Origin of the sequence: Colwellia ponticola (genome assembly GCF_005885605.1) — a bacterium.
In the GTDB taxonomy this organism is placed as follows: domain Bacteria; phylum Pseudomonadota; class Gammaproteobacteria; order Enterobacterales; family Alteromonadaceae; genus Colwellia; species Colwellia ponticola.
Genome location: NZ_SZVP01000007.1, coordinates 57672 through 153388 on the forward strand (window position 1 = coordinate 57672; position 95717 = coordinate 153388).

Consider the following 95717-nt stretch of genomic DNA (forward strand, 5'->3'; position numbering starts at 1 on the left):
ATCCGGTGTTAACTTTGTCGTTACAAGCTGTACAGCAACAATTTTTTCATCGGCGATATTTGCTAATAAGTTGCGAGCAATAGTCGTTTTACCGGTCCCGATAGGCCCTGTAATAACAATAAAACCTTCGCCTTGGTCTAAACCGTATTGTAAGTAAGATAATGCTCGTTGATGATGACTAGTAGCAAAGAAAAAACGTTGGTCTGGGCTTAACTGAAAAGGTCTCTCGCTAAAACCATAGTAACTTTCGTACATGTTAAAAATCTTTTGTTAAATTAATGGAAGCACGAGCTTCGTTATAGGTATAACGCTCAACATTCGATTCTCTATCAAGGTATTGTAGCGTTAAAAACGTATTGAGTGATGATGCTAGGCTTTTATTATAAGTCGCTGATAGTGTTTTATAGGTATCTTCTTGTCTTGGGCTACCCGGTCTATCTTTATCAAAAACGTTCTTTCGGTAACTAACATAAACAGTGGTATTACTTTTAGCACTCATGCGGCGGTTAATACTAAAGCGCGCATCAAGGTAGTCGTCAATAACTCCCGTGTTTAAACTTTCTCGTTCACGGTTAGATAAATCCAGGGTAAAAGTAGTGCGTGCTAACGCTAATTCAGATTTCCATGCTAAACGTTTATTTAATGAAAACTCATTATTTTCAACCAGTTCAAGTGATGTTACTGAAGTATTAGTAAAGTTTGAGGTGTCATCAGGCCTCCAGATAACGCCACTGACTTCTTCAAAATTGTTACGATCAAATGCTTCAATCGTTTCATGGTAAGAAAGCGTATTAGTTAGGCGTCGAGTACGGTGAGAAAAATCAAATTCGTAAGAGTCACCAAAAAAGCGTTTAGAATAGGCCGCTTTTAATGAGGTACGTGCAGAGGGTTGCCAGTCTATACTGGCTGCCACATAGTCATCACTGATTTGAGTATTATCGTCGACATAGTTATACGATACATCAATAATAAAGTGCTTTGCTGCTTGGTAACGTAAGCCAGGTCCCCAAGAAGGAATACTGTCAGGGTTACTTCCCGCCAGGTTACCAGTCACTTTTTCATTATAAAATCGAATAAAAGGATTTACTTTATAAGGCGTTATAGCACCAACTTTAGTTTCCAGTCGATAATTTTCGCTGGTAAAACCGTTATTTTCTTGATTAGTAAAAGAGCCATCCACTTGCCAAAAAACAAACCGTGCGGCATTACCATTCACGCTATTAAGCAATAACGTATAGCCATCGCTTTCACCTATAGAATCCTCAGTATCAGTTATATTGTATATAAATGAAGAAGATAAGGCATAATCGCTATTAGCACTATTATATTGCAGGCCGGCAGAATGATTAATCTGTTGAACGGTATCGCCACTGACTAAATCGGCTAAGCTATTACCTGAATCGTTTTGACTCACATTTGATATTGACGAACTGCCAATAAGTTGCAGTTTATTTTGCCACAGATCAAATGAACCATTAGCTTGTAGTGTTTGATAGTCATCATTAAGTTCACTGTTATGGCTATAGCCAACCAGTGTTTCTGTGCCAGCAAAAGAAAACTGTAGCTTTCTGGAAACAAAGTTAGCATTAGCTCCGATAATGAACTGACTTACCAGACTAGACTCGGTATCTACTTGAGTAAGGTTGATATTATCAGTATAGGTTTCGGTCAATCCTAAGTTAGGATTAAATTGCCACTCTCCCGCGAATGAAGCCGTAGAAAAAAGCAAGTAAGTTGTCGTTAAGGCACGTAACGTTCGTTTGGCTTTACTGGTTTTTTCTGCCATAGCCATATCCATAATAGCCATAAACACCCTTATTAGATCTAATGGTTTTATTCATTACTAAGCCTAAGGCAATATCACTATTTAATTGACTTACCGCTGTTTTAACATCATCTGTTCTAGTTTTTGACTCTTCAACAACCACTAAGGCCTGACCAACAAGATCAGAAAGTACCGGCGTTTCTGTAACGCCAAGTATTGGTGGGCAATCAAAAATAACGATCCTATCCGGATAACGCTCTGCGAGTTCTTTGGCTAAACTTTCCATGCGTTCACTGGCCAACAATTCATTGGTCAAATGATGTGGTTTACCGGCAGGAATAAGCTTTAAGTTATCAATATTAGTACTGTAAATAATATCAGATAACGAAGACACTTCATCAAGCAAGTACTCAAGTAGCCCTTGCTTACTCTCAAATTCTAATTCTCGGTGTAAACTAGGTCTTAATACATCGGCATCGATTAATAGCACGGTTTTATTCTGTTCAAGGGCAATACTCAAGGCTAAATTAATAGCAACGTAGGTTTTGCCTTCATTAGGATGAGAGCTAGTGACCATAATTAAATTACTGTTATGTAATGTTTGTGACGCTAAGCCAAAAGCATTATTGAGTAACTTTCGTTTAATATGACGAAACTCTTCTTGAATATGGTGCGTACTATCAGGGCTATAAATAAAGCCTCGTTCGTGTAATCGCTCACCATTGAGTATTATTTTATCTTTATTATTACTTGCCAGCTCTGTTGTTATCGGTGCAGTTGCCTTACTTATTTCAGCTGCGCTGCTTTGTACAACATCATCATTATCATGAGTGTTAATATCATCACTAGCACTGGTGGTATTAGCTTCGGTGGCGTCTTTGGGTTTAGCTAGCTTTTGTTTAGCCAACGCTTTTTCAATAGTACTCATGGCTAAAAAATCCTTTTTAATGGTGCTTGAATGGCGTCAGGAAATAAAAAGTAACTGATAAATAATAGTAATAAGCAAAATAATAACACGTTAGAGCCTATAAAAATTAAGGTTTTCTTTTGATGCCATTTATGAAGACCTAGGTTCTCATTCGCTGAGACGACACCAAAAACAGGTACCCCGGTTATTTTAGATAATTGCGTTGTAGAGGTTGCTACAGGAGTCAACAGACTCATTAATAACGAGATACCAATACCTACACCAAAGCCTAACACGGTAACGACACCAAATAAAATAAAGCGCTTAGGGCCTGATGGTTTTGTTGCTTTACGAGGCGGATCTATCACACGAAATTGAATTTTATCGGTTGTTTCATCTGCTTGTTGAGCAAGTTGAGCCGTTTCTCTGCGGGATAATAACGCCTCATAGTTTGATTTGGTTATATCATAACCGCGATTTAAGGCAATTAATTCAGCTTCAATCTCCGGTAAGGTATGCACTCTATTTTCTAGGTCAACAATACGTTGACGATAATCATCAGCTCTGACGTTAAGTGAAGCAATTAAGTTTTCTAACTGGTTAACTTGAATTTGTACTTCTTGAATAACAGGATTAGCACTTAAGCGTTTTAAACTACCAGTATTCTCACTCTTTTGTGCTAAGTATTTTTCTATTTCATCGCTACGCAATTTATTCAAGTGGGTTAAATTTCTGGTTACTTCAATAACATCTGGGTGTTTGTCAGTATAACGCAATGTTAAACTGTCTAGTTGAGCTTCTAATTCAGTAATACGGTCATCATAAGTCGTCTGTATGCTGCTTTCATTTTTGATTTTATTTTCAGGATCAGCATCAGTTACTACGGACTGCGCCAATTGTTTTTTCGCTGATGCTAATCGCGTTTCATTTTCTAAAATTTCTAACTCAATCGCCTTTAACTGCTCTTTATTACTATTAAGTTTTGCATAATAGCCACCAGATTGTGAGGGTAAAATCCCACTATATTTTTGCTTAAAGCTTGTTAATCTGGCTTCTGCATTAGTCAGGCGAGTTTCATAATCTTTAATCTGAGTCGTTAAAAACTTTTGCGCACTATCTGAGTTATTACGTGTTTCACCTAGGGTATTTTCAATAAAAACAGTCAGCGCTGAACGGACAATATTACGCGCCATTTCAGGATCTTTATCTTCAATACTTAAGGTGTAAATATTTTCGCGACCAACCCCTGATATTTTAATATTATCTTTAAGGTTTTTAATGATGGCTTCATACTGGCTACTATCAGTTGCTTGTACATCCAAATCTGTCATGCGTGATATACGCTCTAAATTAGGACGACTTAATAGTGTTTTTACCATCAGACGAATTTGCGTATTTGGATTGGTTTCAACCGTTAACCCTTTTAATAAAGGACGTAATAAAGATTGCGTATCGACATATACTCTCGCCTCTGATTTATAGATATTAGGCATAGCGGCAACAAAATACCAGCCAATAGGGCAAATGAGCCAAGTTGCTATGATGATATAACGACGTTTTAACCAAATTCCCTTTAGATAATCAATTATCTCTTCAAATATATCTTGCATTACTACCTTATTACCTTTCAAATATCGCTGAATTTATATACGTGTAATAACTATGTTTGTCTTTAAAACCAAGCTTCAGGAATTATGATGATATCGCCAGGTAACATATCAACATTAGCGCGTATCTCGCCATCTTTAATTAGTTGATCTATCATTATTTTATATTGTTTTTGTTGACCATCTTTTATACGTATTAACACAGCATCATTACCATCTGCAAACTCTGTTAAACCGCCAACTTGAATCATTACATCGAGTAAAGTCATGTGCTGGGTGTAATTAATTGCGCGCGGTTGTGCAGCCTCACCAATCACTCGTATTTGTTCACTAAATGGACCAACAAAGTTTTCTACCGTCACCGTTACTATGGGATCTCGTAAGTAAGTTGCTAATATTTCTTCAATTGAACGAGCTAATTCGGTTGGGGTTTTACCAGACACTTTAATATCTTCTACTAAAGAGGTGGTAATCATACCGTCTGGGCGCACTACAAATGAACCGGACACTTCAGGGTTACGCCAAACAAAAATATTAAGCACATCACCAGAGCCGATTAAATATTTATAAGCATTTATGTTAGCGGTATCGGAAGGATGTAAAGTGGCACTAGGCAACATACTGTGTGAGCTACAGCCAGAGAGAAAAGCTGCTAGTAATAACAGTCCAACTTTTAAGTGGTTGGTAAAGCGATTATCCATAATTTACACCTTTATAAAATAATATTTAATTCAAAAAAAGACAATTGATTGTATGATATTTTATCTTCTTTTAGCAATGTAAATTAACAGGTGTAAATTAAACGTTAACTTTAGTATGTTTTTTGTTAGAATCAAGCCTGTTTTTTGTCTTGTCGGTGGATATGTATTATATGTGGCAAATATTAATTAAAGGGAACTTAGTCAATTATGTCTAGTTCTAAATTTAGCGATCTATCAACAGGCACTAAGTCCTTAATCATCATAGAACAAGTTTTATTTGTCGGCTCTTTACTGTTAACTGTGTATATAAATACACTTTATAACATTGTCGACTTTGAGATGACCTCAGAGGGGTATTTATTATTCTACGGTGTTGTCTTTGCATTACTCAATCAATTAAGTGCTTTAGCACTTGGGTTATATAACTCCAAGCTAAGAGAGAGCTTTCGGGGAATATTCCGTCGTATGTTAATGTGCGTTGCCGTGGCATTTTTTGCTGCAACCATTATCAATCCTTTATACGGAGCTTATGCGTTACCTGTAGAGTTATTAGCAATCGCTTCATCCTTGAGCGTGTTTTTTGTTAGTGCTTTTCGTTATTTTACCTTCAAAATAGATTTTTTTGGCTTCGGTAAACGTAATGTTCTAGTTTTAGGTACAGGGCAACGCGCCTCTATTATAGAAAAACGTATGCGACGTGATGTCGACAGACAAGACTTTACTGTTCATGGTTTTGTTATTATGAAAGGTGATTCTCCCGATGGTATTCAACGGGAAACACGTATTAACTTAGAGCAGTCTTTAGTTGAGTACACTTTAACTCATGGTATTGATGAAATAGTTGTCGCTAATGATGAGCGTCGCAGTAACTTACCGGTAGATGATTTGTTTGCTTGTAAAATACGCGGCATTGAAATTATCGACATACTTGACTTTATTGAGCGTGAAACCGGGCAAATAGCGGTTAATCTTATTTATCCAAGCTGGGTTATTTACTCTAATGGCTTTGCTTCTAATAATTACTTACGCAATACCCTTGATTGGTTTTTTAATGCGGTAATGGCGTTGTTTTTATTTTCAATTACCTGGCCAATTATGCTTATTACTATGTTATTTATGAAAATTACTGAAGGTCTGCATGCTCCTATTTTTTATAAGCAAGAACGTGTTGGCTTAGATGGCAAACCTTTTAATATTATTAAATTTCGTAGTATGCGTTTAGATGCAGAAAAAGATGGCGCGCAAATGGCCAGTGAAAACGATAACCGCATTACTAAAATCGGTCACTATTTACGTAAATATCGTATTGATGAATTACCACAAATTTGGAATGTATTGCATGGCGATATGGGCTTCGTGGGCCCAAGACCTGAACGTCCTCAATTTGTACAAAGCCTTATTAAAAACCTTCCTTATTATAACGAGCGTCATAATGTTAAACCGGGTTTAACAGGTTGGGCACAATTAAAATATCCTTACGGCGCCACAGAAGCTGACTCGTTAGAAAAACTAAAATATGATTTGTATTATATAAAGCACCGTAGCTTTCTTTTGGATTTATTAATATTAATTCGCACGGTTGAAATTGTATTATTTGGTAAGGGGCGTTGATGGCATGCAAAGGATAAAAACAATAAATCAGTTGCCTAAAGTACAAGCGCTAACAGTGGATGTTGAAGATTATTTCCACGTTTCAGCTTTTGAAGAAGCCATTGATAAAGCAGATTGGAAAAACCTAGAGCTGAGAGTTGAAAAGAATACCTATCGACTCTTAGAGTTATTTGAAAGTAAGCAGGCTAAATGTACTTTTTTTACTTTAGGTTGGGTAGCGCAGCGTTGCCCAAACTTAATTAAAACCATTGTTGATCAAGGGCATGAATTAGCGAGTCACGGCTTTGCTCACCAAAGAGCGACAGAAATGACACCAGCGCAATTTATTGCTGATGTCAGTCAAAGTAAACAAATACTTGAAGATGCTTCCGGTCAGGCTATTATTGGTTATCGAGCACCAAGCTTCTCTTTTAATGATAGTAATACTTGGGTATATCAAACCTTAACAGAGTTAGGTTTTGAGTATAGCTCTAGTACTTACCCTATTGAGCATGACTTATATGGTGTGCCTAATTGGCCTCGTTTTAAATATCAAAGGGATGAGGGAATTATAGAAATTCCCGTACCGACGGTACGAAAAAATGATCGTAATACGGGTATTGGTGGTGGTGGCTACTTTCGTCTATACCCTTATTGGCTGTCAAAAAGACGCATTGATAATTACTTAAATACTGAAAAACAGCCTTATAGCTTTTACTTCCATCCATGGGAAATTGATCCTGATCAACCACGTATTGCCGGTGCTTCGGTAAAATCTAGACTGCGTCATTATCTAAACTTATCTCGTATGGAAGGCAAAATTGTCCGCTTGTTAGAAGATTATCAATGGGACACAATGAAAAGCGTTTATTTGAATAAATAAAAAATGATTATCGCGTTGTTTACCCATTAAAGCTAAATATAAAGAGAACGGATACTTGAATACTATTGACTTAAATACCGCTGCAAACATAAGCGCTAAAACAACAGCTAATACTGATACTGTTATTAAACAATTAACGCCATCGACATTTGCTCAGTGGGACAGTTATGTTAAACAACATCAGCAAGGTAGTTTTTTCCATTTAAGTGGCTGGCAGCAGGTTATATCAAAAAGCTTTCATCATGATTGCTATTTTTTGTATGCCGAGCTTGATGGTCATATTGTCGGTGTTTTACCGTTAGTTGAAGTTAAAAGTAAACTTTTTGGTCACGCGCTTATCTCTACGCCTTTTTGTGTTTATGGTGGTGCCATTGCAGATACACCGGCATTAACCCGTCAATTAGAACAAGAAGCTTGCTTACTAGCAGAAAAACTTTCTGTTGATTATTTAGAGTTACGTTATCAAGAAAAACAAGACTCTACTTTATTACTAAAGCAAGCACATAGCACTTTCGGTTGTGAATTACCTGAAGACAAGGACCAAATTCTCCCCGCCATTAAAAAGAAACAACGTGCTGTAATAAGGCACGCCTTAAAGAACGACCTCAGCTTTTCGCTTGAATCAGGTAAACAGAACTTAGCTGACTTTTATCAATTATTGTCGACAAGTTATCGTAACCTAGGTACTCCTATTTTCAGTAAACACTATTTTGAGAATTTAGTGACTGTATTTGGCAATGATGTTGATATTGCCGTTATTAAGAGTAAAAGCGAGAATAAAGATGAGCAGCTATCCAGTGCTGTGATGAATTTTTATTTTAACGAGCAAGTTTTGCCTTACTATGGTGGTGGTAACGACAATGCCCGTGGTCTTAAAAGTGCTGACTATATGTATTACCAAGTGATGTGTAGTGCTAGTGAAAAAGGTTGTCGTTGGTATGATTTTGGTCGTAGTAAAAATGATAGTGGACCATATAAATATAAGAAAAACTGGGGCATGGAGCCTAAACCACTTTACTATTATTATCATTTAGTTAACGCCACTGAACTACCTAATCTCAGTCCAAACAACCCTAAATACAAACTATTTATTGGCTTATGGCAAAAGTTACCACTAAAAGTTAGCCAAATAGTTGGGCCATTTTTATCTAAATTTTTAGGGTGATCACTAATGACTACTGCTTTATCTAAAGAGCCACTGTTATTCTTGTGTCATCGCATTCCTTTTCCGCCTAATAAAGGCGATAAAATACGCTCTTTTAATATATTAAAAAAGTTAAGTGAACAATATGACGTGCACTTAGGTTGCTTTATTGATGACCGGTTTGATAAAAAATATGCTTCAGCGTTAACTAAGTACTGTGCTTCAGTCTTTCATTTAGATCAACATAAAACCTTTGCCAAGCTCAAAGGCTTAAGTGGTTTTTTAACGAATAAACCTATTACACTACCTTATTATTTTGACAAACGTATGCAGCAGTGGACAAATCGTACTATTGCTCAACAAAAGATAAAAAAAGTATTTATCTATTCTTCTTCTATGGCGCAGTATGTTCAAGGGAACAGTGAGCAATACCAAAAATTAGAGCGTGTGATTGATTTTGTCGATATTGACTCTGATAAATGGCGTCAATACGCCAATAAAAAAACAGGTATCGCAAAATGGTTTTTTAATCGTGAATATAAACTATTAGCACAAGAAGAACAGACTATTTGTGCACAATTTACCCATAGCTTGTTTGTTTCACCTGATGAAGCTCAGCTATTTCGTCATCAACAACCACAGTCACAACAAGGTAAAGTGCACGGTTTACTTAATGGCGTAGATGTGAATTTTTTTAATCCTGAAGTTTCTTTTTCAAAAGAGCAGCTGGTACCTAAACAGCCCTTTATTAGTTTTACTGGCGCCATGGATTATTGGGCTAATGTTGATGCGGTTTTATGGTTTGTCGAGCAGGTATGGCCGTTAATAATAGCGGAACAACCTAATGCTATTCTTTGCATTGTCGGTGGTAACCCCAGTAACGACGTTAAAGCGTTAGCTAAAAACCATCAAGGCATTGTTGTTACCGGCAGAGTGCATGATGTTAGGCCTTTTATAGAGCAAGCTCAATGTGTGATAGCACCACTGCAAATAGCACGAGGTATTCAAAATAAGGTACTCGAAGCCATGGCATTGAATAAAGCTATTGTGGTTACTACCATGGCGATGGAAGGCATTAATGCCCAGCCATCTGATGGCGTAGTGATTACAGATGATAAACAAACCTATGCACAAGCCTGCTTAGCATTGCTTAACGCACAGCCTAAAACCTTAGCTAACAGACAATGGATTTTAGAGCACTTTACTTGGCAGCAAACCCTACAGCCACTAATGAACTATTTTTCTGTGAAGGAGAGTCACTGATGCCAGTAACGGATAAGCGCTTTTTAGCGACACTTTCCTTATTGCTTTTTGCTTGGGCGTTGGTTTATCAAGATGCTTTAGCGGGTATGGAAGCTATTTGGGCGCGCTCTGATACTTTTGCCCATGGCTATTTTATTTTACCGATTTGTTTATGGCTTTTATGGCGAGATAAAAAACATTTATTATCTTGTAACATAAAGCCTACCTGGCTAGCTTTACCGCCGTTAGTTGTCTCATTATTTGTTGGCTTATTTGCTTACGCGGCAGACATTAATGTTTTAGGGCAACTATCAGCTGTTACTTCGCTTATCTGTTTACTGTGGTTATTAATTGGCAATAAACAAGCGTGGTATTATCGATTTCCTTTAGCTTATTTATTATTTGCCGTCCCCATGGGCGAAAACCTTATTCCTTGGCTGCAAGATGTAACCGCATGGTTTACGGTGTTCTTTTTAAAGCTCAATGGTATACCTGTTTATGTTGATGGTTTATATATTCAAATACCCACCGGTATGTTTGAAGTGGCGGTTGCCTGTTCAGGTATTCGTTATTTAATTGCTTCTGCGGCGGTAGGCGCTTTATACGGGCACTTAACCTATAACAAAACTCATAAACAAATTACCTTTTTTATTTTTGCTATCACCTTACCTATTTTAGCAAATGGTATGCGTGCTTATGGCATAGTGGCCATTGCCTATTATTCTGATATGGAATACGCCACCGGCGCAGATCACCTTATTTATGGCTGGCTGTTCTTTGGCCTAATAATCATGCTGATGTTTTGGATAGGTGGTTTTTTTGCCGATAAAGAAACCGCTAGTACTGATGTAGCGAACGTCATAGCGACTGAAAAAAATAATATAAAAAGTAGTGCAGCATACACTTACTTAACCGCTATAACCTTATCTTTTTTAGTGATAATATTTTATTTATTACAGTCAATTCCTGTTATTAATACCGCCAATAAGCTAACGGTGAGTAGTGAGGTAGCTAACTTAGCTATGCAAGATAAAGCGGTAGTAAACTCCTCATGGGGGATTAACTTTTCTGATGCTTTACAAAAAACTCATCAAGAAAATAACTCAGGACTTGAAGTGTTTAGAGCGGTTTATGGCAATAAACAAACTCAGGGGGAAATGATTTCATCTAACAATGTTATGCATGCACCAGAACGATGGACAGTGATCGCCACTGAAGCATTGTTATCTAATGATAGACCGGTGATGTTAGTTCATTTACGTAACCTAAATGGTTTACCGAGAAGTTACTTGTATCAATTTAAAGTAGGTGACTATTACACGGTAAATAAAAATAAAGCGAAATTAATGCAAGCGTGGCATAGCTTGTCTCGCCAGTCTGATATTAGTGAAGTACGAGCAATATCTATCGTCGGAAATTCAGATCTAGTAGTAGTGAGAGATGCTTTAGAAAAAACATTTATAAAATCGACTATTAAGGATTTTTCGTTTGAATAAAAAATCGAAATTTAAGCATATTGCCCATGTTGTGCATTCTTTTGCAACAGGTGGACTAGAAAATGGCTTGGTTAACCTTATTAATAGTCTACCTGAGGACAAATATAGACATACCATCATTTGTGTTACTAGTCATGATCCAAAATTTTATGCCAGAATAAATACCAATAATATTCAAATAATAAACCTCAATAAACCACAAGGTAAGAATATTATGTGGCTATATAAGTGTTGGAGGCTACTTCGTACGTTAAAGCCAGATATCTGCCATACAAGAAACCTAAGCGCCATAGAGGCTCAGTTTCCAGCTTTTTTAGCTAGAGTACCTTATCGAATTCATGGTGAGCACGGCTGGGATATTTTTGATATTGGCGGTACAAACATTAAATATCAGAAAGTCAGAAAATTATTCAGGCCTTTAATACATAAGTATGTTTGTTTGTCATTTGAATCTATTGATTATTTAATAAATAAAATTAATGTAAAGCCTTCAAGTATTGTTCATATATGTAATGGTGTTGATGTTAATAAATTTACACCTAAAAAACCAGAAGTAGAATTACCAGAACACTTTGGGGATACAGATAAATTGGTTTTTGGTACTGTTGGTCGATTAGCAGAAGTTAAAAATCAAACTTTTCTCGTCAAAGCTTTTGTTAAACTTTGGCTTGAGAACCCACACTTACAAAATAAACTAAGATTAATTATAGTTGGTGATGGTGTTTTATTATCTAAAATGAAAGATATTGTAGAAGATGCGGGTGCAAATACAGCAGTATGGTTTGCTGGTCAGCGTAATGATATTTGTGAATTAATGAATACTATGGATGTATTCGTATTACCCTCACTTGCTGAAGGGGTACCGAATACTCTATTAGAAGCAATGTCATGTGGTTTACCTTACATTGCAACAAGTGTTGGTGGAAATCCTGATTTGATAGTCTCATCACATAAAGATAGTCACATTGTTGAAGTGGATAATATCGATGAACTTACTGCTGCCATGTCATTATATTTAGATGACCCTGAACGTTTAATCAATGATAGTAAACTTGTTTTAGAGCACTGTAATAAAAAATTTAGTATAGGTATTATGGTTGAAAAATACCATCGTCTATATCAAAACTCAATTAACTAAGGGAATCTAACAATGTGCGGTATTGCGGGTCTATTTCATCTAACGTCTAATCACTCTATTGATCCTAAAGTGATTGAAAATATGAATAATAAACAAGAGCATCGAGGCCCTGATGCTGGCGATTATTTTTTCGATCCAGGTGTTGCATTAGCGCACAGACGTCTTTCTATTATCGATATAGAAGGAAGCCCTCAACCTATGATGAGCCATTGTGAACGAGCGATAATTATTTTTAATGGAGAGATATATAACTTTAAAGAGTTACATACTGAACTGTCTAATAAAGGCTATCAATTTAATACTCATGGTGATACTGAGACTATTCTCAATGCTTATCTAGAGTGGGGTGAAGATTGTGTACATCATTTAAGAGGAATGTTTGCGTTTGCTATTTGGGATAGGCAACAACAAACACTTTTTATTGCCAGAGATCGATTAGGTATTAAACCTTTATTTTTTAGTTTATTAGGAGATGGGCATTTTGCTTTCGGCTCTGAACTTAAGGTGTTAACTGCCCACCCTTTATTTGATAAAGCCTTACGCAGTACAACTATTGAAGACTATTTTACTTTTGGTTATATCCCTGAGCCTAATACCATTTATCAAAATGCCTTTAAACTTCCACCAGGACATCGTTTATTATTGAAAAAAGGTGATAAAAAAATACATTTAAGTCAAGAGTATTGGGATATTCCGACTAATAATGTCGAGGAGTTAACTGAATCAGAAGTTAAAGAACAACTTGCGGATAGGTTAAAAGAAGCTGTTGAAATACGTATGGTTGCAGATGTTGATTTAGGTGCTTTCTTATCTGGAGGTGTTGACTCTAGTGCTATCGTCGCCTTGATGTCGAAGCTACAATCAGAACCAGTAAATACTTGCTCTGTAGGTTTTGATGTCAAAGAGTTTAACGAAACAGAATATGCGCAAACAGTAGCTAATCGTTATAAAACTAACCACAGAGAAGAATTTGTCGATCAAAATGATTTCGACTTAGTCGATAAACTAGCATCACTTTATGACGAGCCTTATGCTGATAGCTCTGCAATGCCAACCTATCGGGTATGTGAGCTTGCTCGAAAGCATGTCACAGTCGCTTTATCTGGCGATGGTGCAGATGAAGTTTTTGCAGGTTATGGTCGATATAAACGCCACCTACAAGCAGAAAAAAAACGAAACTTGTTACCTTTAGGCTTACGTCGATCAATATTTACTCCACTGGGTAACCTTTATCCGAAATTAGATCGTGCCCCCCGTTTTTTAAGAGCAAAGACAACATTTCAAGAAATGGCTATGGACTCAGTCGAGGGGTATCACAACTCAATTTCGATTCTACGAATAGATGAAAGAAGACAACTATTTTCTGATGGCTTTAATGAGTCATTAGGAGAATACACATCATTAGAGGTTTTTAAGCAATACGAGGATAAATACCGCAACTTAGATGTCATGAAAAAAGTGCAGTACCTCGATATGAAAACGTATTTAGTAGGTGATATTCTAACAAAGGTTGACCGTGCGAGTATGGCTCACTCACTAGAGGTGAGGGTTCCTTTCTTAGATCATAAATTTGTTGAGTGGGGTTTTAAAGTACCTACCTCAATGAATATTAAAAATGGGATAGGAAAGTATTCTTTAAAGTCTGCGATGGAGCCATATTTACCAAATGATGTTTTATATCGAAAAAAAATGGGCTTTGCAGTGCCATTAGCTGAATGGTTTAAAGGACCTTTAAAAGATAGGCTTTATGACGGGTTATTATCAAGAAAAATGATTGAGTCAGGATACTTTAATCAACAACAAATACAACACCTTATTGATAGCCATGTTAAGGGGGTAAGGGATAATAGCTCTGCTCTTTGGACGTTATTAATGTTTGAATCTTTTTTACGTCAAAACTTGGAATCATAACTATGAAAGTATTACATGTCTTTGACCACTCTATCCCATTACATAGTGGTTATACTTTCCGTAGTCGCTCAATACTGAAGCAACAACATTCACTTGGTATTGAAACGTGTCATGTAACGAGCCCAAAGCATGGTAACGAGCAGGTAGGAATTGAAATTGTTGATGGATTAACCTTTTACCGTAGTGAGGCTACTTCAGGTCTAATGTCAAAACTTCCAGTACTCAATCAAATGGCAAATATTGCTCCAATGGTTAAACGTATATTAGAAGTAATCGAAATAGAAAAACCAGATATTATTCATGCGCACTCACCAGCACTTAATGGATTAGCAGCGTTAAAAGCCGGGCGAAAGTCAGGATTACCAGTTGTTTATGAGATCCGTGCCTTTTGGGAAGATGCAGCAGTAGATCACGGTACTTGTAAAGAAGATGACTTACGTTATCGCCTCACTCGAAAAATGGAAACTCATGTTGTGAAACATGCAGATGCGGTAACAACCATTTGCGAAGGCTTAAGAAATGATCTTGTTAGTAGGGGGTTTGATAATACTAAGTTTACGGTTATTCCTAATGCTGTGAATATTGAGCAATTTGATATTATTCACGGAAGAAATCGGTTGATTGAAGATTCTCTAAAGCTTGAAGGTTGCCAAGTCATTGGTTTTATAGGCTCCTTTTATGCGTATGAAGGATTAGATTTAGCTATTGCGGCGATGCCTGCTGTACTGGAGGATAATCCAAATGCGAGGTTGTTATTAGTAGGCGGTGGCCCACAAGAGCAAAACTTAAAACATCAAGCTACTTTATTAGGCTTAGAAGATAAAATCATCTTTACAGGTCGGGTATCTCATAGTGATGTGGGGAGCTATTATAGTTTGGTCGATTTGTTAGTTTATCCACGTAAAAAAATGCGTTTGACTGATTTAGTTACACCTTTGAAGCCTTTAGAGGCTATGGCTCAAGGTAAAGTAGTTCTAGCATCAGATGTTGGCGGCCATCATGAATTAATTAATGACAATTATAATGGCTTTTTATTTAAAGCGGGTAATATAGGGAATTTAAGTAGCCGTATTATAGAATTGCTATTTAATCGTGAATTAAGAGAAAGTGTAATTCGAAATGGTCGAAATTACGTAGAAAATGTTCGAAATTGGGATTGCAGTGTAAGAAACTATTTACCTGTTTATAATAAGTTAGTTAAAAAGTAAGACTCTTATGTATTCGATAAATAAAATCGCTATTGTTGGACCACTATCTCCCCCTGCAGGCGGGATGGCAAACTTAACTTTTAAATTAAGTGAAGCTATATCACAACAGGATATCGAAGTTGATATTATTCAAACAAACTCCCCTTACAAATTTAAAATAATTGAAAAACTAAAAGGTATTCGAGCAGTTTTTAGGTTGTTCCCGTATATATTTTCATTATACCGAAAAACTAAGCATGCAGACGTTGTTCATATTATGGCTAACTCTGGATGGTCTTGGTATTTATTTTCAGTACCAGCAATTTTTATTAGTAAGCTAAATGGAAAGCCGATCGTCGTGAATTATCATGGAGGTAATGCGGAAAATTTTTTTGCTAATTCCTGGAAATGGGTAGATAAAAGCTTACAACAAGTTCACTGTTTAATTGTGCCATCTAAATTTCTTAATGCTGTTTTTGGTCGCTATGGCCGTGATTCAATTATTATTCCAAATGTTCTTGATACAACTATATTTACCAAAAATAATAGGGAATTTGATCAAAATAATTTACATTTAATTGTGACTCGAAACTTAGAACAAATTTATGGCATTCATATTATTATTAAATCCTTTAAAATCATTGTTGATAAATACCCTAATACTCAATTATCTATTGCAGGATCTGGCCCAGATTTAGAAGCATTAAAAGAACAAGTGGAAGAGTATAAATTAAGTAATAATATTACGTTTACAGGTCGTTTAGAAGCCAATGAAATAGCTCTTTTATACCAAAGCGCAGATATTATGTTGAATGCAAGTACGATAGATAATGCACCTAGTTCTTTGTTAGAAGCGCTTGCATGTGGCATACCTGTAGTAACTAGCGATGTAGGAGGGATCCCTGATATGTTAAGTCATGAATATGATGCATTATTAGTTAAAAAAGATGATGTGCTAGATATTAGTAAACAAGTATTTCGTTTGATTGATGATCAAGGACTTAGAGAATCCTTAGTGGATAATGGTTTAGATACAGTTCAAAAATATGAATGGCTAATAGTATGGCAACAACTACTATCCTGTTACCAATTAGCACAAAAAGTGTGGGAAACTGAAAATGTTTAATCGTTTTTATACAAAGTTTGTGACTACCGTGCTTTTTCCACTTCATGAAAAACTTAAAAAGCATGACACTGTTACTATCCATAAAAAGTTAGAACAAACACAATGGCTTTCATCAAGTGAAATCATTGAGCAGCAAGAAGCACGCTTGCATCAATTCGTCAGCCAAGTTTGTATAAAAGTGCCTTATTATAAAAAGATACTTTCCGATTTAAGCCTCACAAGTAGTGATATTCGAAGCATAAGTGATTTACATAAGCTTCCATTTTTATCAAAAGAAATTATTAGGGATAACTTTGATAGTCTAAGAGCAACTAACTCAGGGATTGTAAAGCGATTTACAACGGGTGGGTCTAGCGGTAAACCATTATCTTTTTTGTTAGGTAACGAAAGGATAAGTCATGATGTTGCTGAAAAGTGGCGTGCAACTCGTTGGTGGGGTGTTGATATAGGAGATAAGGAGATTGTTGCTTGGGGGTCACCTATAGAACTCGGCTCTCAAGATAGAGTTAGACTATTTCGAGATCAGCTATTTCGTTCAAAGTTGATTCCAGCGTTTGATTTAACAGAGGAAAAAATATTAGGCTTCATAGCAGAAATTCAGTTAATGAAACCCAAAATGCTTTTTGGCTATCCTTCTGTTTTTTCGTTAATTGCAAAAGTTGCAATTCAACATGATATTGATATGTCGACATTAGGTATAAAAGTTATATTTGTTACTTCTGAACGGTTGTATCCTTATCAGCGTGAAACTATTGAATCAGTCTTTCAAGCCCCTGTTGCAAATGGTTACGGAGGGCGGGATGCTGGCTTTATAGCACATCAATGTCCTGCTGGAGGTATGCATATATCAGCGGAAGATATTATTATTGAAATTGTCAGTAAAGATGGAACTGTTGTACCTGATGGTGAAAAAGGCGAAGTTGTAGTTACTCATTTAGCAACATCTGATTTCCCCTTTATTCGTTATCGAACGGGTGACATAGCAATCAAATCTAAAGATTTATGCTCATGCGGTAGAGGTTTACCTTTATTGAAGGATATTGAAGGAAGAACGACAGATTTTGTTGTGGCAGAAAATGGCACTATGATGCATGGGCTAGCACTAATATATATATTACGCGATTTAGATGGAATTGAAGAATTCAAAATAATTCAAGAAACAAAGCTCTTAACTCGTATTGAAATTGTTCCCAAAGGAACGTTATCTTGTCGTAAAAAGGAAGAAATTATTAGTGGTTTTAAAGCTCGTCTTGGGGATAATGTTATTATTCAAATAGATGTAGTTGATAAAATATTGGCAGAGAAGTCCGGAAAGTTTAGGTTTGTTATATCTAAGGTCGAGGCTTAATGTAAATGATTGACTCTCTTTATTATTTTGTAGACATAGGGTGCCTTATTTTTTTATATTTATGGTCAGTGAAAGAAGATGAAAAATAAGTGCTTGGATGTCGAGATACCATATGCGTGATATAGCAGTAGTATTCCTTTTTGTATTTCTTATCTTTATTACATTACGAAAGCCCTATATAGGTGTGAGCGCCTGGATATGGATTGCATTGGCATATCCCGCGGGTTGGGCTTGGGGTTTTTCTTCATCGTTAAGAATAAATTTTACAATCGCAGCTTTAACAATTTTTGCTTACCTTATCTATAAGAGAAAGCCTGAAATAAAATTTGATGGAAGTACCGTTTTAATTATTATATTTTGGATACTTGCACTGGTGAGCTCGTTTCTTTCTGAATCTTTATTAAATGATTTGGCATGGGCTAAATTTTCTGAATTATCAAAAATTATAGTGCTGTATTTTTCAGCAATTTTAATTTTAGAAAAAAAAATTCATATAGACACTGTAATTTGGTCTATCGTTTTGTCTGTTTGTTCCTTTGCCGCAATGGAAGCAGTAAAATATCTTCTTTCTGGAGGAGGACACGATATTGCAGGGTTTAATGGACATGTATTAGGTGATAGAAATGATTTGGCTGTAGCCATAAATATGTGTATCCCGCTAATTATATATTTGATTAGTGAAACTAAACATAAGCAATTGAAGCTGGGTTTAATAGCTCTCTTAATTCTTAATATTATTTCTGTTGTTGGAACATCATCACGAGGTGGCTTTGTTGGGTTAATGGTGATTGCTCTATATTTCTTTATTAAATCCAAAAGAAAGCTGTTACTTTCGACTCTTATCGTAATGTCTTTACCTGTATTTATTGCATCAGTCCCTTCCGAGTGGTCTGAACGAATGGAAACTGTATCAGAGGCACAATCTGATAACTCCTTTATAGGTCGCCTATGGGCTTGGAAGGTATCAGTGAGAATTGCTAATGATAATGTGTTCGGAAACGGTTTTTATGGTACACAAGACCCTTTAGCTTGGAGCTTATATATTGATACAATCGATAACTTTGGCTTTGTCGACACGCCTGCTGCTCCAAAAGGACAGCTTCCAAAAGCCGCTCATAGTATCTATTTTCAAGTGCTTGCAGATATAGGCTACATAGGCTTATCAATCTATGTTTTATTGCTTGTATCATTATACTTACGACTGCAGAGGTTACGTAAATTAGCAAAAGAACAATCTTTAGATTGGTGCTATAGCTTATCTTCAATGTTATCTGTTTCTGTTATTGGTTACATGATTACCGGGGCTAATGTAAGCTTGGCCTATTTTGATTTATTTTTTGTTTTAATCGCTTTGTCTTTAGTTATCGAAAAAAGAATTCTTTCAACGACTGTGCCTGTAACGATAAAAGAGAGAAAAAATGCGTATCTAACAGGTTAACTAGGTTTAGTGGGGGAGAGTTACCTAGACAGGTGTTATTAAATTATCATAATAAAGCGATTGTTATAAATGCCTGATTTTGAATCACTGACAGTCTGTGGTATTTCATAAATACCCATCTTAAATAGCAGAAGGATCTTTTAAATAATGCTGGGCAAAACTATCGATTATTGGTTATTTAGGTGCTATAGAACTGTATTATCAAATTTTTTATCTAACCAAGCAACCATTTTAATGTTCCATAGAGTTCAGTTAGGCAGAGAAACTGACTTTGATGAATATACAAGTGCAGATGAGTTTAGGCAGAAAATGATATTGTTAAAGAGACACTTTAATGTGATCTCTTTACCTTCTCTTATTTCATTAATGAAAATTAATAAAATACCTCCTTTTTCTGTTGTAGTCACTATTGATGATGGATACGAAGATGGTTACTCAATTATTACCCCTATATTAGATGAGCTTGACATAAAGGGGGCTTTTTTTATAGCAACCGAAGGGATTGAAAAGGGTGGTCTTTGGAATGATCGCATTATTGATTCTATTATGAATACAAATACAGCAGAAGTTAGACTCTTTAATCAAGCGACAAAAATTAATTTATCTACAGTAGATGCAAAATTAAGGTCATGGAAAATTATTCATGACAGATGTAAGTTCTTAACGCTAAATGAAAGAGATAACGCCTTAGATGAGCTAGAGTCTAAGCTAAATACTAGGGGTAGGAGAAATAGCTTTTTGTCAAAAAGTCAGCTTTGTGAAATGCATAATGCCGGTATGACCATTGGAGCACATACTCATAGGCACCCTATCTTATCAATTGAGACGAATGAAAGTGCTTATATGGAAATACGAAAATCAAAAAATACTTTAGAAAAAATTATTAACTCAGAGGTTAAATACTTTGCTTATCCCAATGGAAAATTTGGTAGAGATTTTAATAATACACATAAAACCATGGTAAAAGAGCTCGGCTTTGAAGCAGCTCTGGCTACAGATATAGGCCTTGTAAATAGTAGCACTGACTTAATGTGCCTCCCTCGATTTACCCCGTGGGATAAAGAACCAGCATCTTTTGCTCTTAGACTTTGTCATCATCTTTATAAATTAAAATGAAACTATTAAAAATATATATATTTTGTGTTGGAATAATTGCTCATATTGCATTACTTGTGGGTGGCTATGTACTTATGAACAAGTATAATTTATCACTACAATATATATTCAATAGAGGGCTTGTCTCAATCAAAGATAAAAGCCCATACGTTAAAGAACTTCTTGCTCCAACCACAATCTATCCTGATTACCAACCCGTTGCAAAATTCAACAGTAATACTCCTAGAATCCTCTCACAAGTTGAAAAGCTCCTTAATGGACATTTGCATAATTCAGACTTTGGAAAAAATAAGCTGAAAAGGTACTTTCCTTGTTATAATCAAGGGTTACCAGGTAAGTTATCATGTTGGATATATAAAAGAGATAGCGACTCTAAGAGAGCGCTTAAAAAAGAAATATTAGGTCTTAAGCTAGATTTATCCAATAAAAATAGCTTTTACGGTAATGGATGGGAGTTGGCCTTTGCCTATGACGCAGTTAAAAATACTGACATTCTTACTGTAGCTGAACGAACGCTAATAGAAAAAAAATTATTAAAAGCAATTGGATATTATTTATCGGTATTAAATGACAACTCTGTTTCTCTGTGGCATGGCCGGGCTGAGATCACAGCACAGCTTTGGCTTTCCTATATAGCAATACTAGATCCGCCTAAAGCCATACAGGCAGATGTTGAATCGCACTTTTCTGAACTTATTAAAGCACTGGAACTCGCACCAGCTTGGCCCGAAGGGTTTAACTATTGGATAAACTCACGAGCGCTATCAATAACACTAGCGTTAAGCTCATTTGTTAATGGTACTGGAGACTCTGTACTTAAAAATAGAGTCTTAAAAACCCTCAATGATATAGGCTATTGGCATATTTATGCAACTAGACCTGATATAAGCATTGAGCCTATTGGAGACGAAGGTGCGCGTATAGATTTGAAGGATGAGACTCGTCGGGTTATAGATATTATTGCGCAGACAACAAAAAACAAAGACTTTAGTCAGTTTTCTCAATTATTAGAAAAAAAGCATGGGCTTGAAAGTTATTATAGAAGCTATCGTTGGGGCTATTACCTATTCCATAACCCAAAGTTAGATACTAATTTAGTAACTTCTGACACTCTGAGCATGTTCCAGTATCTGCTTCCTGAAGCGAGAACTTTTGGAGAAAAATACTATGGTTTAAGCTTTATTCGTGAAAATTGGCTACCCGACGGTACTTTTATGAATTTTAAGGCCGGTGACGTATTTACGCATCATGCTCACTACGACGCGGGTCACTTTACCTTATTCAAAGGTAAGCCCTTAATTGTTAATAGTTCTGTTTATGGTAGTTTTTTTGGTGAGAATCGCCTGAATTACTCTATTAGAACTATTTCAAAAAACAGTATCATTATTCAAAAGAATAATGAGTCAGTTAAAGTAAATCGGTTCTTTAAGAAAAACGTAGCAGATGGCGGACAAAGAATTGTTTTGCCAACAGGTAGTGCTATTCAAAGTGTAAGTCAGTGGTATGAAAAACGAGTAAGTACCCCAATGCTAATAGGTGGAAGTATCCTCTCTTCATCATTTACAGAGTCATATGCTTTTATTAAAGCTGATTTAACCAAGGCATATAACTCCACTTGGTACGATGAAAATGATGAGGAAGGAAAAGTATCAACAACAGAGAGGACTTTTTTTTATTTAAGGGAAGAAGACATACTTTTTATTAGTGACTCTGTCGATACCATCAACCCTAAATACACAGTGAAAAGTATCTTGCATATGGTTAATAAACCACTAGTTGATAATTTGAATGTTTTGGTTGGTACTGAAAATAACGGTATATTAAGTTCGGAATCAACCTCGTTTAAAGTCGAAAACTCAGAAGCTAAACTGGTAGGTACAATATTTAATGCGAGTAAAATGCGTATTATTGGCGGCAGTGATTATAAGTTTTATGTTGAGGCCGATGGTGATGACACAACTTTTAATGGAGAAAATTACACCGAAGGTGTTACGGATAGACTAGACCAAAAATCGGCTAGTTGGCGGTTAGAAGCCATTTCAGATGAGGTAAAGAGTAAACACGAAATGATTACTGTTTTACAACCTTCAATAGGTAGTTTTAGAGAAGATACTGTTGTTAAAAAACAAGCTGAAGGCGCATATCTGATTGAAACGGAAAAAAGTATTATTTTAATATCAAATGCACAAAGCAATATCGTAGTGAAAAATATTACCCCGCAAAAGAAAATATATATCATGGGCTTGGATGTGAAAGCCGAATACACTTTCCATGTAGATGAAATGCCTGTTATGAATATACAAGGAGGTATTATTGAAATACCACATCAAGATAAAAGGGTAAATATATCAATAACAAAGCATTAATTTGCCACTTAATAGCCAAACGTAACACAATTAATAGCTTATCAACGCCAATAATTAGACAAAATAAAGATAAATCATAATACATGAAAAAGAGCATCCTTCTTATCGCCTTTGATTTTCCTCCATGTAATAGTCCTGGTGTTGAGCGAACGTTAAGGTTTGCTGAGCATTTGCAATCACTAGGCTGGGAGCCCGTCGTATTGACCGTTAATCAGAGTACTTTCAATACGACTATTGATAATACTTTTGATGATCAGTTTTCTTTTCCTGTTTATAGAACTTTTTGTTTAGATGTCAGTAAACACTTTTCTTATAGAGGAAAGTATTTTGGTTGGATGAAGCAACCAGATCGATATTGGGGTTGGTTATTTACAGCAATCAAGGAAGGACTGAGATTACGAAAAAAACACTCTATAAACATAATTTGGTCAACATATCCGCTATTAACTAGTCATTTAATTGCACTAGTTTTATCTCGGCTGACAAAGCTACCTTGGTTAGCCGATTATAGAGACCCGTTGCAATGTTATTATGACCCTTCAGTATATCCATCGTTTAAGTTTCATCGCTGGATAGACAAGCAAACAATTAAGTTATGCAGAAAAGCAATTTTTACTTCTGCTGGAGCTTCAAAACTATACAAAACCCTTTACCCTGAAATATGCAGCAGTAAGTTTACTGTTATTGAGAATGGCTTCGAAACTTCACTTTACAATGAACTGAATCAAGTAAGCAATATCGTTATATCAAAGAAAAAACATACGATGGCACATTTAGGTTCTTTATACGAAAATGGTCGAGATCCTCAAACCTTCTTCGAATCTTTAGCTTTACTTAAAAAACGGAACGTTTTAGATTCAACTAATTTCGAATTGATATTAGTTGGCGCTAATAATCAGCATATTTATAGTCAATATACCGAATCTCTTGGGATTGATGACATCGTTAGCTTTTATTCGCAAATTAGCCATCAAGAATCGCTCAAGCTATCATTATCAGTAGACTCTTTATTAATCATTCAGGGGGCGATTTTTTCAGCACAGATCCCCAGTAAAGTTTATGAGTATTTGTCTTCTAATAAAGCCATATTAGCGATTACAAATAAACTAAGTGATACAAGTACATTATTAACGGAATACGAAGGGTGCTATGTAGCAGAAAGCAAGGGTGAAATTTATAATGCATGCCTTGATGTCACTTCTACAAAAAGTAGCTTTATTCGAGACCATGATAGGTTTTCGAGGTGGAGTAGAGCTAAAGAGTTAGCTCATTTACTTGCTGAAACGTTAAAAGACTAGGCGTAAAAGCCAATACTTGAGTAGTAATTTATATTTCAATGAGACAGGAATTTCAGCTTTTATACTTTTATAAAACTCATGAAATTTTTGAGGTTGACGCATGAATAATAAATATTTTAACTTGTCGATTTGACAATCTTGTATGTGCTTATTGATGGTCGATGAATAAGGCTCATATTTAACCTTTTTATTTAACGAATGATATAATTCGATTTCATTGTCATAAGTATCATGCTGACTAGTTAGGCTTGTCAGGGACATCAAGCAATTCGTTAGCTCACTGTTCACTTTAATAACATCGCCAACTATTACTAATTTTAGGTATAAGTCTAAATCCTCTGCAGTGTGAAGCATTTCGTTATAACCCCCAACAATATTAAATAGATGTTTACTTATGATGACCGTGGGTGTTGCTAAATAAGGGCGATTTAGTAATTTCTCAATATTGACCTTCTCATATGAGAAATCTATAGATTGTTTATTTAATGCTAATTGGTCAACGGCATTAACGAACCGATATTCACTACAAATAATCGATATATTAGTGGACTCAAAACTTTCTATTACGTGAGCTTGGACTTTTAATTTATCTTCATGCCAAATATCGTCAGCATCCAAAAAAGCAACCCAAGAGCTGTTTGAATGATATACACCAAGGTTTCGGGCTGATGAAGCCCCACCATTATTTTTTTTAATATATTTTATATGCTTTTTATAAGGTATTAGTGCTTTTTCAAGGTTATCACTTGACCCATCATCAACAATTATTATCTCACTTGCTTTAAAGGTTTGCGCCAAAACGCTTTGAAGCGCTTTATGGATTTTATCTTGGCAATTATATGCAGGAATAATAACTGAAATAGCTAGATCGGTCATCATTCTTTCTCTTTCAAACGAGATTTTATCTGCGTAAGTACAAATTCTTTTTCATCTCTATTGATAGCACCAGAAAAATAAATAAATATGAGATATGAGAAAAATACGATTAAGGGGGTAAGTATGTTTAAAGATACTTCTACATTTATAACGTTCGACATTAACAGAAACACAATAATTGGTGGTATATACTGTATCGCCTTCGTTTTTATGACTACAAATTTATTTGACCAATGTAAAAAAATTAAGATAAGAACACAGCTTTGTGTTAATTGACCGAGCGCTGCTCCCATAGCACCAAAACGATAGGTCAAATAGGCAAAAATAGGTAAAGAAATTACTATGGTAAGTAGTGTCGCGTAAGGGATTTTTTTTACATCATCACTGAGCATTATCCCTATACGAGCTGTCCCTCTTAGCATATAAATACAATTCGCTAACAATAATATTGGTAAAACAGTTATCGCTTCTTTAAATTGTTCATCTACCAGAAAATAAAAAATAACTCCGCTAAATGAAGTTACTCCAAAAGCTGCTAGTAATAATGCTAAAGTCATCAGCCGCATGCCTTTAGCATATTTTACACCTTTGTCTGGATCATTTTTAATTGAAAAAACATAGGGTACCCATAAGCTTTGGATAGGTTCAGACACTAAAAATAAAATACTTGCTAATTTAAGAGCTATTGCGAAAACACCAAGTGACTCTGGAGGGTGAAATAGCTGCAGAAGAATAATACTAATACTTGTGAACAGGGCCTCTAAAAGACCATTTGGTATAAAAGGTAGAGAATACGACATCAGCTTTTTTAAAAAAGCTAATGAAGGTAAACTAAATTGCTTAATAAAATATGGAATACAAGAGAAGAATAATACGAAAGAAGATGAGAGTAAATTAGCATAAATAAAGCCAATGACACCCATCTCTTTGTAAGCAATAAAGTAAATATTTAAAGGCACTGCAATAGCTAATTTCATCATTAACACGACAAAGTAAGTTTTATCACTCTTGTTAATGTTTAGCTGTCGAATATATAAGCTATTTACAGTATCAAGACCAAAATAGGTCATAGATAACAATATAATATTGGAAGATATTAAATTAAAATCATAAAAGGCAGTTATTAAAGCGACAATGGCTAATAGAAATAAAAATAATAAACTAACAATTGAAACAACACCTGTGAATACGTTTTTGTTATTTTGGCTATCATCTACATCGTAAAAGCGAACCAAGGCAGTACCAAGCCCCCCTGCTACAAATATGCCAAAGTAGAGTCCTAATGTATCAATAATGGCTAATACACCATACTCAGCAGTTGATAAGTGCTCAGTGTAAAGAGGGAGTAAGATAAATCCTACACCTCTTGAAATAATTGTGGCTAAAAAGTAAAGAGAAAATCTTTTAGATATGTTCATCGAATCGGCTTAAACTTTAAAAAGTAGTCATTGATATTGATGGGATATTTTGATCTCATTTTAGGATGTACTTGGAGTTGAATTTTTCAAATACTTCTTTATATTGGTTTATTTTATCATGATGCGTATTGTCTGCACTTAAATAATAAGTATTATCATTCTCAATAATCGATCTTATTTGTAGTGTTGTTAAATCAACTTCTTGTTGAGTACTCTTGATTTCAGGTAATTCAGAAAAAGCCTTTGACCATATACCTATGCTCTTTAGCGTTTTTTTGAATTGATAAGTTAGATGTTGTTTAGTGTTGTAATGACGTTGAACATGCCAAATTGGAGAAACAGATGTAGGCTTATACTCCATATTTAAACTATTGGTCCAATCGTGCCATTTGAAGTCAAAGATAAAAGGATAAATTGCTATAGGTTTCCACGGTATTCTTAGAGCGTCAGCTGCAATAGCCCCATGCATCGCTTCACAAATAACCGATTCGCATTTACTTAGCTTGGCAAGAAACTCTTCAACGGATAAGCAAGGGTCTATCAATTCAATTCCTAGTGAATTACAAACCTCTTTCCAATCTCCGTAATAACAACTCAAGCTGTGGGGGATAAATCCTATTTTTGTAGTTTTTTTATTTTTATTTTCATAAAAGTCACCCAATAAAATCGCAGGATCAGTAATTGAAAACTTTTTATCAATTTTTAGTATTTCTGCTGTTTTAGGGCCTCTAACAGCAAAGAATTCCCACGCCTTATCTACTATTGGCACTTGCCCATACCCATATCCGGATCCAAAGATAATTTTATTTCCTTTGGGCAGTTTATGGTTTAGCAGTGTACCTATACCAACAAAGTTCTTTGTTGAGTCTATTTTTTCTAAATTAGGAATGTAGTGTTGCCATAATGATTCATTTAGATCATCACCAAAATTACCTCTTTCATCTTTATGAAAAAACAGTTTCAATATCCATCTCCAAATCGTTTCAGTCTAATTTTTTAGCTTCAGTATTTGAATTATCTATTATTTTACCTAGTGAGCCAATTTATTTATCAACAAATTATTTATACTTATACTTATTCGGTTCGAATAAAAATAACTTTGAATTAACCCTCATTTATTTATGTTTTAGTGTGATTTTATCAAAAAAACATGTGGTTTAGAATAATAAGTAGTCTTTAAATACCTATGATTTGATGAGAGCTGTAGCGATTAAAAGGGAACAATGTTATTATTTTTTGCTTATTATCGCTCTTATGTTTTTAGATAACAGTCCGTCATATTTTATAGTAAAAGTAGTATTTAAGGTAATAGGAATTAGAACCCGTATTGTGACTTTAAAGGAAAGAATATGTCGTGGGAAATGATACCGCTTAATTCACTTGATAATGTTAAGCATGTACAAAGTTGTATAAGTAATATTGTAGATGGGAATAGGGATATAGAACCTTTACATGATCTTAATTGGTTATTAGCTGAGGACTCCTTAAATGAGAATATTTTTGTTTGTTTTTATAGAAATCAAGATGATTTAATAGCTTACTGCGTACTCAGAAAACAATTTCGACCAGTTAAACTTTTTTTGGGGGAGTATTCTATATTTTCTTACCCATTAACTCGTTATGAAATGTGGTCTAACGTAATTTTTAAGTCAGGAATTTTAGATGTTGAACCAATTACAAAATTGTTTTTAATTTATGTTTCTGAAATCATTGGACCTAACGAAGGTCTTTCTATTGAAGGCCTACCTGTTAAATCCTTTTTGTATAAACAATTATTACACTATAACTCTTTGCATCTTGGTAAGCCTTATTTACATCAATCAATAGCAATGCCTGCTACTTACTATGATTATCTTGAACAGTTAAGTAATCGCTCCAGAAAAAGTATTTTGTATAGTCAAAGAAAAGCAAAAAAAGACTTTAATGTCACGTTATTAAAATGTGATGCAACTGATAAAATTGATAACTTCTTAGATAGTGCTATCGCAATTTCTAAAACAACGTATCAATGGAATTTATTAGGCTTAGGGTTGAGAGATAGAGAAGTATTAAAATTGACCTTGTTAAAGTGGCAAAAACAACAAGCTTTATGCTGCTATATTTTACTGTTTGATGACGTTCCTGTTTCGTTTATGCTTGGCTATATCTATAAATCTACATACTATTATATAGATGTTGGCTTTAATCCTGATTGGTCAAAGTATTCGGTTGGTTCAGTATTGCAATTGGAAGTGCTTGAAGATCTTTATAGCTTAGCTTTACCTCCAATATCTTTTGATTTTTCAACTGGCTACGGGGAACATAAAGCTAGGTTTGGTAATGTAGAGCAGAATGAAATAAATATGATTTTGTTATCGAAAACGCTTAAAAATAGATTACGAGTATTTACTTATAATATGACTTCTAAAGTGTCAGATAATCTTGTTAAGTTAGTTGATAAACTTGGAATTAAAAAACGTCTTAAAAAAATACTCAGACGAATAGCATAGTTAAATAGTATGAAAATGAAGCATTATCTTAATCGTTGTTACCAAGTTTTCGCAAATAGAGGCGTTAAAGGATTTTTCGTTTTTTTACGGGAAAGAATTATTCGTTGTGACCGCGACTTAGTATTTGAATATAAAAAACATATTGACACCGAAGGTGAGGTTAACGTCAAAGATGATATTAATTATACCGTTAATATCATCGATCGAGATACTATTGAAAACATAAAGCACCATGAGGCGTTAGAGGCTGCTCTTTCAAATGAAAGTCAGGACTATAAGGCTGGTTTATATGAGCAAGACGTATTATTTGTTGTGTTAAAAAAATCGGAATTGGTACACACCACATTTATTCAATTTGAAAGTAAATATAAACGTATTTTAGGTGAGGGTGCAGAAGTACCATTAATCGGTAACTGTTGGACATCGGTAAAATGTCGTGGCCAAGGTGTTTATCCTTATATTTTAAAATTAGCCTGTAAGCGAATGATTAACAGCGGCTTTTCAAGGGTAGTCATTACGTGTGATCCAAGCAACCTTGCTTCTATTGCAGGGATAAAAAAAGCAGGTTTTTATTTAAATAAAGAGATAACTTCTTATATATTAATGAATAACCTTGCGATACAAGTAGTTGTTCAAAACAATATAAAGACATATCGGTTTAAATATTTGTAATTATTATGTTATATAAATTAGGATATAGAGGCGAATTCTCAATGACACTACTAATGGATAAATGGAAATGAAAGTCATACTAAGCTTTGACACTGAATTTAGTATTGGAGGCGCATTTAATAATAGTTTAAGTAAACCTAAAAGTCATGAAATATTTGAGCCTCAAGGTGAGCCTAGTCATGTTGGATTTAGAGATGTATTAAATGTTTTGAAGCAAAATTCTGTTAGGTCGACATTTTTTATTGAAGCTTTACAGACTCATTACTTTTCAAAAAATGAAATGGGCAAATATATTGATATGTTAGTCAAACAACAACATGATATTCAGCTTCATTGCCACCCATGTTGGGAGCATTTTTCGAAACCTAATTGGAAAGAAGACCTAGCGACCCCTCCAAAAGATTATTATGAAGGCAGAAGCCTAGCTGAAATTGTGAATAGTCTCCAGTTTGCTTTAAAAGCCTTTGAACAATGGGGAATCCCAAAGCCTACAGCTTTTAGGGCTGGAAATCTTATGGTATCAACGACCTTATATAAGGCACTTAAGCAATGTGATATAGGTTTAGCTTCAAATATTGGACTCCCATATTTTCTACCTAAAGAGAAAGAGCTACAAATAGAGAATTGTGTCAAAAATATTGACGGCATTATAGAATTGCCTATCACTAGCTTTACTAGTTTTGCTGGCAGGAAGAAAGTATTAACTATTACAGGTTGCTCTACTCAAGAAACATGTTCGGTGCTGAAAGACTGTTATGCTCAAGGTGTGGAATATGTTGTGATTTTAACGCATGTGCATGAATTTACTAAAGGAAAGAAAAGGAATAGGGTTAATTTAACTCGTCTTAATGATCTTTGCGAATTAGTGAATGAAAATAAGGAATATTGTTTTACCAGTTTTGGTGATTTATCAGTGAATGATTTAACCGAAACAGCCAATCTAGATTCAATTAAATCAAATTGGCTAGCTGGAGCAATTACTATTATTGAAAATCAACTGAACGATAGGTTAAGTTTTTATTAATACTATTAATGGTTAAAGTTCTATTTGGAAAATTTTTCATTTTCTACTATTCTTAAATTTAAATTTTTTACTTCCAATCTTTCCTTGCCATCCTTCTTGTATTGCTCCTAGCCTTCTGTTCATTGCAATAGACGCAAGATGATTATGCCATACACGACTATAAACGTTTTTAAAGCCTGCTTCGGATAGCTCTTTAAGGGCAAATGATTTTAATACTGTAGATAGTCCTCTATTTTGATAGCAAGTATCTACTTGTATATGCATCGACATAATGGAGTCATCAGGCATAGACCACCAATCTAATTCTTTACTGCGCTGCCCGAACCAATACCACTGTATGGCAACTAATTTTTCATCTTTAAGTAAACCAAAGCCATAACTTTCAGTGTTCTTATATCCAGCTGTATTCTTATACAAAGCATGATTAGAATAATCTGTTAACGCAAGATTGACAAAGATTAAATTAGTTTTAATATCAATAATTTGATAATTCAAAGGAATATTATACACCCTATATAATTCATATTTAGGTAGTAGTTTTTTTATTCTATTTTTTATTTTAAACATGTGGTGGAACTTGTTTTTTTAGTTGTTGATAAATATTCTCCTGATCGTAGCCTTCAATTGAACTAGCGGGATCAAAAAAGCAGTTTCCTTCTATTATTATTGGCCCTTTATTTGTTATTGCTACATCCCACCCAACAGTTCTAAGTGGCAGAAACTTTTTAGAAGCGTTTCTGACAAGCTCGAGAGTTTCTGACCAAAAGGGCAAACAAATATTTTTTTTAAAATTTAATGCCTCCTTGTGGCCATAACCATTTTCATTTATTTGATAGCCTTGAACTAGCTGCCCTGTTTTCAAGTCGACAACCCATAGGGTTGATTTATTTTGACCCATGTTGAAATTATCAACTAATTGACCGTAACCAGCTTGTTTAAAAAGACAAAAAATAATAGAGCACTCTTCATCAATAATGAGAGAGTTCACTCTTAAAGTCTGTAATGCATCTGACGGAGCAAAAGAAAGAATGTCTGTATGATTGGTTATTCTTTCTTGAATTATATAGTCGTGAAGATAGCATAAAGCACCCAAGTGGTAAGTGAAGCTATCTAAGGTAAATGTCTTCGCGCCTATAATTTGAAATTCGTCAGCTTTCTTGGAAAAGAAAAAGATACCTTTTCCATGAGTCCCTGAAGATGGTTTAACAATGAAGTTGCCATCAGGTAAGGCGTTGAGTTGATATTTCACGTGATTGACTATCTGTTTTCTCGTATTAGAGGAGCTTTCTTTGTTTATATAAAAAAGTACTTTTGGCGTTGGAATGCCTTTTTGTTCACAGAGTTTATAGAAGTATGTCTTAGATTCGGTCATTTGAACAAACGATGCAGGGTTTAGCTTTTTTTGCAAAGATAGATACTCCTCATTACTATAAATATTTTTTTTATACCTACAAGTATTGTGTTTGGATAGCATGTTATATAGCAATATTTCCTCAGGCGAAAACCTTCTTTTATTATAGTAAATGAAAAATTCAGAGAAGCTATTATATAGTTTCAAAGGATTAAGCCCTGAGATGAAGTAGATATATTTAACTATCTCAGTCAATTGAGTGATTTTTCGCATTTGCCTGTCCCTGTAGTATATAAAGTGAATATATAGAGTAAGTAACATCAAAATAGGACTGTTGGATTACTTAATAAAATCAGCATATTACGTTTAATTGTAACGGGTCAATTATTTCGTATTATTTTTTTTACTCTTTGTTTTATTTTTAAAGTGTGTAAAAGTACCCCTAAAAAATTAGATAAGCTATCCACCATTATTTGTGTCCTTACCCATAATTGATTTGTCAGAGAATTTTCAACAACTAAACAGTTAACCTTTAGATGTGAATCTGTAGCAAAAAGTTTCTTGTGTGCACCTTCTCCTTCAGTAAAGTCGAATAGCTTAGCGGTTAGTGGGATAGAATAAATGTATTGAAGTAGTCTGATTTGTAATACTGTTCCTGGGGAATATTTTGAATAATTTTGAAGGTAACCAAGATATGTATAACGATAACTTTCGTCAATGATTGGGCAGTATAAATAAGCACAGGGTTTGTTATTAAAGAAGAGAATCAAGCCTAAAAATGAATTTTCCTTAGCTTGTTCTATGAGACTATTACGAAAAGTATTTGTATTGGGGATTGCTGCATTAAAACATTTTTTTTGATATGTATTATTCCCGACCAAACAAGAGTAATTATGAAATTCATCGATATCTTTGATTGAGGTATATACCTTATGGGTAAAGCCTTTTTGTATAGATTTTTTTATTTTTCGTTTAAGGGTTCCACGAGTTTTAGCTGAAAACTTACTAAGATAATCATCAAAAGAAGTAAAGCTTTGTAAATCAATATAGTAGTTTTTATATTGAGATCTAATGTAATATAGCTTATCAAAGATGATGTTTATTTTTTTTATTTTTGCACTTTTATCTATAGTTACCCCTCTGATTAATTGTGGTAATGGGGGATTTGCAGAAAGTAAATCTTGGAGAGTATTTAAGCTAATTTTACTCATAGATGCATAATAAATACTTTTTGTTAAAATGAACTCTTTTTGAAAAAAAATAAAGTCACCTAATTGGAGCTTTAGCTTATAACTTGTCATGGGCAACACCTGAATAAAGCGAAAATTATTGAGTAACACTCATCAATTTAATATTGAGAGAGATACATATATTTTAATAGTTCGATGAGCAATACTCTAATTATTGGTTAAATTCCTTAAAAAGCAAAACTAGGTGAAAGAAAATAAGTTTTACTCATAGTGAAGATCGCTTATCATCTATTTTAATTTTGTAAATAAACTTACTCATCAGTGGAAGATATATGAGATCAGCAACAATTTACCCTGCAATTATGTGTGGCGGCAATGGCACACGCCTTTGGCCACTTTCTCGGGCACTTTTTCCTAAACAGTTCTTACCCTTAGTTAATGATACTAGTATGTTACAAGATACGCTGCTGCGCTTGCCAAAAGGTAGTAATGAGCCAGTATTTATTTGTAATGAAGAACATCGTTTTTTAGTAGCTGAACAAGTAAGACAATTATCTCAAGAGCAAAGTACTATATTACTTGAGCCAGAAGGTCGTAACACCGCACCTGCAGTAGCGCTAGCAGCAATTCACGCCTTAGCAAAAGATGAAAATGCTATGTTGTTGGTTCTAGCCGCAGATCATGTCATTAAAGATACAGACGCTTTTCATCAAGCTGTTGAGCAAGCAAGTGTCGCTGCACAGCAAGGTAAGTTAGTTACCTTTGGTATTGTGCCTACCCATGCTGAAACAGGCTACGGTTATATTAAAAAGGGCAGTGAGCAAACCTCGGGTACGTTTGACGTGGCAAAGTTTGTAGAAAAGCCTAATGCACAAGTTGCCAGCGATTATTTAGCGTCAGGCGATTACCTGTGGAATAGCGGTATGTTCTTGTTTAAAGCGTCGCGTTATTTAGAAGAGCTAGCTAAACATCGCGGTGATATTCTAGAAAACTGTCAGCAAGCGATGAAAGGTGTAGAGCAAGATTTTGACTTCTTACGCCCTAACAAAACTGACTTTCTAGCCTGTGCCAGTGAATCTATTGATTATGCGGTGATGGAAAAAACTGATTCAGCCGTGGTTATTCCACTTGATGCTGGTTGGAGTGATGTAGGCTCTTATTCTGCTTTATGGGAAGTATGCCAACAGGATGAAAATAAAAATGTACTCAAAGGTGATGTAATCGCGCAAAACACAACTAACAGTTACATTCACAGTCAAAACAAGCTGATAGCAACCGTGGGTGTTGATAATTTAGTTATTATTGATACACCTGATGCTGTATTAGTGGCTAATAAAGATCAAGTGCAAGAAGTTAAACAAATAGTTGAGCGGTTAAAAGCTGATAAACGTAGTGAAGCGGTATTACATCGTGAAGCTTACCGCCCTTGGGGCAAGTATGACTGCATTGATACCGGCGAGCGCTTCCAAGTGAAACGTATTACGGTAAAGCCAGGTGCTAAATTATCAGTGCAAATGCATCATCATAGAGCAGAGCATTGGATTATTGTTTCAGGTACTGCCAAAGTCACCATCGATGAAAAAACGGTGTTGTTGACTGAAAATCAGTCGGCTTATATTCCCGTTGGCGCGGTGCATGCGTTAGAAAATCCTGGGAAGTTACCACTAGAGATGATTGAAGTGCAATCAGGTAGTTATTTAGGTGAAGATGATATTGTTCGTTTTGAAGATAAATATGGTCGAGCATAATTTCAATGTAACATTAATTTCCTGCAAGGATGCATTGTGTTTTTAGGTTATATTCACTCATTTAGGGCGTTAGCAATATTATTTATTGTTGCTGGCCACTCAATTGATTTTTTTATTTGGTCAGAGCAATACGAGGCATTAGAGCGTCTATTACGTATTCTGATAAGTCACGGTGCCTCTGGTCTATTTGTCTTTATTGCAGGTTATTTATTTCAACATTTAGCCGCTAAATATCAAACCAAAAAATACTTTGCGTCTAAACTAAAAAATGTACTTCTCCCTTATTTTTTGGTTTCAATTCCAGCGATTATTATTTTTATTTTCTTCATCCATAGAGAGACCGTCTGGCAGGGGTTTTATGATAACCCACAATGGTTACAAGTCGTTTACTTCTACCTTACAGGTTTGCATTTAGCACCTTTCTGGTTTATTCCAATGATGACGCTCTTTTATCTTATGGGGCCTATCCTTATACGAGCTGATAAAAATAAATTTTTTTATTGGATTCTCCCTGTAGCAATCTTAATCTCCTGCTACTTTGGTCGCGGCTTACCCTATCAAAGTTTTGTTCATTTCTTTTCTGTATATTTATTAGGTATGTTTTGTAGTCATTATAAAGTGACTGTTAACAGAATTTTGGTTATACCATCAGTATTAACTTTACTTACAGGCGTGTTCTTATTTCTGACTGTTTTAGAATTTTACTATGTGAAGGGTACGATGATCTTTGTTAATTATTTACATAAAATTACTCTGTGCTTATTTTTTCTTGGTTTACTGATTAAGCTTGGTAAAAAACTGGATTACAAATTAATTCGTGTCATTGCAGATACTAGTTTCGGGGTGTTTTTTATCCATTCTTATGTATTAACGGGTAGTAAAATGTTGATAACTAAATTATCTGGAGAAAAAACCGTAGGTAATTTGTTACTTTACCCCCTTGTCGTTATTGCAGTATTAATGTCATGCGTAGGTATCATTGTAATAATACAAAAAATGCTTGGAAGTAAAAGTAGATACCTTGTAGGTAGTTAGCATTTACAGCTCTTTTTGTAACCTCTGCCATAGTGCAAAGTGACTCTGTAAGCTTGCTTGATCTTTTTCAAGCGTATCTGCGATGTTCTCTGTCGTTAACCTCACACCAAAGCCAAAATACTCTTCATCCTGCTCTGTAAATAAACGCTCTAAAAGAAGATCACCCAATTCTTTCTTATAATGTGCGGGCTCCCAAAACCACTGCATTTGTTGTTTAGGGTTTGCTAATGGTACTACCTCATTAACAAAGTCACTTTCGCCGCTAAAATCCCATAAAATGAATTCCTCTCCTTGCATTATACTAAGGTAATTAACTAGCGTTTTTTTCCATACTTGAAAGTTAGACCACTGATTATTGTCATATAAAGTATGCAGGTAGCTGAAATGATAAGGATTGATGAAAAAAGTAATGTTGACCTGCTTTTCTTTGGCCACTTTAATTAATCTACCTAAATGAGCAAATGTTGGTGAGTAGGGGGTGGTCTCTTGTGCCTTAATTACCCAAGGTTTACTTGTTAAACGGGTTGAAATTTCATGCAGCTTTTGTTTGAATAACGGCTTTATTCCTTCGCTATTCATAATAGAAACATAAGAAAGAGCATTATTGAAACCAAGAGGATTAAGACTACTCGTCATGCTTTTTTGTTGAAAAACAGTATTGATACTGGCGCTAAAGGTATCAAGAGAAAATATCATTGTTAATTTTTCTTTCAAACGAGCCATGCTCGCAAGGTTGCTTTCATCCTGTGAAATTAGCCTGAAGTCATACTTAGTTTGTCTATGATTATTATTTTTAGTTTTGAAATTGAGTACTTGTTTTTCACTTAATAAAAAGTCGAGAAAGTCTACGCCAACGAACAATTGCTCTATCGTGTCGTTATTAGCCATAGCATCAAGAGCATAATCGACTTGCATGGCTACACTAGCACCCGGCATACCTTGGTTGTAAACAATTTTACCGTTAAAGTTATTATTATTTGGGTTCAGTCCCATTTCAACGCGTGAGTTACCCACAATTAATATATCAGGCTTAATTTCATTTACTTGATAGGCTTTAGTAATACGTGAGCGTTTACCTGCTTCAGGTTTTACTAGGTTAACACTTTCTACTTGCGGTGACCAAAACATGCCAAAAGGGTCAATAAACCAGTTAACCATAGCGATAGAGAGAATGACGATCGCGAAGCTAGTGAAGTATGTGCTGATATATTTCATTGTTATAGCAAGACCTAAAATTGGAAGTATAAAAATTCACTAACTTGAGAAAGAGTTAACATACCTAGCGCTAAACAGGCACCCGAAAACAGTGCCCAGCGGCGAGTATCTGACCAAGTAAAACCTAAAATAAACTGTCTAGTCGGCCAAAAGGTACTTTTATACTCATAGTTAAATTGACTGAGCGTACCTTGTTTTTTGAAAAATAAATCTTGAATATTAGGCAAGGTGAGCACGAAGGTTAATAAAATGATGTTCCATAACCAAGTCATCACAAATGTTTTACCACCATTTGATGGCGTTACTCCCCATGCCTGTAATGTACTGCCAATTGAGCCAGAACGAGCTAAAATAGCGTTAGGTATTTCAATGCCGTTAAGACCAACCATACCTTTAATCATAATAAGTGCGCCATCTAAGGTTACTGCTCTGAAAAACACCCAGCCGATAACAACGGCAATGAAAGTAATAAACCATGCGCTAAAAATGTAGATCTTAGTTTCTGTAATGAATAATGAATATTTTACTTTCAGAGCTTGCCAACCAAGATGTATCATCAAATAAGCGCCTTGCAGTGCGCCCCAAATAATAAAATTCCAGCCAGCGCCGTGCCATAAGCCACCAAGCAACATGGTGATAAACAAATTGCTATAACGTTTAATTTTACCGTTGCGATTACCGCCAAGAGCGATATAAACGTAGTCACGTAAAAAATGAGAGAGTGTTATGTGCCAACGACGCCAAAACTCAGAAATATTAGCGGCTTTATAGGGCGAGTAAAAATTAAGCGGTAAGATAATACCGAATAATCTCGCTAAACCGATAGCCATATCAGAATAACCAGAAAAATCAAAATATAACTGGAAGGTATAAGCAAGAGAACCACCCCAAGCCATAAAAAAATCAACATTCTCGCCAGCATCGGCCAAGCTGAAAACAGGATTGGCGTACACAGCAATACCGTCAGCTAAGACTGTTTTTTTGAATAATCCAATAGCAAAAATGGTTAAGCCTATTTTAAAGTTAGTACTATTTACTTGATAGCGTTTGTTGCTAGAAAATTGCGGCAGCATGTCTTTGTGGTGAACAATCGGTCCAGCAATTAACTGCGGAAAGAACGACACAAATAAAGCGTAATGCAGAAAGCTATATTCTTTAGTGATACCTTTATATGAATCTACTAAGTAAGCAACCTGTTGAAAAGTAAAAAATGAAATCGCTAAAGGTAGGATTATATTGCCGAGACTCCAATTTTCCCCAGTTAGTGTATTTAAGTTAAAAACAATAAAACCGGCATATTTAAAATAGGCTATGGCAGCTAGGTTGAGGGAAATACCGGCAGTGAGCAGGGTTTTATTATTGTTTTTACCAAGCCGTTTACCTAGCTGGTAATTAAGTACCATGGAGATGATCAATAACACTAAATAGCTAGGATTCCACCAGCCATAAAAAAATAACGAGGATAATACCAATCCGGCTATTGCTACTTCATTTCCCCAGCGATTAGCGAGATAGAAAAAGAGCAATAAACTAAGCGGTAAGAATAGAAAAATAAATTCAGCAGAGTTAAATAGCACAACTATTTTCCATAAGTTTATTTACATATGGGTTACATATTAATATTTTCTCTTGGAATTGTCTTTAAGCTTTATGACTTAATTTTCAATCTGCACATAATTATCACCACTAGCAAAGGCCATTAAACGACTTAATTGCGTTAAGCTATAACCACTTTCTTGTTGTAGCTTGTTAAAATGTGCCTGAATGGCGGTTAAGCTTTTTTTACTTTGTAAGCCACCATCAATAATCTTTTGTGCGCGTAAATAGGCTTCTACATCGCTACTTAAAATAAAAGTATCCTTACCGAGTAAGCGCAATGCATAAGGGCCAGTATTACCGCCTAAACGTGCGCCATGCTTTTTCAAAAAAGTCCATAAGCCGATAATATCTTCACTTGGCCAATCCTCAATAAAATGAGCGAAGCTGATGTTTTTTTCAATAGTTACATCAAGCATCATTTGGGCGTTGGCTTGAATGGTTTTGACTTTATTGTAGTTACGAATGATTTTAGGATCAGCGGCTTTTCGTTCGAGCATTTCTTCTGGCATCATCAGTACTTTTTCTACATTAAAATTGAAAAAGTGTTCTTCAAAGTCGGGCCACTTGTTTTCTACTACGCGCCAGACAAAGCCTGATTTAAATATTTGCTTGGTAAAAGCAGCTAACACCCGGTCATCACCTAATTTGGCTATGCTTTGCTGTGCTGCGTTATCATCGAGTAACTTTTTACCCAGTATGCGTTTACCGAGCAATAACTCAAGCCTTTGTGTGCCGCCTTTACGTTCAGCAGCACGTTGAAATAATGATTTAAATGATTCGTGGGTCATATTTTTTGATTGATTGGTTGATTGGTTGATTGAGTAATTAAGTCGAGTGGTTATTTACTAGCAAAACTAATAGGTAAGTTAATACGAACATTGATACAGGCAAGATCACAAGCAAGGCACGCTAAAGAAAGTGCCTTGCTAAGTGAAGTTATTACTATTTTTTATCGTTTTTTCTATTGTTATGCTTCAATACCGCAGTGGCGGAGTAAGGCGTCTATTTCAGGCGCTCGACCGCGGAAGTTTTTAAATAACTCGCTTGGCTCTTCACTGCCACCCTTTTCTAGAATATTAGTTAAGAATGATTGCCCAGTCGCTTCATTAAAAATACCTTGCTCTTCAAATAATGAAAAAGCATCAGCCGATAGTACTTCTGCCCACTTGTAGCTGTAATAACCTGCTGAGTAGCCGCCACCAAAAATATGGCTAAAACCATGTTGAAAACGATTAAAGCTTGGCGCTGTTACTACCGAGTATTTATTACGCACGTTATCAAGCACTTGTTGAATGTGCTTGTCGTTGTCTGCGGCTTTCGGATCAAAGCTCTCATGCATAGTAAAGTCGAAAATACTAAACTCGAGCTGACGTAACATTTGCATTGCTGACTGGAAGTTTTTCGCGGCTAACATTTTGTCTAACATGGCTTGCGGTAATGGCTCGCCGGTTTCAAAGTGTCCGGAAATAAATGCCAGCGCTTCAGGTTGCCAGCACCAGTTTTCTAAAAATTGACTTGGCAGTTCAACGGCATCCCAAGGTACACCATTAATACCAGCAACGCTGCTAGCATTAATTTGCGTTAGCATGTGATGAATACCATGACCAAACTCGTGGAATAAGGTAACGACTTCATCATGGGTAAATAATGCCGGATTACTGCCAACAGGGCCGTTAAAATTACAGGTTAAATAAGCGACCGGATATTGAATAGAGCCATCAGCAAGTTCGGCTCTGCCTGCGCAGTCATCCATCCAAGCGCCACCGCGTTTTTTCTCACGCGCGTACAAGTCTAAATAAAAGCTACCGCGTTTTTCACCGGCTTTATCAAAAACGTCATAAAAATTAACATCGTCATGCCACACATCAACGCCTGCTCGTTGCTGAATAGATAAGCCAAATAGCTTATGAACCACAGCAAACAAACCTGAAACTACTTTGTCTTTAGGGAAGTACGGACGTAATTGTTCATCGGAAATTGCGTAACGACTTTGCTTTAGTTTTTCACTGTAATAAGCGAGATCCCAAGCTTGTAAGTTATGTTGGTTAAACTCGCTAGCAGCAAAGTCACTGAGTTCTTTAAAGTCTTGTTTTCCTTGATGTTGTGATTTTATGGCTAAGTTTTCTAAAAACGCCATCACTTCACCGGTAGTGTTGGCCATTTTTGTCGCTAAAGAGTGCTGAGCGTAGTTATCAAAATCAAGTAAGTTGGCTAACTCATGACGCAAGCTTAATAGCTCATTCATAATAGCGCTGTTGTCAAACTCGTTAGCATTAGGCCCTTGATCAGAAGCGCGGGTAACAAAGGCGTGATACATTTGCTCACGTAAGTTAGCGTTATCGCAATACATCATTACCGGCAAGTAACTTGGCATATCTAGGGTGAAGGTATAACCTTGTTTGTCTTTTGCTTGCGCTAATTCTTTAGCTGCTGCTACTGCGCTGTCAGGTAAACCGGTTAAATCAGCTTTATCGGCAATGGTTACGCTAAAAGCATGAGTAGCATCAAGTACGTTATTACTAAAGCTTGAGCTAAGCTCTGATAAGCGCGTTACTATTTCACCGTAACGTTTTTTGTCGTCGTTGCTTAAGGCAATGCCCGATAAAGTAAAGTCGCGCAGGGCATTGGTAATGACTTTTTGTTGGGCAGTATTTAAGGTGATAAATTCGCTACTGTCTTTTAAACTTTGATAGGCTTTATATAGGCCTTCATGTTGACCAACAAAAGTGCCGTATTCAGACAATAATGGTAAGCAAGACTCATAAGCATCGCGTAATTCGTCACTACTCATTACAGAGTTTAAATGAGAAACAGGTGACCAAAGCTTAGATAACACATCATCTACTTCATCAACGGGAACCACTAAGTTGTCCCAAGTAAAGACATTATTATCAGCGAGTACTTGTTCAATAACTTTTTTACAGTCACTAATGGCTTGCTCAACAGCAGGCTTTACGTGCTCAGGTTTAATTTTTGAAAAGGCGGGTAATTCGCTAGGTACTAATAATGGATTGGTCATAGGTTACTTATTTCGACGATTAAATGTGTTATAGATATTGTTAGATGTAATGGTTAATTAACAGTATTTCAAGGTGCTATGCTAATAATTACTGACTTGTTGTTAACGCTTTACAAAATGTCACTTGAAATAGGGCGTTGTCGCGCATATATATTGGCTATCTTTTATAAAAATTTGAGACCAACATGACACAACATTTTGATTATCTTGCCATCGGCGGTGGTAGTGGCGGTATTGCTTCAGCTAACCGTGCAGCAAAACTAGGCAAAAAAGCAGCAGTTATTGAAGCAAAATATATTGGCGGCACCTGTGTCAATGTTGGTTGTGTCCCTAAAAAAGCCATGTGGTACGCCGGACAAATATCTGATGCGCTTAAATACGCTAATGATTACGGCTTCGGCGATTATTTAGCGCAAGACAAACCGACATTTGACTGGGCTAAATTAGTGGCTAACCGTGAAGCGTATATTGAACGAATTCATGCGGCTTATCAGCGTGGCTTTGATGCTAATGATGTTACTGTCATTAATGGTTTTGCTAAGTTTGTTGATAAAAATACCGTTGAAGTTAATGGCGAATTAATTACTGCGGATCATATTACTATTGCTACCGGTGGTCGTCCTGCTGCCCCTGCTATTGAAGGTGCGGAATATGGTATCGACTCAGACGGTTTCTTTGCCTTAACAGAGCAGCCTAAAAGTGTTGCGGTTGTTGGTGCAGGCTATATTGCGGTTGAACTTGCTGGCGTATTTTATGCGCTAGGCAGTGAAACGCATTTATTAGTGCGTAAAGAAAAACCATTACGTGGTTTTGATAACATGTTAAGCGACACCTTAGTCGAGCAAATGGCAAAACATGGCCCAACGCTACATAACCACAGTACGCCAGAGCGTGTTGAAAAGTTAGCGGATGGTCGTTTAGTGGTGCACTTAACCAATGGTAAAACGATTGGTCCTGTTGATACCTTAGTGTGGGCAATAGGTCGTGAACCAGCAACTGATAATATTAATATTGAGTCAACAGGCATTGAACTTGATGAACGTGGCTTTATTCCTACTGATAAATTCCAAAACACTAATGTTGAAGGTATCTATGCTGTTGGTGATAATACCGGTCGAGCGCAATTAACGCCAGTAGCCGTTGCGGCGGGTCGTCGTTTATGTGAGCGTTTATTTAACAATAAACCGAATGAGCATTTAGATTATAGTGGTATTGCTACCGTGGTATTTAGCCACCCTGTTATTGGTACGGTTGGCTTAACTGAAGAAGAAGCTATTGCTGAGTATGGTGAAGACAATCTTACCGTGTATAACTCACAATTTACTGCGCTTTATCAGGCAATTACTGAAGACTATCGTGATCCTACGCGTATGAAGTTAATTTGTGCCGGTAAAGAAGAAAAAGTCGTCGGCTTACACAGTATTGGTTTTGGTAGTGATGAGTTATTACAAGGTTTTGCTGTTGCCATGAAAATGGGCGCAACTAAAGCTGATTTTGATAACACCATTGCTATTCACCCAACCTCAGCTGAAGAGTTTGTTACCCTGTAACTTAGTATAAACTGCCACGAAAGCATGGGAGCTAGTGCTCGTTGCACTCGCTCTATACTCTTGTTTCCATGCTCTGCGTGGGAACAAGTTCCTGCTGTTTTACTCAACTGTAATGGTGATTTTCTTGCACTCGTTCCCACGCTCTGCGTGGTAATGCATATGCTAACGCACAGCATGGGAGCTAGTGCGCGTTGCACTCGCTCTATACTCTTGTTCCCATGCTCTGCGTGGGAACAAGTTCCTGCTGTTTTATTCAACCGTAATGGTGATTTTCTTGCACTCGTTCCCACGCTCTGCGTGGTAATGCATATGCTAACGCACAGCATGGGAGCTAGTGCGAATTGCACTCGCTCTATACTCTTGTTTCCATGCTCTGCGTGGGAACAAGTTCCTGCTGCTTTACTCAACTGTAATGGTGATTTTATTGAACTCGTTCCCACGCTCTGCGTGGTAATGCATATGCTCACGCACAGTATGGTAACTAGGTGTATACTTAAGCTAAACAGCTAGCTCAAGGATGACCAATGGGCAGAAGTCGATACAAAATAGTTCAACCAGGTGCTCCACACTTTGTTACCTTAACCGTGTTGCATTGGATCCCTATCTTTACCCGTCCACAAACAGTGGCGATTATCTTTGATTCGCTATCATTTTTAATGCAAGAAGGTTTAAAAATACACGCTTATGTGGTTTTGGAAAACCATCTGCATTTAGTTGTGCAAAGTCATGACTTGAGTAAAGATTTGGCGCGTATGAAGTCGTATACCGCGAAGGCATTAATTGCTTATTTAGCTGAGCATAATGTAAAAACCATTCTAGAGCAGTTGGCTTTTTATAAAAAAGCGCATAAAGGTGAGCGTGCCTATCAATTTTGGCAAGAAGGTTGTCATCCAGAGTTAATACAAAGCGATGATATGATGCGACAAAAAATAGAGTATATTCACCAAAACCCCGTTAAGCGAGGCTATGTCGATCAAGCTAAACATTGGCGATATTCTAGTGCGCGTGATTATGAAGGAGAAAACGGTTTACTTGCAGTTTGTAAAGTTTGGTAGTTGCTATTCTGAAGCTGTATGCATTACCACGCAGAGCGTGGGAACGAGATTATATTCTAGTGCGCGTGATTATGAAGGAGAAAACGGTTTACTTGCAGTTTGTAAAGTTTGGTAGTTGCTATTCTGAAGCTGTATGCATTACCACGCAGAGCGTGGGAACGAGATTTATTCTAGTGCGCGTGATTATGGGGGAGCTAGTGCGCGTTGCACTCGCTCTATACTCTTGTTCCCATGCTCTGCGTGGGAACAAGTTTCTGCTGTTTTACTCAACCGTAATGGTGATTTTCTTAGATACTACCGCAGGTTTGTGTGGCACATGATGATGATCACCTAAAATAAGCTGTAAGGTGTGCTCGCCTTTAGGTAAGGTTAATGTTGTTTGTGTTTGCCCACCACCAAAGTGTTGTACGTCGCTACCCATCGGCATATCAAAAGCAGGTAATGAATCTTTATCGATAAGTAAGTGATGATGGCCGGTATTTTTCTTTTCTATACCTGCGGGTGAAACACCCATATCTTTTAAACCAAAAGTTACCGTAAAGGTTTCTTTTACGGTAGCGCCATCTGCGGGTGAAATAATGTAAACATTAGCACTTGCAGGAGCAACTGATTGCACCATGCTATTGGCGTTGGCTAGATCAGATAAAAGCAATACTGGGCTTAATACTGCGGTTAATAGTGATAATTTAAGTAATTTTTTCATAATATAACTCGTTAATTTTAAGTGGGATTTTTATGAAAATAACGCTGCTGACTGTCACAGTCAATACCTTATTGAGTCGTTATTTTGTGCGGTAATACATTGTAGGACAAATACCTTACTAATTGTTAGACTACTTTGTTAGAATGGTTTTTTTCGAACATAGCTTCTATTGCTGAGAGTGTTGATTAGTGCGTATTTTTTGCTTTTATATTGTTATTATCTTGATTGCCTTGCAATTGGTTAATACGATCTCAGCAAAGCGTGATAACCATGATTACGCTCATCAAAATGACGTTCAAACCTCACACAATGGTCATGCCAGCTCTCATCATAGTAACACCCTATTAGTCGTTTTACCGGGAAAGATTTTTACCGGTGAAGTGGATCATGGTGATACTGAGCATCCTGATTGTCACGCCAATCATTGCCACCATAGCCATCAAAGTAACCTAGTTTATGTAGACTTATCAGCACAAGTACACTTAGCTAAAATGACCGATAAACAAGTGAATAATAAGAATGCGTTATTTAATTCTTTGTTGATTAGCCCCGCTTCACGCCCTCCCATCGTTTAACGCTTTTTAATATAAACGCGATTAACTTCGCTATTTTTTAATAAGTTAAGTAAATGACGAACTAAGTCATTTACTAATAAAACGAGACATTTATGAATTTTTTTAAATCATTCAGCTTGCTGGCGGCTCTGTTATTGTCAGTAATTTTTACCTCTATTAGTTTTGCCAAAAGCGAGAGTAACCTAGCGCAAGTGAATACCAGTAATAATCATGAAAGTGAAGTGCAGTTACTAAGCTTTACCGACCAGCAAATGCAGATGGCAGACATTAAGCTTGCTAAATTAATACCACAATATATGGACAAACGCCTTTACGCACCGGGCGAAGTACAAGCCAATGGCTATACCAGTTATGTGGTTTCTCCTCGTGTGGACTCAGTTATTATGCGTCGTCACGCTATTTTGGGGGAGCATGTGGAACAAGGGCGGGCATTGGTGACTTTGTTTAGTGAAGATGTTGCACAAGCGCAAGCCTTATATCGACTCGCCTACGCAGATTGGCGACGTGCTAAAAAAGTCGGTAATTCAGTGATCAGTGAAAGCCAGTTACTGTCAGCAGAAACTGATTATATTGCCGCATATAGTCGATTAAAAGCTTACGGTTTATCAGAAAAATCGATTGCTGTAGTGGCTGAAAATAATAGTTCAGCTTTAGGTGAATATACCTTAAAAGCCGAACGTTCAGGTTTGGTACTTTCAGATAACTTTCAGCAGGGCCAACGGGTTAATGCGGGCGAGTCTATTATGGTGTTAGCCGATGAACATGAACTTTGGGTTGAAGCGCGTCTTGCCGCCAATAACAATATGCCGTTAACTAAAGGCACTAAAGCTGAAGTGTTTTTTTCAGGCACAACAACAGACGAAAATCATAGTTATCAAGCAGAAGTTATTCAACAAGGCCACACTATTGACCCTAAAACTCGCACTCGTCTGGTACGTTTAAAAGTAAAAAATACCAATCATCAATTACACCCTGGCTTATTTGTTGACGTTTATTTTTCGGTACTCACTAAAGAGCCGATACTTGTTGTGCCTGAAAGTGCTTTATTACGTGCGAGTGACAATGGCTGGTTAATATACACGAAGCAAGATCAGCCGCTAAAAACGCAACAACACGATCAAACAAACTTCATTGCACAAGAGGTTAACGTAGGGGCTAGCTACCGGGTTTATTCTTCATCAACAAAGCAATGGTTAAATTGGCGTGAAGTAACGGGAGTTACTCCAAACAGTTATTTTGCTATTACCGGCGCGTTTTTTATTGCCTCACAAGGTGCTAAAAGCGGCTTTGATGCCCATAACCATTAGCTTTTTTCGATAGGATAATCTTATGTTAACTCGTTTAATTGAATGGGCTATTGGCAATAAACTGCTGGTAGTGGTTGCTTTATTTACCCTAATTACCAGCAGTATTGCGGTACTGCCTACACTAAATCTTGATGCGTTTCCTGATGTTACTAATGTGCAGGTTGTTATTAATACTGAAGCACCAGGCTTAGCGGCTGAGGAGGTTGAGCAATTAATTACTTTTCCGATAGAAGCCGTTATGTATGCGCTACCAGCGGTTGAGCAAGTTCGATCTATTTCAAAAACAGGTCTGTCAGGCATAACCGTGGTTTTTAAAGAGGGCACTGATATTTATTTTGCCCGCCAGTTAGTTTTTGAGCGTTTACAAGCTGCAAAAGAATTGATACCGCAAGGTATTGGTGCACCCGAAATAGGCCCTAATACTTCAGGCTTAGGACAAGTATATCAATACTTACTCACCAGTGATGCCGGCTATGATATCGATATTATGACATTGCGCAGCTTGAACGACTGGTTAGTTAAGCTGATGTTGATGCCGATTGATGGTGTTACTGAAGTATTGTCGTTTGGTGGTCAAGTAAAGCAATATCAAGTCAATATTGAGCCTAATAAACTCTTGGCTTATGAGCTTAATCAACAACAAGTGATCACCGCTATTGAAAACAATAACCAAAATGCCGGCGGTTGGTATTTAAACCGTGGGCAAGAGCAGCTCGTAATTCGCGGTATGGGTTGGTTAACGTCGGGAGACAATGCTTTAGCACAAATAGCGCAAGTCCCGATAAAAACTATTGAGGGTGTTGTGGTTACCGTAGGTGATGTGGCAACGGTAAGTTTAGGCAGTGAAATTCGCCAAGGCGCGGTCACTATGTCTACTCGCGATGCTCAAGGCACTATTCAAAGTGCTGGTGAAGTGGTTACCGGTATTATTTTAAAACGTATGGGTGCCAATACTAAAACGACGATTGATGGCATTAACGCTAGAGAAGCGATGATTAATCAGGCGTTACCCAAAGGTGTTAAGTTTGTTGTGCTTTATGACCAGGCCGAATTAATTACTAAAGCCGTGACTACCGTGACCGATGCATTGCTGTTTGCTTTTGTACTGATCATCATCATATTGGCATTATTTTTAATGAATTTATCAGCCACCTTTTTAGTGCTGATTTCTATCCCAATTGCGATTGGTTTGGCCTTGATGGTGATGGCATGGTGGGGCATTTCAGCCAATTTAATGTCATTAGGCGGCTTAGCAGTGGCTATTGGTATGTTGGTTGATGGTGCGGTAGTGATGGTTGAAAATATTTTCAAGCATCTTGCATTTGCACAAAGTAAAGCTAAGCAAAAGTTATCAGCGGCAGAAATTCAACATACCATAAGCCAAGCCGCACAGGCTGTGGTTCGCCCTATCTTCTTCGCTACCGCGATTATCCTCGTGGTATTTATGCCGTTATTTAGCTTTGAAGGGGTTGAAGCCAAGTTATTTCAACCGATGGCGATTAGCATTATGTTAGCCATGTTATCGGCCTTGTTTGTCGCCATCATTATTGTGCCAGCATTGGCGAGTATTGTGTTTAAGCGCGGTATTAAAGCAAAAGAAAGCCTAGTGTTAAAACCAATAACTGCTTTATATCGGTTTAGTTTAACGAAAGCGCTACATTGGAAAAAAACCATCGTTACTTTTGCTGTGTTGTTAATGATTTCGGCGATAGCACTGCTGCCGCAATTAGGTACAGAATTTGTGCCTGAACTGGAAGAAGGCACTATTAACTTACGCGTTACCTTAGCGCCCTCGGCAAGTTTAGCCACCGCCTTATCGGTTGCCCCTAAATTAGAAAAAATATTGTTAACCTTTCCTGAAGTCACCTATGCTCTGAGTCGCATTGGTCGTCCTGAAATTGGCGGTGATCCTGAACCGGTTAATAATATTGAAATTTATTTGGGGCTTAAAGCGGTTAGTGATTGGCAAAGTGCCAGTAACCGCCATGAATTACAAAATAAAATGGCGGCAGCGCTTGAGCAATTTCCTGGTTTGTTGTTTAACTTTTCACAGCCCATAGCTACCCGTGTTGATGAATTACTCTCAGGGGTTAAAGCGCAGTTGGCGATAAAACTATTTGGGCCTGATTTAACCGTTTTAGCAGAACAGGGGCAACAAATAGCGCAGGTAGTAAAAACGGTTGCTGGCGCCCAAGATGTTGCGATGGAGCAAATATCAGGTGAAGCCCAATTGGTTATTAAGCCTAAGCGCAGGCAATTATCGCGTTATGGCTTATCGGTTGCTGATGTGATGAATGTGGTTAGTGACGGTTTGGGTGGTCGTGCCGCTGGGCAGATCATTAATGGTAACGAGCGTTATGATATTTATGTTCGACTCACCAATACTTTTAGGCAAGATGTGACGGCGATTAGTGATTTACGCGTGTTATCGCCCAGTGGTGCTTGGTTACGATTAGCGGATATTGCGGATATAGCGATTGAATCAGGACCACCACAAGTGCGCCGTGACGATGTGCAAAGGCGTGTGGTTATTCAAGCGAATGTGCAAGGGCGAGATATGGGTAGTGTGGTCGCTGAAATACGACAAGCTATTGCACAGCAAGTGAACTTACCTAGTGGTTATAGTGTGCAAATTGGTGGCCAATTTGAATCACAGCAGCGTGCTCAACAGCGTTTATTAATGATTGTACCCTTGTCATTAGTCTTAATTGCTTTACTGCTCTACTTTGCCTTTAACTCGGTTGGTCAAGCGTTGCTGATTTTATTAAATGTACCATTAGCGACTATTGGCGGTATTGCTGCCTTGTATATATCGGGACAGTATTTATCGGTACCTAGCTCAGTCGGTTTTATTACCTTATTTGGCGTTGCGGTGCTTAATGGCGTCGTGATGGTTGAAAGCATCAATGCCGACATTAATGCTGCAGTTAACGGCAACAGAAAATTAGCGCTGCTTAATGCTGGTGATAGGGCAGTACAGTTAAGTTCTTTACAGCTCAATAATGCAATATTTACTGGAGCACTGGCACGTTTACGACCGGTATTGATGACCGCACTTACCTCGCTGTTAGGCTTATTACCTCTGTTGTTATCGACAGGTGTTGGCGCTGAAATACAAAAACCATTGGCCACTGTTATTGTTGGGGGTTTAGTGAGTGCGACGCTATTAACACTGTTTGTGTTGCCAGTGCTTTATCCGCGATTTTCACAAGACAAAATCAGATTACTTAGCGAAGTATAATTAAGTACAGCGAATAAAGCGTATTTAATATTAATAACATTAATACGCTTTATTTTTTGTTTTAGAAACATTTTTTTCGTGACGCAATAACAAGGCAACTGGTGGATCTGTTGCTAGCTATTACCCCTGCTCGCTTATGTTTTTTTGTTCTTTAAAAGGGGCACTAATCGGTAAAAAAAGTTTAATAATTAACTGGTAATCAGCCCGATTTCTGATAATCTTCCCCCCTAGATACTCACTTTAGCTTGTTTTTTGTACAGCCAAGCAGTTCACACTATAAATAACGTAATAAGAAATTTATCCACATTAAGTAAAAATAAAAGCTAAACGTTGTGAAATGTGATGCGATTCTATTTATTTATATTAAAAACAAGTATTTATAATTACTACGCCAGATTTGCAATAAGCAATTTCCTGGCTATTTTTCGTACTTGATCACAAGGTTATCCACAAGCTCTACCAATAAAGTAACCAATAAGCACCTTGATAAAGTAGCGCTTATTGATATCAATTCCATTACCTCCAATCAATGCCTTACCTCTCAGCCTTTTAATTCTCGTTGAGTGGTCACTAACTTAATGGACTTGGTATTATACTTTATGTCATGCTTAGCCATCTTTAGCTTAATTTAGTCGCTTCGCGTATTTTTTTATGACAACTTCTGCCACCAATATTGATCCAACTATCCTAAAATCTCCCTTAATATTAGTCGATGGCTCTTCGTATTTATTTCGAGCCTATCACGTGCCTTATTTACAAGCACTTTCAACCGCCGATGGTCAACCTACGGGAGCGATTACCGGTGTATTGAATATGCTAGGTAGCCTGAAAAAAGACTATCCTAACGGCAATATCATTGCTATTTTCGACGCTAAGGGGAAAACTTTTCGTAATGATATGTACCCAGAGTACAAAGCTAATCGTCCACCTATGCCAGAAGAATTACGCAGCCAAATTGCGCCTTTACATGACATTATTACCGCCATGGGTTTACCATTGTTAGTGATTCCTGGCGTTGAGGCTGATGATGTTATTGGTACGCTAGCAAAACAAGCAGACGAGCTTGGTATTGAAACCGTTATTTCAACTGGCGATAAAGATATGGCGCAGCTTGTTACTGAACATGTCAGCTTGATTAACACCATGACCAAGGTTGCTATGGATGTTGATGGCGTTAATGAAAAATTTGGCGTTCGCCCTGATCAAATTATCGATTACCTTGCCTTAATGGGCGACAAGGTTGATAACATTCCTGGCGTAGTTAAGTGTGGACCAAAAACCGCGGTAAAATGGTTAACAGAATACAGTACACTCGACGGGGTTATTGCTAATGCTGATAAAGTTAAAGGCAAGGTTGGTGAAAACCTACGTGATGCCTTAGCGCAGTTGCCGCTGTCTTATCAATTAGCGACCATTAAGTGTGATGTTGAATTAGCCTTATCTGCGTCAGAATTAGCAGCCGGTGAGCCAGACGTTGAAGCATTAACTGAACTTTATCAAAAGTTTGAATTAAAACGTTTATTAGCAGACTTAGCAAAAGGCGCTAGCGAGTCAAACGCTGCCAGTGCAAGCAATACAGCGAAAGCCATTAATGTAGTAGCAGCTGGTGAACAAGCTGCTGAAATTAATGCCGCAGTGGTAGAAGAAAGCCAATACGATATTATTTTAGATAAAACACTTTTTGAACAGTGGCTACAAAAATTACAAGCGTGTGAAGTTTTTGCCTTTGATACTGAAACCACCAGTGTGCATTATATGCAGGCAGAATTAGTCGGCTTATCCTTTGCTATTGAAGCAGGTAAAGCCGCTTATATACCGCTAACGCATGATTATGAAGGCGCACCTGAGCAACTCGATAAAGACTGGGTACTAGCGCAATTAAAACCATTGCTCGAAAGTAAAAAAATTAAGAAAATTGGTCAAAATATCAAGTACGACGCCAATGTATTAAGCCATTATGATATTGCTTTACAAGGCCTTGAGTTTGATACCATGATTGAATCTTATTGTTATAACAGTGTAGCTACTCGTCATAATATGGATGCGTTAGCACTGAAATACCTTGGTTATAAAACTGTTTCTTTTGAAGATATTGCTGGTAAAGGCGCTAAGCAACTGACCTTTAATCAAATTGAACTTGAAAAAGCAGGTCACTATGCTGCTGAAGATGCCGATATTACTTTGCGCTTACATCAGGCTATTTATCCTGCATTAGCGCAAACGCCTGCAATGTTAAGTGTTTTTACTGATATTGAAATGCCTTTATTAACAGTGCTGGCGCGTATGGAACAAACGGGTGTTTTAATTGATAGTGATGTCTTGGCCGATCAAAGCGTCAGCTTAGGTCAGCGGTTAGACGAGCTGGAAATTGAAGCTCATAATTTAGCCGGTAAAAGCTTTAACTTGTCATCACCGAAGCAATTACAGCAAATTTTGTTTGAAGAACTGCAAATACCGGTCATCAAAAAGACCCCTAAAGGTGCACCGTCAACAGCAGAAGAAGTGCTACAAGAGCTCGCACTTGATTACCCATTACCGAAAGTTATTTTGGAAAATCGCGGTTTAAGCAAACTTAAATCAACTTACACCGACAAGTTGCCGTTAATGGTTAGTGAGAGAACAGGTCGTTTGCATACCTCTTATCATCAAGCGGTTACCGCAACTGGGCGTTTATCTTCAACCGATCCAAACTTACAAAACATTCCCATTCGTAGTGAACAAGGTCGTAAAATTCGCCAAGCGTTTATCGCCCCTAAAGATCACAAAATAGTGGCGATAGATTACTCGCAAATTGAATTACGTATCATGGCGCATTTATCTAACGATAAAGGTTTAGTGACGGCATTTAGCGAAGGCAAAGATATTCATAAAGCGACTGCCGCAGAAATATTTGCTGTTGAACTTGATGAAGTCACTACTGATCAACGTCGTAGCGCTAAAGCCATTAACTTTGGCTTAATTTATGGCATGTCAGCCTTTGGATTAGCGAAGCAACTCAATATTGGTCGTAAGCAAGCACAAGAGTATCAAGACAAATACTTCCAACGTTATCCTGGTGTATTAACGTACATGGAAGATACTCGTCAACAAGCGAGCGATCAGGGCTATGTTGAGACTTTATTTGGGCGTCGTTTATATTTACCAGATATTAATGCTAAAAATGGTATGCGTAAAAAAGCCGCCGAGCGGGCTGCCATTAATGCGCCTATGCAAGGGACAGCCGCTGATATTATTAAAAAAGCTATGCTGGCGGTAGACTCATGGTTACTTGAGCAAAATGATGACCGTATTAAGATGACCATGCAAGTTCACGATGAACTCATTTTTGAAATTCATCAAGATATTGTCGAAGAGACCACTGCTAAATTAGTGACGTTAATGAATGATGCTGTTGAGTTGAGTGTGCCATTAATTGCCGAATCAGGTATTGGCGATAACTGGGATGAAGCGCATTAATTTACTCGCTAATGACGACTGCTCTGTTTGGGAGTTCATATCAGTTTTGTGTAGGTTGGCCTTTAGGCCATCACGGCAATATTTTCCCTGTTGCTTTGACGGGGTAAACCCCGACCTACAAACAGCTTATCGAACAGCTTATCGCGCCAGCCATAATAAATCATTGGCAGGTATTTAAATGACCATTGTCGCGGTGGCGACGACACCCAAAGGGATACTGCCTCCGGCATCCCTCTGGACTTCCTCGGAGCTGCTAATCAAGTGTTATCCTGCATTTTAATAATATTTTCGACGTAACAGCGCTGAACGGGCATCCTTGCCCTACATCGCTTTGCTCATCATCCCTGATGAGCATACGTGAATATTACCTATCATTGCGGCACTTGATTCAAGCAGGCTTGGTGCGTGTTGACAGGTCAGGGGAAGGCGATATGAGTTTTATTTTTTGGAACTTATCGTGCCACCGCTCATATCAGTTTTGTGTAGGTTGGCCTTTAGACCATCACGGCAATATTTTCCCTGTTGCTTTGACGGGGTAAACCCCGACCTACATCGCTTTGCTCATCATCCCTGATGAGCATACGTGAATATTAGCTATCATTGCGGCACTTGACTCAAGCAGGCTTGGTGTGTGTTGATAGGTAGGGGGAGGCAATATGAGTTTTATTTTTTGGAACTTATCGTGCCACCGCTCATATCAGTTTTGTGTAGGTTGGCCTTTAGGCCATCACGGCAATATTTTCCCTGTTGCTTTGACGGGGTAAACCCCGACCTACAAACAGCTTATCGTGCCACCCATAATAAATCATTGGCAGATATTTAACTGACCTATTGTCGCGGTGGCGACGACACCCAAAACTGTAAAACACTAAGCCAGTGACTGTGCCCGATTGGTATTAATCTAAATGGGCTGAATCACTGCTTTTTTATGCCCGGTCGTTAGTTCGTATCACTAAGTTATATAGCTAACCGATAAGGGTTAACGGGCGTGGTTTTTTTTGAGAGAGCTTTGCAGTATTAGCGTTAAGCTACCGGCAACTAAGCCCCATAATACCGAGCTAATGCCCCATAAAGACAAGTTTGAAGCGGTCACTAAAAAAGTGATTATCGACGCTTCCGACATGGTTTTGTCAGACAATGATTGCTCAATACTGCTGGTAATGGTGGTGAATAAGGCAATACCCGCTAATGAATAGATAAGCGCACTGGGTAAGTGGGCGAAAACTTGTATTAAGTAACCTGAAAAAATAGCCATTAATATATAAAACAGCCCACCGGCAATCGCCGCCCAATAGCGTTTTTTAGGCTCTTTATCGACACTGTCGGTCATACAAATAGCGGCGGTAATGGCGGCTAAGTTTATTGCATAGGCACCAAAAGGTGCGGTCAGCATATTCACCAAACCGGTGACATTGAGAATAGCAGAAACCGGTACTTTATAATGATGTGCTCTTAATACCGCGATACCGGGTAAGTTTTGTGCCGCCATGGTCACGATAAATAAGGGCAAGCCAACCCCTAATATTGCGCCAACATTAAATTCAGGTGCTATATAGCTAAATTCACTGGCTTGCCACGATACCTGATTTACTTCAATTAATTGCAGCTGCCATGCCAGCACAACACTAATTGCCAAAACGAACAAGATGGTAAATTTAGGGGCTAGCGGCTTAACCAACAAATAGGTGACAAACATGGCGATAACCAGTAACGGTTGCTGATTCATTTGATTAAAAACATCAATACCAAAGTTAACCAAAATACCAGCCAACATTGCTGCCGCTAATTGAAATGGGAGTTTACTGATGAGCTTTTCAAACCAACCGGTAATACCGCACAGAAAAATTAACAAGGCTGAAAACATAAAGCCGCCTATGGCTTCGTTCAAACTAAAGCCTTGCGCGTTGGCCATAAGTAATGCTGCGCCGGGTGTTGACCAAGAGATAAGTATTGGAATACGGTAATATAAAGATAAGGCAATAGAGCTTACACCGATGACCAAGCCTAAGGTTAATAGCCAACTTGCGGCTAGGCTAGCATCGCCGCCTAAATTAATCACAGTTTGATAGATTAATGCGATCGAGCTGGCAAAACCAATAACTACAGCGACTAATCCCGCTACGCCCGCACTGAGAATACGGTTGACTAACATAGTAAATACTTCATAATAATTTTTTGATGTGCGTTATAACGCATAAAGAGGCGCGCATGGTAGCACCGTGCGCTATAGCGCACAAGGGGGCTGATAAGTAAAAAATGAGTAACAATATAAATAATGTGATCGGGGATCAATTAAAGGGGGCTAGAGCTGAACAGGGTTGGAGCTTGGATTTAACCAGTGAAAAAACCGGTGTTTCTAAAGCCATGTTAGGGCAAATTGAACGCGGCGAATCAAGTCCGACCGTGGCTCGATTGTGGAAAATTGCCAGTGGTTTTGATTTACCATTAAGCTACTTTTTCGGCGATATTACCGGTAATAAGGCCTCTGAGCGACTATTAACGTCCGACCAAGGCATGAGCATTGTTACGCTTTTTCCTTTTGACTCACAAACTAAAACTGAAATACATGCGTTAACGTTATCGCCATTACACCAGCACATGTCGTTGCCGCACAATAGTGGTGTTGTCGAACATATTCTGGTGATTGCAGGTGAAATGGAGTATTTTCTCGATGATAAATGGCATCGATTAGCGCAAGGTGAAGTGGTTAAGTTTGCTGCCAACGTAAAACACGGCTACCGCAATGTATCAGCAGAAAGTGTCACTTTTCATAATGTTATTACGTATACCGGCAGCGGCTTTTCACCGGTTAAAGTTTTAGCTTAGCTATTATTTTTCATAAAAAAGTTCACTGAATCTAAAGCGACAACATAGTCACGCTTAAGGTCTTTATTTTCCGCCAGTTTATCCAAATCACCAATCAGCGTTACTAACTTGTTATGAGCATGGTGGTTGGTTCTATTAAAATCGTCTGGCGTGCCTTTATTGGCAACCCGCTGTTTTTTATCTAGGCTATGACTCGTTTCGTTGCTCTCAAGCCATATATCGTTAATAAGGCGAATATTACTTTCATTGGCTGTTTTTTCAGAGAGTGCCATTTGTAGTTCATACTGCGATGTTTCGGGGTTAAATTGGTAGGTTTCTTTATCTATCGCTACTTGGTGTTGTTGATCAAGTCCAACTAATTCATTATCTTTTACCGCAGTGCCTATGTCATAGCTTTCGGTTTTATGGTAATAATCTGGACGGCTTCCCTGATAATCAAAATGCGCGTTTGCTGTTTTACTTTGTGTGATGCCGCTTAACTCGCCTGACTGATGCTGTTGGGTTGCTTGGCTCAAGGCAACACTGGCTTTTGGACGTAAGCCACGACCTTCAGGCTCTTTCGAAAATGAAAAATTTGCATCAAAATCGGCTAATTTAGAAAGACCAGCACCTAAGGTGTTATCGGCTTCGTTGCCAAGCCCTTGGTAGCGAGCATCACTGGTGATCATGTTATCAACTAACGCTGCCACCATCGCTCGGCCATTAGTGAATTGCTCTGCTGCTGTTTGCTCTATATCGCTATAACGCTGCGCTGCTGATGACATACTAGCAAAAGCGTCTTTAAATACAGCAAAACCTTGTAGCATGCTAGCATCGTCTTGTTTACTAAAGGCGGATGTCTCATTTTCGCCTTTACTGTTATGGCGACTCGCTTCGAGGTTTTTATCTAATGTGGCGATATATTGCTGCATTTGTGTGACGTCTTTACCGCCTACAGTAGACATATCTAACGAAAAATCTATTTCAGTAACACCGGCTTGTGAGCTAAAGTCTAGCGCTTGTTGGTTAGACTTTTGATCGACTTGGTAACTTAATTCGAGATTATTTTCTGGCTCGCCAAACTGCTGACCTTCAGTGGTGGAAAAAGCCACATCAAACCCTGATAATTGCTGATGATTGAACGCAGCTAAAAAACCAATATCAAAGTCGGCTTGACCTGCTGGCACATATTGACTGCCTGAGTTTTGACTTACTTTAAAAAATTCATCGGCCATTTCACCAACGCCTGATAAAACCTCGGTCAGTGCCTGATGCTCAGCTGCAGACAAGTCACCATCAACTTGGTAGCTAAGACAAAACCATCAACTGTTTTACCTGTCTTTTCATCATAACCTTGCGATGAATTAACGCTGATATTGATAATATCGCCTTCTTCATTGTTGCTGCGATTCATGCTGCTTAGGTAAAGCCCAAGTGCGCGGTCAACACGCTGTTCACTCGAGGCTAAAAAGGATTCTTGTTTATGCCCCAGTTGACCTAAGCTCGCTAAAATATCACTGGTATTAGCGTAAGCGCCGTGAATATCCTTCACCGACGAATTTAAGCGTTGCATTAACTTATCGCTATTTTCGCTATTGAGTAAACCCTCTTGTTGACTGCTTATTACGGTGCGTAAGGCTAATTCTTGGTCTGAATATTGGTAATTAGCGATTGTCGGTGCACTAGAGGAGGTGGTAAGTGAAGCAAGTTGTTGATGCAGTAATTGCTCAACGGTCGTATCGTCAAACTGGCTGAGGAGTTCTTCAGTTATTGCTGGCGCAGTATTTTTTAGCCCGCTTAGTTCGGTGGTGGCTGTGTGTGCTTTGATTGGCTGGGCAAGCGAGGTTGTTAAGTTAGGCTTATTGTCAGACTGAGAGTTGACTAGATGAGTTACTAAGCTGTTAATCATGATTATCCTTAATCCGCATCACATAGGTATACACATATTAAGATCTATCGGCTAACAAATTAAAAACATTAACGAAATTATTGATAAGATTATTTAAGTGAACTTATCGTGCAACAACAACTTATCGTGCCACCCATAATAAATGGAGCCTGAGTAAGGTCATTGATAGGTATTTAGCTGACACATTGTCGCGGTGGCGACGACACCCAAAGGGATACTGCCTCCGGCATCCCTCTGGACTCCCTCGGAGCTGCTAATCAAGTGTTATCCTGCATTTAAGGTAATATCTTCGACGTAACAGCGCTGAACGGGCATCCTTGCCCAACATCGCTTTGCTCATCATCCTTGATCAATACCAAGTCTATTAAGTTATTTCCCACTCAGCCAGAATTAAAAGGCTTAAAGGCAAGGCATTGATTGCAGAGAATGGTTATTCCCTTGTCAAAATCAATAACGCCTCATGTAAGCCTTTTAAACTGGTCCTTGGGAGCTTATTAGCAAACTGATAACCGCACAAAATTGATGAAATATAGAGCAACTATACTTAACCAATTTTGCTTGTTCTAAGTTTGCTAATACAGCTCTGAGTTGGGAATAAATTTAATAGAATTGGTATGACATACGTGAATATTAGCTATCATTGCGGCACTTGATTCAAGCAGACTTGGTGCGTGTTGATAGGTAAGGGGAGGCAATATGAGTTTTATTTTTTGGAACTTATCGTGCCACCGCTCATATCAGTTTTGTGTAGGTTGGCCTTTAGGCCATCACGGCAATATCTTCCTTGTTGCTTTGACGGGGTAAACCCCGACCTACGAAGAGCTTATCGTGCCACCCATAATAAATCATTGGCAGTTCTTTAAGTTTTATTTCTCTGTGAGCGCGCAGCGCCTCGGTGTTCTCAGTGGTAATATGTGGTTTTTCTTATATTTTAGCCATTAACAACTAAAGATATATTGACCCACTGAGGCTTCGCTCACCGAAAAGACAAAAAGAGTTTGTCGAGGCAAGTATCGATTTACAGGTAAATAGGTTGGTATGACTAGGCGTTAGAATAACGTTCTTTATTACCTAACCAACGCTGAATTAACGCTTGTGCGCATTGTGGTTGTTGGCGTGATAATAGGTAAGCTTTTTGCTTTATTTCTGGAATTAGGTAGCCATCGCGCACTAAATCGGCAATTTTAAGATCTGCTAAACCGGTTTGTCTAGTGCCGAGTAACTCACCTGGCCCTCTAATTTCAAGATCTTTTTCAGCAATAACAAAGCCGTCATTACTCTCACGCAGTACCGCTAAGCGTTTGGTGGCGGTTTTTGATAGTGGCGCTTTATACAACAACACGCAAAAAGAGGCGACAGAGCCACGGCCAACACGGCCACGTAATTGGTGTAGTTGCGCTAAGCCTAAGCGCTCAGGGTTCTCTATCACCATTAAGCTAGCGTTAGGTACATCAACACCGACTTCAATGACCGTGGTGGCGATAAGCAAGTGTAAGTCACCTGCTTTGAAGCTATCCATTACAGCTTGTTTTTCAAGTGCTTTCATTCGCCCGTGCACCAGGCCAATTTTCAGTTCAGGTAATTGTTCTTGCAGTAAAATGGCGGTGTCTTCAGCGGCTTGGCATTGTAGTACTTCAGACTCTTCAATGAGGGTACATACCCAATAAGCTTGCCTGCCATCTTCAACACAGCCTTTGCGAATACGTTCAACAACATCTCCACGACGTAAATCAGGTAACGCCACGGTATTAATAGGCGTTCTACCTGGCGGTAGTTCATCAATAATAGACGAGTCTAAATCCGCGTAAGCGGTCATAGATAACGTCCGTGGAATAGGGGTGGCGGTCATAATAAGTTGATGCGGATATTTATTATCAAAGACGCCCTTTTCACGCAAGGTTAACCGTTGATGAACACCAAATTTGTGTTGCTCATCAATAATCACTAATACCATGTTTTTAAAGACAACATCGGCTTGAAAGAGCGCATGGGTGCCAATGACCATTTGCATTTCGCCACTGGCAATTTGCTCTAGCGCTAATCTTTTAGCTTTTACTTTAGTTTTGCCTGCTAACCAACCAACGCTAATATCAAGTGGGGTAAACCAGTTAGCAAAATTAATAGCGTGCTGCTCAGCTAAAATTTCAGTGGGCGCCATTAAGGCGACTTGATAACCCTCACTAATAGCGGTTAAGGCGGCAAGGGCGGCGACTAAGGTTTTACCTGAGCCGACATCACCTTGTACTAAACGCATCATAGGTTGTGCTTTGGCTAAGTCCGCTTTTATTTCACTAACAACCCGTGTTTGGGCATTGGTGGGAGAAAAAGGTAATGATTGCAGAAATTTTTCAGTGACCTTGTCATCACCGACTAACGCTAGTGCTTCATGCACATCGCTGCTCTGTCTGAGTTTGAGCATACTCAAGTTGTGCGCGAGTAGCTCTTCTTTAATTAATCGTTGTTGGGCTGGGTGGCGGCCTTGCTCTAATTGTTCAACTGACACTTCAGGTGGTGGTCGATGAATAATAGTGAGTGCTTCACTGAGCGAGTATTGCTCGTTAAAAAGTTCGCTAGGTAATAACTCTTCTACTTGGCCGCGCTGTAATAGTACTAAAGCTTGCTCGGTTAAACTGCGCAGTGATATTTGTCTGAGACCATCGGTACTGGGGTAAACAGGGGTTAAGGTTTCTTCAGCAGCGGTTAATTCTCTGTCGTCATCAAGGGATTTATATTCAGGGTGAACCATTTGATAACCACGTGGACCACGTTTTACTTCACCATAGCAACGAATAGTTTTACCAATGGCTAAACTGTTTTTAAGACTGGCAGAAAAGCTAAAAAAACACAGTTGTATACTCCCTGTGCCATCATCTAGAGTCACCACCAGCATACGACGTTTACCGTGCGTAATTTGACTATCGGTGACGTCACCAATGATATTGGTAGCGGTGCCAACAAGTAACTCGCGTACGGTGGTAATACGGGTTTTATCTTCATAACGCAAAGGTAAGTGAAAGAGAATATCTTGCACGGATAGTAAGCCAATTCTCTCTAACTTTTCTGCCAGACTAGGTCCAACACCTTTAAGGGTACTGAGCGGAATTTGTGATAATCGGCTTAACGCTTCCAGTGGCATACAACTTTCCTTTAATGCTTAAGCATTAGTCGTCAATGTGTTGCCAAGATTTTTTGTCCATTTGCATTCTTTGCCACCATTGCTCATCAGCAACGATTTGACCGGCTTCATCAATTTCTGGATAAGGTAAACCCTTACGCTGACAAGCCTCAGCAAAAATAGGATGACCGCCTTCAAACAATACGCGTTGACGGCGTTCATTGCTTAAGCGCGGCTGATCATACATGCCAGCGGCAACACGTTGACGTTGTGCTTCGTAAAGTACTACCGAGCAGGCCACAGAAACATTTAACGACTGCACCATGCCAACCATAGGTATGACAATATCTTGATCAGCTAAGGCTAAGGCAACATCAGAGGCACCGAATTTTTCTTGGCCTAAAATAATCGCAGTGGGTTTGGTGTAATCTATTTCTCTAAAATCAACGGCGGTATCAGATAAGTTAGTCACTAAAACTTGCATACCTTGGGCTTTTAACTGAGCAATAGCGTCCGCTGTATTATGGTGGCTATGGACATCAATCCAGTTTTGACTACCGGCAGCGCTACCGCCACGTACTTCTGCTTCTTCGCTTTTCCAAATGGCATGAACATCACTGACACCTATGGCATCACAGGTTCTTACTACAGCAGCCAAGTTATGGGTTTTATGAACACCTTCCATACAAACGGTTAAATCTGGTTGGCGTTTATCTAACATGGTGTTAATGCGTGTTAATCTTTCAGGAGTCATGCTTTTAATCTTTTTAAATTTTTAATCTTAGCTCTTCAATAAAGCTAAGGTGCCATAAAATAAATCGGCAAAATGAATGTTATTTAGGCAAAGCCATCAAGCTGTCAGTCTATTGAGCTTATACGGATTGGTATGAGACCAACAGCGTAGACCCTGGCGACTAAATATCATTCATTAAGCTTATTTTAGTTAACGCTAGGAAGTTCCATAATACCGTCAATTTCAATTTCAACATCTTTAGGCAATCTAGACACCTGTACCGCAGCTCTTGCTGGGTAAGGTTGACGAAAGTAACGGCTCATAATGTCGTTAACGGTGGCAAAGTTGCTTAAATCAGTGAGGAAGATATTCACTTTTACCATGTCGTTGATCTCACCACCAGCGGCTTCACATACGGCAACTAGGTTTTTAAATACTTGCTCAGCTTGTTCGGCAAAGCCACCTTCAACTACCGTCATTGTTTCAGCAATAAGAGGGATTTGACCAGATAAATAAACAGTATTATTTACTTTTACTGCTTGGCTGTAGGTACCAATGGCGCTAGGGGCTTTGTCTGTACTGATAATACTTTTCATAACTTTCCTTTAATAAGCAGTCTTTGAATAACACTTTTGATGACTGCAGTCGTATTGTTTTATTTATTTCGAATGACGCGTTGAACATCAATCATTACTTTAATTTTTCTAATAATATCAGCTAAATGAATACGGTCTCGACAGGTTATTTCCATGTCAATAATGTATAAACCAGCCTCTTTTTCACCAGAATTTAAACTGTGAACATTTGAACCACATCGTGCGACAACATTAGTTAATAATGCTAATGCACCTTGGTGATTTAAAATTTCAATACGCAGTTTAGCAATAAACTCTTTATTGATACCACTATCCCATTTCACTGGAAATAAGCCCGTTTGCTCACGACCTTTAATATTACGACAACCTTGTTGGTGTACCATAAGGCCCTTACCTGGGCTAAGGTACGCTAAAATGGCATCACCAGGAATAGGGCGACAACATTTACCGTAACTTACTAACATACCTTCAGAGCCTTTTATCGGCAGTTTACTTTTAGGTGCGTTGGGCTCAATAAGACTATCACCGGTAAACTCATTAGTTAAACGTCTGGCAATACCAATACTTAAAGCATTACCTAAGCCGATATTTGTCAGTAATTCATCAAAGGTATCACTACCACTTTGATTAACCACTTCGGCTATTTTTTCTGGGGCAATATCGGCTAATTTTGTTTTACCTAAAGCGTGACTCAATAAACGTAAACCTAAGGTGTGCGATTCATTATTTTTACAGGTTCTCAGGTAAGTTCTAATTCTTAAGCGCGCTTTGGCGGTAACAACAAAGTTTAACCAGGTAGCATTTGGTCTTGCTGATGCAGAGGTAATCACTTCTATGGTTTGACCTGAATCAAGTGCTCGACTCATTGGGAAAGGTTTACGGTCAACCTTAACGCCAACACATGAATTACCTACATCGGTATGTACCGCATAAGCAAAATCAATAGCCGTTGCGCCCACTGGCAGTTCAATAATACGACCGTCAGGGGTAAAGACATAAATTTCATCAGGAAAGAGGTCAGATTTTACATTTTCAATAAATTCAAAAGAGCTACCAGCGCTTTGCTGTAATTCAAGTAAGCTTTGCATCCAACGGCGTGCTTTCATTTGCGCGGTAGTACCGGTGTTATCACCGTCTTCTTTATAAAGCCAATGCGCAGCAACCCCTTTATCAGCCATTTGATCCATATCTGGGGTACGAATTTGTATTTCTACCGGAATACCATGAGGGCCAATAAGTGAGGTATGTAATGATTGATAACCATTGGTTTTAGGAATAGCGATATAATCTTTAAAGCGACCTTCAATGGGCTTAAAGAGATTATGCATGGCACCCAAGGCGCGATAGCAGTTATCAATTTTTTCACTGACGATAACTCTAAAAGCATAAATATCCATTACTTCATTGAATAGTAATTCTTTGTTAAGCATTTTACGGTAAATAGAATAGAGGTGTTTTTCTCGGCCTTTAATTTCTGCATCAATACCGCTTTCTTTTAAGCGTGCCGCAATGGATTTTTCAATATTATCTAGGATGGCTTTACGATTACCACGAGCACTTTTTACTGCGGTTTTTAAAGCACGAGAGCGCATTGGGTAAAGGGCTTCAAAGCCTAAACGTTCTAATTCATTTTTTATATCATGAATACCTAAACGGTTAGCTATCGGGGCGTAAATTTCTAACGTTTCTCGGGCAATGCGGCGTCGTTTATCTGGGCGTAAAGCGCCAAGAGTACGCATATTGTGAGTACGGTCAGCTAGTTTAATTAAAATAACACGAATATCTTGCACCATAGCAAGTATCATTTTACGGAAGTTTTCTGCTTGTAATTCTTCTTTGTTATCGAACTTGAGTTTATCCAGTTTACTGACACCCTCAACAAGCTCAGCCACGGTATGACCAAAAAGCTCTGCAAGTTCATCTTTGGTTACACTGGTATCTTCTATTACATCGTGTAATAACGCCGCCATTAATGTTTCATGGTCTAGGCGCATTTGGGCTAAATTAAGCGCTACAGCAACAGGGTGAGTTATATAAGGGTCACCACTTGAGCGCATTTGGCCATCATGTGCATCTCGGGCGACAATATAGGCTTGCTTGAGCAGCTCAATTTGTTGTTCAGATAAATAGGTAGCGCTAAGCTTTTTCAAAGGTTCAAATAGGTACACCTAGTTACTCCAAATTGAGGGGGAAAGTGGTGATAGTTCCACATAGCTAGAATACGCGGCAATAGGCTCCACTTACAAGCAGAAATTAAAGCCTGAGCAATAAAAAACGCGTAACCTTTTTTCTGAATAAAGCAGAAGGGATACGCGTTTCAAAGGGTATAGCTACAAGAGTTTAACGTTAGCTAAAATCTTCTTGTTGACCACCAACAATCGCTGCAACAGCGTCTAACTCAGCAGTATCTTGCTGAATTTGTTGTTGACGATCAGAAGTGTTCATAATATCGGTAGTAATTAAACCTGCTTCGATTTCACGCAAAGCAATTACCGTTGGCTTATCATTTTCGATATCAACCAAAGGATCTTTTCCACCCGTTGCAATTTGACGAGCACGACGAGATGCAACTAACACCAAATCAAAACGATTACCGACTTTTTCTACGGCATCTTCAACAGTTACGCGAGCCATTTGGTCACTCCAACTAATAATAAAGCAATTTAAAAAATAGTGACGTAGTTTAATACTCACTCATTAATTAAGCAAGTAATAGCCACTAAAAAAATTAACCATTAAAAACTAAAGGCATTTTCACTACTGAGATGTATGGCGGCTACGCTCACCGAGAAGACATAAACAAAAAATGGCCAGTTAACGATTTTCGACTACATTTTTTTGTAATGTCGGTTGTTTTACAGTGCCTTGGGTTTTTCTCAATGTAGGTCGGGGTTTACCCCGTCAAAAAACATCAGCAATATGATTAGCTTGACGGCCTAAAGGCCAACCTACACAGGAGTGTCGGTTGTTTTACAGTGCCTTGGGTTTTTTTCAATGTAGGTCGGGGTTTACCCCGTCAAAAAATATCAGCAATATGATTAGCTTGACGGCCTAAAGGCCGACCTACAAGGGAGTGTCGGTTGTTTTACAGTGCCTTGGGTTTTTTTCAATGTAGGTCGGGGTTTACCCCGTCAAAAAACATCAGCAATATGATTAGCTTGACGGCCTAAAGGCCGACCTACAAGGGAGTGTCGGTTGTTTTACAGTGCCTTGGTGGTGATATGTTACGGCCCTTATGTTTTAGGTATTTTGCTCTTGAGCATCGTTGTTGAGTAATTTACGAAATAATGCTTGTTGAGCAATACTTTGCTGGCGGCACTTTAATCGTTGATTCTGTACAATAATGGTGAGATCAAGCAAAGCTTGGTCGAAATCTTTATTAACGATAATGTAATCAAATTCATTGTAGTGTGAGCACTCAGCTTGGGCTTGTTCCATTCGACTAGCGATAACTTCTTCGCTGTCTTGACCGCGACCTCGTAAGCGTTTTTCTAGTTCTTCTTTTGAAGGCGGGCTGATAAAAATAGTGGTTACTGTGGGTCTTTTCATACGCACTTGCTGAGCACCTTGCCAATCAATATCAAGAAACACATCAATACCTTGGGCTAGTTGTTTATCAATAGCTGCTTCAGAGGTGCCGTAATAATTGCCAAACACTTTAGCGTATTCATAAAAAGCATTGTTCTTTATTTGCTTTTCAAACTCATCAACACTAACAAAGTGATAATGCTCGCCATTATTTTCCCCTGGACGAGGAGCACGAGTAGTATGTGAAACCGATACTGCTAATGTTCTTTTTGAAGAATCCGCTTCCTGTTTTGCTTCTTGCTTTAGTAAAGCAGTGATCAAGCTAGATTTGCCAGCACCACTTGGTGCAGAAAGAATAAATAAATTGCCAGGTACAGTCACAAGGGGTTCCTTAGGGTTACCTAAAAAATAGGCATAAAAAAAGCTGAAGCGCATTTTACTCTATTAGAATAAAAAAATCTTCAGCTTGATTACGTCCCGTATTAAGAAAATTTAATACGGCAATACATCATGGCTTAGTAGCTTCTCAGTACTAAGCCTAAGTATTTGAATTAAAGTACTTTAGCGATAGACTGTGCTAAGTAGTCAACATTGTCTTTTGAATAACCAGCAATACTCATACGGCTAGAGCCAATAAGGTAAATGCTGTAATCATCTTGTAGTTGTTGTACTTGCTCAGGCGTAAGGCCTAAGAAAGAGAACATACCAGATTGACGGCTGATATGACTAAAGTCTTGCGTTACGCCATTTTCAATCAGTTTTTCAACGATTAAATTACGGTTGTCGCTAATACGATCACGCATATCTTTTAATTCGCCATACCATTCTTCACGTAATTCTTCAGACGTTAGAATTGTTTCAACAATTGCCGCACCATGTGCTGGTGGCATAGAGTAAATAACACGTGCGTTATAAAGTAATACTGAATGGGCAAGGTCAACGGCTGTGCTTGATTTACCAATAATGGTACAAGCGCCAATACGTTCACGGTATAAGCCAAAGTTTTTAGAACATGAACTACAAATGATCATCTCTTCAACAGCGTCAGCCATTAAGCGTAAGCCGTAAGCATCTTCATCTAAGTCGGTACCAAAACCTTGGTAAGCCATATCAAGTAGTGGTGTGAAACCAACTGTTTTAGCGACATCAGCAACTTGTTGCCATTGTTCTTTATTTAAGTCCATACCACTTGGGTTATGACAACAAGCGTGTAATAACACGACATCGTCACTACCTACGTTTTTAAACGCGTTTAACATGCCATCAAAATCTAAAGTTTTGTTGTCATAATCGTAGTAAGGGTAAGTTTTAACATTTAAGCCAGCAGCGGTGAATACGCCAATGTGGTTTGCCCATGTTGGATTACTGATCCAAATAGTTGTGCCCGCTTTACATGATTTGATAAATTCACCAGCAACACGTAATGCACCGGTGCCACCTGGCGTTGAAATAACGCGAGCACGGTCTTGGGCAAGAACATTATGGTCAGCACCAAAAATAAGTTTCGCCATTTCAGTGTTAAATAATGGTGAACCACCTGGGCTAATGTAGGCTTTACTCATCTCTGTCGTTAAGCGGTGTTGCTCTGCTTTTTTTACACAGTTAAGTACTGGCGTGTTGCCTGCTTCATCTTTATATACACCAACACCTAAATCGATTTTCTTTGGGTTAGTATCTTTTTTATATTTAGCCCCTAATCCTAAAATTGGATCGGCAGGCAAAGCTTTTAAACTATCAAACATGACAAAATTTTCCTTTATGTTAGAGAGCGTGGCTAATAAGGCATTATCGCGATTATTACCCTAAAAGCTCTAGAAATTTTAATTGCCCAAGCATAACCTATGCACAAGGCGTAATTAAAGTAATTTTATGCCATATAGTGAGAAAATTATCATTAAACACTTATTATTAAACGTTACTTTCTACATTAAGCGAGTTTTTGATAGCTACTTTTAGCTACCACCCTGTGGCTTGATACCAATCATGAACAATCAGTTAAAAATTATTGGTTACTGCGGCTATAACACCAATGGCACCACCAAATATACCACCCCAGACAACTAGCCAACCTAGGTGTTTGTGTATCATCTTTTGTACTATTTCTTTCACCAACTGTGGTGTTAACTCATTAAGACGCTTTTCAATAATATCGCTAACTTTATCCCGCATACTGGAAATGATATCAGGCTGTTCTAACTCTTCTCGTAATAAGGTGTTAAATTGCTCGCTTTGGGCAATATCTTGAATAGAAAGTTTCATTTTCTCAATAAAGGGCGCTCGCATCGGTTGTAATGCTTCGCTACCACCAACCATGGCAAGCATGCCACCAAAAGACGAATTTTCAATAACGGAGACTAAATTGTCAAAGGCAGGCGAAAGATCTATTTTATCAATAACCGGCGTTAAATTTAGCGTACTGGCCTTGCCTGAACTATCAGAAAGAAAACGGTCAATATTTTGTTCGGTAAAAAACTGTTCCATCATTAATTGCTTTATAGCCACTTTAAATTCTTCAAAGCGCGCAGGAATTACGCCAGAGCCATAAAGTAGTGGCACCTTTTCAAATAACATATGCACAGCAAGCCAGTTAGTCACTGCGCCTGATAAGGCAAATAACCCTAGCGTAAAAAGAATATGTTGATTACTCACATAACCACCTAGGGTACAAGCGATAGCAATGAGGTTGGTAATAAGGCTTTTGTTCACTAAAAACTCCAAGATAATTAATTTTATAGCACGGTATAAGTTTTAAAGGCGGCTATGATAGCATTTAATTTATAGATCCCCATTTTCTTCAATAAACACCTTGCTGATACCTTTATTTCTCGCTGAATGTAAAATAACTTGGTATTCATTTATGCAATGTAATTAAGCCGTTGCAGCGTTTATTTTGTTAATTTGTAATCAATGTTAATAATATCAAAAACGCGCTCTCCGTCAGGGGCATGTACTATTACTTCATCACCAACAGACTTACCCAGTAAAGCACGTGCCATTGGAGAATCTATGCTGATTTCGCCTCGTTTAACATCCCACTCATCGGGGCCGACTACACGATAAATAACTTCAGCATCATCTTCATTAATTAAGGTAACCCAAGCACCAAAAAATACTCGGCCTTCTTGCTGAGGGCTAGGGTATACAATCGTTAATTCCTCTGTACGCTTTACTAAAAAGCGTACTCTGCGGTCTATTTCACGTAAACGACGTTTACCATAAATGTATTCTGCGTTTTCACTTCTGTCGCCTTGCGCTGCCGCTTCACTAACAGAGCGAGTAATTTTAGGGCGTTCATCTTTCCAAAGAAACTTAAGTTCTCTATCTAAGCGATCCCAGCCTGCACGGGTTATATAGTTTGATTTTTTCATGGCGTTACTTTACCTAATAATGACTGCTATTGGTATCAGGACTTGTTGAGTTATGAACTATGGTTCGCGGTGTTTTTTGAACTCGTTCTCACGCTTCGCGTGGTAATGCATAACGTGACAAGAGATCTATCCTAAAAGCTAAACAATAGTTCAAGGGTGACCAATGGCAGAAGTCGATACAAAATAACTCAACAAAATGTGAAAAAAAATAGAGTATATTCATCATAACCCGGTCAAGCGAGGATATGTCGAGCAAGCTAAGTATTGGCGTTACTCCAGTGCTCGCCATTACGAGGGAGAAACGGGCTACTTGATATTTGTAAGGTTTGGTAGCTGTATACTTTGAAGCCGTCTGTATTACCACGCTCCGCGTGGTAACGCATAATCGTTTTCTGTTAGTCTTTTTCTGTTACTATATAGCGCATTATTATCCTGCTGGAACTTCCTTTCAATGGTCACTATTGCACAGCAAATTGCTCAAGAACTTAATGTTAACGTAACACAAATTAATGCGGCTATTACTTTACTTGATGATGGTGCTACTGTGCCATTTATTGCGCGCTACCGTAAAGAGGCAACCCAAGGTTTAGACGACGGTCACCTTCGCCACTTAGCACAACGTTTAAGTTATTTACGTGAATTAGAAGATCGCCGCCAAGTTATTTTAGTGAGCATTAAGCAACAAGATAAGCTCAGTAGCGAGTTAGAAAAACTCATTAAACAAGCCGATAACAAAACGCGTTTAGAAGATTTATATTTACCTTATAAACCCAAAAGGCGTACCAAAGGTAAAATAGCGAGTGAAGCAGGTATAGCCCCATTAGCCAATAAGCTTTTTAATAACTGGCAACTGTGCCCAGAAAAAGAAGCGGAAGCATTTATTAATCAGGCGGCAGGCTTTACTGATGTTAAATCGGTGCTTGAAGGGGCAAGTTATATTTTGGCAGAGCGCTTTAGTGAAGATGCAAACTTACTGGCAAAGCTACGTCGTCACTTATTAAAGCAAGCACACTTAGTGAGTAAAGTGGTTAAAGGGCAGGAAAAATCCGGTACTAAGTTTCGTGATTACTTTGCTCACAGTGAAAAGTTAAAATCAGTACCGTCTCATCGTATGCTAGCGATGTTACGCGGCAGAAATGAAGGCTTCTTACAGCTATCTATTGATGTTGACCCAGGGCAAGAGAGCGGTATTTTTAGTAGCGCAGAACAACTTATTATTGAACATTTCACGCTACGTTGTCTATCAGGTGGCAGCTTATCCGGTGCAACAAAAGCAGCGGCGACAGATTTTTTAACCAAAGTAGTGCAATTAACCTGGAAAGCTAAATTAAGTATTAGCTTAACTAATGAGTTAATCACTAGCTTACGCGAGCAAGCTGAAACACAAGCTATCAAGGTTTTTTCAAATAACCTTACCGATGTATTAATGGCGGCACCTGCAGGCTCATTAGTGACTTTAGGATTAGATCCAGGCTTAAGAACCGGTTGTAAAATTGCGGTTGTTGATGGCACAGGTAAGTTATTACATACCGCTACTATTTTTCCTCATGCACCACAAAACCATTGGGATAAATCAATACGCACCTTAGTTAATGTTTGTCGTCAGTATAAAGTTGAATTAGTCGCTATTGGCAACGGCACGGGTTCGCGTGAAAGTGACAAGTTAGTGGCCGAAGTCATTCAGCTCTTTAAAGCTGATGAAAGCAAGCTACAACTTACTAAAATGATTGTTAGTGAAGCTGGAGCGTCGGTTTATTCTGCCTCAGAATTAGCGGCCAATGAGTTTCCTGATTTAGACGTGTCAATTCGTGGCGCCGTCTCTATTGCTAGGCGCCTACAAGATCCATTAGCTGAATTAGTTAAAATTGACCCCAAAGCTATTGGGGTTGGACAGTATCAACATGACGTAAGCCAAAGCCAACTGAGTAAAACACTTGATGATGTTATTGAAGACTGTGTTAACGCTGTTGGTGTTGATTTAAATAGCGCTTCAGCGGCATTGTTAACCCGCGTATCAGGGTTAAACAAAACTATGGCCAGTAATATTGTCGCTTTTCGAGATAGTGAAGGGCGTTTTACCAATAGAACACAGCTAAAGAAAGTCGCACGTTTAGGGCCTAAGGCCTTTGAGCAAGCGGCGGGCTTTTTACGTATTAGCGATGGTGATAACCCGTTAGATCAATCGGCACTTCATCCTGAAAGCTATCCAGTAGTTGAAAAAATCATTAGCCAACTACAGCTTGATGTTAGTAACGTACTGAATAACACCGAGCAATTACAAGCACTCGATATTAGCCAGTTAATGAATAATGAATTAGGTGAAATAACCATTAAAGACATTATTAATGAATTAGCCAAACCTAGTCGAGACCCTAGACCTGCTTTTAAAACCGCTACCTTTGCTGACGGTATTACCACCATGGCAGATTTAACCGTAGGCATGATACTTGAAGGTGTTGTGTCTAATGTCGCTAATTTTGGTGCCTTTGTTGATATTGGTGTTCATCAAGATGGCTTAGTACATATTTCATCGATCACCGACAAGTTTGTTAGTGACCCGCGTGAAATTGTCAAAGCCGGTGATGTTGTTAAAGTGAAAGTGTTAGAAGTTGATGTGGCGCGTAAACGCGTGAGTTTAACCATGCGACTTGATGAGCAAGTAACCGGTCAAGGGAGTAAGTCCAGTCCAACTAAGAGTGCTAATGACAATAATCATAGCAGTTCAGGTAAACAGGTAAGCACGCACGCATCAAGCCATCATGAAAAAAATCAAGGAAAACCATCAGGACAACAGCGTAAACCGCAAGGTAAATCTACGCCTAAAAAAGTCGATAACGCTGCCATGGGCAACGCCTTTGCTGATGCGTTTGCTAAACTAAAAAAGTAAAAAATGATTTTAGTTTATTATAGGAAAAACTATTGACTAACGTAATAAGAATGATTATCATTTAGTTATTATTTAGGCAGTGAACGCTCTCTCACTAAATAAGTAATAACAAAGCATGGAACTTAGTGGTTATGCTTCAGGACACATAATCACTAAGTACCGCTTTGAGCTTGAATGGGTTCTTCCTACTTTTAACTTTTTGATGGTTTAACCAGTAATACTTTCTTGATGATAAGTGTTACTGGTTTTTTTATCGACCAAAGCCATACTAAAGTCTTAAAGCTAAAACTTAAATCTAGCGACCACTGCAGACATATCATTACTACTGGTTTTTAATGCTTGGCTGGTATGTGCCAGCTGCTCTGTTGTCGCTAACGACTCATCAGTCATCCCCGCTAAATCATTAATACGTAAGTTTACTTCATCAGCCGCTTGGCTTTGTTGGTTTGTTGCGCGCGCTATTTGGGTATTCATATCTGAAATAACTTCCATTAAACGGTTTATTTCAGAGAGTGAATCGTCGGCTTTGGCGGTTTGCTCTACCGTTTTAATAGAAATATCTTGGCTAATTTGTACCGCTGAAACGGCTTCTTGTGCACCCTGTTGCAGTTTTTGGATCATTTTTTGAATTTCATTGGTACTTTGCTCTGTACGGTTAGCTAAGGTGCGCACTTCATCGGCAACCACAGCAAAACCTCGACCTTGTTCACCAGCACGCGCAGCTTCAATCGCGGCATTAAGCGCTAGTAAGTTAGTTTGCTCGGCAATGCTTCTAATCACATCAAGTACGGAGCCAATATTATCACTTTCAGAGGCAAGGCTAGCAATAACGTTACTAACGTCGTCAATATTCGTTGATAGCGACTGCATTTGATTAATGGTGCTAGAAATAATTTCTTTACCCTCTGAGGTGTTGTTTCTAGCATCATTAGCGGCTTGCTCTGCGGAGTTAGCATTATCACTGACTTCTTTTATTTGTGAGGTCATTTCCTCCATAGCTGCAGCAACTTGTACGGTAATATCATTTTGACTTTGTATTAACGCTTGTACACTTTCACTAGCACCAGCAAGCGCCTCTGACTGTGATAAAACCTTGGCAGTATTATCACTAACATCTTGCAGTGATTGCTGCATTTTGCCTGTGAACTCATTAAAGTAACTAGACAGACGTGATATTTCATCTTGGCCTGTAGCATCCAGCTTACGGGTTAAATCACCTTCTCCTTGTGCTATGTCTTTCATTAAGTGTGAGGCGGCATAGGTAGGGCTGATAATACTTTTACCAATAATGTAACTTAAAATAATGACAATTAAGGCAATGATAATACTAGTAATAATCAGAGTATTACGCTGCTCGACAAAAGTAGCGTCGATATCATCTAAATAAGTGCCTGAGCCAATAATCCATTGCCAAGCGGTAAAGCCTTTGACAAAAGAAATTTTATCAACAGGGTAATCAAAGCCCGGCTTGTCCCATTTATAAGGGACAAACCCTTGACCACTGGCGTTAACAACATTAAGCATTTCTATAAACAATAATTTACCGTCAGGATCTTTTATATCGCCAAGACTTTTGCCGTTAAGCGATGGCGTTATAGGGTGCATAATCATGGTAGGAGTAAAATCATTCACCCAAAAATAATTGTTAGTGTCATAACGCAAGCTGTTAATAACCCCTAGTGCTTGCTTTTGAGCTTGTTGTTCAGACAAAGTGCCTTGCTGCTGCAGCGCATAGAAGTGCTCAATAACAGTATAAACATTTTCTACTAAGTTTTTGTTTGCCTGCTCTTTTTGATTTAAAAGAGATTTGTACCCTTGAGACAAGCTGAAACTGTCTAATGCGATTAAGCCCATGAGTATTAAGGAAACTAGCATAGCTAGCCGGTGTTGAATGGTAAATTTTCGTAAAAATTTGATAACGTACTCCTTAATCGTTATTAATAACATCGTTGTTTATTGGGAAGGGTAGTAAATTACTGCAGACTATTCTTTGATCTGTATAAAAAAAGGGAAGCAATAGCTTCCCTATAAAATAACCACTTTTAAAGCTAATGACGTTAAGTGTTAGTTACACTATAAAACGTATTTGGCCGAAAATTGTAAGTAGTTAGAATCTTTATTAACTTCATTCATTTCGAAGTTACCGATTTCAACACCAAAAGAAAGTTGTTTGGTGTAGTTTCTAAATAAGTTAACCGCGACATGGTTACGCTTAGTATCGGCTAAGTCAGCATCTGTGCTGCCATAAAATACCGTTGAACGAGTGTCTTCATCCCAAAAGTGGCGGTAAGCGACCATGTAAGAGGTGGTTTTTTCCGCTTTTTGTCCTACTAAATCTCGTGCTGCAACAACACCTACGTAACGACCTGTGTTACCGGCATGTACTTGAAAGCGTAAATCATCTTTGCCAAAGGTATTAATACGACCGGCAACACCAAAACCAAAGGCTGATTCAGTTTTAGAATCTATGCCTACTACAGCATTTACAGCAGGGGTAATGACTACAGGTAGGCCAGTTGAAGAGTCTATAACAGTAACTGCTGGTTTAGCGGTAACCGCTGCAACAGTGGCTGTATTTAACTGACGCGCTAAACCTGATACTGACACGTTACCCCAGTCACCGGTGAAGGTGTATTTGGCAATAAAATCAGGAATAGAATCTTGGCTGCTATCACCTTTGTCAGAATGTGGATTTTCTAAAGAAAGCTGTAAACCACCATTAGTATAGCGAACCTGTCCTTGTCTAATAAACGCAGAAGCATTTAACGGGCCACCAAAGTCAGCCGCTTCAGCAAGTGCACTCGTGTTCATAAAGGTGGTCCAGGTTTGACCGACTAAAATATTTTTATATTGGATAAACGCGTGACGTAATCTAGGGTGTGATGAATTAGAAACAATTTGATTGCCACCACCACCCAGAAAATCTAGCTCAATAAAACCGGTAACATCGCCATGCACGTATTTAGTGTTAAAACGTGTTTCATTGACTGAAAATTTGGTTGTAGATATATCATTAACGACAGATGCACCACCAATCCAGTAGTCATCATTGGTTATGGGTGAACTAACATCACCATCGATGGTACGTACGTCGGCTTTAATGTAACCGCCAAACGTGATGCTGTCGCCGTCATCTAATTTAATAGTGTAACCTGCATTAGCTGCGCCAGTAAGGGCGAGTAAGCTAGTGGCTAGCACTAATTTTTTAACTGTAAATAATGAATGATTAAACATGATATTCCCCATTTTGTTTCTTTTAAGTTATTTTTAAGGTTATTTCTTTAAGCAAATTACAAAGTAAGTTTTATGAGGTCTTAAGCGCCTCTTATGATGCTATTTGTTATTAGCTTACGTTGTTTGTTTTCTGTTGTTATTATTTTTTACTATGGGGTAATAATTTAGTGTGTAAAGTGAACAAAAGGAATTAGACCTAAGTCTACAATATGACAATTTTAATTATTTAGTCGTATTATTGGCGTTAAAGCCGATTCTAAAGCCGCCCCAGTGCTTACCTTGAATAAATATAGGGGCTGATACATCATGCATAATTTCGCCAGTATCACGTTTATAAGTTTGTAATAAAAACTTATCAGTATGTTTACCGCAACGTATACCTGTTGGATCGTCAAATATACGCTTAGTACGATTGTTAGCTATATCGGTAGCGGTATTACCCGTTAACGGCTTAGAAAAACAAGTATTATGGGTGGGAAAATAACCATTGATGTCTACTGCGCCAGCGTAAATAATCTCAGAAAACTCTTGTAACAATGGTTCTTGAATTTGTGGTAGGTGCTGATCAGTAAAGTTATCAAACGTGGTAGTGTATTTTTTTGGCTCAGTGTTACCTAGTTGTTGGTAGTCAAAGTTAAATAGTTTTTGCTCAGTAATTAGCAGTTTTTCGATACTTTGCTCAAAAAGTTGACTAACCTGATTGGCAGCGAGTTGAGCTTGTTGGCAAATATTGGCAATTAACGAGTTACTTTCAAACGAAGAAATATGGACAAAAATAGCTTCAGTACTATTTGATAATGTTTGTGCTTGTAAAGACGCAGCTTGGGTTTCACTGCCTTTACTTAATAAAAAGTCATGTAAACGCACAATAGACGAGGATATTTCTTCTGCGGCAAAATCTTGTTCTTTTAAGGCATGGCTGATCTGATCACTAGCAGCTGATGAGTCAGTCATTAGTTGATCAATTTCGGCAAAGCCGTGCGACAACTCAGTCATTGTATTGACCACGCTATTGGTTTGCTCAACTATTTGGCTCATTACTGCGGTTGTTTCTTTGGTTTCGCTACTAATTTTTTTAAGCATGTCATCTATTTGCGCGGTAGCATCAACGGTTTTACCCGCTAGTGCGCGTACTTCATCAGCAACAACCGCAAAACCACGTCCTTGCTCACCAGCGCGCGCAGCTTCAATAGCGGCATTCAGTGCCAGTAAGTTAGTTTGTGATGAAATATTACCAATAACATCGGTAATACTTTGAATTTCATGGGCTTTTTCTTGAAGAGATTGTATTTTATTAGCAGCATTGTTTACTGAGTTGCTTAATTCATTAACAATGTTGATATTACTGTTTAACTGAGTTGAGCCGTCAGCGCTGGCTGTCATGGCTTGGTTGGCTTGTTCAGAGGCAAGTAACGCATTATCGTTAATTTGTTTGCTGTTAGTTGACATTTCTTCTGCAGCAGTCGCTAGGCGATCGACATCATCACTCGATTTATTAATAGCGTTACTCAACTGCGTTAGGAAAAAACTAATTTCGGCGGAGTTAATCGCTAATTCACTGGCTTTGCTATTAATTTTTCCACCGATACTTGCTAGCTCAGTATTAGTGTGTGTGTATTCATTGCTCTGGTTCGTCGCTTGTTGGTTTTGCCTAATGACGTCTTTGGAATAAAACACTAGCGCAATGTTACTGATGATAAAAGTACACAATGCAGTAAGCAGTGTTGACGCAAGATAGGTATAACTTAAGTACACTAATAAGGTCATTAAAATAGACAGTAACACGGTGGTAGGTAACAGTTTCTTATTCATATTATGCTCACTAATAGCGGCGCATTGATAACGCCCAAGTTCAATGGATATCGTACAAATTAACGTTTAACCAACCCTGTTGATGTGCGCTGAGTGGGAAATAACTTAATAGGTTTGTTATCAATAACGTAAAAGCTCAAGTATGGGCATTATACTTTAGTAGTGAATTGCTTCTCGTGAGTTAGTTATTAGGTGATGAAGAGAGTAATAAAAAAGCCTAGCGTAAGCAGTTATATAGTGCTTATTCTAGGCTTTTTTGTGGTCACTGTTGACGATTGTACTTATGAATTATTTCAGCTAATTAAAAGGCAAATTGCACGGCAAGACGATAGTTTCTATCATCACCTACAGTAACATTAGATTGACCACCACCAGCGAGATAATCGGTATCAAATAAGTTTTGTACGTTAAAACGTAAGTTAACGTCGGTATTATATAAATTAAGCTTGTAAGTAGCGCCAACATCAACACGGGTATAAGCGTCTTTTACTATGGTGTTTTCTTTATCAGCAAAACGTTCACCTTCAAAAAAAGCACCCGCATTGAACGCAATACTTTCAGTTATTTCATAACGAGACCATACTGAGGCTGACCATTCTGGTGCATCAACTGGGGTTTTACCAGCGTACTCTTCATCATTTTTATAAGTAGCATCTAAGTTCATTATTGAAGTCATCACAAAGAGTTTATCGGTCACGGCACCTTGAGCGGCTATTTCAAAACCTTTATGTTGTTGCTCACCAACTTGTGTGGTTATTTGGGTAATGTTTGCATCAGTACTACTGGTGTAATCTTCAGTCACTAAGACGTTAGATTTAGTAATATCAAATATCGCTGTGGTCAGTAGTAAACGATCATCTAATAATTGCCACTTTGCACCTAACTCGTATTGAGTTGAGGTCATAGCATCTATTTCCATGCCAAAATTGGCATCATCTTCATCGTTAATTGTTTCACTGCTTTGTGGCTCAAAGCCTTCACTATAGCTAGCATAAAAAGTAGTACTATCATTAGGGTGATACAATACCCCTGCTTTAGGTAGCAGTGATTCGTTATCAGCACCTTCTTTACTTTGTTTATCATAACGACCACCAATCATTACTTGCCACTGTTGGTTAAGGGTGATTAAGTCTTGAATATAAATACCGTAATAATCGTATTCAGTAGTAGATAAACTATCGTCTGTTGTATAGCTAATGTTTGGACGAATTGGCTCAGCTTGGCCTGCAGCATAGTCAACAGAGGCGGCATTTACTTTTAGTTGACCGTAATAATAATCTAATGAGTTAGCGCCAATAAGTAAGTTATGCGCTACACCAGCAAGTGTAAAGTCACCAGTAAAGTCAATAAATGCGGTGGTAAATTGCCAATCATCAAAGCGATCATAAGGTTTTGAAGTATACGAGTCACCTTCAACAAAACTATTCGGTTTTTTAGCTGAAGATTCAAAACGTTGGCGTTCGAATGTCTGTTCGTTATAACCTAACTTAACTTGCCATGCGTCATTTAAAGCATAATTGATATCAACACCGTAGTTTTCTACGGTAATATCAGTAAAAGCCCATGACATATCGCGAATCGTTTTATCATCACCAATAATGTTACCGTTGTCATCAAGCCAAGCACCCGTGTCTAAACCGGCTTTATCATTGGTCCTATCATAGTGAGCGCTAACGAGTAAATCGTCAGTAATATCGTAAGCCACCACTAATGCGCCAAGAAAACGTTCGCGCTCGCGCTGTTCACCATTTTGATATTCACGTTGATAGGTAACGTCTTGTTTAACTAGATTAGCACGATAGCGTAAAGATTCATCCTCTGTAATAGCGCCACCAGCATCTAAGGTAAAGCGAGTAGAGCCTTCTTGATCAAAATCGACACCTAGGTTAAAAATGCTGTTAGCGGTTGGCTTTTTAGTGACCATGTTAACTAAACCACCAGGGCCAGACTGACCGTATAAAATACTAGAAGGTCCCTTGATTACTTCAATGCTTTCTAATGTTTCAATAGGTTGTTGGTAATGTGACCAATGTTGATGGCCATCGCGTAGATAACCAGTTGCTGAGCTTAATTCAAAGCCACGTAAGTTAAATACTTCACGGTTACGTTGTTTTGAACCTGGCGTTAAGCTGGCGTCATTACCGAGCACCTCACCAAGCGTAGTAGCGAGTTGCTCATTAATTACCGTGTTGGGAATGACCGTGACCGATTGTGCGGTTTCTAATAATGAAAGATCACCACGCATAGCGCCATTAGCATTATCAACCTTATAGCCATTGAAATAAGTGCCTTTAACTTCAATAACTTCTAAGGCTTTATTTTTTGGTGAAAGATCATTGGCATTAGCAAAAACTGTTGTTGACGAAAGTACCGCGCTAACGGCTAAAAAAAGTGGAGAAAATTTCATAAATAACTCAGACCTTAATGAATAAAAGAGTAAGAAAACGCTACAAAAAATTAATGACTGAATTCTAATGATAACTATTATCATTAGCAATACTTTTATTTGCTTTTCTTTACATTTTTTTACTGTGCTGACGTTATTTATCAAAAAATGACTGCTGATAATGCTTTTCACTTTTTAGGGTAATAAAAAAAGGTCAGCTAAGCTGACCTTTTAGTAAATGTACATAGCTAAGCTTAACAACTTACTCCTCGTTAGCTACTTTGTGCGTTGTTAAGTTAGCCGCATGAGGTAAATCATGTGCTGGCATTGGCTTGTTATCATGTTTTAGGTAGTTATCCATCCAACGCATTAAACGTAAGCTGTAATCATACTTTGCTGCAGCGCGCTTATTACCATGACCTTCACCCGGATAATAAACTAAACGCACTGTTTTGCCATGGACTTTCATATAACGATACATTTCCATTGACTGTGCAGGGTGAACGCGTGGGTCGGCTTTACCGTGCATAATTAATAATGGTGTTTGGGATTGCTCAACCCAATAAATTGGGCTGCGCTCTAAGTACCATTGCCATTTATCCCAAGGGTATGAGCGAGCATGTACTAAGTTCATTTCGTTAGAAATATCGGTCGTACCAAATTTTGATAATTGGTTAGAAATTCCGACAAACATCACACTGGCAGCAAAGTGCTTAGTGAGTTTTGTTGCGCCCCATGCTGAGGCATAACCACCGTATGAGCCACCAGTAATACCGACTTTTTTCTCATTCACTAAACCAATATTAACTAAATGATTTTTTAGATCGACCAAGTCATCAAATTCTTTACCGGCATAATCATTTTGCCCCAATTTAGAGTAGTCTACGCCTTTACCTGTGCTGCCACGGTAGTTAGGATAAAATACCGTATAACCTTGTGCGGCGGCTAATTGACCAGGGCGAGAGTATGCGGTTAACCAACCATCTTTATCATGACTTTCAGGACCGCCGTGTACTGACATGATTAACGGGTAGCGTTGGCCTTTTTTATAGTCAAGTGGGTAAACTAACACGCCGCCAATTTCTATACCGTCACGCGCTTTAATGGTCAAACTTTCTTGCTTGGCAAAGGCGACATCATTTAACCAAGTATTTGAGTCAGTTAAGCGGGTTTGTTTTTTACCACGCACCATGATGACTTCGTTAGGGTGCACAGCGGTGTTTGCCTTAACAATGATGGTTTTATCTGAGGTAGAAATGCTTAAGTTACTGGCGATAAATTTGCCACCCTCAACAACCGTTTGATATTCGTTATTACCGGGCTTAATCTTGGCGACTATAGATTGTGTATCAATATTAGCGATAAAGAATAATTCATTGTGTTTGTTAGACCATTCAAAATCACTGACATGACCAGCAAAATTAGGTAACCAATTCGACACTTTGCCAGTACTTACTTCAGCAATAAATAGACGACCAGTGGCAGGATCGTGTTTGTCTTGAGCCCCATGTAAAGCAACGTATTTACCATCGTATGAAAACTCAGCCGCGCCTAATTTACCTTCAGTAGCAAATGAGGTTTTAACGGTTTTGTTAGCAATATCGACAATGTGCCATTGTGACTTCATGTACTTGTCGTCAATTAATGCCGTTGGTTGTGTTTTTACTAATAAGTCTTTACCTGTAGGTGAAAAATGTACATCAGCAACATAACCTTTGATATTCCACGCTTGGGGCGTAATGGCTTTATCTGATGTCGTAAGATCAGTTATGTATAAAAATTGATTACTTAGTTCTTCTTCGAAAACTTCGGCTTTAAAGCCTAATCCAGTGAGTTTTTTAACGGTTTTGTCTTTGGCTTTTTTGGCTAAAAGGGCGATCTTTTGGTTATCAGCACTGAGTGCGTAGTCACTAATACTAGTATCTTTTAACGCTACGGCTTTTTGAGCTTGACCGCCATTTACCGCAATTTGATAAAGGTTAGTGAATTTATCATCACTCATTTTCGCCAGAAAATAAATCACGGTGCCGTCAGCAGACCATTGGATATTTCTAACATTTACTTTACCGGTGATATAAGGACGCTCTACGCCTTTATCATTAACGAGATAAAGTTCCGTCCAATTTTCGCCGTCTTTTTCAACATAAATTTCACGGGGCACTGAGCGTGTGTAAGCAATGTACTCACCGCTTGGGCTAACTTGTGCTTGGCTTACTGATTGAAGTGTAGCAAGATTTTCAGCGGTGATGACCTTACTGTGCGGCTCGGCACTTACGACAGAACAAGTCAGTAAACCTAAGCTAAGCGCTAAGGCTTTTTTTAATGTGTTTATTTTTAGTTTCATTTTTAGTCCTAGAAGTCTATTCGAAAAAATAATGTTTAATTGTCATGTCAACTAAGGTTGATTTTATGTTCTTTACAGACGTTAAATCAATGAAAAGTCGGCTAAATGCGACGAAAAGACGCAAAATAGAGATTAAATAGATGTTGATTCATCTATTTGCTCTGTTATGAGGTTTGAGTGTTGAAATGCGACTTGCTATTCAGCGCTTGGGTAAAGGTTTTATTACTAGCGGTACAAAGTAAAAGCCTGTACTTTTATCACATAGAGATAAAAGTACAGGCTTTATAATGGTTCGTTAAGTAGCGTTATTTGAATCTAGCTTGTAAGTAATCAAATACAGCTCGTATACCAAAAGCTTCACCACCTAATGGGCGACCTGATAGCTGACGAATATTAAAGGCCATCACATCAAAATGTACCCAATCTGTTTTTTCAACAAAACGTTGTAAATATAATGCTGCAGTAATTGCACCACCAAAAGGTTGAGAAGGGCAGTTAGTCATATCGGCAATAGTACTGTCGAACAAGTTATCATAAGGCTTGTGCAATGGCATGCGCCAAACAGGATCGCTATTGCGCAGACCTGCGGTGGTAATATCAGTAGCTACTTGATCATTGTTTGAGAAAAAACCTGGTAACTCAGTACCTAGCGCAACACGCATCGCGCCTGTTAATGTGGCGTAATCAATAATTAATGCTGGTTCGTCATTTTCTGCTTCGCATAACGCGTCACATAAGACTAAACGACCTTCAGCGTCAGTATTATGAATTTCAACCGTTAGCCCTTTACGAGTAGTAACCACATCGCCTGGGCGCAAGGCATTGCTTGAAACAGCATTTTCTACCGCTGGAATTAATACCCGTAAATTAATGGGTAGGTTATGCGCCATAATTAATTGTGCTAACCCTAAAACATGGGCAGCGCCGCCCATATCTTTTTTCATATTTCGCATACCTGCAGCGGGTTTCATATCTAAACCGCCACTATCAAAACAGACGCCTTTACCCACTAAAGTCACTTGCGGGTTATTGCTATTACCCCAAGTTAAATCAACTAAGCGAGGTTTGTGGACACTGGCGCGACCAACGGCATGAATCGTTGGGTAGTTATGCACAAGTAGTTCATCGCCAATAATTTGCTTAACGTTGCCGTTAAATTGCTCAGCTAGCGCCATTGCAGCTTTAGCAATATCTACGGGCATCATATCGGCGGCAGGTGTATTGATTAAATCACGGGTTAACGCGGTTGCTTGGGCGAACTTGATGGCACTTTCAACCATGTCAGCATTATTAATTGCTAACCTTGCCAGAGGTTTATCATTTTTATTGGTGATATATCTATCGTAGGTATAAGCACCGACTAACCAACCAAAGCTAATCGCTTCAATATGTTCATCATCTGCTTGTAATAAATATTGCCCTTGAGGTAATTTTTTAATTAAATCGCCACAAGCAAAAAAATCGTGAGCGTCAGCCACGACAAATAATGCTTTGCTGAGTTCACCTTGGTTATTGGGAATAAGCGCGAGCCCTTGACCTGAAAACTGGGTATTTTCAAGCCAAGTTTGGCTTGGTTTGTCTTGGTTTTCAAGCCAGCCCTGATAGGTCGTTTTTTCAATAATAATTAATGGTGTACCGCTATTTTCGGCAGTTAATAACTTATTCATGAGCATCCTTTTTTGTGACAAATTTTATCGCATGCCATGATTGTATCCTAAGCACAGTAAAGCGAAAGAGGAAGCGCTTAAAAGAATGTTTTATTTGATCGCTATAGATAGCAATATGTAAAGAAAGCGCTGCTAAAGGTATCTACAAGACTCATTTTATTAAAGGGCTATTACAATAAAACGTCTTTGAGTGTGGTTTTGCCGTCTCTATTTTTTTTACTCATTTGCGCCATAAACAGCTCGGCGGTGGCAATAGCATCGTTGAGTGCGTTATGAGCATTATGTTCGGGCAACTGAAGTTTGTGCCGTAAATTGGTCAGTCGTAATTCAGAAGGATCATAAGATACATCGCGTTTATCTAAGCGACGTTTAGCTAACACTAAGGTATCTATCATGGGGAAAACAGGCGCCATGCCATATAACTCATAACAAGCTTGCGTTAAAAATTGCTTTTCAATACGGGCAAAATGTACCAACATTACTTTACCCGCTAAAGCGGTTAAGAGTGCTTCAACGACTATTCTTAGGGCTTTACCGCGATCTTTTTGACTGTCGGTAATATGATGGATAATGACATTACTTTCTTCGAGTTGCGCTTGGGTGTTAATGATTTGATGGTAACAGTCGCTGAGTGACATTTGCTGTCTTTTAAAGGGAATAAAGCCAACACTCAGTAACTTATCTTTTTTGGCATCAAGACCGGTGGTTTCAAAGTCAACTGATAATATATCTACCTTCTCAATGGAGGTATGTATATCAGGAAAAGGTACCGATAAAAAATCGCGTAATGCGCCTTCAGGGGCTGTTTTTAATAATCTTTTACGCTGAGCCTCATAACCCATAAGCCAGTTTAATAAAGGTGAATGCGTTATTGTCGAGCTAGTCATTAGTAGTTCGACTGCCGAGCGTCTTGTAGACTTTTAATGACTTTAAACGCATCTTTAAGGTGTTCTCGTTCTAACTTAGAAATTTCTTTTGGTGATAAAAAGTTATCAGCGCTTTCTCCGCGCATAAGCTGCTTGGCTTGGTGTTCTACTCTCAATATTCCTAAAAAGGCGTAAGCATCAATTAAGTTTTCTGCCGAAGATTTAGTTAACGAAGGCGTGCCAGCGGCTTGTTGAATTCGCTCTATGGTGTTGACTGCGCTAATACCTTCAGCCAAGGCATAAATTCTAGCTAAATCAACGACGGGGGCGATGCCATTACGTTTTAAATCTAATGTTGCTCTGTGTTTACCATTTTGTTTTAAAACAAAATCACGGAAAAAGCCCAATGGCGGACGAAGTCCTAAGGCATTTTTAGATAAATGAGCGATAAATAATGTACTTTTTTTGGTTTTCTTTAATAGTTCTTTTTTTACCTCTCTCAATAAAGAGACATCACCGTAAATGGTTTCTAAATCAAAAAAAACGCTGCTGTTTAATAACGCTTGTGGGCTTGGTGTATCGACCCATTTGCTAAAGTAGCTATGCCATACTTTTTGCGGTTGTCGCCACTTAACATTGGTGGCCATAATTTCACCAGGGCAATAGATAAAGCCACAACTGGCTAAGCCATCACAAACAAAGTGAGCGAGTTTTTCAAACCATACATCATCACCAGTTTTCATGGTATCGCAAATAATAAGAGCATTATCTTGATCTGAGTGCGCTAGTTGCTCTTGTCTTGCTTGTGAGCCAGCCGCGAGCCAAGCATAAGGGACAGGAGCAGGCCCATATTTAAACTCAGCCATTTCAATAAGACGTTTAGTAAAAGCCATGGTAATAGCACTGATACTTTTACCAACATGGTCAGAACTACTGCCTAATTTTGCTAAACGTATTTGTAGCTTAGGTAGCAACATACTGATTTCAGTTAACTCTTTTACCGAATTAGCCTTATGAATAACACTAGATAAGTTAATGGCATTGTGACCTTCATTATTAATGAGATCGGTTACGGTAACCATACCGACAAGGTTGCCATATTTGGTGACCGGAAGGTGGTGAATATGCTTAGCGGTCATTATCATTAACGCATCGTAGGCATTATTTTTAATATCGATGGTACACATGTCTTGCGTCATGATATTGCTAATAGAAGCACTGGTAGCTAAGCCAGTAGCAACGCAGCGACGACGAATATCTTTATCAGTGATAATACCAACAGGACTATCTTGCTCAATCACCACTAAACAAGAGTAGCCTTGTTCATTCATTTGCATTGCCGCTTGCTGAATTGTTTTGTTGACGTCAATAGAGGCAACCGGACTTTGATAAAAGTTACCAACAGAGGTATTCATTAACGTTGACGATAAAATAGCGTCTTCATTAACTTTAGTCATTTTACTTTTTAAACGTTGTGCGGAATTTTGGCTAAAATAGTCACTGATGCTGGGAAAACGCTCACCTAACTCTTGTAATACCGAGGCTTCAACACTGTAAATTAAGCAATCTTCATCGGTATGAACATTGAGACGCTTTTCGTCACTATTATTATGATTACTATGGTAAAAAGCGTCACATAAGTCACCCTCACCCAGTCGACTAACCAGTTCACCCTCTGCTGAAAGGCAGCTCATCGCGCCTTTTCTAAGTATGTATAACCTAGCTTCCGTCATTCCTTTTGGCGGCAGTTGCTCACCTTTTCTTAGGTAATTTATTGTTAATTCACGAACAAGCTGGGCGAGCAAATGTTTAGGTAAACTATCAAAAGGTGGGATGCTGCAAATAAAGGTGCTAATTTCTGAAAGTTCAGTGTCCATGCTTATTGCCTCAGACTATAGGTGTTCATTATCGAAGGTTCATACCAATGTGTATAAAGACGTTTCTAAAGGCTCGCTAAGCGATTATTTTCTTATACGGATTGGTATTTAGTCATGTTAATTTAAAGTTTTGTTTTACTTTAAACAAGGTTTATCAGTCAAACCTAGACTAAAGTTTAAGGTGTCAGTGATACTATTGATGTAGTTGTTAATTAAGGCATTAGCGCATGCTAGACTAAAGGCTAATACCCCCTCAAAACAAAGCTTGCTAGATTAATCAACAGTAAAAGTTGAATATGGATTTTTGCCACTGCGGTCTTACTTACTTGATATGTTTTGACAGAAATCTATATCCATACTCTTACTCAACATAATGCACAGAATATAAAAGTTATTACTAACTCTTTTTATTTTAAGAAAGGCGTAATAAAGCGAAATAAAATAATAAATCGCTAAAAATCGCTATGTCGCTAGGAGGTTATTGTGGAAAATAAAGAAAAATATTGGCAAGAAAACTTGCGCTTGATCTTTATCTGTCTTGCAATCTGGTTTTTTGTTTCATTTGGTTTGGGTTTGCTGTTGGTAGAACCACTTAATGAATTTCGTCTAGGTGGGTACAAACTTGGTTTTTGGTTTGCACAGCAAGGTTCAATTTATGCGTTTTTAGGTTTGATTTTTTGGTATGGCGCCAAAATGAATAAGCTTGATAAAAAATATGATGTGGAGAGCTAAAATATGGATGAGTTAAAACTATATACTTACATCGCAGTATTTAGCACATTTGCTTTATATTTTGCTATTGCTTGGTGGGCTCGTGCGGGTTCAACCAGTGATTTCTATGTAGCGGGTGGCGGCGTAACCCCATTACAAAATGGTATGGCGATTGGCGCCGATTGGATGAGTGCTGCGTCATTTATTTCAATGGCTGGTTTAATTGCCTTCTTAGGTTACGGTGGCTCAGTATTCTTAATGGGTTGGACCGGTGGTTATGTATTACTTGCTATGTTATTAGCGCCTTACATGCGTAAACACGGTAAATTTACCGTACCTGAGTTTATCTTCGATCGTTATTATTCAAAAACAGCACGTATTGTTGCGGTAGCTTGTTTAATCATCGCGTCATTAACTTACATCATTGGTCAAATGAAAGGTGTAGGTGTTGCTTTCTCTCGCTTCTTAGAAGTTGATTACGGTTTAGGCTTAGGCATCGGTATGTTCGTTGTGTGGGTATACGCTGTACTAGGTGGTATGAAAGGTATTACTTATACGCAAATCGCTCAGTATGTAGTAATGATTTTTGCTTACACTATCCCTGCGGTATTTATTTCATTACAACTTACCGGCAACCCAATTCCACAATTAGGTTTAGGTAGTACCTTAGCTGATGGTAGTGGTGTTTATTTACTTGATAAGTTAGATATGGTTGTTACTGATTTAGGCTTTAAAGAGTACACCACTGATAACTTAGGTGGCACGTTAAATATGTTCGCTTATACTATGTCATTGATGATTGGTACGGCAGGTTTACCGCACGTAATTATGCGCTTCTTTACTGTTCCTTCAGTACAAGCAGCACGTTCTTCAGCAGGTTATGCTTTAGTTTGTATCGCTTTGCTTTACACAGTTGCTCCAGCTGTTGGTGCCATGGCTCGTTTAAACCTAATGCAAACTATTGAACCTGTAGCCGGTCAAAACCTTGAGTATGCTGAGCGTCCACAATGGTTTAAAGATTGGGAAACAACAGGTCTATTACAGTTTGAAGATAAAAACGGTGATGGTAAAATTCAGTACACTGCTGATGCCACAACCAATGAAATGGTTAAAGTTGACCGTGACATTATGGTACTAGCTAACCCTGCTATTGCTAACTTACCAAACTGGGTTATTGCGTTAGTTGCTGCCGGTGGTTTAGCCGCGGCACTGTCAACAGCAGCCGGTTTATTATTGGCAATATCGTCCTCTATCTCGCATGACTTAATGAAAGGGGTGTTAACGCCTGACATGTCAGAAAAGAGTGAGTTGTTTGCTGGGCGAGTGGTAATGACAATTGCCATCTTAATATCAGGTTACCTCGGGTTAAATCCTCCAGGTTTCGCCGCCGGTACGGTTGCCTTAGCCTTTGGTTTAGCAGCATCAAGTATCTTCCCAGCATTAATGATGGGTATCTTCTCAAGAAAAATGAGTGGTAAAGCAGCGGTTGCCGGTATGTGTGCTGGTATTGGTGTGACTATGTTATACGTGTTCCAACACAAAGGTATTATGTTTATCCCAGGAACTTCGTTCTTAGGTGACATGGGTCCAGATTGGTTCTTCGGTATTTCTCCTAACGCTTTTGGTGCAGTAGGTGCATTAGTTAACTTTGGTGTCGCTTTCATCGTGCTTCAGTTTACTGGTCCAGCTCCAGCTCATATTGTCGCTATGGTAGAAAACATGCGTATCCCAGGTGCTGTTAGCGCAGCACACGACCACTAGTTATCACTTGCTAGCAAACATTAGGTTGAATAAATAGTCAACTTAGTAAAAAAATAAAAGGCTAGACGATATGCTCGTCTAGCCTTTTTTGTTAAGCTCAACGATAACACCTAATCTAGTTTTAGCTCATTCACTTCGATTAACGGTGTAATACTCGCTCTACCTAATCAAAAGTCATTTAATCAATAAGTACTAAGAAGATAATACTATGAATAAACACGTCAAACTTGCCTTTATGGTGGCACCTATTCTTGCCATTGTTGGTTTTATTGCTGCCGATTTTTATAAGGAAAGTGAAGCCGCAAAAGATAAAATAGTACAACTCGTAACACAGGGGCACTGTGATATTGTCAATAAAAGCTGTGTACTTGTTTCGGGTGAATTTAAAGTCAATGTTTCTGATGAAGCCGGCGTTACCGAGGTGAATTCAACCTTTCCGCTAGATAGTGCGACACTATTTTTAGTCGATAAAAATAATAAGATGACGCCTTACCCGTTAGGGATGATAAAAAATCCTTATTATTGGCGTAACAATACTCCTTTAGGTCAGTTGTTAGCTAATAAAGGTGCTAGCCAGAAATTACGGTTAATTGCTAAAATTAAGGGTGGTCAATATATTAGTGAGTTTTCTTCACAAACGGTGAAATAAGCTCGCTAGTGGTAAAAGGAGATAATCTCTCGAGGTTAACCGTTGTTTGAGCTTAAAGGCTCTTAGTTGGCTTCTTTGGGCAGTATTCGTAGGTCATTTTTTATAGCGTTATTGCCTTCTTGTGTGGAACAACCACAGTAAAAGACAGCGCTGGTATAAATACCCAACAAAAAGCTGAAAAAACAATCTCCCAAGAGCAACAGCCTCTAGTAAAGGCACTACAAACTTGGTTACAATACCAACCCTTACAATGCTCAATGAATGGATTTATCATGTCACTTTCTGTTGTTATTCTTGCCGCGGGTAAAGGTACCCGTATGCGTTCTTCCTTACCCAAAGTTTTACATAGTGTTGCTGATAAACCTATGGTGAGTCACGTTATCGATAGTGCTCGTCAACTCGGCGCGAACAATATTTATGTGGTTTATGGTTTTGGCGGTGATGTCTTACAGCAGCGCATTAACGGCGATGACTTAACCTTTGTTGAGCAAAAAGAACAGTTAGGCACCGGTCATGCGGTTGATCAAGCATCGCCTTTTTTAAAGGACGATGAAAATGTACTGGTGCTTTACGGTGATGTGCCATTAACTAAAGTCTCCACCTTAGAAAGCTTATTAGCGGCGAAACCTGATAATGGTATGGCGTTGCTAACGGTTAACCTAGCTAACCCTATGGGCTATGGCCGTATTGTGCGCCAAGAAATTTCCGGACAGCAGCAAGTGGTCGGTATTATTGAACAAAAAGATGCTAGTGCAGAGCAGCTGAAAATTAAGGAAGCGAATACGGGTATTTTACTTGCTAATGGCGGCGATTTAAAACGTTGGTTAAGTCACTTATCAAGTGATAATGCCCAAGGTGAATATTACCTTACCGATATTATAGCTTCAGCCCACAGTGAGGGTAAGGTCATTGCAACCGCCCATCCAGAGACTGAAATAGAAGTTGAAGGCGCTAATAATCGTGTACAGCTAGCCACCTTAGAGCGTGCTTATCAAGCGCGTATTGCCCAAGAGTTAATGCTTGCTGGCGCCAGTTTACGCGATCCAGCACGTATTGATGTGCGTGGTAACTTAACCACAGGCACAGAAGTAACTATTGATATTAACTGTATTTTTCAAGGTAAAGTAACACTAGCCGATAACGTAATTATTGGTGCTAACTGCATTATTATTAATAGTATTATTGGCGAAAATGTTGAAATTAAGCCAAACAGTATTATTGAAGATGCGGTAATTGAAGCGGATTGCTCAGTGGGGCCTTTTGCTCGCATTCGCCCAGGTTCAGTCATGAAGCAAGATTCGCATATTGGTAACTTTGTTGAAATGAAAAAAACCACTTTAGGTGCAGGCAGTAAAGCGGGGCATTTAAGTTACCTTGGTAATGCACAAATTGGTACTAACGTTAACATTGGCGCAGGTACCATTACCTGTAATTACGATGGTGTAAACAAATCAACCACGGAAATTGGTGATAATGCTTTTATTGGTTCTAATAGTTCATTGGTCGCTCCGGTAATTATTGGTAACTCAGCGACTATTGGTGCCGGCTCGGTTATCACTAAGCCAGTAGAAGAAAGTGGCTTAGGACTTGGTCGCGCTAAACAGCGTAACGTTACGGGTTGGCAGCGACCAGTAAAAAGAGCTAATTAGCTAAATACTTTTTACTAAGGCGCTATAAAAATAGCGCCTTTTTTTAGCGTTAAATTTAACTAAAAATTGCAATAGCTTTCGGTATGAAACATAATACCGCAATAGTGAAACTAAACTGCCTAGTAAGTTGCATAGTTCGAAACTATTCATATACATTAACCTTCTATAAGTTAACCAGTAATTCCCATGTCGAAACGAAATACTCAACAGCGTCGCTATAATATAATTGCCGACTTAAATGCCCAAGGCGAAGTGAGCGTAGATAGCTTAGCTAAGCAATTTGAAACCTCAGCAGTGACTATCAGAAAAGACCTTGCAGCCCTTGAAAATAGTGGCTTATTACTTAGACGTTATGGTGGGGCAGTTGCCCTACCTACAGAAATTAGTGCCGCGAAGGCTGAGCAACTGTCTCAACAAAAGTTACATATTGCTAAAAAAGCCGCTATGCTGGTGCATGATAATAACCGTATTATTATTGACAGTGGTCGCACTACCTCTGCTTTAGTCAGTGAATTAGCGAATAAGAAAGGCTTAGTTATCATGACTAATGCACTGAGTATTGCGAATGAGGTTCATGCACTAGAAAATGAACCAACACTATTAATGAGTGGTGGTACCTGGGATCCCAACTCTGAAGCGTTTCAAGGACAAGTTGCTGAACAAGTACTACGCTCGTATGATTTTGACCAGCTCTTTATTGGTGCTGATGGTATTGATATTAACCGTGGTACCACAACCTTTAATGAATTAATTGGCTTAAGTCGTGTTATGGCTGAAGTGGCTAGCGAAGTTATCGTGATGGTTGAATCAGCAAAAATAATGAAAAAAATACCTAATTTAGAACTGACTTGGCAGCAAATTCATACCGTGATCACCGATGATGGTCTCCCTGAAGAAGTACGCACAGCCCTCACTGAGCAAGGCGTAAAATTAATTATCGCTAAAGGTTAACCTTTAGCGGATTATTCAAGTTAGTTAAGTTAAAACAACGTAATACGTAAAAATACGTAATCAGATAAAAAGGAATAAATATTATGTGTGGCATAGTCGGTGCAGTAGCTCAACGTGATGTAGCAGATATTTTAGTAGAAGGGTTAAAGCGATTAGAGTATCGCGGCTATGACTCTGCGGGCGTTGCCATTACTAATAACAATAATGAACTATTAACCGCAAAACGCTTAGGTAAAGTCCAAGAGCTTGCTCAAGCACTAATAGAAACACCGTTAACTGGTGGTACAGGCATAGCTCACACACGCTGGGCAACACATGGCGCACCAAGTGAGGTTAATGCTCACCCACATGTATCTAATAGCACCATTGCAGTTGTACACAACGGTATTATTGAAAACCATGAAGCGCTACGTAGTCGATTACAAGGCTTAGGTTATGAGTTTTTATCGCAAACGGATACCGAAGTTATTACTCATCTAGTTCATCATGAATTAAAAAGTAGTGATAGTTTGTTGTCTGCAGTACAAAAGACCGTTAAACAACTTGAAGGCGCTTACGGTACGGTAGTCATGGATAGCCGTGATAAAGACAACCTTATAGTTGCTCGCTCTGGTAGCCCATTAGTGATTGGCTATGGCGTAGGTGAAAACTTTATCGCTTCAGACATTATGGCGTTATTACCGGTAACGCGTAAATTCTCTTACCTTGAAGAAGGTGATGTTGCGCAAATTAGTCGCTTTAACGTTAGCGTATTTGATAGTAACGGCAAGCCAGTTGAGCGTGAAGCGAAAGAGGCTAATGTGTCACACGACAGTGGTGATAAAGGTGAATACCGTCACTACATGCTAAAAGAAACTTACGAGCAACCTACCGCTATTCGCAACACCTTAGACGGGCGCTTAGTGGCCGGCAAGCTAGATATTAATACCTTTGGCGAAGGCGCTGATGAGATATTTAAAAATGTTGAACATGTACAAATAATTGCTTGTGGTACTAGTTACCATTCAGGCATGGTTGCGCGTTACTGGTTAGAAGAGCTTGCCGGTGTTTCTTGTAATATTGAGATTGCTAGTGAGTTTAGATACCGTAAATCATTTGTCCCGAAAAACTCATTATTAGTGACTATTTCACAATCAGGCGAAACAGCAGATACCCTTGCGGCTTTACGTTTAGCCAAAGAAATTGGTTATCAATCAAGCTTAGTGATTTGTAATGTGCCCGGTTCATCGTTAGTGCGTGAATCTGACCTTGCTTTTATGACTAAAGCGGGCGCTGAAATTGGCGTAGCATCAACGAAAGCCTTTACTACCCAGTTAGTTGGCTTATTAATGATGACCTTAGCGATTGGTAAACATCATGGTATGTCTGATGAAAAACAAGCTGAAATTACGCAGTCATTAATGTCACTGCCGGCAAAGCTTGATGAAGTATTGGCACTGGCTTCGTCAATTGAAGACTTAGCCGAAGATTTTGCGGACAAACATCATGCGTTATTTTTAGGGCGTGGCGATCAATACCCTATCGCAATGGAAGGCGCATTAAAGCTAAAAGAGATTTCTTATATTCACGCCGAAGCTTATGCAGCCGGTGAGCTAAAACATGGTCCGTTAGCGCTGATAGATGCTGAAATGCCGGTTATTGTTGTTGCACCAAAAAATGACTTAATTGAAAAACTGAAATCAAATGTTGAAGAAGTACGCGCCCGTGGTGGTTTAATGTATGTTTTTGCTGATAGCGACGCACACTTTGCTAGCGACGACACCATGAAAGTGATTGATGTACCTATATGTGATGATATTATCGCCCCTATTGTGTACACCTTACCTTTACAACTGCTTTCTTATTATGTGGCAATAATCAAAGGTACTGACGTTGACCAACCACGCAATTTGGCAAAAAGTGTCACTGTCGAATAAGTTATTAATAAAATTAATTTTTTTTGTCGCAGGACAATAAAGATTGAAACTAAACAATAAAGATTAAAACTTAACAATAAAGTTGAAAACTTTTTAAATCCGGTTAAACTGACTAAAAGTTAACCGGATTTTTTTATGGCAAAATCAAAGTACCTCCTAACTGAAAAGCAAATCACAAAACGCATTAAAGAAGGACGTGGTACAGGAAGGGTTTCTAACTACAAGCCGTGGCTGTATGTTAATGAAGTTCCATCGGAAGGTCGATCTCAGCGAGTCTATTCTCATCTTACTGGTCGGATTCACCATGTGTTATCAGATCTTGAGTTCGCAGTATTTCTCCTTCTAGATCATAATCCTGCCGTAACTGATATTCGTGAGCAGTTCCCACTAAATCGGGATGACACTCTTAGTATATCTAAAGAAAATCAGCTTTGGCATCCTTCGCAAGGGGGGGTAAACCTTGTGATGTCTTCAGACTTTTTGGTCAATTCATCATCTAGGACTCAGTCCAAGTTTGCTATCCAAGCAAAGTATTCAGAAGCCCTAAAAGATCCAAGAACCGTTGAAAAACTTGAAATTGAGCGGCGATATTGGAAACTAAAAAAAATTCCGTGGTTCCTCGTAACAGAAAAAGAGATAGATAAAGTCGTCGTATCTAATATTGAGTGGCTTTATGGAGTTAAGGGGTATTTTGATGAAATCATCACCGACGAGTTGATACGACTATTCGAAAATATGAAATCTTACTTTGGACGTTATCCAGACAGGAAAATCGTCGATATTTGTAAAGAGTATGACAAGGCTTACGGGCATGATTTAGGTTATTCCTTGTATGATCTTCGATTGATGTGTGCCGCTAGACTTATCACGTTTGATATTCGTTACGCATTTCATAGTTTGAAAGCAAAAGATATTGCGTTTAGAAGTGTGTCTTTAAGTGAGGGATATAACTATGTGGCAAGTTAATGAAACCATTGCATTTGATGGTAAGTCCTATCGAGTACTTTTTATTGAAAATAGCTATTTTTATTGGTTTGCTATTGATGATAATAAAGGTTTCCCAGAAATTGCGTATTCTCATGACTTTGATCACCGATTCTCATCAGCTTTGATCACTTGATTTACCATTTTGTAGAGCCATTCTTAAACTAACTTAACTGATCATCA

Annotated in this window: 71 protein-coding genes (1 of these 71 only partly in view); 35 read left to right on the plus strand and 36 right to left on the minus strand. The window is 38.2% G+C overall.

Annotation, left to right across the window (positions count from 1 at the left end):
• The 5 genes from FCS21_RS09170 to FCS21_RS09190 form a co-directional block, all read right to left on the minus strand.
• Positions 1-255, minus strand: partial view of an XrtA/PEP-CTERM system-associated ATPase gene (locus tag FCS21_RS09170; protein WP_138622638.1) — the start only. It extends 786 nt beyond the left edge of the window; the window shows 255 of its 1041 coding nt (coding positions 1-255); the start codon lies at positions 253-255; its stop codon lies off the left edge, out of view.
• Between the two features lies 1 nt (position 256).
• Positions 257-1807 carry a TIGR03016 family PEP-CTERM system-associated outer membrane protein gene (locus tag FCS21_RS09175; protein ID WP_138622640.1) on the minus strand — a complete coding sequence of 517 codons (1551 nt, stop codon included), beginning with the start codon at positions 1805-1807 and terminating at the stop codon, positions 257-259.
• Positions 1767-2693, minus strand: coding sequence for an XrtA-associated tyrosine autokinase (locus FCS21_RS09180; protein WP_138622642.1), 927 nt, complete (start codon positions 2691-2693; stop codon positions 1767-1769). The genes FCS21_RS09175 and FCS21_RS09180 overlap by 41 nt, the downstream gene beginning before the upstream one ends.
• A gap of 2 nt (positions 2694-2695) precedes the next feature.
• Positions 2696-4282, minus strand: coding sequence for an XrtA system polysaccharide chain length determinant (locus FCS21_RS09185; protein ID WP_138622644.1), 1587 nt, complete (start codon positions 4280-4282; stop codon positions 2696-2698).
• Between the two features lie 62 nt (positions 4283-4344).
• Positions 4345-4980, minus strand: a complete 636-nt coding sequence (locus FCS21_RS09190) for an XrtA/PEP-CTERM system exopolysaccharide export protein (RefSeq protein ID WP_138622646.1) — start codon at positions 4978-4980, stop codon at positions 4345-4347.
• Positions 4981-5187: 207 nt separating this feature from the next.
• Between FCS21_RS09190 and FCS21_RS09195 the strand changes: the two genes are divergently transcribed.
• From FCS21_RS09195 to FCS21_RS09260, 14 genes are all read left to right on the plus strand, one after another.
• Positions 5188-6591, plus strand: a complete 1404-nt coding sequence (locus tag FCS21_RS09195) for a TIGR03013 family XrtA/PEP-CTERM system glycosyltransferase (RefSeq protein WP_138622648.1) — start codon at positions 5188-5190, stop codon at positions 6589-6591.
• A gap of 4 nt (positions 6592-6595) precedes the next feature.
• Positions 6596-7453, plus strand: a complete 858-nt coding sequence (locus FCS21_RS09200; protein WP_138622650.1) for an XrtA system polysaccharide deacetylase — start codon at positions 6596-6598, stop codon at positions 7451-7453.
• 55 nt (positions 7454-7508) lie between these two features.
• Positions 7509-8618, plus strand: coding sequence for a FemAB family XrtA/PEP-CTERM system-associated protein (locus FCS21_RS09205; RefSeq protein WP_246047148.1), 1110 nt, complete (start codon positions 7509-7511; stop codon positions 8616-8618).
• 6 nt (positions 8619-8624) lie between these two features.
• Complete coding sequence (locus FCS21_RS09210; RefSeq protein ID WP_138622652.1) at positions 8625-9860, plus strand: TIGR03087 family PEP-CTERM/XrtA system glycosyltransferase; 1236 nt, start codon at positions 8625-8627, stop codon at positions 9858-9860.
• Positions 9803-11335 (plus strand): exosortase A, encoded by a 1533-nt coding sequence (gene xrtA / locus FCS21_RS09215; protein ID WP_171035672.1) that lies wholly within the window; start codon positions 9803-9805, stop codon positions 11333-11335. The genes FCS21_RS09210 and xrtA overlap by 58 nt, the downstream gene beginning before the upstream one ends.
• Positions 11328-12473 carry a TIGR03088 family PEP-CTERM/XrtA system glycosyltransferase gene (locus FCS21_RS09220; protein WP_138622656.1) on the plus strand — a complete coding sequence of 382 codons (1146 nt, stop codon included), beginning with the start codon at positions 11328-11330 and terminating at the stop codon, positions 12471-12473. Before xrtA ends, FCS21_RS09220 begins: the two co-directional genes overlap by 8 nt.
• 12 nt (positions 12474-12485) lie before the next feature.
• Positions 12486-14384, plus strand: coding sequence for an XrtA/PEP-CTERM system amidotransferase (locus tag FCS21_RS09225; RefSeq protein WP_138622658.1), 1899 nt, complete (start codon positions 12486-12488; stop codon positions 14382-14384).
• Positions 14385-14386: 2 nt separating this feature from the next.
• Positions 14387-15592: a TIGR04063 family PEP-CTERM/XrtA system glycosyltransferase gene (locus FCS21_RS09230; RefSeq protein WP_138622660.1), complete on the plus strand. Its 1206-nt coding sequence runs from the start codon at positions 14387-14389 to the stop codon at positions 15590-15592.
• 7 nt (positions 15593-15599) lie between these two features.
• Positions 15600-16697 carry a glycosyltransferase family 4 protein gene (locus FCS21_RS09235; protein WP_138622662.1) on the plus strand — a complete coding sequence of 366 codons (1098 nt, stop codon included), beginning with the start codon at positions 15600-15602 and terminating at the stop codon, positions 16695-16697.
• On the plus strand, positions 16690-18045 hold the full coding sequence (locus tag FCS21_RS09240; RefSeq protein WP_138622664.1) for a phenylacetate--CoA ligase family protein: 1356 nt from the start codon (positions 16690-16692) through the stop codon (positions 18043-18045). The genes FCS21_RS09235 and FCS21_RS09240 overlap by 8 nt, the downstream gene beginning before the upstream one ends.
• Positions 18046-18157: 112 nt before the next feature.
• Positions 18158-19483 carry a putative O-glycosylation ligase, exosortase A system-associated gene (locus tag FCS21_RS09245; protein ID WP_171035673.1) on the plus strand — a complete coding sequence of 442 codons (1326 nt, stop codon included), beginning with the start codon at positions 18158-18160 and terminating at the stop codon, positions 19481-19483.
• Between the two features lie 147 nt (positions 19484-19630).
• Positions 19631-20599 carry a polysaccharide deacetylase family protein gene (locus tag FCS21_RS09250; protein ID WP_138622668.1) on the plus strand — a complete coding sequence of 323 codons (969 nt, stop codon included), beginning with the start codon at positions 19631-19633 and terminating at the stop codon, positions 20597-20599.
• Positions 20596-22965: a heparinase II/III domain-containing protein gene (locus tag FCS21_RS09255; RefSeq protein ID WP_138622670.1), complete on the plus strand. Its 2370-nt coding sequence runs from the start codon at positions 20596-20598 to the stop codon at positions 22963-22965. Before FCS21_RS09250 ends, FCS21_RS09255 begins: the two co-directional genes overlap by 4 nt.
• An 83-nt stretch (positions 22966-23048) precedes the next feature.
• Positions 23049-24263: a glycosyltransferase family protein gene (locus FCS21_RS09260; RefSeq protein ID WP_138622672.1), complete on the plus strand. Its 1215-nt coding sequence runs from the start codon at positions 23049-23051 to the stop codon at positions 24261-24263.
• Here the strand turns inward: FCS21_RS09260 and FCS21_RS09265 are convergent.
• From FCS21_RS09265 to FCS21_RS09275, 3 genes are read right to left on the minus strand one after another with little or no spacing between them, the layout of a single operon-like run.
• Positions 24252-25142, minus strand: a complete 891-nt coding sequence (locus tag FCS21_RS09265) for a glycosyltransferase family 2 protein (protein ID WP_138622674.1) — start codon at positions 25140-25142, stop codon at positions 24252-24254. The genes FCS21_RS09260 and FCS21_RS09265 overlap by 12 nt on opposite strands.
• Positions 25139-26557 (minus strand): lipopolysaccharide biosynthesis protein, encoded by a 1419-nt coding sequence (locus tag FCS21_RS09270; protein WP_138622676.1) that lies wholly within the window; start codon positions 26555-26557, stop codon positions 25139-25141. The genes FCS21_RS09265 and FCS21_RS09270 overlap by 4 nt, the downstream gene beginning before the upstream one ends.
• A gap of 55 nt (positions 26558-26612) precedes the next feature.
• A complete protein-coding gene (locus tag FCS21_RS09275) occupies positions 26613-27521 on the minus strand; it encodes a polysaccharide pyruvyl transferase family protein (RefSeq protein ID WP_171035674.1) in 909 nt (302 codons plus the stop codon).
• A gap of 385 nt (positions 27522-27906) precedes the next feature.
• Here FCS21_RS09275 and FCS21_RS09280 point away from each other — a divergent pair, with 385 nt between their 5' ends.
• From FCS21_RS09280 to FCS21_RS09290, 3 genes are all read left to right on the plus strand, one after another.
• Positions 27907-29046, plus strand: coding sequence for a GNAT family N-acetyltransferase (locus FCS21_RS09280; protein ID WP_138622680.1), 1140 nt, complete (start codon positions 27907-27909; stop codon positions 29044-29046).
• Between the two features lie 9 nt (positions 29047-29055).
• Positions 29056-29718 carry a GNAT family N-acetyltransferase gene (locus FCS21_RS09285; RefSeq protein ID WP_138622682.1) on the plus strand — a complete coding sequence of 221 codons (663 nt, stop codon included), beginning with the start codon at positions 29056-29058 and terminating at the stop codon, positions 29716-29718.
• A 67-nt stretch (positions 29719-29785) separates the two neighbouring features.
• On the plus strand, positions 29786-30742 hold the full coding sequence (locus FCS21_RS09290) for a polysaccharide deacetylase family protein (RefSeq protein ID WP_138622684.1): 957 nt from the start codon (positions 29786-29788) through the stop codon (positions 30740-30742).
• A 36-nt stretch (positions 30743-30778) separates the two neighbouring features.
• On the opposite strand, the gene FCS21_RS09295 is transcribed toward FCS21_RS09290, so the two are convergent.
• The 3 genes from FCS21_RS09295 to FCS21_RS09305 form a co-directional block, all read right to left on the minus strand.
• Complete coding sequence (locus FCS21_RS09295) at positions 30779-31309, minus strand: GNAT family N-acetyltransferase (RefSeq protein WP_138622686.1); 531 nt, start codon at positions 31307-31309, stop codon at positions 30779-30781.
• Positions 31302-32150, minus strand: coding sequence for a sugar-transfer associated ATP-grasp domain-containing protein (locus FCS21_RS09300; protein WP_171035675.1), 849 nt, complete (start codon positions 32148-32150; stop codon positions 31302-31304). The genes FCS21_RS09295 and FCS21_RS09300 overlap by 8 nt, the downstream gene beginning before the upstream one ends.
• A 323-nt stretch (positions 32151-32473) precedes the next feature.
• Positions 32474-33394 carry a GNAT family N-acetyltransferase gene (locus FCS21_RS09305; RefSeq protein WP_138622690.1) on the minus strand — a complete coding sequence of 307 codons (921 nt, stop codon included), beginning with the start codon at positions 33392-33394 and terminating at the stop codon, positions 32474-32476.
• Between the two features lie 221 nt (positions 33395-33615).
• On the opposite strand from FCS21_RS09305, the gene FCS21_RS09310 reads away from it, so the two are divergent.
• Together FCS21_RS09310 and FCS21_RS09315 are read left to right on the plus strand one after the other, a co-directional pair.
• A complete protein-coding gene (locus FCS21_RS09310) occupies positions 33616-35031 on the plus strand; it encodes a mannose-1-phosphate guanylyltransferase/mannose-6-phosphate isomerase (protein WP_138622691.1) in 1416 nt (471 codons plus the stop codon).
• A gap of 36 nt (positions 35032-35067) precedes the next feature.
• Positions 35068-36066, plus strand: a complete 999-nt coding sequence (locus FCS21_RS09315; RefSeq protein WP_171035676.1) for an acyltransferase family protein — start codon at positions 35068-35070, stop codon at positions 36064-36066.
• 3 nt (positions 36067-36069) lie between these two features.
• On the opposite strand, the gene FCS21_RS09320 is transcribed toward FCS21_RS09315, so the two are convergent.
• The 4 genes from FCS21_RS09320 to prlC all read right to left on the minus strand — a co-directional run bounded on the left by FCS21_RS09320 (position 36070) and on the right by prlC (position 41899).
• Entirely contained in the window at positions 36070-37281 is a 1212-nt protein-coding gene (locus tag FCS21_RS09320; RefSeq protein WP_138622695.1) for a hypothetical protein, read from the minus strand.
• Between the two features lie 14 nt (positions 37282-37295).
• Positions 37296-38858 (minus strand): MBOAT family O-acyltransferase, encoded by a 1563-nt coding sequence (locus FCS21_RS09325; protein WP_138622697.1) that lies wholly within the window; start codon positions 38856-38858, stop codon positions 37296-37298.
• A gap of 78 nt (positions 38859-38936) precedes the next feature.
• A complete protein-coding gene (locus FCS21_RS09330) occupies positions 38937-39668 on the minus strand; it encodes a DNA-3-methyladenine glycosylase I (RefSeq protein ID WP_138622699.1) in 732 nt (243 codons plus the stop codon).
• Between the two features lie 179 nt (positions 39669-39847).
• The gene (gene prlC / locus FCS21_RS09335; protein ID WP_138622701.1) at positions 39848-41899 is read right to left on the minus strand and encodes an oligopeptidase A; all 2052 of its coding nucleotides are present in this window, start codon (positions 41897-41899) and stop codon (positions 39848-39850) included.
• 185 nt (positions 41900-42084) lie between these two features.
• On the opposite strand from prlC, the gene gorA reads away from it, so the two are divergent.
• Together gorA and FCS21_RS09345 are read left to right on the plus strand one after the other, a co-directional pair.
• The gene (gene gorA, locus FCS21_RS09340) at positions 42085-43449 is read left to right on the plus strand and encodes a glutathione-disulfide reductase (protein WP_138622703.1); all 1365 of its coding nucleotides are present in this window, start codon (positions 42085-42087) and stop codon (positions 43447-43449) included.
• Positions 43450-43973: 524 nt separating this feature from the next.
• Positions 43974-44504, plus strand: coding sequence for an REP-associated tyrosine transposase (locus tag FCS21_RS09345; protein ID WP_138622705.1), 531 nt, complete (start codon positions 43974-43976; stop codon positions 44502-44504).
• 262 nt (positions 44505-44766) lie between these two features.
• Here FCS21_RS09345 and FCS21_RS09350 read toward each other — a convergent pair whose 3' ends face one another.
• Positions 44767-45207, minus strand: coding sequence for a DUF4399 domain-containing protein (locus tag FCS21_RS09350; RefSeq protein ID WP_138622707.1), 441 nt, complete (start codon positions 45205-45207; stop codon positions 44767-44769).
• Between the two features lie 188 nt (positions 45208-45395).
• Between FCS21_RS09350 and FCS21_RS09355 the strand changes: the two genes are divergently transcribed.
• The 4 genes from FCS21_RS09355 to polA all read left to right on the plus strand — a co-directional run bounded on the left by FCS21_RS09355 (position 45396) and on the right by polA (position 53786).
• Positions 45396-45782 carry a hypothetical protein gene (locus FCS21_RS09355; protein ID WP_138622709.1) on the plus strand — a complete coding sequence of 129 codons (387 nt, stop codon included), beginning with the start codon at positions 45396-45398 and terminating at the stop codon, positions 45780-45782.
• A gap of 92 nt (positions 45783-45874) precedes the next feature.
• Positions 45875-47089, plus strand: a complete 1215-nt coding sequence (locus FCS21_RS09360) for an efflux RND transporter periplasmic adaptor subunit (RefSeq protein WP_138622711.1) — start codon at positions 45875-45877, stop codon at positions 47087-47089.
• Between the two features lie 22 nt (positions 47090-47111).
• The gene (locus FCS21_RS09365; protein WP_138622713.1) at positions 47112-50330 is read left to right on the plus strand and encodes an efflux RND transporter permease subunit; all 3219 of its coding nucleotides are present in this window, start codon (positions 47112-47114) and stop codon (positions 50328-50330) included.
• A gap of 651 nt (positions 50331-50981) precedes the next feature.
• Positions 50982-53786: a DNA polymerase I gene (gene polA / locus FCS21_RS09370; RefSeq protein WP_138622715.1), complete on the plus strand. Its 2805-nt coding sequence runs from the start codon at positions 50982-50984 to the stop codon at positions 53784-53786.
• Positions 53787-54765: 979 nt separating this feature from the next.
• On the opposite strand, the gene FCS21_RS09375 is transcribed toward polA, so the two are convergent.
• The gene (locus FCS21_RS09375; protein WP_138622717.1) at positions 54766-55938 is read right to left on the minus strand and encodes a benzoate/H(+) symporter BenE family transporter; all 1173 of its coding nucleotides are present in this window, start codon (positions 55936-55938) and stop codon (positions 54766-54768) included.
• Positions 55939-56042: 104 nt separating this feature from the next.
• On the opposite strand from FCS21_RS09375, the gene FCS21_RS09380 reads away from it, so the two are divergent.
• Positions 56043-56612, plus strand: coding sequence for a helix-turn-helix domain-containing protein (locus tag FCS21_RS09380; RefSeq protein WP_138622719.1), 570 nt, complete (start codon positions 56043-56045; stop codon positions 56610-56612).
• Here the strand turns inward: FCS21_RS09380 and FCS21_RS09385 are convergent.
• The 11 genes from FCS21_RS09385 to greB all read right to left on the minus strand — a co-directional run bounded on the left by FCS21_RS09385 (position 56609) and on the right by greB (position 69840).
• Positions 56609-57880, minus strand: a complete 1272-nt coding sequence (locus FCS21_RS09385) for a hypothetical protein (RefSeq protein ID WP_246047149.1) — start codon at positions 57878-57880, stop codon at positions 56609-56611. The two genes, FCS21_RS09380 and FCS21_RS09385, sit on opposite strands and share 4 nt — an antisense overlap.
• On the minus strand, positions 57853-58500 hold the full coding sequence (locus tag FCS21_RS17035; RefSeq protein ID WP_246047150.1) for a hypothetical protein: 648 nt from the start codon (positions 58498-58500) through the stop codon (positions 57853-57855). The genes FCS21_RS09385 and FCS21_RS17035 overlap by 28 nt, the downstream gene beginning before the upstream one ends.
• Positions 58501-59542: 1042 nt before the next feature.
• Positions 59543-61636, minus strand: coding sequence for an ATP-dependent DNA helicase RecG (gene recG / locus FCS21_RS09390; protein ID WP_138622721.1), 2094 nt, complete (start codon positions 61634-61636; stop codon positions 59543-59545).
• Between the two features lie 25 nt (positions 61637-61661).
• Complete coding sequence (trmH, locus tag FCS21_RS09395; protein ID WP_138622723.1) at positions 61662-62369, minus strand: tRNA (guanosine(18)-2'-O)-methyltransferase TrmH; 708 nt, start codon at positions 62367-62369, stop codon at positions 61662-61664.
• 185 nt (positions 62370-62554) lie between these two features.
• Positions 62555-62944 (minus strand): deaminase RidA, encoded by a 390-nt coding sequence (ridA, locus tag FCS21_RS09400; RefSeq protein ID WP_138622725.1) that lies wholly within the window; start codon positions 62942-62944, stop codon positions 62555-62557.
• Positions 62945-63003: 59 nt separating this feature from the next.
• A complete protein-coding gene (spoT, locus tag FCS21_RS09405) occupies positions 63004-65112 on the minus strand; it encodes a bifunctional GTP diphosphokinase/guanosine-3',5'-bis pyrophosphate 3'-pyrophosphohydrolase (protein WP_138622727.1) in 2109 nt (702 codons plus the stop codon).
• Positions 65113-65290: 178 nt separating this feature from the next.
• Positions 65291-65578: a DNA-directed RNA polymerase subunit omega gene (gene rpoZ / locus FCS21_RS09410; RefSeq protein ID WP_138622729.1), complete on the minus strand. Its 288-nt coding sequence runs from the start codon at positions 65576-65578 to the stop codon at positions 65291-65293.
• A gap of 606 nt (positions 65579-66184) precedes the next feature.
• Complete coding sequence (gene gmk, locus FCS21_RS09415; protein ID WP_246047151.1) at positions 66185-66853, minus strand: guanylate kinase; 669 nt, start codon at positions 66851-66853, stop codon at positions 66185-66187.
• 170 nt (positions 66854-67023) lie between these two features.
• Complete coding sequence (locus FCS21_RS09420) at positions 67024-68214, minus strand: amino acid aminotransferase (RefSeq protein WP_138622733.1); 1191 nt, start codon at positions 68212-68214, stop codon at positions 67024-67026.
• Positions 68215-68467: 253 nt separating this feature from the next.
• A complete protein-coding gene (locus tag FCS21_RS09425; RefSeq protein WP_138622735.1) occupies positions 68468-69178 on the minus strand; it encodes a DUF445 domain-containing protein in 711 nt (236 codons plus the stop codon).
• Between the two features lie 179 nt (positions 69179-69357).
• On the minus strand, positions 69358-69840 hold the full coding sequence (greB, locus tag FCS21_RS09430; protein WP_138622737.1) for a transcription elongation factor GreB: 483 nt from the start codon (positions 69838-69840) through the stop codon (positions 69358-69360).
• A 451-nt stretch (positions 69841-70291) separates the two neighbouring features.
• On the opposite strand from greB, the gene FCS21_RS09435 reads away from it, so the two are divergent.
• Positions 70292-72727, plus strand: coding sequence for a Tex family protein (locus FCS21_RS09435; protein ID WP_138622739.1), 2436 nt, complete (start codon positions 70292-70294; stop codon positions 72725-72727).
• A gap of 282 nt (positions 72728-73009) precedes the next feature.
• Here FCS21_RS09435 and FCS21_RS09440 read toward each other — a convergent pair whose 3' ends face one another.
• The 8 genes from FCS21_RS09440 to FCS21_RS09475 form a co-directional block, all read right to left on the minus strand.
• Positions 73010-74602: a methyl-accepting chemotaxis protein gene (locus FCS21_RS09440; protein ID WP_371287232.1), complete on the minus strand. Its 1593-nt coding sequence runs from the start codon at positions 74600-74602 to the stop codon at positions 73010-73012.
• A 198-nt stretch (positions 74603-74800) separates the two neighbouring features.
• Positions 74801-75961 carry a DcaP family trimeric outer membrane transporter gene (locus FCS21_RS09445; protein ID WP_246047152.1) on the minus strand — a complete coding sequence of 387 codons (1161 nt, stop codon included), beginning with the start codon at positions 75959-75961 and terminating at the stop codon, positions 74801-74803.
• A 222-nt stretch (positions 75962-76183) separates the two neighbouring features.
• Positions 76184-77773, minus strand: coding sequence for a methyl-accepting chemotaxis protein (locus FCS21_RS09450; protein ID WP_138622742.1), 1590 nt, complete (start codon positions 77771-77773; stop codon positions 76184-76186).
• 301 nt (positions 77774-78074) lie between these two features.
• Positions 78075-80180, minus strand: a complete 2106-nt coding sequence (locus tag FCS21_RS09455) for a TonB-dependent siderophore receptor (RefSeq protein ID WP_138622744.1) — start codon at positions 80178-80180, stop codon at positions 78075-78077.
• 241 nt (positions 80181-80421) lie between these two features.
• Positions 80422-82503, minus strand: a complete 2082-nt coding sequence (locus FCS21_RS09460; RefSeq protein ID WP_138622746.1) for a S9 family peptidase — start codon at positions 82501-82503, stop codon at positions 80422-80424.
• A gap of 305 nt (positions 82504-82808) precedes the next feature.
• Positions 82809-84170: a leucyl aminopeptidase family protein gene (locus tag FCS21_RS09465; RefSeq protein WP_138622748.1), complete on the minus strand. Its 1362-nt coding sequence runs from the start codon at positions 84168-84170 to the stop codon at positions 82809-82811.
• A 170-nt stretch (positions 84171-84340) separates the two neighbouring features.
• Positions 84341-85057 carry an exonuclease domain-containing protein gene (locus FCS21_RS09470; protein ID WP_138622750.1) on the minus strand — a complete coding sequence of 239 codons (717 nt, stop codon included), beginning with the start codon at positions 85055-85057 and terminating at the stop codon, positions 84341-84343.
• A complete protein-coding gene (locus FCS21_RS09475) occupies positions 85057-86913 on the minus strand; it encodes a putative nucleotidyltransferase substrate binding domain-containing protein (protein WP_138622752.1) in 1857 nt (618 codons plus the stop codon). Before FCS21_RS09475 ends, FCS21_RS09470 begins: the two co-directional genes overlap by 1 nt.
• Positions 86914-87396: 483 nt before the next feature.
• Here FCS21_RS09475 and FCS21_RS09480 point away from each other — a divergent pair, with 483 nt between their 5' ends.
• The 8 genes from FCS21_RS09480 to FCS21_RS16805 all read left to right on the plus strand — a co-directional run bounded on the left by FCS21_RS09480 (position 87397) and on the right by FCS21_RS16805 (position 95670).
• Positions 87397-87645: a DUF4212 domain-containing protein gene (locus FCS21_RS09480; protein WP_138622754.1), complete on the plus strand. Its 249-nt coding sequence runs from the start codon at positions 87397-87399 to the stop codon at positions 87643-87645.
• A 3-nt stretch (positions 87646-87648) separates the two neighbouring features.
• Positions 87649-89385, plus strand: coding sequence for a sodium:solute symporter family protein (locus FCS21_RS09485; RefSeq protein ID WP_138622756.1), 1737 nt, complete (start codon positions 87649-87651; stop codon positions 89383-89385).
• A gap of 208 nt (positions 89386-89593) precedes the next feature.
• A complete protein-coding gene (locus FCS21_RS09490; protein ID WP_138622758.1) occupies positions 89594-90034 on the plus strand; it encodes a hypothetical protein in 441 nt (146 codons plus the stop codon).
• A gap of 272 nt (positions 90035-90306) precedes the next feature.
• The gene (glmU, locus tag FCS21_RS09495) at positions 90307-91683 is read left to right on the plus strand and encodes a bifunctional UDP-N-acetylglucosamine diphosphorylase/glucosamine-1-phosphate N-acetyltransferase GlmU (RefSeq protein ID WP_138622772.1); all 1377 of its coding nucleotides are present in this window, start codon (positions 90307-90309) and stop codon (positions 91681-91683) included.
• 186 nt (positions 91684-91869) lie between these two features.
• Complete coding sequence (locus FCS21_RS09500; RefSeq protein WP_138622760.1) at positions 91870-92634, plus strand: DeoR/GlpR family DNA-binding transcription regulator; 765 nt, start codon at positions 91870-91872, stop codon at positions 92632-92634.
• A gap of 83 nt (positions 92635-92717) precedes the next feature.
• Entirely contained in the window at positions 92718-94550 is a 1833-nt protein-coding gene (gene glmS, locus FCS21_RS09505) for a glutamine--fructose-6-phosphate transaminase (isomerizing) (protein WP_138622762.1), read from the plus strand.
• 135 nt (positions 94551-94685) lie between these two features.
• Entirely contained in the window at positions 94686-95516 is an 831-nt protein-coding gene (locus tag FCS21_RS09510; protein WP_138622764.1) for a TnsA endonuclease N-terminal domain-containing protein, read from the plus strand.
• The gene (locus tag FCS21_RS16805) at positions 95503-95670 is read left to right on the plus strand and encodes a hypothetical protein (protein ID WP_171035671.1); all 168 of its coding nucleotides are present in this window, start codon (positions 95503-95505) and stop codon (positions 95668-95670) included. Before FCS21_RS09510 ends, FCS21_RS16805 begins: the two co-directional genes overlap by 14 nt.
• The last annotated feature ends 47 nt before the right edge of the window (positions 95671-95717 follow it).

Bases quoted from the DNA above. Each gene is read 5' to 3' on its own strand.
- FCS21_RS09175 (WP_138622640.1), bottom strand. From the start codon at position 1,807: ATGGCTATTATGGATATGGCTATGGCAGAAAAAACCAGTAAAGCCAAA.
- FCS21_RS09180 (WP_138622642.1), bottom strand. From the start codon at position 2,693: ATGAGTACTATTGAAAAAGCGTTGGCTAAACAAAAGCTAGCTAAACCC.
- FCS21_RS09185 (WP_138622644.1), bottom strand. From the start codon at position 4,282: ATGCAAGATATATTTGAAGAGATAATTGATTATCTAAAGGGAATTTGG.
- FCS21_RS09190 (WP_138622646.1), bottom strand. From the start codon at position 4,980: ATGGATAATCGCTTTACCAACCACTTAAAAGTTGGACTGTTATTACTA.
- FCS21_RS09195 (WP_138622648.1), top strand. From the start codon at position 5,188: ATGTCTAGTTCTAAATTTAGCGATCTATCAACAGGCACTAAGTCCTTA.
- FCS21_RS09200 (WP_138622650.1), top strand. From the start codon at position 6,596: ATGCAAAGGATAAAAACAATAAATCAGTTGCCTAAAGTACAAGCGCTA.
- FCS21_RS09210 (WP_138622652.1), top strand. From the start codon at position 8,625: ATGACTACTGCTTTATCTAAAGAGCCACTGTTATTCTTGTGTCATCGC.
- FCS21_RS09225 (WP_138622658.1), top strand. From the start codon at position 12,486: ATGTGCGGTATTGCGGGTCTATTTCATCTAACGTCTAATCACTCTATT.
- FCS21_RS09230 (WP_138622660.1), top strand. From the start codon at position 14,387: ATGAAAGTATTACATGTCTTTGACCACTCTATCCCATTACATAGTGGT.
- FCS21_RS09235 (WP_138622662.1), top strand. From the start codon at position 15,600: ATGTATTCGATAAATAAAATCGCTATTGTTGGACCACTATCTCCCCCT.
- FCS21_RS09240 (WP_138622664.1), top strand. From the start codon at position 16,690: ATGTTTAATCGTTTTTATACAAAGTTTGTGACTACCGTGCTTTTTCCA.
- FCS21_RS09245 (WP_171035673.1), top strand. From the start codon at position 18,158: ATGCGTGATATAGCAGTAGTATTCCTTTTTGTATTTCTTATCTTTATT.
- FCS21_RS09250 (WP_138622668.1), top strand. From the start codon at position 19,631: ATGCTGGGCAAAACTATCGATTATTGGTTATTTAGGTGCTATAGAACT.
- FCS21_RS09255 (WP_138622670.1), top strand. From the start codon at position 20,596: ATGAAACTATTAAAAATATATATATTTTGTGTTGGAATAATTGCTCAT.
- FCS21_RS09260 (WP_138622672.1), top strand. From the start codon at position 23,049: ATGAAAAAGAGCATCCTTCTTATCGCCTTTGATTTTCCTCCATGTAAT.
- FCS21_RS09265 (WP_138622674.1), bottom strand. From the start codon at position 25,142: ATGATGACCGATCTAGCTATTTCAGTTATTATTCCTGCATATAATTGC.
- FCS21_RS09270 (WP_138622676.1), bottom strand. From the start codon at position 26,557: ATGAACATATCTAAAAGATTTTCTCTTTACTTTTTAGCCACAATTATT.
- FCS21_RS09280 (WP_138622680.1), top strand. From the start codon at position 27,907: ATGTCGTGGGAAATGATACCGCTTAATTCACTTGATAATGTTAAGCAT.
- FCS21_RS09285 (WP_138622682.1), top strand. From the start codon at position 29,056: ATGAAAATGAAGCATTATCTTAATCGTTGTTACCAAGTTTTCGCAAAT.
- FCS21_RS09290 (WP_138622684.1), top strand. From the start codon at position 29,786: ATGAAAGTCATACTAAGCTTTGACACTGAATTTAGTATTGGAGGCGCA.
- FCS21_RS09295 (WP_138622686.1), bottom strand. From the start codon at position 31,309: ATGTTTAAAATAAAAAATAGAATAAAAAAACTACTACCTAAATATGAA.
- FCS21_RS09305 (WP_138622690.1), bottom strand. From the start codon at position 33,394: ATGACAAGTTATAAGCTAAAGCTCCAATTAGGTGACTTTATTTTTTTT.
- FCS21_RS09310 (WP_138622691.1), top strand. From the start codon at position 33,616: ATGAGATCAGCAACAATTTACCCTGCAATTATGTGTGGCGGCAATGGC.
- FCS21_RS09320 (WP_138622695.1), bottom strand. From the start codon at position 37,281: ATGAAATATATCAGCACATACTTCACTAGCTTCGCGATCGTCATTCTC.
- FCS21_RS09330 (WP_138622699.1), bottom strand. From the start codon at position 39,668: ATGACCCACGAATCATTTAAATCATTATTTCAACGTGCTGCTGAACGT.
- prlC (WP_138622701.1), bottom strand. From the start codon at position 41,899: ATGACCAATCCATTATTAGTACCTAGCGAATTACCCGCCTTTTCAAAA.
- gorA (WP_138622703.1), top strand. From the start codon at position 42,085: ATGACACAACATTTTGATTATCTTGCCATCGGCGGTGGTAGTGGCGGT.
- FCS21_RS09345 (WP_138622705.1), top strand. From the start codon at position 43,974: ATGGGCAGAAGTCGATACAAAATAGTTCAACCAGGTGCTCCACACTTT.
- FCS21_RS09350 (WP_138622707.1), bottom strand. From the start codon at position 45,207: ATGAAAAAATTACTTAAATTATCACTATTAACCGCAGTATTAAGCCCA.
- FCS21_RS09360 (WP_138622711.1), top strand. From the start codon at position 45,875: ATGAATTTTTTTAAATCATTCAGCTTGCTGGCGGCTCTGTTATTGTCA.
- FCS21_RS09365 (WP_138622713.1), top strand. From the start codon at position 47,112: ATGTTAACTCGTTTAATTGAATGGGCTATTGGCAATAAACTGCTGGTA.
- polA (WP_138622715.1), top strand. From the start codon at position 50,982: ATGACAACTTCTGCCACCAATATTGATCCAACTATCCTAAAATCTCCC.
- FCS21_RS09375 (WP_138622717.1), bottom strand. From the start codon at position 55,938: ATGTTAGTCAACCGTATTCTCAGTGCGGGCGTAGCGGGATTAGTCGCT.
- FCS21_RS09380 (WP_138622719.1), top strand. From the start codon at position 56,043: ATGAGTAACAATATAAATAATGTGATCGGGGATCAATTAAAGGGGGCT.
- FCS21_RS17035 (WP_246047150.1), bottom strand. From the start codon at position 58,500: ATGATTAACAGCTTAGTAACTCATCTAGTCAACTCTCAGTCTGACAAT.
- recG (WP_138622721.1), bottom strand. From the start codon at position 61,636: ATGCCACTGGAAGCGTTAAGCCGATTATCACAAATTCCGCTCAGTACC.
- trmH (WP_138622723.1), bottom strand. From the start codon at position 62,369: ATGACTCCTGAAAGATTAACACGCATTAACACCATGTTAGATAAACGC.
- ridA (WP_138622725.1), bottom strand. From the start codon at position 62,944: ATGAAAAGTATTATCAGTACAGACAAAGCCCCTAGCGCCATTGGTACC.
- rpoZ (WP_138622729.1), bottom strand. From the start codon at position 65,578: ATGGCTCGCGTAACTGTTGAAGATGCCGTAGAAAAAGTCGGTAATCGT.
- FCS21_RS09420 (WP_138622733.1), bottom strand. From the start codon at position 68,214: ATGTTTGATAGTTTAAAAGCTTTGCCTGCCGATCCAATTTTAGGATTA.
- greB (WP_138622737.1), bottom strand. From the start codon at position 69,840: ATGAAAAAATCAAACTATATAACCCGTGCAGGCTGGGATCGCTTAGAT.
- FCS21_RS09435 (WP_138622739.1), top strand. From the start codon at position 70,292: ATGGTCACTATTGCACAGCAAATTGCTCAAGAACTTAATGTTAACGTA.
- FCS21_RS09440 (WP_371287232.1), bottom strand. From the start codon at position 74,602: ATGCTAGTTTCCTTAATACTCATGGGCTTAATCGCATTAGACAGTTTC.
- FCS21_RS09445 (WP_246047152.1), bottom strand. From the start codon at position 75,961: ATGTTTAATCATTCATTATTTACAGTTAAAAAATTAGTGCTAGCCACT.
- FCS21_RS09450 (WP_138622742.1), bottom strand. From the start codon at position 77,773: ATGAATAAGAAACTGTTACCTACCACCGTGTTACTGTCTATTTTAATG.
- FCS21_RS09455 (WP_138622744.1), bottom strand. From the start codon at position 80,180: ATGAAATTTTCTCCACTTTTTTTAGCCGTTAGCGCGGTACTTTCGTCA.
- FCS21_RS09460 (WP_138622746.1), bottom strand. From the start codon at position 82,503: ATGAAACTAAAAATAAACACATTAAAAAAAGCCTTAGCGCTTAGCTTA.
- FCS21_RS09465 (WP_138622748.1), bottom strand. From the start codon at position 84,170: ATGAATAAGTTATTAACTGCCGAAAATAGCGGTACACCATTAATTATT.
- FCS21_RS09470 (WP_138622750.1), bottom strand. From the start codon at position 85,057: ATGACTAGCTCGACAATAACGCATTCACCTTTATTAAACTGGCTTATG.
- FCS21_RS09475 (WP_138622752.1), bottom strand. From the start codon at position 86,913: ATGGACACTGAACTTTCAGAAATTAGCACCTTTATTTGCAGCATCCCA.
- FCS21_RS09485 (WP_138622756.1), top strand. From the start codon at position 87,649: ATGGATGAGTTAAAACTATATACTTACATCGCAGTATTTAGCACATTT.
- FCS21_RS09490 (WP_138622758.1), top strand. From the start codon at position 89,594: ATGAATAAACACGTCAAACTTGCCTTTATGGTGGCACCTATTCTTGCC.
- glmU (WP_138622772.1), top strand. From the start codon at position 90,307: ATGTCACTTTCTGTTGTTATTCTTGCCGCGGGTAAAGGTACCCGTATG.
- FCS21_RS09500 (WP_138622760.1), top strand. From the start codon at position 91,870: ATGTCGAAACGAAATACTCAACAGCGTCGCTATAATATAATTGCCGAC.
- glmS (WP_138622762.1), top strand. From the start codon at position 92,718: ATGTGTGGCATAGTCGGTGCAGTAGCTCAACGTGATGTAGCAGATATT.
- FCS21_RS09510 (WP_138622764.1), top strand. From the start codon at position 94,686: ATGGCAAAATCAAAGTACCTCCTAACTGAAAAGCAAATCACAAAACGC.
- FCS21_RS16805 (WP_171035671.1), top strand. From the start codon at position 95,503: ATGTGGCAAGTTAATGAAACCATTGCATTTGATGGTAAGTCCTATCGA.